The sequence below is a fragment of the Neorhizobium alkalisoli genome (assembly GCF_002968635.1).
Taxonomy (GTDB): domain Bacteria; phylum Pseudomonadota; class Alphaproteobacteria; order Rhizobiales; family Rhizobiaceae; genus Neorhizobium; species Neorhizobium alkalisoli.
Genome location: NZ_PVBN01000016.1, coordinates 1 through 115,343 on the forward strand (window position 1 = coordinate 1; position 115,343 = coordinate 115,343).

101 protein-coding genes, 1 tRNA gene and 3 riboswitches (1 of these 105 running past the window's edge) are annotated in these 115,343 nt (G+C 60.9%); of the genes, 70 read left to right on the forward strand and 32 right to left on the reverse strand.

Annotated features, from left to right (window positions below; all coding sequences use genetic code 11):
- The first annotated feature begins 384 nt into the window (after nt 1-384).
- From C5L13_RS25825 to C5L13_RS25845, 5 genes are all read left to right on the forward strand, one after another.
- Nucleotides 385-1,332, forward strand: coding sequence for a phosphoribosylaminoimidazolesuccinocarboxamide synthase (locus C5L13_RS25825; protein WP_105386236.1), 948 nt, complete (start codon nt 385-387; stop codon nt 1,330-1,332).
- Nucleotides 1,333-1,423: 91 nt separating this feature from the next.
- The gene (locus C5L13_RS25830; RefSeq protein ID WP_105386145.1) at nt 1,424-1,975 is read left to right on the forward strand and encodes a TetR/AcrR family transcriptional regulator; all 552 of its coding nucleotides are present in this window, start codon (nt 1,424-1,426) and stop codon (nt 1,973-1,975) included.
- 167 nt (nt 1,976-2,142) lie between these two features.
- A complete protein-coding gene (locus tag C5L13_RS25835) occupies nt 2,143-3,336 on the forward strand; it encodes an efflux RND transporter periplasmic adaptor subunit (protein WP_105386146.1) in 1,194 nt (397 codons plus the stop codon).
- A 45-nt stretch (nt 3,337-3,381) separates the two neighbouring features.
- Nucleotides 3,382-6,480, forward strand: a complete 3,099-nt coding sequence (locus tag C5L13_RS25840) for an efflux RND transporter permease subunit (RefSeq protein WP_105386147.1) — start codon at nt 3,382-3,384, stop codon at nt 6,478-6,480.
- A gap of 131 nt (nt 6,481-6,611) precedes the next feature.
- Nucleotides 6,612-8,057: an efflux transporter outer membrane subunit gene (locus C5L13_RS25845; RefSeq protein WP_105386148.1), complete on the forward strand. Its 1,446-nt coding sequence runs from the start codon at nt 6,612-6,614 to the stop codon at nt 8,055-8,057.
- A gap of 84 nt (nt 8,058-8,141) precedes the next feature.
- Here C5L13_RS25845 and efp read toward each other — a convergent pair whose 3' ends face one another.
- Nucleotides 8,142-8,711, reverse strand: coding sequence for an elongation factor P (efp, locus tag C5L13_RS25850; RefSeq protein WP_105386149.1), 570 nt, complete (start codon nt 8,709-8,711; stop codon nt 8,142-8,144).
- 166 nt (nt 8,712-8,877) lie between these two features.
- Here efp and epmA point away from each other — a divergent pair, with 166 nt between their 5' ends.
- Nucleotides 8,878-9,948, forward strand: a complete 1,071-nt coding sequence (gene epmA, locus C5L13_RS25855; protein ID WP_105386150.1) for an EF-P lysine aminoacylase EpmA — start codon at nt 8,878-8,880, stop codon at nt 9,946-9,948.
- Complete coding sequence (locus tag C5L13_RS25860; protein ID WP_105386151.1) at nt 9,945-10,991, forward strand: lysine-2,3-aminomutase-like protein; 1,047 nt, start codon at nt 9,945-9,947, stop codon at nt 10,989-10,991. The genes epmA and C5L13_RS25860 overlap by 4 nt, the downstream gene beginning before the upstream one ends.
- Before the next feature lie 726 nt (nt 10,992-11,717).
- On the opposite strand, the gene thiC is transcribed toward C5L13_RS25860, so the two are convergent.
- Nucleotides 11,718-13,526, reverse strand: a complete 1,809-nt coding sequence (thiC, locus tag C5L13_RS25870; protein WP_105386152.1) for a phosphomethylpyrimidine synthase ThiC — start codon at nt 13,524-13,526, stop codon at nt 11,718-11,720.
- Between the two features lie 97 nt (nt 13,527-13,623).
- A riboswitch (TPP riboswitch) is annotated at nt 13,624-13,755 on the reverse strand.
- A 177-nt stretch (nt 13,756-13,932) separates the two neighbouring features.
- Between thiC and C5L13_RS25875 the strand changes: the two genes are divergently transcribed.
- The 5 genes from C5L13_RS25875 to C5L13_RS25895 are packed head-to-tail and all read left to right on the forward strand — an operon-like array spanning nt 13,933 to nt 19,723.
- Nucleotides 13,933-14,184, forward strand: coding sequence for an acyl carrier protein (locus tag C5L13_RS25875; protein WP_105386153.1), 252 nt, complete (start codon nt 13,933-13,935; stop codon nt 14,182-14,184).
- On the forward strand, nt 14,184-15,365 hold the full coding sequence (locus C5L13_RS25880; protein WP_105386154.1) for an acyl-CoA dehydrogenase family protein: 1,182 nt from the start codon (nt 14,184-14,186) through the stop codon (nt 15,363-15,365). The genes C5L13_RS25875 and C5L13_RS25880 overlap by 1 nt, the downstream gene beginning before the upstream one ends.
- 34 nt (nt 15,366-15,399) lie before the next feature.
- Nucleotides 15,400-16,311, forward strand: coding sequence for an amino acid--[acyl-carrier-protein] ligase (locus C5L13_RS25885; protein ID WP_105386155.1), 912 nt, complete (start codon nt 15,400-15,402; stop codon nt 16,309-16,311).
- 2 nt (nt 16,312-16,313) lie between these two features.
- A complete protein-coding gene (locus C5L13_RS25890) occupies nt 16,314-17,297 on the forward strand; it encodes a DUF1839 family protein (RefSeq protein WP_105386156.1) in 984 nt (327 codons plus the stop codon).
- Nucleotides 17,294-19,723, forward strand: a complete 2,430-nt coding sequence (locus C5L13_RS25895; RefSeq protein ID WP_105386157.1) for a beta-mannosidase — start codon at nt 17,294-17,296, stop codon at nt 19,721-19,723. Before C5L13_RS25890 ends, C5L13_RS25895 begins: the two co-directional genes overlap by 4 nt.
- On the opposite strand, the gene C5L13_RS25900 is transcribed toward C5L13_RS25895, so the two are convergent.
- Nucleotides 19,691-21,526: an alpha/beta fold hydrolase gene (locus C5L13_RS25900; RefSeq protein ID WP_105386237.1), complete on the reverse strand. Its 1,836-nt coding sequence runs from the start codon at nt 21,524-21,526 to the stop codon at nt 19,691-19,693. The two genes, C5L13_RS25895 and C5L13_RS25900, sit on opposite strands and share 33 nt — an antisense overlap.
- An 83-nt stretch (nt 21,527-21,609) precedes the next feature.
- The gene (locus C5L13_RS25905; protein ID WP_245571472.1) at nt 21,610-22,659 is read right to left on the reverse strand and encodes a glycoside hydrolase family 5 protein; all 1,050 of its coding nucleotides are present in this window, start codon (nt 22,657-22,659) and stop codon (nt 21,610-21,612) included.
- Nucleotides 22,660-22,973: 314 nt separating this feature from the next.
- Between C5L13_RS25905 and purU the strand changes: the two genes are divergently transcribed.
- The 3 genes from purU (at nt 22,974) to C5L13_RS25920 (ending at nt 27,210) form a co-directional block, all read left to right on the forward strand.
- Nucleotides 22,974-23,858 (forward strand): formyltetrahydrofolate deformylase, encoded by an 885-nt coding sequence (gene purU / locus C5L13_RS25910; protein WP_105386159.1) that lies wholly within the window; start codon nt 22,974-22,976, stop codon nt 23,856-23,858.
- 85 nt (nt 23,859-23,943) lie between these two features.
- The gene (locus C5L13_RS25915) at nt 23,944-26,589 is read left to right on the forward strand and encodes an aminotransferase class III-fold pyridoxal phosphate-dependent enzyme (RefSeq protein WP_105386160.1); all 2,646 of its coding nucleotides are present in this window, start codon (nt 23,944-23,946) and stop codon (nt 26,587-26,589) included.
- 423 nt (nt 26,590-27,012) lie between these two features.
- Nucleotides 27,013-27,210 (forward strand): hypothetical protein, encoded by a 198-nt coding sequence (locus C5L13_RS25920; RefSeq protein WP_105386238.1) that lies wholly within the window; start codon nt 27,013-27,015, stop codon nt 27,208-27,210.
- A gap of 53 nt (nt 27,211-27,263) precedes the next feature.
- Here C5L13_RS25920 and C5L13_RS25925 read toward each other — a convergent pair whose 3' ends face one another.
- Together C5L13_RS25925 and C5L13_RS25930 are read right to left on the reverse strand one after the other, a co-directional pair.
- Nucleotides 27,264-27,500 carry an Lrp/AsnC ligand binding domain-containing protein gene (locus C5L13_RS25925; RefSeq protein WP_105372094.1) on the reverse strand — a complete coding sequence of 79 codons (237 nt, stop codon included), beginning with the start codon at nt 27,498-27,500 and terminating at the stop codon, nt 27,264-27,266.
- Between the two features lie 54 nt (nt 27,501-27,554).
- The gene (locus C5L13_RS25930) at nt 27,555-28,478 is read right to left on the reverse strand and encodes a LysR family transcriptional regulator (protein WP_105386161.1); all 924 of its coding nucleotides are present in this window, start codon (nt 28,476-28,478) and stop codon (nt 27,555-27,557) included.
- A gap of 98 nt (nt 28,479-28,576) precedes the next feature.
- On the opposite strand from C5L13_RS25930, the gene C5L13_RS25935 reads away from it, so the two are divergent.
- Genes C5L13_RS25935 through C5L13_RS25945 form a run of 3 tightly spaced genes read left to right on the forward strand, consistent with a single transcriptional unit; the run spans nt 28,577 to nt 32,460 of the window.
- A complete protein-coding gene (locus tag C5L13_RS25935) occupies nt 28,577-29,860 on the forward strand; it encodes an NAD(P)/FAD-dependent oxidoreductase (protein ID WP_105386162.1) in 1,284 nt (427 codons plus the stop codon).
- Between the two features lie 55 nt (nt 29,861-29,915).
- Complete coding sequence (amaB, locus tag C5L13_RS25940; RefSeq protein ID WP_105386163.1) at nt 29,916-31,457, forward strand: L-piperidine-6-carboxylate dehydrogenase; 1,542 nt, start codon at nt 29,916-29,918, stop codon at nt 31,455-31,457.
- Between the two features lie 4 nt (nt 31,458-31,461).
- Nucleotides 31,462-32,460: a P1 family peptidase gene (locus tag C5L13_RS25945; protein WP_105386164.1), complete on the forward strand. Its 999-nt coding sequence runs from the start codon at nt 31,462-31,464 to the stop codon at nt 32,458-32,460.
- Here the strand turns inward: C5L13_RS25945 and cobD are convergent.
- Nucleotides 32,453-33,475, reverse strand: a complete 1,023-nt coding sequence (gene cobD / locus C5L13_RS25950; RefSeq protein ID WP_105386165.1) for a threonine-phosphate decarboxylase CobD — start codon at nt 33,473-33,475, stop codon at nt 32,453-32,455. The genes C5L13_RS25945 and cobD overlap by 8 nt on opposite strands.
- Between cobD and cbiB the strand changes: the two genes are divergently transcribed.
- Nucleotides 33,474-34,439: an adenosylcobinamide-phosphate synthase CbiB gene (gene cbiB, locus C5L13_RS25955; protein ID WP_105386166.1), complete on the forward strand. Its 966-nt coding sequence runs from the start codon at nt 33,474-33,476 to the stop codon at nt 34,437-34,439. The genes cobD and cbiB overlap by 2 nt on opposite strands.
- On the opposite strand, the gene C5L13_RS25960 is transcribed toward cbiB, so the two are convergent.
- The 4 genes from C5L13_RS25960 to C5L13_RS25975 are packed head-to-tail and all read right to left on the reverse strand — an operon-like array spanning nt 34,423 to nt 37,449.
- Complete coding sequence (locus tag C5L13_RS25960) at nt 34,423-35,880, reverse strand: cobyric acid synthase (protein WP_105386167.1); 1,458 nt, start codon at nt 35,878-35,880, stop codon at nt 34,423-34,425. The two genes, cbiB and C5L13_RS25960, sit on opposite strands and share 17 nt — an antisense overlap.
- Nucleotides 35,881-35,883: 3 nt before the next feature.
- On the reverse strand, nt 35,884-36,498 hold the full coding sequence (gene cobO, locus C5L13_RS25965) for a cob(I)yrinic acid a,c-diamide adenosyltransferase (protein ID WP_105386168.1): 615 nt from the start codon (nt 36,496-36,498) through the stop codon (nt 35,884-35,886).
- On the reverse strand, nt 36,495-37,259 hold the full coding sequence (locus C5L13_RS25970; RefSeq protein ID WP_105386169.1) for a CbtA family protein: 765 nt from the start codon (nt 37,257-37,259) through the stop codon (nt 36,495-36,497). Before C5L13_RS25970 ends, cobO begins: the two co-directional genes overlap by 4 nt.
- Nucleotides 37,260-37,272: 13 nt before the next feature.
- Nucleotides 37,273-37,449, reverse strand: a complete 177-nt coding sequence (locus tag C5L13_RS25975; protein ID WP_105386170.1) for a CbtB domain-containing protein — start codon at nt 37,447-37,449, stop codon at nt 37,273-37,275.
- Between the two features lie 36 nt (nt 37,450-37,485).
- Nucleotides 37,486-37,680: riboswitch (cobalamin riboswitch) on the reverse strand.
- Nucleotides 37,681-37,738: 58 nt separating this feature from the next.
- Nucleotides 37,739-37,941, forward strand: a riboswitch (cobalamin riboswitch).
- A gap of 107 nt (nt 37,942-38,048) precedes the next feature.
- On the opposite strand from C5L13_RS25975, the gene C5L13_RS25980 reads away from it, so the two are divergent.
- From C5L13_RS25980 to C5L13_RS26010, 7 genes are read left to right on the forward strand one after another with little or no spacing between them, the layout of a single operon-like run.
- Nucleotides 38,049-38,450 carry a DUF1636 family protein gene (locus C5L13_RS25980; RefSeq protein WP_158693534.1) on the forward strand — a complete coding sequence of 134 codons (402 nt, stop codon included), beginning with the start codon at nt 38,049-38,051 and terminating at the stop codon, nt 38,448-38,450.
- Nucleotides 38,447-39,484 (forward strand): cobalamin biosynthesis protein CobW, encoded by a 1,038-nt coding sequence (gene cobW / locus C5L13_RS25985; RefSeq protein WP_105386172.1) that lies wholly within the window; start codon nt 38,447-38,449, stop codon nt 39,482-39,484. Before C5L13_RS25980 ends, cobW begins: the two co-directional genes overlap by 4 nt.
- Before the next feature lie 16 nt (nt 39,485-39,500).
- Nucleotides 39,501-42,791 (forward strand): cobaltochelatase subunit CobN, encoded by a 3,291-nt coding sequence (gene cobN, locus C5L13_RS25990; RefSeq protein WP_105386173.1) that lies wholly within the window; start codon nt 39,501-39,503, stop codon nt 42,789-42,791.
- Nucleotides 42,788-44,101, forward strand: a complete 1,314-nt coding sequence (gene cobG, locus C5L13_RS25995; protein WP_105386174.1) for a precorrin-3B synthase — start codon at nt 42,788-42,790, stop codon at nt 44,099-44,101. Before cobN ends, cobG begins: the two co-directional genes overlap by 4 nt.
- Complete coding sequence (locus tag C5L13_RS26000) at nt 44,098-44,727, forward strand: precorrin-8X methylmutase (RefSeq protein WP_105386175.1); 630 nt, start codon at nt 44,098-44,100, stop codon at nt 44,725-44,727. Before cobG ends, C5L13_RS26000 begins: the two co-directional genes overlap by 4 nt.
- Nucleotides 44,724-45,476, forward strand: coding sequence for a precorrin-2 C(20)-methyltransferase (locus C5L13_RS26005; RefSeq protein ID WP_105386176.1), 753 nt, complete (start codon nt 44,724-44,726; stop codon nt 45,474-45,476). Before C5L13_RS26000 ends, C5L13_RS26005 begins: the two co-directional genes overlap by 4 nt.
- Nucleotides 45,473-46,237 (forward strand): precorrin-3B C(17)-methyltransferase, encoded by a 765-nt coding sequence (locus C5L13_RS26010; RefSeq protein ID WP_105386177.1) that lies wholly within the window; start codon nt 45,473-45,475, stop codon nt 46,235-46,237. The genes C5L13_RS26005 and C5L13_RS26010 overlap by 4 nt, the downstream gene beginning before the upstream one ends.
- Here the strand turns inward: C5L13_RS26010 and C5L13_RS26015 are convergent.
- Nucleotides 46,213-46,968 carry a cobalt-precorrin-6A reductase gene (locus C5L13_RS26015; RefSeq protein ID WP_105386178.1) on the reverse strand — a complete coding sequence of 252 codons (756 nt, stop codon included), beginning with the start codon at nt 46,966-46,968 and terminating at the stop codon, nt 46,213-46,215. The two genes, C5L13_RS26010 and C5L13_RS26015, sit on opposite strands and share 25 nt — an antisense overlap.
- A gap of 1 nt (nt 46,969) precedes the next feature.
- Here C5L13_RS26015 and cbiE point away from each other — a divergent pair, with 1 nt between their 5' ends.
- From cbiE to cobM, 3 genes are read left to right on the forward strand one after another with little or no spacing between them, the layout of a single operon-like run.
- Nucleotides 46,970-48,214, forward strand: coding sequence for a precorrin-6y C5,15-methyltransferase (decarboxylating) subunit CbiE (gene cbiE / locus C5L13_RS26020; RefSeq protein WP_105386179.1), 1,245 nt, complete (start codon nt 46,970-46,972; stop codon nt 48,212-48,214).
- Nucleotides 48,215-48,218: 4 nt separating this feature from the next.
- The gene (locus C5L13_RS26025) at nt 48,219-48,605 is read left to right on the forward strand and encodes a cobalamin biosynthesis protein (RefSeq protein WP_105386180.1); all 387 of its coding nucleotides are present in this window, start codon (nt 48,219-48,221) and stop codon (nt 48,603-48,605) included.
- Nucleotides 48,602-49,399 carry a precorrin-4 C(11)-methyltransferase gene (gene cobM, locus C5L13_RS26030; RefSeq protein WP_105386181.1) on the forward strand — a complete coding sequence of 266 codons (798 nt, stop codon included), beginning with the start codon at nt 48,602-48,604 and terminating at the stop codon, nt 49,397-49,399. The genes C5L13_RS26025 and cobM overlap by 4 nt, the downstream gene beginning before the upstream one ends.
- Here cobM and C5L13_RS26035 read toward each other — a convergent pair.
- On the reverse strand, nt 49,375-50,484 hold the full coding sequence (locus C5L13_RS26035; protein ID WP_105386182.1) for a cobalt-precorrin-5B (C(1))-methyltransferase: 1,110 nt from the start codon (nt 50,482-50,484) through the stop codon (nt 49,375-49,377). The genes cobM and C5L13_RS26035 overlap by 25 nt on opposite strands.
- 52 nt (nt 50,485-50,536) lie before the next feature.
- Between C5L13_RS26035 and cobA the strand changes: the two genes are divergently transcribed.
- The 7 genes from cobA (at nt 50,537) to C5L13_RS26070 (ending at nt 60,124) form a co-directional block, all read left to right on the forward strand.
- Nucleotides 50,537-51,319 (forward strand): uroporphyrinogen-III C-methyltransferase, encoded by a 783-nt coding sequence (gene cobA, locus C5L13_RS26040; RefSeq protein ID WP_105386183.1) that lies wholly within the window; start codon nt 50,537-50,539, stop codon nt 51,317-51,319.
- Complete coding sequence (locus C5L13_RS26045; protein ID WP_105386184.1) at nt 51,316-52,629, forward strand: cobyrinate a,c-diamide synthase; 1,314 nt, start codon at nt 51,316-51,318, stop codon at nt 52,627-52,629. The genes cobA and C5L13_RS26045 overlap by 4 nt, the downstream gene beginning before the upstream one ends.
- 341 nt (nt 52,630-52,970) lie before the next feature.
- Complete coding sequence (locus tag C5L13_RS26050) at nt 52,971-54,560, forward strand: ABC transporter substrate-binding protein (RefSeq protein WP_105386185.1); 1,590 nt, start codon at nt 52,971-52,973, stop codon at nt 54,558-54,560.
- A gap of 81 nt (nt 54,561-54,641) precedes the next feature.
- Nucleotides 54,642-55,649, forward strand: a complete 1,008-nt coding sequence (locus C5L13_RS26055; RefSeq protein WP_105386239.1) for an ABC transporter permease — start codon at nt 54,642-54,644, stop codon at nt 55,647-55,649.
- Complete coding sequence (locus C5L13_RS26060; RefSeq protein ID WP_105386186.1) at nt 55,646-56,473, forward strand: ABC transporter permease; 828 nt, start codon at nt 55,646-55,648, stop codon at nt 56,471-56,473. Before C5L13_RS26055 ends, C5L13_RS26060 begins: the two co-directional genes overlap by 4 nt.
- On the forward strand, nt 56,466-58,097 hold the full coding sequence (locus C5L13_RS26065; RefSeq protein WP_105386187.1) for an ABC transporter ATP-binding protein: 1,632 nt from the start codon (nt 56,466-56,468) through the stop codon (nt 58,095-58,097). Before C5L13_RS26060 ends, C5L13_RS26065 begins: the two co-directional genes overlap by 8 nt.
- Nucleotides 58,098-58,123: 26 nt before the next feature.
- A complete protein-coding gene (locus tag C5L13_RS26070) occupies nt 58,124-60,124 on the forward strand; it encodes a CocE/NonD family hydrolase (protein ID WP_105386188.1) in 2,001 nt (666 codons plus the stop codon).
- Here C5L13_RS26070 and C5L13_RS26075 read toward each other — a convergent pair.
- Nucleotides 60,117-60,524, reverse strand: a complete 408-nt coding sequence (locus C5L13_RS26075; RefSeq protein ID WP_105386189.1) for an ACT domain-containing protein — start codon at nt 60,522-60,524, stop codon at nt 60,117-60,119. The two genes, C5L13_RS26070 and C5L13_RS26075, sit on opposite strands and share 8 nt — an antisense overlap.
- Nucleotides 60,521-61,453, reverse strand: a complete 933-nt coding sequence (locus tag C5L13_RS26080; protein WP_245571473.1) for an alpha/beta hydrolase — start codon at nt 61,451-61,453, stop codon at nt 60,521-60,523. The genes C5L13_RS26075 and C5L13_RS26080 overlap by 4 nt, the downstream gene beginning before the upstream one ends.
- A gap of 167 nt (nt 61,454-61,620) precedes the next feature.
- Here C5L13_RS26080 and kynU point away from each other — a divergent pair, with 167 nt between their 5' ends.
- From kynU to C5L13_RS26105, 5 genes are all read left to right on the forward strand, one after another.
- Nucleotides 61,621-62,814 carry a kynureninase gene (gene kynU / locus C5L13_RS26085; RefSeq protein ID WP_105386241.1) on the forward strand — a complete coding sequence of 398 codons (1,194 nt, stop codon included), beginning with the start codon at nt 61,621-61,623 and terminating at the stop codon, nt 62,812-62,814.
- A 143-nt stretch (nt 62,815-62,957) separates the two neighbouring features.
- Complete coding sequence (locus C5L13_RS26090) at nt 62,958-64,115, forward strand: ABC transporter substrate-binding protein (RefSeq protein ID WP_170117331.1); 1,158 nt, start codon at nt 62,958-62,960, stop codon at nt 64,113-64,115.
- A gap of 256 nt (nt 64,116-64,371) precedes the next feature.
- Nucleotides 64,372-65,406 carry a branched-chain amino acid ABC transporter permease gene (locus C5L13_RS26095; protein WP_105386243.1) on the forward strand — a complete coding sequence of 345 codons (1,035 nt, stop codon included), beginning with the start codon at nt 64,372-64,374 and terminating at the stop codon, nt 65,404-65,406.
- A gap of 3 nt (nt 65,407-65,409) precedes the next feature.
- Nucleotides 65,410-67,182 (forward strand): branched-chain amino acid ABC transporter ATP-binding protein/permease, encoded by a 1,773-nt coding sequence (locus tag C5L13_RS26100; protein ID WP_105386190.1) that lies wholly within the window; start codon nt 65,410-65,412, stop codon nt 67,180-67,182.
- A complete protein-coding gene (locus C5L13_RS26105; protein ID WP_105386191.1) occupies nt 67,179-67,892 on the forward strand; it encodes an ABC transporter ATP-binding protein in 714 nt (237 codons plus the stop codon). Before C5L13_RS26100 ends, C5L13_RS26105 begins: the two co-directional genes overlap by 4 nt.
- A gap of 12 nt (nt 67,893-67,904) precedes the next feature.
- On the opposite strand, the gene C5L13_RS26110 is transcribed toward C5L13_RS26105, so the two are convergent.
- Nucleotides 67,905-69,557, reverse strand: a complete 1,653-nt coding sequence (locus C5L13_RS26110) for a sulfatase-like hydrolase/transferase (protein ID WP_245571474.1) — start codon at nt 69,555-69,557, stop codon at nt 67,905-67,907.
- Nucleotides 69,558-69,587: 30 nt separating this feature from the next.
- On the opposite strand from C5L13_RS26110, the gene C5L13_RS26115 reads away from it, so the two are divergent.
- A complete protein-coding gene (locus C5L13_RS26115) occupies nt 69,588-70,511 on the forward strand; it encodes a lysylphosphatidylglycerol synthase transmembrane domain-containing protein (protein ID WP_205836888.1) in 924 nt (307 codons plus the stop codon).
- A gap of 4 nt (nt 70,512-70,515) precedes the next feature.
- Here C5L13_RS26115 and C5L13_RS26120 read toward each other — a convergent pair whose 3' ends face one another.
- Entirely contained in the window at nt 70,516-71,262 is a 747-nt protein-coding gene (locus C5L13_RS26120; RefSeq protein WP_105386193.1) for an FkbM family methyltransferase, read from the reverse strand.
- Nucleotides 71,252-72,037: a CDP-alcohol phosphatidyltransferase family protein gene (locus C5L13_RS26125; protein ID WP_105386194.1), complete on the reverse strand. Its 786-nt coding sequence runs from the start codon at nt 72,035-72,037 to the stop codon at nt 71,252-71,254. The genes C5L13_RS26120 and C5L13_RS26125 overlap by 11 nt, the downstream gene beginning before the upstream one ends.
- Before the next feature lie 299 nt (nt 72,038-72,336).
- On the opposite strand from C5L13_RS26125, the gene C5L13_RS26130 reads away from it, so the two are divergent.
- Genes C5L13_RS26130 through C5L13_RS26145 form a run of 4 tightly spaced genes read left to right on the forward strand, consistent with a single transcriptional unit; the run spans nt 72,337 to nt 75,538 of the window.
- Nucleotides 72,337-73,305 (forward strand): zinc-dependent alcohol dehydrogenase, encoded by a 969-nt coding sequence (locus C5L13_RS26130; protein ID WP_245571481.1) that lies wholly within the window; start codon nt 72,337-72,339, stop codon nt 73,303-73,305.
- Nucleotides 73,306-73,314: 9 nt separating this feature from the next.
- The gene (locus C5L13_RS26135; RefSeq protein ID WP_105386195.1) at nt 73,315-73,713 is read left to right on the forward strand and encodes a 6-pyruvoyl trahydropterin synthase family protein; all 399 of its coding nucleotides are present in this window, start codon (nt 73,315-73,317) and stop codon (nt 73,711-73,713) included.
- The gene (locus C5L13_RS26140; protein ID WP_105386196.1) at nt 73,710-74,756 is read left to right on the forward strand and encodes a glycosyltransferase family 4 protein; all 1,047 of its coding nucleotides are present in this window, start codon (nt 73,710-73,712) and stop codon (nt 74,754-74,756) included. The genes C5L13_RS26135 and C5L13_RS26140 overlap by 4 nt, the downstream gene beginning before the upstream one ends.
- On the forward strand, nt 74,753-75,538 hold the full coding sequence (locus tag C5L13_RS26145; RefSeq protein WP_105386197.1) for a class I SAM-dependent methyltransferase: 786 nt from the start codon (nt 74,753-74,755) through the stop codon (nt 75,536-75,538). Before C5L13_RS26140 ends, C5L13_RS26145 begins: the two co-directional genes overlap by 4 nt.
- On the opposite strand, the gene C5L13_RS26150 is transcribed toward C5L13_RS26145, so the two are convergent.
- Nucleotides 75,497-76,324: a RibD family protein gene (locus tag C5L13_RS26150; RefSeq protein WP_105386198.1), complete on the reverse strand. Its 828-nt coding sequence runs from the start codon at nt 76,322-76,324 to the stop codon at nt 75,497-75,499. The genes C5L13_RS26145 and C5L13_RS26150 overlap by 42 nt on opposite strands.
- A 289-nt stretch (nt 76,325-76,613) precedes the next feature.
- Here C5L13_RS26150 and C5L13_RS26155 point away from each other — a divergent pair, with 289 nt between their 5' ends.
- Nucleotides 76,614-77,807 carry a glycosyltransferase family 87 protein gene (locus C5L13_RS26155; protein WP_105386199.1) on the forward strand — a complete coding sequence of 398 codons (1,194 nt, stop codon included), beginning with the start codon at nt 76,614-76,616 and terminating at the stop codon, nt 77,805-77,807.
- A 32-nt stretch (nt 77,808-77,839) separates the two neighbouring features.
- On the opposite strand, the gene C5L13_RS26160 is transcribed toward C5L13_RS26155, so the two are convergent.
- The gene (locus C5L13_RS26160; protein ID WP_245571482.1) at nt 77,840-79,372 is read right to left on the reverse strand and encodes a hypothetical protein; all 1,533 of its coding nucleotides are present in this window, start codon (nt 79,370-79,372) and stop codon (nt 77,840-77,842) included.
- Between the two features lie 238 nt (nt 79,373-79,610).
- Nucleotides 79,611-79,700, reverse strand: a tRNA-Ser gene (locus C5L13_RS26165).
- A 314-nt stretch (nt 79,701-80,014) separates the two neighbouring features.
- Between C5L13_RS26165 and rplU the strand changes: the two genes are divergently transcribed.
- The 4 genes from rplU to C5L13_RS26185 all read left to right on the forward strand — a co-directional run bounded on the left by rplU (nt 80,015) and on the right by C5L13_RS26185 (nt 81,978).
- Nucleotides 80,015-80,326: a 50S ribosomal protein L21 gene (gene rplU / locus C5L13_RS26170; RefSeq protein ID WP_105386200.1), complete on the forward strand. Its 312-nt coding sequence runs from the start codon at nt 80,015-80,017 to the stop codon at nt 80,324-80,326.
- Nucleotides 80,327-80,358: 32 nt separating this feature from the next.
- A complete protein-coding gene (rpmA, locus tag C5L13_RS26175) occupies nt 80,359-80,628 on the forward strand; it encodes a 50S ribosomal protein L27 (RefSeq protein WP_105386201.1) in 270 nt (89 codons plus the stop codon).
- A 130-nt stretch (nt 80,629-80,758) separates the two neighbouring features.
- Nucleotides 80,759-81,394 carry a GNAT family N-acetyltransferase gene (locus tag C5L13_RS26180; protein WP_105386202.1) on the forward strand — a complete coding sequence of 212 codons (636 nt, stop codon included), beginning with the start codon at nt 80,759-80,761 and terminating at the stop codon, nt 81,392-81,394.
- Entirely contained in the window at nt 81,391-81,978 is a 588-nt protein-coding gene (locus C5L13_RS26185) for a GNAT family N-acetyltransferase (protein WP_105386203.1), read from the forward strand. Before C5L13_RS26180 ends, C5L13_RS26185 begins: the two co-directional genes overlap by 4 nt.
- Nucleotides 81,979-82,019: 41 nt before the next feature.
- Here the strand turns inward: C5L13_RS26185 and C5L13_RS26190 are convergent, their stop codons facing one another.
- Nucleotides 82,020-82,883 carry an endonuclease/exonuclease/phosphatase family protein gene (locus C5L13_RS26190; protein WP_105386204.1) on the reverse strand — a complete coding sequence of 288 codons (864 nt, stop codon included), beginning with the start codon at nt 82,881-82,883 and terminating at the stop codon, nt 82,020-82,022.
- 98 nt (nt 82,884-82,981) lie between these two features.
- Between C5L13_RS26190 and obgE the strand changes: the two genes are divergently transcribed.
- The 10 genes from obgE to C5L13_RS26240 all read left to right on the forward strand — a co-directional run bounded on the left by obgE (nt 82,982) and on the right by C5L13_RS26240 (nt 92,958).
- Nucleotides 82,982-84,043 carry a GTPase ObgE gene (gene obgE / locus C5L13_RS26195; protein WP_105386205.1) on the forward strand — a complete coding sequence of 354 codons (1,062 nt, stop codon included), beginning with the start codon at nt 82,982-82,984 and terminating at the stop codon, nt 84,041-84,043.
- Nucleotides 84,040-85,218 carry a glutamate 5-kinase gene (gene proB / locus C5L13_RS26200; RefSeq protein ID WP_105386206.1) on the forward strand — a complete coding sequence of 393 codons (1,179 nt, stop codon included), beginning with the start codon at nt 84,040-84,042 and terminating at the stop codon, nt 85,216-85,218. The genes obgE and proB overlap by 4 nt, the downstream gene beginning before the upstream one ends.
- Complete coding sequence (locus C5L13_RS26205) at nt 85,211-86,494, forward strand: glutamate-5-semialdehyde dehydrogenase (RefSeq protein WP_105386207.1); 1,284 nt, start codon at nt 85,211-85,213, stop codon at nt 86,492-86,494. The genes proB and C5L13_RS26205 overlap by 8 nt, the downstream gene beginning before the upstream one ends.
- Complete coding sequence (locus C5L13_RS26210; RefSeq protein WP_105386208.1) at nt 86,469-87,128, forward strand: nicotinate-nucleotide adenylyltransferase; 660 nt, start codon at nt 86,469-86,471, stop codon at nt 87,126-87,128. Before C5L13_RS26205 ends, C5L13_RS26210 begins: the two co-directional genes overlap by 26 nt.
- A gap of 110 nt (nt 87,129-87,238) precedes the next feature.
- Nucleotides 87,239-87,712, forward strand: a complete 474-nt coding sequence (gene rsfS / locus C5L13_RS26215) for a ribosome silencing factor (RefSeq protein WP_105386209.1) — start codon at nt 87,239-87,241, stop codon at nt 87,710-87,712.
- Between the two features lie 108 nt (nt 87,713-87,820).
- Nucleotides 87,821-88,303 (forward strand): 23S rRNA (pseudouridine(1915)-N(3))-methyltransferase RlmH, encoded by a 483-nt coding sequence (rlmH, locus tag C5L13_RS26220; protein ID WP_105386210.1) that lies wholly within the window; start codon nt 87,821-87,823, stop codon nt 88,301-88,303.
- Between the two features lie 122 nt (nt 88,304-88,425).
- On the forward strand, nt 88,426-89,808 hold the full coding sequence (locus tag C5L13_RS26225) for a murein hydrolase activator EnvC family protein (protein WP_105386247.1): 1,383 nt from the start codon (nt 88,426-88,428) through the stop codon (nt 89,806-89,808).
- Entirely contained in the window at nt 89,798-91,129 is a 1,332-nt protein-coding gene (locus C5L13_RS26230; RefSeq protein ID WP_105386211.1) for a S41 family peptidase, read from the forward strand. Before C5L13_RS26225 ends, C5L13_RS26230 begins: the two co-directional genes overlap by 11 nt.
- Before the next feature lie 85 nt (nt 91,130-91,214).
- On the forward strand, nt 91,215-92,405 hold the full coding sequence (locus tag C5L13_RS26235; RefSeq protein WP_105386212.1) for a divergent polysaccharide deacetylase family protein: 1,191 nt from the start codon (nt 91,215-91,217) through the stop codon (nt 92,403-92,405).
- A 16-nt stretch (nt 92,406-92,421) separates the two neighbouring features.
- Nucleotides 92,422-92,958, forward strand: a complete 537-nt coding sequence (locus tag C5L13_RS26240; protein ID WP_105386213.1) for an RNA pyrophosphohydrolase — start codon at nt 92,422-92,424, stop codon at nt 92,956-92,958.
- 118 nt (nt 92,959-93,076) lie between these two features.
- On the opposite strand, the gene bfr is transcribed toward C5L13_RS26240, so the two are convergent.
- From bfr to C5L13_RS29410, 5 genes are all read right to left on the reverse strand, one after another.
- Nucleotides 93,077-93,562 carry a bacterioferritin gene (bfr, locus tag C5L13_RS26245; protein WP_105372165.1) on the reverse strand — a complete coding sequence of 162 codons (486 nt, stop codon included), beginning with the start codon at nt 93,560-93,562 and terminating at the stop codon, nt 93,077-93,079.
- A complete protein-coding gene (locus tag C5L13_RS29405; protein ID WP_105386214.1) occupies nt 93,528-93,839 on the reverse strand; it encodes a (2Fe-2S)-binding protein in 312 nt (103 codons plus the stop codon). The genes bfr and C5L13_RS29405 overlap by 35 nt, the downstream gene beginning before the upstream one ends.
- Nucleotides 93,840-93,986: 147 nt before the next feature.
- Nucleotides 93,987-97,424 (reverse strand): error-prone DNA polymerase, encoded by a 3,438-nt coding sequence (locus C5L13_RS26255; RefSeq protein ID WP_105386215.1) that lies wholly within the window; start codon nt 97,422-97,424, stop codon nt 93,987-93,989.
- A complete protein-coding gene (locus C5L13_RS26260) occupies nt 97,421-98,971 on the reverse strand; it encodes a Y-family DNA polymerase (protein ID WP_280952656.1) in 1,551 nt (516 codons plus the stop codon). The genes C5L13_RS26255 and C5L13_RS26260 overlap by 4 nt, the downstream gene beginning before the upstream one ends.
- On the reverse strand, nt 98,883-99,821 hold the full coding sequence (locus C5L13_RS29410; protein WP_245571483.1) for an ImuA family protein: 939 nt from the start codon (nt 99,819-99,821) through the stop codon (nt 98,883-98,885). Before C5L13_RS29410 ends, C5L13_RS26260 begins: the two co-directional genes overlap by 89 nt.
- Nucleotides 99,822-99,993: 172 nt before the next feature.
- Between C5L13_RS29410 and C5L13_RS26270 the strand changes: the two genes are divergently transcribed.
- Nucleotides 99,994-100,431, forward strand: coding sequence for a metallopeptidase family protein (locus tag C5L13_RS26270; RefSeq protein WP_105386218.1), 438 nt, complete (start codon nt 99,994-99,996; stop codon nt 100,429-100,431).
- A 13-nt stretch (nt 100,432-100,444) separates the two neighbouring features.
- On the opposite strand, the gene C5L13_RS26275 is transcribed toward C5L13_RS26270, so the two are convergent.
- Nucleotides 100,445-100,651 carry a DUF1737 domain-containing protein gene (locus tag C5L13_RS26275; RefSeq protein ID WP_105386219.1) on the reverse strand — a complete coding sequence of 69 codons (207 nt, stop codon included), beginning with the start codon at nt 100,649-100,651 and terminating at the stop codon, nt 100,445-100,447.
- Nucleotides 100,648-101,550 (reverse strand): HpcH/HpaI aldolase/citrate lyase family protein, encoded by a 903-nt coding sequence (locus C5L13_RS26280; protein WP_105386248.1) that lies wholly within the window; start codon nt 101,548-101,550, stop codon nt 100,648-100,650. The genes C5L13_RS26275 and C5L13_RS26280 overlap by 4 nt, the downstream gene beginning before the upstream one ends.
- A gap of 108 nt (nt 101,551-101,658) precedes the next feature.
- Here C5L13_RS26280 and C5L13_RS26285 point away from each other — a divergent pair, with 108 nt between their 5' ends.
- The 5 genes from C5L13_RS26285 (at nt 101,659) to lpxE (ending at nt 105,182) form a co-directional block, all read left to right on the forward strand.
- Entirely contained in the window at nt 101,659-101,886 is a 228-nt protein-coding gene (locus tag C5L13_RS26285; RefSeq protein ID WP_105386220.1) for a hypothetical protein, read from the forward strand.
- Between the two features lie 136 nt (nt 101,887-102,022).
- The gene (gene leuD, locus C5L13_RS26290) at nt 102,023-102,628 is read left to right on the forward strand and encodes a 3-isopropylmalate dehydratase small subunit (RefSeq protein WP_105386249.1); all 606 of its coding nucleotides are present in this window, start codon (nt 102,023-102,025) and stop codon (nt 102,626-102,628) included.
- Between the two features lie 15 nt (nt 102,629-102,643).
- The gene (locus C5L13_RS26295) at nt 102,644-103,033 is read left to right on the forward strand and encodes a RidA family protein (protein ID WP_105386221.1); all 390 of its coding nucleotides are present in this window, start codon (nt 102,644-102,646) and stop codon (nt 103,031-103,033) included.
- A 102-nt stretch (nt 103,034-103,135) separates the two neighbouring features.
- A complete protein-coding gene (gene leuB / locus C5L13_RS26300; RefSeq protein WP_105386222.1) occupies nt 103,136-104,245 on the forward strand; it encodes a 3-isopropylmalate dehydrogenase in 1,110 nt (369 codons plus the stop codon).
- Nucleotides 104,246-104,375: 130 nt separating this feature from the next.
- Nucleotides 104,376-105,182 carry a lipid A 1-phosphatase LpxE gene (gene lpxE / locus C5L13_RS26305; protein WP_105386223.1) on the forward strand — a complete coding sequence of 269 codons (807 nt, stop codon included), beginning with the start codon at nt 104,376-104,378 and terminating at the stop codon, nt 105,180-105,182.
- Nucleotides 105,183-105,250: 68 nt separating this feature from the next.
- Here lpxE and C5L13_RS26310 read toward each other — a convergent pair whose 3' ends face one another.
- On the reverse strand, nt 105,251-107,134 hold the full coding sequence (locus C5L13_RS26310) for an MFS transporter (RefSeq protein WP_105386224.1): 1,884 nt from the start codon (nt 107,132-107,134) through the stop codon (nt 105,251-105,253).
- 507 nt (nt 107,135-107,641) lie between these two features.
- Here C5L13_RS26310 and C5L13_RS26315 point away from each other — a divergent pair.
- Nucleotides 107,642-108,676, forward strand: coding sequence for an aspartate-semialdehyde dehydrogenase (locus C5L13_RS26315; RefSeq protein WP_105386225.1), 1,035 nt, complete (start codon nt 107,642-107,644; stop codon nt 108,674-108,676).
- Nucleotides 108,677-108,870: 194 nt separating this feature from the next.
- Nucleotides 108,871-109,683, forward strand: a complete 813-nt coding sequence (locus C5L13_RS26320) for a lytic murein transglycosylase (RefSeq protein WP_105386226.1) — start codon at nt 108,871-108,873, stop codon at nt 109,681-109,683.
- A gap of 16 nt (nt 109,684-109,699) precedes the next feature.
- Here C5L13_RS26320 and C5L13_RS26325 read toward each other — a convergent pair whose 3' ends face one another.
- Together C5L13_RS26325 and pdxY are read right to left on the reverse strand one after the other, a co-directional pair.
- The gene (locus tag C5L13_RS26325; RefSeq protein ID WP_105386227.1) at nt 109,700-110,374 is read right to left on the reverse strand and encodes a carbonic anhydrase; all 675 of its coding nucleotides are present in this window, start codon (nt 110,372-110,374) and stop codon (nt 109,700-109,702) included.
- A gap of 70 nt (nt 110,375-110,444) precedes the next feature.
- Nucleotides 110,445-111,317: a pyridoxal kinase PdxY gene (gene pdxY, locus C5L13_RS26330; RefSeq protein WP_105386228.1), complete on the reverse strand. Its 873-nt coding sequence runs from the start codon at nt 111,315-111,317 to the stop codon at nt 110,445-110,447.
- A 168-nt stretch (nt 111,318-111,485) separates the two neighbouring features.
- On the opposite strand from pdxY, the gene C5L13_RS26335 reads away from it, so the two are divergent.
- Nucleotides 111,486-115,343, forward strand: partial view of an NAD-glutamate dehydrogenase gene (locus tag C5L13_RS26335; RefSeq protein ID WP_105386229.1) — the 5' portion only. The gene runs 909 nt beyond the window's last position; the window shows 3,858 of its 4,767 coding nt (coding positions 1-3,858); its start codon is at nt 111,486-111,488; the stop codon falls past the right edge of the window.

Here is a 115,343-nt window from a genome sequence, read left to right on the forward strand (position 1 = left end):
ATCCCCCAGAGCCAAACCGTAACCCGGCCCACAATCAGCATTCGCCAATTCTAAAGGATAGCACCAGAACAAAGGACTTCGTCGCCAGCAGCGCCGCCGCCCTCGTCAGTGAGGCGGTTTATAGATCCACCCCCATAAACAAGTCAACAGCCGTTTTTAAAAAACTGCAATAAAACTTATAACAGATTGAAATATAATGGATATTCCGAATATCCTCGTTTTCGGAGGAGTTAACAACCGTTAACGGCGCTCTTTTCGATCTGAAAGTTCACCCCGCCCCTAAGACAGAGTGGCCGTGGGTGGTCCCCGCCCTCCATTCTTGTGCATCCGCAGCAAAACATGCGATATCCAAGGCGCTCCGAAATTCTCCAGAAAGTGGCTCCCGTGCGTATTCTCTCCGATGCCTTCATCCCCGAATTGCCGAATCCCTACCGCGGCAAGGTTCGCGAGAACTATGACCTTCCGGACGGCAGCCGCATTATTATAGCGACCGATCGCCTAAGCGCCTTCGACCGCATCCTCACCTCCATTCCGGACAAGGGCCATGTTCTGACCCAGACGGCCCGCTATTGGTTCGAGGCTACCAAAGACATCTGCCCCAATCACGTGATTGCCTATCCCGACCCGAATGTGGTGATCGGCAAGCGGCTCGATATCCTGCCGGTCGAGATCGTCGTGCGCGGTTATCTTGCCGGCACGACCGGCACATCGCTGCTCACTCTCTATAGGAAGGGAGAGCGGACCATGTATGGCCTCGACCTGCCGGACGGTTTGAGGGACAACCAGGAACTGCCCCAGCCAGTGATCACGCCGACCAGCAAGGCATTCGACGGCGGCCACGACGAACCGCTGACGCCTGATGATATAGTCGGGAACGGTCTTTTGACGGCTAAACAGTGGGAAACCGTGTCCGGCTACGCCCTCGCCCTATTCGCGCGCGGCCAGCAGCTGGCTCGCAAGCGCGGCCTGATCCTGGTCGACACCAAATATGAGTTCGGCACGGCCCCGGACGGCACGATCATACTTGCGGACGAAATCCACACGCCCGACAGCAGCCGTTACTGGATCGCGGACAGTTATGATGATGCCTTTCGCAACGGCACGAGGCCGAGGAGTTTCGACAAGGATTTCATCCGCGCGTGGGTGGTCGAACGTTGCGACCCGTATAAAGACGAGATCCCCCCAATTCCGGCGGAACTGGTCGAGGAAACGGCAAAAGTGTACCGGGACGCCTACGAGACCATCACCGGCGAAAGTTTCACTGCCGATACAACAGGCACAAGCGTGCTGGACCGTATCCGGCAGAATCTGAAGCCCTATTTCAACCTATAGGGAGAGAGCATCCGGATTTGGCAGGTTTGAAGAGGTGAGAGTGCGAAAACCAAGGCGCAAGGCAGAGGAAACAAGAGAGGACATCCTGAACATGGCGGAGACCCTCTTTCGGGAGCGCGGCATCGCCAAGTCCTCGATCGCCGATATCGCCCAGGCTCTGCGCATGTCGCCCGCCAACATCTTCAAGCATTTCCATTCCAAGGCGACGCTGGTGGACGCGATCTGCGATCGTCACATCACCCGAATGATCGGCCGGTTCAAGACACTCGACCAGCCATCCCCGGCTCCGGAAAGACTGGGCACCGTCGTCCGCAACCTGATGGAAGCGCACCTTGAGGATATCAGGAAGAACCCTTTCTTCCTTGAAATCATATTCCTGATGTCGGACGCGGACCTGCCGAGCGGCCAGCATTACAAGGAACTCATCGACGCGCTGTTTTGCGACCTCGTTCGCCAGGGCGTGGAGGATGGCGTCTATCATTGTATCGATTGTCAAGCGACCAGCCGGCATGTCTCGGCGGCTTTCATGGGCGTGCTGCACCCCGTCTTCCTGGCGGGGGAGGATGAGGCCGAACTCCAGGATCGGTGCGCCGGCCTTGCCAAACTTGTGAATGCTGCATTGCAAAATCCTCTTGTAAAGTGACGATTGTTCAATTACGTCACTTTCAAGTCGCAAGCCGCCGATCCGATCAAGGGGGCGGCCTGCCCCTATTCTGACTGTTGAAGACGAGTTACTTTCTCCAGCCCGCGCCCCGGTAAATAATGCCTGCCGTGGGTCATCTCACTGATGTTTGCCTTGGATGGAACGCCATGACCGGACGTAAATTGATCCTTCCCCTCTTTCTCGCCGTGACCTTGGCGGCCTGCAGCGATTCAAGCCAGCAGACGGCGAACGGGGCGGCGGGGGGCGCACTTGAACGTCCGCCCCAGCCGGTCAGCATCGTCGCCTTGAAGAAATCGCAGCAGCCCATCACAACCGTCTTGCCCGGGCGAGCCGTCGCTTATCAGACGGCGGATATCCGGCCTCGCGTCACCGGAGCGATCAAGGAAATCGCGTTCAAGGAGGGCAGCGAAGTCAAGGCCGGCGACATCCTCTATCAGATCGAAGACAATACCTATTCGGCAACCGTGGCCCAGGCGCGTGCGACGCTCTCCAAGGCGGAGGTCAGCATTCCGGCGGCACAGGCGAACCTCACCCGTTATGAGCGCCTCGTTAACAGTGGCGCCACGCAGATCGAATTTGAAAATGCCCGGGTCACACTGCTGCAGGCCGAAGCGGATGTGGAACAGGCCAAGGCGGCCCTTCAGGCGGCCGAGATCGATCTCGACCTCACCAAGATCCGCGCCCCCTTCGATGGCGTCACGTCGATCTCGAACGTCAGCGTCGGCAATATCGTCACCGCCAACCAGACGACGGCGCTGACGACGCTGCGCCGTCTTGATCCCATCTACATCGATCTTATCGACTCGAGCACCAATCTGTTGGAATTGCGCGGAGCCATGGCGTCCGGCCGGCTGAGCGGCGACCCCCGCAAGGCGGATATCCGCCTGAGACTCGAGGACGGAACGGAATACTCACGGACCGGCAAGCTTGATATGGCCGACATGGCCGTCAGCGAAACGACCGGCACCTATCAGATCCGCGCTCTTTTTGAAAATCCCGACAATATCATCCTGCCCGGCATGTATGTCCGTGCCACCGTCACCATGGGCGAGGAAAACGGTTACCTGATCCCGCAGCGCGCTGCGACCCGCAATGCCCGCGGCGAGCTCTCGGCCAAATTCGTCGCCACGGACGGCAAGGTCGAGACCCGCACTTTTCCCGTCAGCGTCGTTTCCGGCAACAATTGGCTGGTGACGGAAGGCATTGCCGATGGAGACCGACTGATCGTTGACGGCTTTCAGTGGATTGCCGACGGCGCGCCGGTTCAGCCGGTCGAGGTGCAACTCGACGATCGCGGCCTCGTCATCGAAGCTCCGAAAGCCGAAGCCGCCAAACCTTAACGGAACCAGCAGAGTCAGCGCTTCAAAGCCGCAAGGAATATCTGAATGGCAAAGTTCTTCATCCGGCGACCCGTTTTCGCCTGGGTCATCGCGATCGTCATCATGCTCGGCGGCGCGCTCGCCATCGCAACGCTGTCGATCTCACAATATCCGGAGATCGCTCCGACCACTGTTCAAATCACGGCGAGTTATAACGGCGCGAGCGCCGAAACGGTCGAGAAGTCGGTGACGACGATTATTGAAGACGGCATGACCGGCCTCGACGACCTCACCTATATGAGTTCGGCCTCGAGCACGGGCCGAGCGACGATCACCCTCACCTTCGGCAACAGTGTCCTTCCCGACATTGCGCAGGTTCAGGTTCAGAACAAGCTGCAGCTTGTTCAATCGCAATTGCCCGATGTCGTGCAACAAGCCGGCATCGAGGTCGCGCGCTCCACATCCAGCATCCTGATGGTCGGCGCGCTCGTCTCCACGGACGGGAAGCGCAATTCCGTAGACCTGGGCGACGTCTTCTCCACCCAGATCGAAGACTCCGTCAAGCGCCTGGAAGGCGTCGGCAGCATCAATATCTTCGGCTCCGGTTACGCCATGCGCATCTGGCTGGATCCGTTCAAGCTGCAGAAATACCAGCTGACGGCGGCCGATGTTACCTCGGCGATCCAGGCCCAAAATACCCAGGTCTCGGTTGGCGCGCTTGGCGGCTTGCCCGCCGAAAAGGGCCAGCAGCTTACCGTCACCATGACGGCTCAAAGCCAGTTGACCACCGTCGACGAGTTCGAACGGATAATCCTGAAGGTCGAACAGGACGGCGCAACGGTTCGGTTGAGCGATGTCGCCCGTGCAGAAATCGGCCAGGAAACCTATGGCGGCGAGTCGCGGCAGAATGGGCTTTCGTCGACGGGCTTTGCAGTCAACCTCGCCACTGGCGCCAATGCTCTGGATACGGCAGCCCGCGTGAAGGCGGAACTGGCGACGCTAGCGCCGACGCTTCCGGAAGGCGTCGAGATCACCTATCCCTACGACACTACGCCTTTTGTTGAACTTTCAATCGAGAAGGTCGTCCATACTCTGATCGAGGCGATCATTCTCGTTTTCGTGGTGCTTTTGATATTCCTTCAGAACCTCAGAGCGACGCTCATTCCGATGATTGCGGTACCGGTGGTTCTGCTCGGGACCTTTGGAATTCTGGCGGTCGCCGGTTATTCGATCAATACGCTGACCATGTTCGCCATGGTTCTGGCGATCGGCCTTCTGGTCGATGACGCGATCGTCGTGGTGGAAAACGTCGAACGCATCATGGACGAGGAGGGACTGGGGCCGCTGGAGGCGACGGAGAAATCCATGGGGGAGATCACTGGTGCCATCATCGGCATTGCGCTCGTGCTGACCGCCGTCTTCATTCCAATGGCATTTTTCGGCGGGTCGACCGGCATCATCTACCGCCAGTTTTCGATTACCATCGTCTCCGCCATGCTGCTTTCGGCCCTTGTGGCCATCGTGCTGACGCCGGCCCTCTGCGCCACGATGCTGAAGCCGATCGACCATCACAAGAAGCGCCGCGGGATCGGCGCCTGGTTCAACCGCGGTTTCGAGCGCACGACGAGCGGCTATGTCGGCACGATCGGATATCTGCTGAAGAGACCGCTACGGGTTGCGTTGCTTTTCGTCCTGGTCATTGCAGGCTGCGGCTGGCTTTTCACTCGTCTGCCGAGCTCTTTCCTGCCGCAGGAAGACCAGGGCGTGCTGCTGACCATCATCCAGACGCCGAACGGTGCCACGACCACTCGCACCGACGAGGTTGTGAAGAAGGTGGAGGCTTATTTCCAGGAAAAGGAAAAGGACAACGTCGACGCGGTCTTCGGCGTCCTCGGCTTCAGTTTCAACGGCAGCGGACAGAACAATGCCATCGTCTTTACCAAGCTGAAGGATTTCGCGGAGCGCACGAACCCGGAGCAGTCCGCCGCAGCGATCGTCCAGCGTGCCAGCGGTTATTTCTTCACGCTGCGCGACGCCCAGGTTTTCGCGCTGCTGCCGCCGGCCATCCAGGGACTTGGGACATCGAGCGGGTTCTCGATGTATCTGGTGGACAGCGGCAACAACGGCAACGATGCTCTGACGGAAGCGTCGCAGCAGCTCATCCAGGCCGGCACCAGCAACCCCAATATCAGTTCGCTACGCAGCAATAGCCAGCGGTCGGAAACCCAGATGAAGATCCTGCTCGACCAGGAAAAGCTGGGCGCCATGGGAGTGGACCTCGCTTCCGTCAACTCGATGCTGGCGACGATCTTCGCCGGACGCGACGTCAACGACTTCACCCTCAACAACGAGTTGAAGCCGGTCTATGTGCAGGGCGACTCGCCCTACCGCATGCAGCCGGACGATCTGAAGCACTGGTATGCACGCAACAATGCGGGCGAGATGGTGCCCTTCTCCTCGTTCAGCACCGTCGAATGGGTCACCGGTTCGCCCCAGCTTGCCCGCTTCAACGGCACCAGCGCCATCTCGCTCGATGGTGCCGCAGGTCCGGGCGTCAGCACCGGTCAGGCGATGGACGAGATGGAACGGCTGACGGCGGGACTGGCGGGCGGCTACACGGTGGCCTGGCAGGGCATCTCCTATCAGGAAAGGCTTTCGGGCTCGCAGGCGCCGATGCTCTACGCACTATCGGTGTTGATCGTCTTCCTCTGCCTTGCAGCTCTTTATGAAAGCTGGTCGGTGCCGTTCTCGGTCATTCTCGCGGTTCCGGTCGGCGTGCTGGGAGCGCTGACGGCAGCACATTTCTTCGGCCAGGCCAACGACGTCTACTTCAAGGTCGGCCTCCTGACGACGATCGGCCTAGCGGCAAAGAACGCCATCCTGATCGTCGAATTCGCCAAGGAACGGCAAGGGGGCGGCATGAATCTCGTGGATGCCACGCTCGAAGCGGCCCGCCTGCGCCTGAGGCCGATCGTCATGACCTCGCTCGCCTTCATCCTCGGTGTCGTACCGCTTGCGATCGCCACCGGAGCCGGCTCCGCAGCCCAGAATGCGATCGGAATCGGGGTGCTGGGTGGTATGCTTTCTGCAACACTCCTCGGAATTTTCTTCGTTCCGTCCTTTTTTGTTGTCGTTAGGCGGTTATCAAATCGTGAAAAAAGGTAGGATAGAGATTACGTTCGTTAACATATTCGACGTGTAATGCCGCCAGGAAGGATACGATTCGTTTCTGGCGGATCAATCGGAAGCGGCCTAAAAATCCGGCTTTCGCCGTTGTAGGGCACTGGGACAGAAAAATGTTATCCATTCGTGTTGTTGCTCCTCTCACTCTGCTGCTGCTTTCGGGCTGCGTTGTCGGTCCAGATCACACGGCGCCGGAGATCGCCCTGCCGGGCAAGTTCGCCGAAGCCAAAGCAGCCAGTAACGGGGATGTCTCTCAAGTCGCTTGGTGGAAGGCCTTCAACGATAGCCGTCTGAACGGCTACGTCCAGCAGGGTCTCAACCAGAACCTCGATATTCTTCAGGCACTGGAAAGAATTAACGCCGCACAGGCAAATGTCACCATTGCCGGCGCAGGCAGCCTTCCTTCGCTGGATCTGTCGGCTTCCAGCACGACGACCGGCCAGCACACCAAGGTCGTTCATCCTTCCGAATCGACCTCCTTCTCGAGAACGACGGTCAGCGGCGGCAGTCTCGATGCCTCCTGGTTCCTCGACCTGTTCGGCCTTTATCGCCGCTCGAAGGAAAGTGCGCTCGCCAGTCTCGACGCGTCCTATGCTGCTGCCGACGTGGCTCGCCTCACCTACCTGTCGCAGGTCGCGGCAGCCTATATCGACGTTCGTTATTATCAGGAGCGGATTGCGATCGCCCGCCAGAACCTGGGCTCGCGGCGCGAAACGCTGGACCTTACGAAGCTTCAGCTGGAAGCGGGTGCTGCCTCCCGTCTGGACGTCGTTCAGTCGGAAGGCCTGGTGAATTCCACCCTGGCTGAAATTCCTGGTCTCGAGACGCAGTTCCGCACCGCATCGCATCGCATCGCGACGCTTCTCGGCCAGCCGGCTTCGTCGCTGGTACCCGAGTTGCAGAGAGGCGCACGCCAGCCGGTTCCCCGGTTCAACGTCAAGGCCGGCATTCCGGCCGACCTGATCCGCAACCGTCCGGACATTCGTGCGGCCGAACGTCAATTGGCATCCGCAGTAGCGGAAATCGGCGTTGCCGAGGCGCAGCTTTATCCGGCGATCACGCTCGGCGGTTCCATCTCGCCACGTTACAACGCCATTGCCGGCGCCTTCGATACGCGCTCCCTGACCTGGTCCTTCGGGCCGCAGCTCAGCCTGCCGATCTTTGACGGCGGTCGGCTCAAGGGCAACGTGAAGCTCGCCGAGTCGACCGCTCGGGAAGCCTATCTCAGCTGGAAGCAGAGCGTTCTCGACGCCGTCGAGGAAGTTGAAAACGCGCTTGCTGCAGTTGCCCGCGATCGCCGCACCGTGGATGCCCTTCAGGCGACGGTGAAGTCCTATCAGGAAGCGCTGCAGCTTGCGACCGCGAGCTATCGCGACGGCGCTTCGTCGCTGCTCGACGTTCTCGATGCGCAGCGTCAGGTCTCGACCGCCCAGGCGAACCTTGCTCAGGCGGTACAGCAGGTGGCACAGGACTATGTGTCGCTCAATGTTGCGATCGGCGGCGGTTATGCCTTTGGTACGGCCGACACCAAAGTGGCCGCTGTCGTCGTAACCAAATAAGCTCACTCGACAGTCTGACAAAGAAAAACCTCCGAAGCCCTGGCTTCGGAGGTTTTTTATCATGGGCCGATAGGCCGGGGACGATCAGTTCTTGGCGCGCTCGAAGTAGGAATTGTCTTCCGTAGCGATGACGACGCGAGTGCCGGCATCGATATGCGGCGGGACCATGGTACGTACGCCGTTGGAAAGAATGGCCGGCTTGTAGGAGGACGAAGCGGTCTGCCCCTTCACCACCGGTTCCGTCTCGACAATCTCGAGCGTCACGTGACGCGGTAACTGCAGAGCCAGCGCAACGCCTTCATGCATCGACAGGATGCAGGTCATGCCTTCCTGGAGATAGGCCTTCTGGTCGCCCATCGTGTCAACGTCGACCACGACCTGGTCATAGCTCTCCGGGTTCATGAAGTGGAAGCCTTCGCCATCTTCATAGAGATACTGGAAGTTCACGTCTTCGACGAAGGCGCGCTCGACCTGCTCGGTGGTGCGCCAGCGTTCCGACACCTTCACGCCGTCGACGATGCGGCGCATATTGACCTGGGTAACCGGCGTGCCTTTGCCGGGATGGAAGTTTTCGGCGGTGAGAACGACATACAGTTTGCCGTCCACGTCGAGAACGTTGCCCTTGCGGACCGAAGAAGCGATGATCTTGACCATGATAATCCTTATATAGCCTGCCGGCTTGTCACTGCCGAAAATGCGTCGTAGAGGACCGGGCGATAACCGGCCTGAAGGACGGATCGTCTGTTTTCCGCGCGGGAACTACCCTAAAACCACGCGAAGTGGAAGCCTCGCCGCGGAGAACCGGCAAAGAAAGCCATAAATGAACTCGTCCCGACCCGCCATATCCCGGCCGCCCTGGTGGACGCCGGAAAGCCACAAGGACCGCCGGCCCTTCCTCATGGGCCGCAACGCGGTGCAGACGGCCTTGCGCGGCTTCTTCGGCAAGCGCGACTTCGTCGAGGTGGACACGGCCGCTTTGCAGATCTCTCCGGGCAACGAGACCCATTTGCATGCTTTCGCGACGGAGGCCATCGCGATCGACGGAAAGACTGCGCCGCTCTATCTGCACACATCTCCCGAGTTCGCAGCAAAGAAGCTGCTGGCCGCCGGCGAGGAGCGCATTTTCACCTTTGCGCATGTCTATCGCAACCGGGAGCGCGGACCGCTGCATCATCCCGAATTCACCATGCTCGAGTGGTACCGGGTCGGCGAAAGCTACGAGCAGCTCATGGACGATTGTGCGCACATGCTGGCGCTGGCGGCAGAAACCGCAAACACCAAGCGTTTTGTCTTCCGCGGCATGGAGGTTGATCCATTTGCGGAGCCGGAGCGCCGGACATTGGCCGAAGCCTTCGACCGCTTTGCCGGCATCGATCTGCTCGCCTCCGTGGCCACAAGCGGCGAGACGAACCGCGATCTGCTCGCAACGGGCCTGAAACAAGCCGGCATGCGGTTCTCGCAGGACGATACCTGGGCCGATCTTTTCAGCAAGGTGCTGGTGGAGAAGATCGAACCCAATCTCGGACGAGGCCGGACAACCATCCTCTGCGAATACCCGGTTTCCGAGGCAGCGCTGGCACGGCCTTCCGCTCGCGATCCGCGTGTCGCGGAACGGTTTGAACTCTACGCCTGCGGCGTCGAACTGGCGAACGCTTTCGGTGAATTGACCGATGCCGGGGAGCAGCGGCGCCGCTTCGAGCATGAGATGGCGGAAAAGGCGCGCATCTACGGCGAACGTTATCCGATAGATGAAGATTTCCTCGATGCGCTTTCGGTCATGCCGGAAGCGAGCGGCGCAGCGCTCGGGTTCGACCGGCTCGCCATGCTGGCGATGGGTGCCACGCGCATCGAGCAGGTGATGTGGGCGCCGGTTGCGGAGGTTTTTGAATGACCGCAGCACGTTCATTGAAGACCGCCGATGAGCTGGTATCTGCCGGACTGATCGAACCGCAAAAACTTCCGGGCATTCGCGCCGTGGCGGATCGTTATGCCATCGCCCTGACGCCGACCACGGTTTCGCTGATCGACCGTACCGACCGGCAGGACCCGATCGCCCGGCAATTCGTGCCCGATCCGGTCGAGCTGCTGACGACGCCGGAAGAACGTGCCGATCCGATCGGCGATCAGGCGCACAGCCCGGTCAAGGGCATCGTGCATCGTTATCCGGACCGGGTACTGCTGAAGGCCGTGCATATCTGCCCGGTCTATTGCCGCTTCTGTTTTCGCCGAGAGATGGTCGGGCCGCAAGGCGACGGCACGCTGGCGCCAGAGGAGCTGTCGGCGGCGCTCGCTTATATCCGGGAGCATTCCGAGATCTGGGAGGTGATTCTCACCGGCGGCGATCCGCTGGTCCTTTCGCCGCGGCGGCTTTCCGCGATCATGCAGGGGCTTGCTGATATCCCGCATGTGAAGATCGTCCGCTTCCATACGCGGGTTCCGGTGGTCGAGCCGGACCGAGTGGACGAGGCGATGATCGCCGCTCTCAAGGAAAGCGGCAAGGTCGTCTATGTGGCGCTTCACGCCAACCATCCGCGCGAACTCACCGACACTGCCCGTGCGGCCTGCGCCCGCCTGATCGATGCCGGCTTTCCGATGGTCAGTCAGACGGTGCTGCTGAAGGGCGTCAACGATGATCCGGTCGTGCTCGGCGACCTGATGAAGGCTTTTGTCGAGACACGCATCAAGCCATACTACCTGCATCACCCCGATCTGGCGCCCGGTACCAGCCATTTCCGGCTCGATATCGCCGAAGGCCAGAAGATCGTTACGGCGCTGCGTGGCAATATTTCCGGGCTGTGCCAGCCGACCTATGTCCTCGATATTCCGGGCGGTCATGGCAAGGCGATGATCGGCGAAAGCGCCGTTCGCGCGGAAGGCGGCTGCTATTCCGTCAGCGATTTTCGCGGTGAGGAACATCGATATCCTCCGAAGTGACGCGCGTTTGCCTTCACGCGACAGCTTTTGCCCGTGTTTTGGAGAGCCCACACGAATGCAGAACCTCATTGGAATTGTATAGTGTGGCTCCGCATTCGCGTGGCCTTCGGCGTCTTTTCGGGACTTCCGGTCCCTACAGGTGATCACCTCGCCTCGCTGCGTGGCTTCGTTCGCGATTTCCTTTCGGGAAACCCTGCCACTTGGACGGTTCAACCGAACCCGGCCCGGCGACCAGGGGGAGGCTTGATAGGAGAGCCTGTCTTGCGACGAACCCTCCATGGCTTTCACCTCTTCCACCGTCCCCGCACGTTACGGTTTTGATGAAAGCGCCGGCCCCGCCTGCCCGCGAACGTCTCGCGAAACACTCCGGCGACGGAAGCGGGGGGATTGTAGGCATGGGTTTGGAGGGCGGGGATAATTGGCAGTCGCTGTTTGTGCCGGTTTCTCTGAAGGTCTTGATTTGCCTCGCCGCACCCCCCTCTGTCCTGCCGGACATCTCCCCCTCAAGGGGGGAGATCGGCCAGAAACAAGGTCTTCGCCAAGAACAAACCCCTCCCGCCGGCCGGCCACCACCCGGGGTCGAGCCGCCGGTCTCGACCCGTCCTCCGGACCCCCACAAGGGGAAGGGTTAAAGACGCCGCACTACCGCACGTTCCATGTGCGATAGCCTTGCCTCAAGGAGAAGATTGGCTGGGCGGACCGGCCTCGACGTGAAAACCTATGGAATCAACTCCCCACCGGCATATAGAGATCGCCGCCATCGCGATATTTCGCCGCCATGGCCTCCAGCCCTTCCTTCTGCGCCTCGGCGCGGATGTCGTGGGAAATCCGCATGGAGCAGAATTTCGGGCCGCACATGGAGCAGAAATGCGCCACCTTGTGCGCCTCCTTCGGCAGGGTCTCGTCATGGAAGGAGCGCGCCGTTTCCGGATCGAGCGAGAGGTTGAACTGGTCCTCCCAGCGGAACTCGAACCGGGCGCGGGAAAGCGCATCGTCACGCACCTGCGCCGCCGGATGACCCTTGGCGAGGTCGGCCGCGTGTGCGGCGATCTTGTAGGTGATGACGCCGACCTTCACATCGTTGCGGTCCGGCAGGCCGAGATGTTCCTTCGGCGTCACATAGCAGAGCATGGCCGTGCCGAACCAGCCGATCATCGCCGCACCGATGCCCGAAGTGATGTGGTCGTAGCCGGGAGCGATATCGGTCGTCAGCGGCCCGAGCGTGTAGAACGGCGCCTCGCCGCAGACCTTGAGCTGCTTGTCCATGTTCTCCTTAATCTTGTGCATAGGTACGTGGCCGGGGCCTTCGATCATCACCTGGCAGTCCTTCGCCCAGGCGATCTTGGTGAGTTCGCCGAGCGTTTCCAGTTCCGCGAACTGTGCCGCATCGTTGGCGTCCGCAATCGATCCGGGGCGCAAACCGTCACCGAGCGAGAAGGACACGTCATAGGCGCGGCAGATGTCGCAGATTTCTTCAAAGTGCTCGTAGAGAAAACTCTCCTTGTGGTGATGCAGACACCACTTGGCCATGATCGACCCGCCGCGCGAGACGATGCCGGTGACACGGTTGACGGTGAGCGGGATGTAGGGAAGCCGTACGCCCGCATGGATGGTGAAATAGTCGACGCCCTGCTCGGCCTGCTCGATCAGCGTGTCGCGATAGACTTCCCAGGTCAGGTCTTCGGCAATGCCGTTTACCTTTTCGAGCGCCTGATAGAGCGGCACGGTGCCGATCGGAACCGGCGAGTTGCGGATGATCCATTCGCGGATATTGTGGATGTTGCGGCCGGTCGAAAGGTCCATGACCGTATCGGCGCCCCAGCGGATCGACCACACCATCTTCTCGACCTCCTCCGCCATGGAGGAGGTGACGGCCGAATTGCCGATATTGGCGTTGATCTTCACCAGGAAATTCCGGCCGATGATCATCGGCTCGCTTTCGGGATGGTTGATGTTGGCGGGAATGATTGCCCGGCCTTCGGCGACTTCCCGGCGAACGAATTCCGGCGTCACGAAATCCGGGATATGCGCGCCGAAACTCTCGCCATCACGCATGAGAGCTTCCTTCGCCGCCTGTCGGCCGAGGTTTTCGCGGATGGCGATGAACTCCATTTCCGCCGTGACGATGCCGGCGCGCGCATAGGCAAGCTGGGTGACAGCCCTACCGTCTTTTGCCTTCAGTGGAATGTTGCGGACGGGGAACTCCGGCGTCAGCCGCTCCCCGGTGGCAAAGCCGTTATCCTCCGGCTTCACGATGCGGCCATCGTAGGATTCGACGTCGCCGCGCGCCCTGATCCAGCTTTCGCGCAGACGCGGCAGGCCGGCATCGATCGCCACAGCATGGGCCAGATCGGTATAGGGGCCGGAGGAATCGTAGACGGTGACCGGCGGTTCGCCGGACGTCGGATGCAGCGCGACCTCACGCATCGGCACCCGGATATCCGCGTGGACGACGCCGGGTTTGAAAACTTTGGTGGAGGCGGGAAGCGGACCGGTCGTGACGACCGGCGTAAGCTTTGGTGTGGCGATATTCATGGTTGAGGCTCCAAGGTTTGACGTTTGGAGACCCAGTTCCAGTGTTGGAATGATGGAAAAACGCCTGAGCCGATGGGCGGGGTTCCCCGCCTGAAAGCCGTGAGCGCTCGCACCGTCCCTACGCCAGTATGAACTGGATCAGGTTCAACGGGTCACTGCGCCTCGGGCGGCCAAGCCGATCCGACCAGCAGTATCTCAGCCCCTTGACGGGACCCCCCTGGTGAATGCCGGCATCAGAAACCTGACGGGCGCTCGTGTCAAGCCAAAGCTGACGCTGCCGATATTTTCAACTTTAGCGAATCCCGCAGCCCTAACTTCACGACGTTTCTTACCGGAATTTTATGCTTTCCAACGTAGACAGTGTTCCCGGCGATGAACGCAAATTCCAGTCATTGGAGATGTCGAGATGAACGAGACCATTCGCGAACTGCTGGCACGGGTCGGTGGCCTTCCGGTCGCAGTGACCGAACTTGAAGATGCTGCCGATCTTTATTCGGCGGGGCTTTCCTCCTTTGCCTCCGTGCAGCTGATGCTGGCTATCGAAGAGGCTTTCGACATCGAATTTCCCGACAGCCTCCTGAACCGCAAGTCCTTTGCCAGCATCTCGGCGATCGAACAGACGGTCGCCCAGATCCTGAAAGCCCGCGAGGCCGCGTGATGAGCCTTCCAGCCTTTGCCACCGACATGACGCTCGGTGCGCGCGCCCGCCGGGTGGCGGAGGTCGCGGCCGAAAATGCCGACCGCGTCGACCAGGAAGCCCGCTTTCCGGCGGAAGCGGTCGATGCCATGAAAGCCGAGCGCCTGCTCGGCATCCAGATCCCCGTTTCGTTTGGCGGCGAAGGGGCTTCGATACCGGAAATCGCCGAGGTCTGCTCCATCCTGGGACAGGCATGCGCGGCGAGCGCCATGGTCTTCGCCATGCACCAGATCAAGGTGTCGAGCCTTGTCGAGCACGGCGGCGACAGCGAGTGGCATAGGGATTTCATGCGCGAGCTTTGCGCCCGCCAGCTTCTGGTCGCCTCCGCGACGACGGAAGGCGGCATCGGCGGCAACCTGCGCAATTCCATCTGCGCCATCGAGATCGACGGAGACATCTGCCGCCTGACGAAGGACGCAACCGTCATTTCCTACGGCGCCCATGCGGATGTCATCATGGTGACCTCCCGGGCCCATGCCGATGCGACGCCGGGCGACCAGGTGATGACCGTTTTCAAGAAGAACCAGTACACGCTGGAAAAGACGGTGGACTGGGATACGCTCGGCATGCGGGGCACCTGCTCGGACGGCTTTATCTTCAAGGGCGAGGCGCCGGCCGTGCAGATCTTCCCGAAGCCTTTCGCCGAGATCGCGGCGCAGAGCATGCTCGCCTCGTCGCACCTCCTCTGGAGCGCGGTCTGGTATGGTATCGCCGCCGATGCGATGCTGCGTGCGCAGGCCTTCGTGCGCGCCGCCGCCCGCAAGGCAAATGGTGCCCAGCCGCCCGGTGCCGTGCGCCTGGCGGAAGCCTCCAACCTGCTGCAACTCCTGAAGGCCAACATTCTTTCCGGCCTGAAGATCTACGCGGACGCCAAGGCGGACCCGGACCAGCTATCCTCCATGGCCTTCTCGATCGCCATGAACAACGTCAAGCTCGCTTCGTCCGAGACGATCCTCGTCATCATCAACCAGGCAATGATCATCTGTGGCATCATGGGCTACAAGAACGGCACGCCCTACAGCCTCGGCCGGCATCTGCGCGATGCCCATTCGGCCCAGCTGATGATCTCCAACGACCGCATTCTGGGCAACACGTCGACCATGATGCTCGTACAGAAACCGGACACCAGCCTTCTCGGCTGACGCCCACCCATCAATGATTGAATGAGGTGAAGCCATGGATATGCAAGTTTCCTTTCTCGACCGCCTGTTCGATGCAGGCCTTCTGATCGACACCGGCGTCGACGGGCTTTATGGCCGTAGCGGCCAGTTCGAAGACGTGATTGCCGCCTTCGAGCGCCTGATCGACAGGATAGGCGGCGCCGACGGCGCGGAAGCCATGCGCTTTCCGCCCGGCATGAACCGCGCCTTCTTCGAGCAGAGCGGCTACATGAAGAGCTTCCCCCAGCTCGCCGGCACCGTGCATTCCTTCTGTGGCAACGAGCTCGATCACATGAGCCTGTTGAAATGCATGGAAGTGGGCGAGGAGGACTGGACGAAGGGTCAGGAAGCGACCGACATCGTGCTGACGCCGGCTGCCTGCTACCCGCTCTACCCGACCGTTGCCCGCCGCGGCAAACTGCCGAAGTCAGGCGCCCTCTACGACCTGCAGAGCTATTGCTTCCGCCATGAGCCTTCCAAGGATCCGGCCCGCCAGCAGCTCTTCCGCATGCGCGAATATATCTGCATGGGCACCGAGAGCCATGTGACGGATTTTCGCCAGCGCTGGATGGATCGCGGCGTCGAGATGATGAAGTCGATCGGTCTCGACGTGACGATCGACATCGCCAACGATCCGTTCTTCGGCCGCGCCGGCAAGATGCTGGTCAACAACCAGCGCGACCAGAACCTCAAATTCGAGCTCCTGATCCCGATCACCTCGGTTGCCAAGCCGACCGCCTGCATGAGCTTCAACTATCATCAGGATAGTTTCGGCCTGAAATGGGGCCTGAACCTGGAGGACGGCAGCGTCGCTCATACGGCCTGCGTCGGTTTCGGCCTCGAGCGCATCGCACTGGCGCTGTTCCACACCCACGGGCTCGACGTAAAAACATGGCCGGAAAACGTCCGCGCCACCCTCTGGGGCTGAAGATGACGGCGGTGCTGCCTGCTCTTGATCCGGCCAGCTACAGGCCGCATTCGCTGCATTCGGCAGAGCGCATCTGGCCGGAGACCAATTGTTACGTGGATCTTTGGATCGAGGTGCTTTCGGCGCAGGGGCTTTCGCCGGAAGCCATACTCGGCTTCACGCTCACACAGGATTTCGAGGGCGATCAGTTCACCTTCTTCAAGGTGCCGCTGGAGGATCTCGAGACGCTCTACGGCATCCGCGTCACGGAGCTGGCGATCTTCGACAGGCCGGAACGGCATGTGCTCGAACAGATCGGCCGCGGCCGGCTGACACTTCTGGAACTCGACAGCTACTTCCTGCCGGATACGCGCGGGGTAACCTACCGCCAGGAGCACGGCAAGACGACGGTGGCGGTGAACCGGCTGGACCTGGAGAAGCGCGAGCTGGACTATTTTCACAACGGCGGTTTCTTCCATTTGTCCGGCGACGACTTCGACGGGCTGTTTCAGATGAACGCGGCCCCGGAGGCGTTACCCCTCCTGCCCTATACCGAATTCGCAAAATTTCCGGCGGCTTATCCAGGCGTCAGAGACATGCGCGAGGCGGCGTGGAAACTGCTAAGGCACCATTTTGCCAGGCGACCGGAGCAAAATCCGATCCGGGCCTTCGCTGAGGTCTTCCCGGCCCAGGTCGAGCTCCTGGCCGAACGCGATTTCAGTTTTTTCCATAAATATGCCTTCAACACGCTGAGGCAGGTCGGCGCCAATTTCGAACTTCTGGCAAGCCATCTCGACTGGCTGAACAGCAAGGGTTTTGCGCAGGCTGAAAAACATGCCCTGAGAATTGCGGAAGTTGCAAAGTCGACGCAGTTCCTGCTTGCCCGCGCCGTCACCCGCAAGAAGTTCGAGCCGCTTGTGACCGCGCTCGATCCGGCCATCGAGGCCTGGGACCTGCTGGTGGCAGAGTTGACCATGACATTGGCAAAGACGCGCGAGGCCGCGTGAGCGCATTTTCCTTGATCGGCGCAGAGACCAGTCTTCTTTCGGAAGGCTGGTCATTGCTTTTGACCGAGCGCGGCGCCTATGCGCTTCCGGGTGATCTGCCGCCTGACGTTGAAGATCTTCCGGCAATCGTGCCGGGCACGGTGGCCGCCGCTCTGGAGGCCGCCGGCCGTTTCGACCGCGAGAAGCCCGAGCCGCTGATCGACAGCGATGCCTGGTATCGCCGATCGCTTGCCGGCGAGGCACCGGGACCCGTAATCCTGCGCTTCGACGGGCTCGCCACGATCGGGGAAGTTTATCTCGATGATCGGCTGGTCCTCTCGTTCGACAGCATGTTCGAAAGTCATGACGTGCCGGTAACGCTCGCCGGCAATGAGACCCTGTCGATCTGCTTTCGCGCACTGAAACCGCATCTGGAGAAAACAGGTCCTCGCGCCCGCTGGCGCCCGAGGCTCATGAACAATCAGGGCCTCCGGCTTATTCGCACCACTCCACTCGGCTTCATGCCGGGTTGGTGCCCTGAAATCCATGCCGTTGGTCCATGGCGACCGGTATCCTTGGTGAGGCCGGGCGAAAACCCCGTTTTCGACCTTTCCCTCTCCGCGGAGTTCGTCGACGACGAAGGAGGCATCCTCACGATCGCCTTTTCCTACGAGGGCCTAGCGCGTGATCTCCGCCTGATCTGCAACGGCCACGAGACTGCGTTTTCATTCACCGACGGAAGATATTCAGCCGAACTCCGTCTATCCGACGCAAAACCCTGGTGGCCGCATACGCATGGCGAGCCGGCGCTTTACGAAGCGAAGTTAAGCATTGAGGGCAAAACGACCCTACTTGCAAGAACCGGCTTTCGAAACATCGCGGTCGATCGCGGCGCCGATGGCCATGACTTCGCAGTCCTCGTCAACGGGGAGAAAATCTTCTGCCGCGGAGCCGTCTGGACCACCGCCGATATCGTGAAACTGCCGGGCGACCGCGCAGCCTATGAGCCATGGCTGAGGCTCGCGAAAGACGCGGGCATGAACATGATCCGCATTCCAGGTGTCGCGACCTACGAGAGCCCGGAATTCTTCGCGCTTTGCGACGAACTCGGCCTCCTGGTCTGGCAGGATTTCATGTTCGCCAATTTCGACTATCCCGCGGCCGATCCGGATCTCGTGATTCACGTGAAAAAGGAAATCTCCCGGTTCCTATTCGCGACCCAGGCGTCTCCATCGCTAGCTATCCTCTGCGGAGGCAGCGAAATCCATCAGCAGGGAGCCATGCTCGGTCTGCCGGAGCGCATCTGGAAAGGAGCGTTCTGCGAGGAGATTCTCGCAGATCTCGCCGCCAGATACCGGCCGGACCTGCCCTATGTGGTCAACTCCCCTTCCGGCGGCGCTTTGCCCTTCCATCCCAATGCCGGCGTTGCGCATTATTACGGCGTCGGCGCCTACAAGCGCCCGCTCGAGGATGCAAGGCGGGCGAATGTGCGCTTCGCCGCCGAATGCCTCGCCTTTTCGAATCTTTCCGGAGCCGAGACATTGGCCGGCGGCAAAACCGGCATTCCTCGCGATGGGGGTGCCGCCTGGGATTTCGAAGACGTGCGCGACCATTATCTCGGCGATCTTTACGGCGTGAACCCGCGGGAGCTGCGGCAGAATGACTTTGAGCGCTATCTCATGCTTTCCCGCGCCGTCACCGGGGAGGTGATGGAAGCGACTTTTTCCGAATGGCGACGGCCGGGCTCCACCTGTAACGGCGCATTGGTATTCACCTTTCAGGACGTGATGCCAGGCCCCGGATGGGGCGTGGTCGGCGTCGATGGTCTGCCGAAGCCGGCTTGGTACGGGTTGAAACGGTCGTTTCAGCCCGTTCAGGTCGTCTTCGCCGACGAAGGTACGAACGGGCTCGATGTTCACCTCTTGAACGAGACGTCGGGCAGCTTACCCGTGAGCCTGGAGATTGCCTGCTTACGGGATGGCAGGCTTCCGGTGGTTTCCGGTCGCCGCGAACTAACCCTGTCTGCTCGCGGCAGGGAAAGCCTGGCCTGCACCGATCTTTTCGGCGCCTTCTTCGACACCGGCTATGCCTACCGCTTCGGACCACCCTCCCATGATGTGACCGTGGCGCAGCTGAGGCATGGCGAAACAGGTGCGATCCTTGCCGAAGCCTTCCATTTTCCGCTCGGACGTCCGGCGGCACTTCATGACGCCGGGATAGACACGGCGCTGGTCGAGGATTCCTCGGGATTCTGGCTGGAACTCGAGACCGATCTTTTCGCTCAATCGGTCAATCTGGATGTCCCCGGTTACCTGGTGGCCGACAACTGGTTCCACCTGGCGCCGGGCGAAAAGAAACGTGTGCGGCTTGTTGCCCAAGCCAATGCGGCCGATCGCCCGGGCGGCGTCGTCCGCTCACTCGGCAGCCGCCGCTCCATACATTTCTGATTTCTCCCCGACGACGGACGGCGCAAAACGAAACGCCAGTTGCTGCAGGGCTTCCAGGTAGGCTTTGCGGGCATGATTCGGCGTCAGGTTGTGGTCGGCATCCGGAATGATCGTCACCGATACATTCGGAAAGCGGGCAAGCCCCGCGCCGTCATGGCCGAAATAGAAGTTGTACTGTTCAAGGCCAAGGTCATTTTCGCTGTAGATCAGCGAGATTGGAGTGCCACGCCGCTTGAGCTGGTCGAAAGCGCCGTTGATTTCCCGTCCCTCGGGAGTAAAGCTCCGAAAGATCTGCGTTATCTTATGAGACATCCGCTTGCCAACGGCTTTGGCGATATTCCGCCCGGCCGAGCGGAGATCCACCTCACCCCTGAGAACCCGCTTGAAAGTTTCGGTCCGCAGCGCCCGTTTGCCGTAGTCATCGAGGCTGCGCGTGCCGTTGATGATGGCGTCCTCGACCGATCGCCCGGGGCGCCAGCGAAAGACGGCCGGATTGACGAACACCCCGCCTGCGATGCGGACGTCGGTCTGGGCGGACTGAAACCCGAGATAGGCGCCGCTGCAACGTCCCGCGACAATCACTGGCGCCAGCGCACGGGCTTCAAGAAAATCAATCGCCTCCGATACATCGCCGTTCTGAGTGGAATGATAAAGGACCTGCTCCGGGCGGCCGGGCACCGGCGGACTGTCGCCGGCATTGGCGGTATCGAAGCGGAGGGATGCGATGCCGGACCGGGCAAGCATCCGCGCCATCGCCGCCGTCGTCCGTCCCCAGCCGGCATGGCGGTCATAGGCCGAGGTGAGGAAGAGCACCGTCGCTGCGCCGCACCCGTGCGGAGGTTCGCAGATGATCCCCGAGAGCCGATTGTTCAATCCGAAACGGACGGGGGTTTCCGCAAAACCATCGCCAACGAGCGGCGAAACGGGGACCGGTTGAGGCGGCGTCGCCGGGTGCTCCGGAATGGGAATCGTCGCGATCCATTCCACCAGACTGTCTGCCACCGGCAGCGGCAGCTTTGAAATCGCCGGATTGGAGACGAGTTTGTCGTAACCGTCAAAAGCCTGTCCGGTGACCTTGGCGCCAAGTGCCGAGAGGCGCGAAGCAAACTCCCGGTCCGCCGGCCGGTCGGCGCGCCCGATCACCAGAGCCTGCGCCGCAGGCGCCCGCTCCACAGTCATCAGATTGGCCTTGCGGACATCGTCGGCAATCTCGGCCGGCATCACCAGCGATCCAATCGAGACACCCGACCTGTCACGCTGCGCCTCGGATAGGCCAAGGTTTTCGTCCACGACCTTTGACCAGACGACAAGTTCCCGGAGATGGAGACGGCCGGACACGACCGGCGCCAGATAGGCGACCGCCTCCAAGCCCTCGATCTGCCCGGCAGCGGCGGTGACAACAACTGCACCGAGACCCTGCGACACGACGACGATTTTGTCACAGCCCGAAAGCACTCTGAGCTGGCCGGCTGCCGCAACCAGGCTGTCGGACCAGGAAGAAAGGCCTTGCGACGAATCCACTCCGTCCAGTGCGTCGCCTGTCCCGGGGTAATCGAAGCGAAGATTTGCGATGCCGCGATCGGCAAGTTTTTCGGAAATGATGCGCCAGAACTTGCGGGTGCACATCTCCTCGAGTCCCCAAGGGCTCGCAAAGAGGACGGCGAGACCGGAAGCCGCAGCATCGGGCGCCGCCGGCGCAAACAGGCCAACGGTGGTGCCGAACGTCAAGGGCTCGGCCGCCGAACGCGGCTGCGACGGCGATGCTTGCTTCTCGGACCGGGCTGTCTTTTCTGCGTCCATCATGGTCGTCTTGGCAATCCTTGGATCATCCTTTCGAGCCATAAGCCCGACCTCGCTTATGAAGGCTTAAGCAATTATCTGGACTCTTAGCGTTTGCAGGCGGATTGTTCCGAAAAAGCACTTGAAAGAACCTGCATCTGCGGCCGGTCGCCTTCCTTTGTCGGCTGGATGCTGAGCGGTTCGTCTTCCGGCCACCAATCGCCGCCGGCCCAATAGGACCAGCCAAGCCAGACATCGGCGTTCTGCTCGACTGTCTTCACCATATCCGCAAGCCCTGTCAGGCATTCCGGGCTGGCGGGTGCGGCGAATTCGCCGAGAAAACCCCTCCGGCCATGATCCCTCAGCCAACCGGCGACATCCCGCACCGCCTTAATGGCGTCCGCGGCCCGCGAGCACTCGGAGTTCTTGCCGGAAAAGTCTGCGTCCAGATATTGATGGAGTTCATAGGCGTAGTGGTCCTGGGGATCCTCGACCCCGAGCATTGCCGCGGCATTGGGCGTGCCGTAATCGCCGGTCGCCCAGCTGTGCGCGCCCGTCCAGGCCGTTCCCGGAACGAGCAACAGGTTGCCGGCGCCTGTCTGACGGATCGCGGCGATCGCGCCGTTCACCGAAAGCAGCCAATCTTCCGCCGAAATCCCGTAAGGCTCGTTCATCAACCCGAAGGCAACGCCTTCCACCCCGACAAAGGCGGCGGCGAGACGACGCCAGAAATCTGCAAAAGCGCTCTGCGGAACAGCTTCGGATCCGATCGGGTTGCCACGGTAACGGGCATAGTTATGCGGGTCCAAAATAACCGCCATGCCGCTTGCGCGAATGAGCATCACGGTATCGTACAGTCGCTTGAACTCAGCCGCATCGAAGGGCTCGTCGAGCTTCGGCTGAAGCCTTTCCCACAGGAAAGGCAATCGGACGGTGTTGAACCCCTTGCCGGCGAAATAATCGATCGTTTCCTTGGAAGGGTAGACATATCCGGCGCTGTACGCCTCGCCCAGCTCCCCGAACTCCGCGCCGGCGAGATTCACACCCCGCAGGCACAGCGGCTCGGCCTTTGCCGGCCCGGCCGCAACCGCGAAACAGACGAGAGCACCAAGCACCTGCAAGCCGGAGCGCCGGTTTTGTCGAAGCGGCTCTTCCACGCCATCCTCCATTTTCGTTCGGGCAACATGGCATCAGAACCTTTAGCAAATGCTATTGGTTGCCTGGAAACCGCAAGACGGCGGCGATACGCGCCCCGACGACGCAAAGGGAACGGAATTTTAGGCAGCCGGCCTTAAGTTCAAGACAACGGAATATATCCGTCGCTTGGTTCAAAACGGCCTTCGTGTACACACTAGATGCCGCCCTGCCCCGCTATTTCAACGCCGATCCGGTTTGGTGGGTGTAAAATATTGTCTGGGAGGCATTTTATGTATACACGGATAGCCTGCAGCGACGGAGGAGGGAGATCTAGATGAAGACTTATGTTCTGAGGGTATCGTGCAAGTCGACGCGTGGCATCGTGGCGGCGATATCCGGGTTCCTGGCCGAGAAGGGCTGCAACATCATCGATAGTTCGCAATTCGATGACCTCGACACCGGCAAGTTCTTCATGCGCGTCAGCTTCCTGTCGGAAGAAGGCGCCGACCGTCCGGCACTCGTCGAAGGCTTCAAGCCGATCGCCGGCCGATTCGAGATGGACTGGGAAATATTCGATGCGGAAGACCGCATCAAGGTTCTCCTGATGGTCTCCCGCTTCGGCCATTGCCTGAACGACCTGCTCTATCGCTGGCGCATCGGCGCCCTGCCGATCGACATCGTCGGTGTCGTCTCCAACCATTTCGATTACCAGAAGCTGGTGGTCAACAACGACATCCCCTTCCATCACATCAAGGTGACGAAGGACAACAAGCCAAGGGCGGAAGCCCAGTTGATGGATGTCGTCGAGTCGACCGGCACGGAGCTGATCGTGCTCGCCCGCTACATGCAGGTTCTGTCCGACCAGCTATGCGCCAAGATGTCGGGCCGGATCATCAATATCCACCATTCCTTCCTGCCGAGCTTCAAGGGCGCCAATCCTTACAAACAGGCCTATCAGCGCGGGGTGAAGCTGATCGGCGCCACGGCTCACTACGTGACGGCGGATCTCGACGAGGGACCGATCATCGAGCAGGACACGGTGCGGATTACCCATGCGCAAAGCCCGGACGACTATGTCTCGCTCGGCCGCGACGTGGAAAGCCAGGTGCTGGCGCGCGCCATTCACGCGCATATTCATCACCGCACCTTCATCAACGGCAACCGCACCGTCGTCTTTCCGCCAAGCCCCGGAAGCTACGCCTCCGAAAGAATGGGCTGAAGGCCCGGTAAACTAACCGGACCGCCTATGGACGGGCGGTTCCGCCGCTCTATCCTCTTCGGAAGCAGACCTTCCGGAGAGGCTTATGTCCGACGTCATGCCCGAACTCCTCGACGTGTCTTCAACCGATCTTTCGATCGAGGCGGTGGAGGAGGTGCTGCGGGAACAATATGGACTGACCGGACAGGTATTCCCGATCGAGGGGCGGCAGAACCCCTATTTCCTGATCGACAACGGCCATATGCGCTATCTCCTGAAAACGGCACCCGCTGACGCCCCGTTTCAGGAAATCGAGGCCGAGCATGCCCTTATGCGGCATATCCTGCGCAGTACCGACGGTCCGCTGGTTCCCGAGCCCGTGCTCACCAAAGATGGCGCCGACACGATTGCCCTGCCATTAGAAGGGCAAGATAGGCGCCTGCGCCTCCTGACATTTCTGGAGGGTGCTCCGTTGCCGGCGGATGATACACTGTCGGATCGAGCAATTGCCGCCTTCGGATCCATCTCGGCGGCACTCACCAAAAGCCTCGAAGGCATCGACAATCCGCTTTTGGAGCGTGAGCCGGAGAGCGATCTGCGCAAGGCGGGCCCGCAGACGGTAACGCTCCTGGCGGAGGTCAGCGATCAGGAAACCCGCGACATCATTGCCAAGGCCATGGTGGCAGCGCTCAGGCGCATCCAGCCGCTTGGCCCGAGCCTGCGGATCGCCGCCGTGCATCAGAACCTGGACGCCGGAGCTGTCGTGGGCAACACGACGGACGCCGGCTGGCTGCCGACAGGGGTGACGGATTTTACCGGAATCTCCAGGAGCTGGCTTGTTGCGGGCTTAGCAAATACCTGCGCGTTCCTGCTGGCAAACCGCGGTGGCGACGCTTTGGCACTCCTGCCCGCCATTCGCGCCTATCATGATATTTATCCGCTAACGCTGATGGAAATCGAAGCCCTTTGGTCGCTGATCGTCGCCCGCACCGGAATCCTGACGGCCGAAGCCGAAAGCAAGCTGGCGCAGCGGCCCGATGATGCGCGGGCAAAGGAGGAAACGGAAAAACGCCACGCCGTCCTTCGCTCGGTGACCGCGATCTCTCCGGCGCTTGTGTTCGCCGCATTCCTCGACGCTACGGGGATGTCGAATCCGCTGCCGGCAATGGTTCGCCTGCTGCCGGACATCGATCCGGAAACCATCCGGCTCGTCGATCTCGGCGTCACCAGCCCCCTGCTTTGCGGCGGCAACTGGACCGATCCCGAAAACGACTGGAAGATGCTCGCTCGCATAGCCCGGGAAACGGGACGCTGCAGCACGCGCTACGGCGAATACCGCCTTTCGAGGAGCCTCGCAGATCCGCAGCAGGAACCGGAAAACTTCGCGCTTCATATCGACGTCTGCGTACCGGCGGGCGCAACTGCGGTTGCGCCCTTTGCGGGAACGCTGAGGAGCGGCGGGACTCGGCTCGTGCTCTCGGGCTCGGATGTTAGTCTGCACCTAGAAGGGCTGGACTGCGCTCTTGCAGACGGCACCGCGGTCAATGCGGGCGATGTGCTCGGCATGGTCGCCGGCGCTGAGAATTCCGTGGGCGGGCTTCGTCTACGTTTCTGCCGCGATTCCGAACTCGTGCCGCCGCTCTTCTGCAAGGCGGAGAAGGTGGGCACCTGGTCGAGGTTATGCCCCTCGCCAGCAGCACTGCTTGGTGTCGTCGCCGATGCACCGGTCCCCGTCCGTCTCGACGAACCGGTGCGTGGCTGGAAAGAACATCTTTTCGACGCCGCGGGCCGCTGCCTGCTCGACCTGCGGGAAGACACACCCCTGATCGGCCACGGCCACCCGCGCATTGCGGCGGCGAGCTATCGCCAGCATCTGCTTTTGAACACGCCTTCTTCCGGATCATCCGAGGCGGATGAACTTTTGGCCCGGCACCTAAAAGCACTCGCACCGGCGGGGCTTGATCAAGTACTGGCCCTACATGGGCGGCGCGACGCGTTTCAACACGCCTTGGCGCTCGCACGTAACCATAGCGGCAGACACGAGATCGTCGGCATGTCCGGCCTGCCTTCGGAAATGGCCGGCGAACCCGGGATGATCAAGGCCGGCAACGCGCGAGAAACCATGGAATCTCTGGATGCCGGCGACAAAGCCGGTCTGTTGCTTGCCGGTTACGCGCCACCTTTCGACGGCCTTTCTGAAATCCTGGAGACACTTCGCCGCCACGGCGGCTTGCTTGTCATCGACGAGACGCGCTCGGGATGGGGTAGATCCGGCCGCCATCTCTGGGGATTCGAGGCCTCGGGGCTCTCACCCGACATCATCGTGGCCGGACTTCCCGGGCAAGATATCGCCATGTGTTTCGCGCGCGAAAATATTGCAATGGCGCGAGACGGCGCGCAACGACCGAGCCTTGTCGCCTGTTCGGCAGCCGCAGCGATGCTGGAAATCTCGGAGGAAGAGGCGTTGCGGGACAACGCCCGGATTGTCGGCGACCACCTGAAATCAGCCCTTGAGCAGATGGCGCGCCGTCATCATGCAATCGAGGATGTAACCGGCAGCGGCCTCTGCCTTGTCCTGCATTTCAAAAACGAAGAGCTCGCCGAAAAAACGGCGGAGCTGCTGCGAAGGGAGCGCGTTTTGGCGAATATTGAGCCGTCAGCTTCGCTCCTGATTGTCCCGCCGCTTTGCTTTGCGCGAGACAGTGCCGACCAGCTGGTGGACCGGCTTGAAGCGGCCCTCGCGCAAACTTGAGAGGCAACAGGAGCGGAAATTTCCAAGGTCGCGTCTTGCGCGGGCCGGGAAGCCACCTATTTAATTGCTGACGGACGCAGGTCGTGAATATGCGAATGAAATTTCACAATTCCGCCTTCTTCCTGTCATCGATCGGAAAAAAATTCTAGATACACTGATTTTCGTTGATCGCGCTGTCAGGTTTTGCTACAGACGATCTTCGTTCGGTCGGGTGAGTCTGATCGATTTGCACGCAACATCAGAGGGAGAGTGACATGTTTAAATTCGTTCGCGTCGCCGCCTTCGGTGAGGATGCGTCCAACATGATTGGCACGGATCGCCGCTCCCTTCCGTGCTGTCGAATGTAACGCTTTCAGTTCCATCGTTCCTGAAAATTTTCATTCGCCAGAGCTGCCCATCAAGCAGCCAATGCGGGAGTCTGCCATGCAGAAGCAAGTTATCGAGTTCGGCGGCGAGCCCGTCGGTATTGTCATTCCGGATGCGGATCGGCTGAAGTTCATCGCCGTGAAATTCCACGTCATCGATCTTGACGAGCAGCGTTTCGGCTCTGCGGATGAGGTGCGTCTTGCCATTCGCGACCTTGTTCGCTCGCGTAACGTAGCGCCCACGGCGCATGTCTGAGATTTGATTTAAGCATTTCAAAAGCCGCCTTCGGGCGGCTTTTGAAATGCGGATTAGAAAGCGGTGAACGTAATCGTCGTCAAGGAGCGTTCGATGCCGGGTATGGACGCGATTTTCTCATTGACGAACCGCCCGATCTCATCGCTGTCCTTGATATAAATCTTCAGCAAAAGATCCCAGTCGCCGCTTGTCGAATAGAGTTCGGAGACGAGTTCCGTCTTGTAGATGGCATCAGCGACCTCATAGGTCTGGCCGGGCTTGCAACGAAGCTGCACGAATATCGGTTTCATGGACGTCTTCCCGTCGGTCGGATCGCTTTTGCGATCATGATGGCAGATACCCGACTATTGGCCGATGCGGTTGCCGTTCGCAAGCCGGTCGGCCTGGATCTCCTGGAGTATCCAATCCCGGAACGCTGCCAGCGGCGGATAGGTGGCGCGGTCGGGCGGATAGGCAAGATAATATTGCCCGGTTTCCATGGCTCGACCTTCCACGGCCGGCACCAGCAGGCCATGCTCCAGTTCCCGGTCGATCAGGAAGCGCGGCAAAAGCGCAGCGCCGAGGCCAGCCGATGCAGCCTCGACCATCGGCATGAACTGATCGAATAGCATGCCGTGCAAGGTATCGAACGCGACCCTGTTCTGAGAAAACCACAGCTCCCACGCGTCCGGGCGCGTATTGAGATGCAGAAGCGGCGCTTTCAGCACATCCTCCGCCCCCTGGATTTCGTGCCGTGCCTTGAATTGCGGACTGCAGACCGGCAGCACCGTTTCGTCCATCAGAAAGGTGAGCGCAGCGCCCGGCCAGCGCGCTACTCCGAAATGGATGGCGGCATCCAGCGTATCGAAACGGAAATCGAAGGGTTCGAGCCGGGTGATGAGGTTCACCACGAGGCCCGGATGGGCCTCGAGGAAATGCGCAATCCGAGGGGTGAGCCAGCGCGTGCCGAAAAACGGCAGGATGGCGAGGTTGAGCGTACCGCCGGACGGATTGGCTTTGAGGTTCAGGGAGGCATTCGAAATGCGCCGCAGCGCTTCGCGAACCTCTCGGGCATAACCGTCACCCGCAAGCGTCAGCCGGATCGTCTGGCGCTCGCGAAGGAACAGGGCCACGCCGAGCTGCTTTTCGAGCGCCGAGATCTGCCGGCTGACGGCGCTCTGGGTGAGGCCGAGTTCGTTGGCCGCCGCCGTGACGCTGCCGGTGCGAGCCGCCGCTTCAAAAGCGGCGAGCAGAGAAAATGAGGGTAGGAAGCGCCGGGGCGGCAGCATGTCATTCCTCTAGCGAATGACCTGTTGAGAACATGTCGATATTCATGGATAAACAGCGCCTGTAAAGAGTCTGAAGCGCCCTCTTCCGGACATTCATCATGCTGAACGATCCCCGCTCTCACGGCCTCTGGGAAAAGACCGCTCCCTCGCCCCCTCCGGCGCCGCGGCTGGAAGAGGTCGTGGCCGCCGATGTGGCGATTGTCGGGGGCGGTTATACCGGCCTGTCGGCGGCACTGCATCTTGCCGAGCGCGGCGTCCATGTGAGACTTTTGGAGGCCGCCGAGATCGGCTTCGGCGGCGCGGGCCGCAATGTCGGCCTGATCAATGCGGGCATGTGGGTGATGCCCGACGATTTTCCGAGGGAACTCGGCCCGCTCTATGGCGAGCGGGCACTCGATCTTCTCGGCCAGGGGCCCTATCTCGTCCGCGAACTGATCGAGACACACGGTATTTCCTGCGAGCTGGAAAAGAACGGCACACTCCATTGCGCAGCCGGCGCCGATGGCATGAAGGAGCTCGAGGAGCGCGCCCGCCAGTGGCAGAAGCGCGGCGCCCCCGTCACCCTGCTGAATGCCGCGGAAACCGAACAGCGCACCGGCAGCAGCACGTATTCCGGTTCGCTCCTCGACATGCGCGCCGGTACGCTGCAGCCGCTCGCCTATGCCCGTGGCCTGGCTCATGCCGCCGTCAAGGCAGGCGCAAAACTCCATACCGGCAGCGCCGTCGTCGAAACCGGCGAGGCGAATGGCAAGAAATTTGTCAGAACCGCTCACGGACAGGTCTCGGCCGACTGGATCATCGTCGCGACGGATGCCTACAGCACCGGTCCGTGGAAACAGGTCCGCCTGGAACAGGTCCATCTGCCCTATTTCAATCTGGCCACCGCCCCTCTCGGCGATAACCTTCGCCGCTCGATCGTCCCCGGCCGTGAAGGCTGCTGGGACACCAAGGAAATTCTCTCCTCTTTCCGCATGGATCAGGCCGGCCGCCTGATCTTCGGCTCGGTCGGTGCTTTGCGCGGCACCGGCACGGCCATCCACAAGGCCTGGGCGCGGCGCTCGCTGAAACGTATCTTCCCGCAGCTCGGCGATGTGGACTTCGAGGCGGAATGGTACGGCCTTATCGGCATGACCGACAATGCGCTCCCGCGCTTCCACAAGTTCGGCCGCAACGTCGTCGGCTTTTCAGGCTATAACGGCCGCGGCATTTCCCCCGGCACGACATTCGGCAAGGTGCTCGCGGCGCATGTGCTCGGCGAGATTTCGGAAGCCGAACTGCCGCTGCCGCTGACCGATACGACGGAGCCTGGCTTCCGCTCCCTCAAGGAAGCCTATTATGAAGCAGGGGCGCAGATTGCCCACTTCGCCGGTGAACGGTTCTGATTGTCAAACCATCGCCGACTTGTAGATTGACCGATATTGAATTGCGGAGACCGATATGACCCTTGCCACTCTTGATCTCGCCGCCGAGGTGAAAAACATCCTGGGCGACCTAGGCGTAAAAGCCGAAAGCTATACCGGCGGCACGCTCGTCGTCCGTTCGCCGATCACCGGCGCCGAGATCGGCAAGCTGCCGGAGATTTCGGCCGAAGGAGCCGGAAAGGCGATCGAAGCCGCCCACGCCGCCTTTCTGGAATGGCGGCTGGTGCCCGGTCCGAAGCGCGGCGAGTTGATCCGCCTGCTCGGCGAGGAATTGCGCGCGGCCAAGACCGCACTCGGCCGGCTCGTGTCGCTCGAGGTCGGCAAGATCACGTCCGAAGGCCTCGGCGAGGTGCAGGAAATGATCGACATCTGCGACTTCGCGGTCGGGCTCTCGCGGCAGCTCTACGGCCTCACCATCGCCACCGAACGCGCCGATCACCGCATGATGGAAACCTGGCATCCGCTGGGCGCGATCGGCATCATCTCCGCCTTCAATTTCCCGGTCGCCGTCTGGTCGTGGAATGCGGCACTCGCCATCGTCTGCGGCAATTCCACCATCTGGAAGCCGTCGGAGAAGACGCCGCTGACCGCGCTCGCGACCCAGGCGATCTTCGAAAAGGCGCTGGCCCGTTATATTGCAGAAGGCAATACCGCACCGAAGAACCTCTCGACGCTGCTGATCGGCGGGCGCGAGATCGGAGAGATCATGGTCGATCACGAGAAGGTGCCGCTGGTTTCCGCAACCGGCTCGACGGCCATGGGTCGCGCCGTCGGACCGCGCCTGGCGCAGCGCTTCGCCCGCTCCATTCTGGAACTGGGCGGCAACAATGCTGCCATCGTGACGCCGACGGCCGATCTCGACCTGACACTCCGCGGCGTGGCCTTTTCGGCCATGGGAACGGCCGGGCAACGCTGCACCACGCTTCGCCGCCTCTTCGTGCACGACAGTGTTTACGACACGCTGGTGCCGCGCCTTATCAAGGCCTATCAGTCAGTCACGATCGGAAATCCGTTGGAAAACGGCAACCTCGTCGGCCCTCTGATCGACAAGCCCGCTTTCGATAAAATGCAGAGGGCACTGGAGGCCGCCAAGGCCGCCGGCGGAAAGGTGGTCGGGGGCGAGCGCGTGCATGCCGAAAGCTCCGCCGAGGCTTATTATGTGCGACCCGCGATCGTCGAGATGCCTGCTCAGGCAGGGCCCGTAAAGGAAGAGACCTTTGCTCCGATCCTTTACGTGATGAAGTATTCGGGCTTCGACGAGGCGCTCTCGCTGCACAACGACGTGCCCCAGGGCCTTTCCTCCTCGATCTTCACCAACGACATGCGTGAGGCCGAAACTTTCGTGTCGGCGCACGGTTCCGATTGCGGCATCGCCAATGTCAATATCGGCCCCTCGGGCGCCGAGATCGGCGGGGCATTCGGCGGCGAAAAGGAAACCGGCGGCGGCCGCGAATCGGGTTCGGATGCCTGGAAGGCCTATATGCGCCGCGCCACCAACACGATGAACTATGGCCGCACCCTGCCGCTGGCACAGGGCGTCAAGTTCGACGTCATCTGATCGGATGTCGCGGCCGCTGAACCTGCTCACGGACATCGAGGGCGTGGCTGTCGGCCACGCCACGGATCTCTCGCTCGGTTCGGGCGTGACGGCGATCGTCTTCGACGAACCGGCGGTCGCCTCAGGTTCTGTCCTCGGCGGCGCGCCAGGCGGCCGGGATACCGCGCTGCTCGATCCATCCATGACAGTGCAGGCAGTCGACGCCTTTGTTCTTTCCGGCGGCTCGGCGTTCGGGCTCGATGCGGCAGGCGGCGTGCAGGCCGGACTACGTGAGATCGGGCGTGGTCTTCAGGTACGTACCGCCCGCGTGCCGATCGTACCGCAGGCGATCCTGATCGATCTCCTGAACGGCGGCAACAAGGATTGGGGCCTCTATTCGCCCTACCGCGACATGGGTTACGCGGCCTTCAAGGCGGCCGCAAAGGGTGCCTTCGCTCTTGGCACCGTCGGAGCCGGAACGGGCGCGACCACCGCCAACTTCAAGGGCGGAATCGGCTCGGCAAGCGCAAGGACTTCGGCCGGCCACACGGTCGGGGCGCTGATGGCGGTCAACGCCATGGGCTCGGTGACCGTTGGTGAAGGCCCGCATTTCTGGGCGTCCCCCTTTGAGCAAGACGGGGAATTCGGCGGGCTTGGCCTACCCCAGAACTTCGACAATCGTCTGCGGCTGAAGGGCCGCAACGTGATCGCGACCACCATCGGTGTCGTGGTGACGGATGCCGTGCTGAGCAAGCCGGACGTCCACCGTCTTTCGATCCTCGCCCATGACGGCCTCGCCCGCGCCGTCCTGCCGACCCATCTGCCGGGAGACGGCGACACCATCTTTTCAGCCGCGACCGGCGCCAAGCCCTTGAGCGACGCTGCCGATTTTCTGGAGATCTGCCATCTGGCGACGCTGGTGACGGCGCGCGCCATAGCGCGTGGCGTCTACGAAGCCACCGCACTGCCGGTGCCTGATGTGCAACCTGCCTGGCGTGACAGGTTCGGTTCCTTGGCTAGATAGTTCTCAGCGCTTCCTCCACGCGCGGCCAATCCTCCGCAGCGGGCAGACCGATCCTGAGGTCCTCCGGCCGCTCGGCAAAACGCCTTGTGATGATCCCCCGCTCGCCGAGATGCTGGAAAATCGCCTGCGCTCGCGGGCCGCGGATGAAGCGGAAGAGCGACGTGCCGCCCGCGACGGGAATGCCGGCTTCTGCGAGCAAGGCGTCGAGCCGCGTCGCTTCCGCCTTCAGCCTTTCCCGCATCGCCTTCTGCCAGCCGGCATCGGCAAGCGCTTCGCCGGCAACGTGCAGCGCCGGACCGGAGACCGCCCAGGGACCGAGCCGGCTCTCGATCTTCGCGATGGTTTCGGGATGTGAGATGGCAAAGCCTAGCCGAAGCCCCGCCATGCCATAGAACTTGCCGAAGGAACGCAGGACGACCAGGCCGCCGGCATCGACGGCATCTGCGACGCTCTCCGCTTCAGAGACGTCCATAAAGGCCTCATCAACGACAAGAAGGCCGTTTTTGGCGCGCATGACGGCCGCAAGAGCCAGAAGCTCGCTGCGCCGGACAATCCGGCCGGTGGGATTATTCGGATTGACGACCACCGCCAGCCGGCCATCCGCCAGCCGTTCCATATCCTCCGTCTCGGTCACCTCAAGACCTGCCAGCCGCGCAGCGCGGGCATGTTCCGCATAGGTGGGAGAGAGGATCGCCGCCTTGCCACCACCCCAGCCCGCCTGAAGGCCAGCAAGGATCGGCAGCAGGATCTGGGTCCCCGGCCCGGGCGCCACATGCGCTTGCGAAGGCGCTCCATAGGCCTCCGCCGCCAATACCTTCAGTCGTTCAGCCAAATCCGGCTCCGGCAGTCGCGCGAAGGCATTGCCCGGCAAGGGAGAATGCGGATAGGAATGCGGATTGATACCGGTGGAAAGATCGATCCACGGTTCGGGCGCATCGGGAAACGACGCTCGCGCCTGAGCAAGATTACCGCCGTGCTGTATCGGACCGCCAACCTCAGGCCTTGTCACCGGCATGTTCCTTCTCGCCTTTTTTGCACTGATCATCGAGCGGATATTCGGTTATCCGGATTGGCTGTTTCGTCGCATCGGCCACCCGGTTACCTGGATCGGCGGGCTGATATCCCGGCTCGATACCAACTGGAACCGCGAAGAAGATGATTTCGCCAGGCGCAAGCGCAAGGGCATTCTCACCCTCCTGATACTGCTCGGCACGGTGACCGTGGTGGCCTTGACGCTCGAATACGGGTTTCTCTTCTTGCCCTTCGGACCGATCCTGCTTGCGTTTGTTGCCGCAAGTTTGCCCGCCCAGAAAAGCCTCGAACAGCATGTCGCGGCTGTCGCCACTGCCCTCAGATACGGCGGACTGGAAGCAGGACGCAAAGCCGTTTCGATGATCGTCGGGCGCGATCCGGAAAAACTGGACGAAGCCGCCGTCTGCCGCGCAGCAATCGAGAGCCTGGCGGAGAATTTTTCCGACGGCGTCGTGGCGCCGGCATTCTGGATGGGCATCGGCGGTTTGGCCGGCGGCGCGGCCTACAAGGCCGCCAATACCGCCGACAGCATGATCGGCCACCGTTCTCCGCGGCACGAGGCGTTCGGCTGGGCAGCGGCGCGCTTCGATGACATGATCAACCTGCCGGCTTCGCGGCTGAGCGCGCTGCTTTTCGTGATTGCCGCATTCTTTGTCCCCGGCGCTTCCCCAAAAGGCGCGATAAACGCTGTTTTCCTGGATGCCCGGCACCACCGATCCCCCAATGCCGGCTGGCCGGAAGCGGCGATGGCCGGTGCGCTTGGGATAGCTCTCGCCGGGCCTCGCAGCTACGGTGGCCAGATGATCGAGGCGCGTTTCATGGGCGAGGGTGGGCGCACTGAACTTTCTTACGAAGACATCGGCCGCGCGCTGAAACTGGCGCGGATCGCTGATGGTCTGCTGATCGGCCTTTTCGGCATCCTGGCGTGGATCATCTGGCAAATCTGAGCAATCCGTCGAGATCGAGATGCTTTTCCATGTGGGCGGCAAGCCTGTCGAGCACTTCGTCCACGCCCGCTTCGTAGTCCAGATCGGATGCCACGCCGCCCAGCCGCTCGAGCCAGGCAGAGCGCTGCCGGTCGTCGGCAAACAGGCCGTGGAGATAGGTGCCGCAGATTCGTCCGTCGCCGGATCGCGCCCCGTCCGTATTGCCACCGACAACCGAAAACGGCTGCGCGCAATCCGGCCCGATCGTCCGGCCTACATGCATTTCATAGCCGGCCAAGGATACCCCGTCGAAACTGGTGCCCGAGACCGCTTCCAGCCGCTTCTCGGCGGAAAGAACAGTTTCGACGTCCAGTAAACCCAGACCGGAAACCGAACCGGGTGGCCCTTCCATGCCCTCGGGGTCGGAAATCTGCCTGCCCAACATCTGGTAGCCGCCGCACAGACCCAGCACACGCCCGCCACGCCTGACATGCGCCGCGATGTCGGTATCGAAGCCGGCCGCCTTCAGCGCCTGCAGATCGGATATCGTCGCCTTGGAGCCGACGAGCAGAACGAGGTCGCAGTCGCCGGGAATGACTTGCCCCGGCCGCACACGGACCAATTCCACCTCCGGCTCGGCCTCCAGCGGATCGAGATCGTCGAAATTCGAGATATGCGGCAGGATCGGTACCGCAATGCGGACTTTTGCGCCGGGATTACAGGCATGGGAGCCGGCGATACCGAGCGCATCCTCCGCCGGCAGGCGGGCTGCATCGGCAAAGTGCGGCAGGAGCCCCATCGACTTCCAACTGGTCAATTCCGCAATCATCCGCATGCCTTCCGCAAACAACGTCGGATCGCCGCGGAACCGGTTGACGATGAAGCCGCAGATCATCGCCGCATCTTCAGGCGCAAGCACTAGTTTTGTGCCGGCAAGGCTGGCGATCACGCCGCCGCGGTCGATATCGCCGATCAGCACGACCGGCACGCCCGCCGCCCGGGCAAAGCCCATATTGGCGATATCGTTCTGACGCAGGTTGATTTCCGAGGCGCTGCCGGCGCCTTCCACAAGCATGAGATCCGCCTGATTTCGCAGACGCTCGAAACTTTCCAGCACCCGCGGCATCAGCTTCGGCTTCAGACCCTGGTATTCGGCAGCCTTGGCATTGCCCTCGACCTTGCCCTGCACCACGACCTGAGCGCCGACCTCGCTCTGCGGCTTCAGCAAGACAGGATTCATGTGGACGCTGAGCGGCACCTTTGCGGCGCGCGCCTGCAATGCCTGCGCCCGACCGATCTCGCCGCCGTCTGCCGTCACCGCCGCATTGTTCGACATGTTCTGCGGCTTGAACGGCAGAACCTTCAGACCACGCAGCGTAAAGGCGCGGGCAAGTCCGGCTACGACCAGCGACTTGCCCACATCCGAGCCCGTTCCCTGAAACATCAAAGCGCGGGCGGCCATCGATTAAAACTCGATGCCGGCCTGAGCCTTCACGCCAGCCTTGAAATGGTGCTTCACCAGCGTCATCTCGGTCACCATGTCGGCCGCTTCGATCAGTGCGGGTTTGGCATTGCGGCCGGTGACGACGACATGCAGATCCGCGCGCCGCGCCTGTAGTGCCGCGATAACCTTGTCGAGATCGAGATAATCGTAGCGGAGCGCGATGTTGAGCTCGTCGAGGATGACAAGCCCGATCGTCTCGTCAGCCATCAGGTCCAGCGCCTTTTCCCACGCCTTTTCGGCGGCGGCCATATCGCGCTTCAGGTCCTGGGTTTCCCAGGTAAAACCTTCACCCATCGTATGCCAGACGACTCGATCCCCGAAGACCGCCAGCGCCGGCTGCTCGCCGGTCGACCAGGCGCCTTTGATGAATTGCACCACACCGACCCGCCGGTTGTTGCCGAGCATGCGCAAGGCAAGTCCGAAAGCGGCGGTAGACTTGCCTTTGCCCGCGCCTGTATGGACGATGAGAAGACCCTTTTCCAGGGTCTTCTCTGCTACTTCCTTGTCCTGAACCGCCTTGCGGTTCGCCATCTTGGCGCGGTGCCGCTCGGCTACGCTTTCGTCGAGCTCTTTCACCGCGAAACAAGCTTTACCGCAGACCCGGCAGAAGCCTCCTCGCCTGCGCGAAAGCGCGCGCGTAGTATGCCGCAAGCTGCTCCAAGCAGGGCCCAGAACACCAGGTTGGTGGCATAGACCGCATTGACGAAACGAGCGTGCAATTCGAGCGGTACGGCCGTCTCGTGAGACGGCGGCAGCGGCGCGCCGATCAGATGGGGGGCAACCAGCAGAACGATCGCCAGGGCGGCAAAAACCGCCGAGCGCGTGTAAGCCAGAAGACCAAGCGCCACCGCAGTGCAGACAGCGGTGGATACCCACCAGATTTGCCGTGGTCCGAGTTCCGCGGCCGGCATGCCCGGCAGTTCCGGCGGCAGGCCGAGGCCGGGCGCAAGGCTGACGGCGAGGAAGCCGGCAATGCCGAACATCAGGCCGCCGCGCCAGCCCTTGAAGCCGCCGAGGGCCTCTGAAGCCGCGACCAGAACGAGCCCGAAACCAATCGCCGACAACGCATTGGCAGCCGCGGTATAAATAAAGCGCTCAAAGCCGTCGGCTGGAGCCCAGGCCTCTTCTTCGTGGTGATGATCCGCAGGTGCCGCTGCCCCGGCTGCCGGAGCGACGTCATGGCTGTGGCTATGACCTGCCTCGCCGCCGGCATTTTCGAATACCTCGGCCTGCAGGATCAATGGGACAGTGGAAAAGCTCTGCATGACGGTGAGCAGCAATCCGGACAATAGCCCGGCGATCACCGCCGTGAAGACGATGTTACGAAACAAAGACATGGGGATGTTCCTATCAGTGGCAGGGGAAAGCCAGTGAGTGGCGGGTATCATGAGCGGCATTGTGCACCACTTCCAGATGCGAGAAGCCGACAAACCCGACAATGAACAGACCCATCAGAGCCGTCATGCTGAGAGGAATGATCTTCGAAGTGGAAACGCTGACTGCAGTTGCAGCAGATTTCGTAACCATGGTCTCGTCCTTTCGCCCTCCACCCGAGGGCCGTTCACGTTTTTCTCGCCTCTGGCAGGTCTCCTGGCTCGCGGATCAGGCGTCTGTCGCCGGCCTTCCCGGATTGCTCCAGTGGCGTCATAGGCGAAGACTTTCCGCTTACAGTTGCGGGGGCAGCCGCGGGCTTGACGAAAAATTCGTCGCACCGCATTCCCTCAAACCCTCTTGGGCACCATAGGCATCGGCACTATAGACGAATTCGCAGACGTCGCAATCGCCTTTGCGACGCATTGACATGGCGTCGCGACCGGGCGTAGTTGAAAAGGACGGTCCCTTTCCGGCAACGGGAGGGGCTAAGAGAGAATGCGGTGCGAGCTTTACGCTCAATGCCGCGGCTGCCCCCGCAACTGTAGGCGGCGAGCCATTGCCACTGAGCCACTGGAAAAATCCGGGAAGGCAGGCAAATGGCGGCGACCCGCGAGCCAGGAGACCTGCCGTTGGATTCGTAAGCTTCGCCGGGCGGGGTGCTCCGGAGGAAGTCGTGTCATTCACGGCAGATGGGCTTTGCTTTTCTGCTCCGCGCCCCGATTTTTTGAACCCGGCGGTAACGCGGCTGAATGATGAGCGACGAGCGAAAAGACCATCCCGACGACATCGGCGTGACGATCTTCGTCTGCACGAACTGCCGTGACGAAGCGGATCCGGACATCCGTCCGGGCCTGCGAATGATCGCGGCGCTCAAGGAGGCGTCAGCCGGCAAGCCGCTGGCCGTCAAGCCTGTAACCTGTCTTGCCAATTGCGAGAAAAGCCCGAGCGCTGCCTTCAACCACCGGACCGGCTGGTCCTATGTGTTCGGTCATCTGACGCTGGAGAATGTCGACGACATCGTCGCCGGCGCGATGATGCTGGCAGAAGACGAGCGCGGCTTCCTTCCCCTTCGCGGCCGTCCCGCCTGCCTGCGCGGCAAGGGCATGACGGCCCGCATCCCACCCTTTCATCATCACGAGGACATGCCTTCATGAGCGTCAATTTCGACCGCGTTCCCTGCACCGTCGTCACCGGATTCCTCGGCGCCGGCAAGACCACGCTGATCCGCAACCTCATCGAAAAGCTCGATGGCAAACGGCTGGCCATCATCGTCAACGAGTTCGGCGATGTCGGCATCGACGGCGAGGTGCTGAAGGGTTGCGGTATCGAGACCTGCCCGGAAGACAACATCATCGAGCTCGCCAACGGCTGCATCTGCTGCACGGTGGCAGACGATTTCGTGCCTGCGATCGACCAGATCCTCTCCCGCGAGCCGCGCGTCGATCATATCCTCATCGAGACCTCCGGCCTTGCTCTGCCAAAGCCACTTGTCCAGGCTTTCCAATGGCCTGACGTCAAGGCGCGGGTGACGGTGGATGGCGTGATTGCCGTAGTGGATGGCCTGGCACTCGCCGAAGGCCGGGTGGCGGACGATCACGACGCGCTCGAGGCCCAACGCCAGGCGGATGGCTCCATCGACCACGACGATCCGGTCGAGGAAGTCTTCGAGGACCAGGTTGCCTGCGCCGACATGATCGTGCTGACCAAGAGCGATCTGCTCGACGCCGACGGGCTCGCCACAGCAAAAGATCGCGTCGCCGCGCATCTGCCGCGTGCCGTAAAGATCGTATCGGCCGCCAATGGCGCGATCGACCCGGCCGTGCTGATCGGCCTCGGCCTCGCCGTCGAGGACGATATCGAGAACCGCAAGACCCACCACGATGATGAGCTCGACCACGATCACGACGATTTCGACAGTTTCGTCGTCGATCTCCCGGCAGTTTCCGACGCCGAAGGGCTTGCCGCGCGCATCTCCGCGACGGCGGAAGCGGAAAACGTTCTGCGCATAAAAGGCTTCGTGGAAGTCGCGGATAAGCCGATGCGCCTGCAGGTCCAGGCGGTAGGATCGCGCGTGAACCACTACTTCGACCGCGCCTGGGCGCCCGGCGAAACCCGTCAAAGCCGCCTCGTCGTGATCGGTGAAAAGGGAATCGACCGCGAAGCTATCGAAAGAATGCTGGCCGCATAAAGGCTGAAGAAAAGGAATGCATATACTCGCCACCACATCGTCGTCGCTCGACGACCTGATCGAACCGGTCGACCTTAACCAGTCGCCGGCCGATGTGTTGGTGCTATCGTTTTCCGGCAGCGATCTGAACGGTATCGCTGCCGCTTGGCACGAAGATCGGCCGGGCTTGCGGCTGGCCAATCTTTCCGATCTTCGCCACCCGATGTCCGTGGATCTATGGATAGAAAAGACGGCTGCGCATGCCCGCGTGATTCTCGTGCGCATCCTCGGTGGCTATGACCGCTGGGCCTATGGCGTGGAAGAGCTTTCCCGGCTGGCGCGGCGCAAGAAGATTGCGCTGGCGCTGCTGCCCGGCGAATGCAGCATCCGCGACGATCGGCTGGCCGCAGCCTCGACGGTTTCGGACGAGGCGCTTGCCGGCATCCTCGCCTGTTTTCGCGAGGGTGGGCCGGAAAATATGCGGCTTCTGGCGCGACGGCTGGCAGCGCTCGCAACCGGCCATACCGAAGCGCTATCGCAAGCGGCACCTGTGCCGAAGGCTGGATTTTACAAACCGGGGCACGGCATCGTCGAGGCGAGCGAGCTGCTGACGGATATCGCTGCAGGCTCGCCCCGCCTGCCGATCCTTTTCTATCGCTCCATGCTGCTCGCCAATGATGCGGCACCGATCGATGCGCTGTTCGAAGCGCTGGTTTTACGCGGTTTCGCGCCTGTTCCGATCTTCGTCAGCGGTTTGAAGGACGCAGATGCGGTCGCCTTTGTGGAACAGGCAATGGCGAAAAACGAGCCGGCCGCGATCATCGCAACCACAGCCTTCGCCAGCAGCGCCGATGAAAAGGGCGAGACGCTGTTCGATCGGGCAGGCGTTCCGGTCTTCCAGGTCGTGGTCGCCACGACCCGGCGAGAGGGCTGGGCGGAAGGCCGGCGCGGCCTGAACCCTGCAGACCTCGCCATGCATGTCGTCTTGCCGGAACTGGATGGCCGCATCCTCGTCGGCGCAATCTCCTTCAAGGCCGGTGAAAATTCCGCCAATCTGGTCAATCAGCCTGAGCCGGATCGGGTCGAACAGGTGGCCGATCGCATTTCCGCCTTTCTGCGCCTGAAACGGACGGTACCGGCGCGTCGCAAGATCGTCATCCTGCTACCTGACTACCCAAGCGCGCCTGGCCGAACGGGGTATGCCGTCGGCCTCGACGTACCGCAAAGCGTGCTGTCGATGCTGCACCAGCTTTCCTTAGCCGGCTACTCCGTCTCGGACATTCCGGAGACGACAAGAGATCTTCTGATTCGGGTGTCGGCGAAAGCCGGCGCCTATTCGCTCGCCGCCTATCGCTCGTCACCCGCCTCCGAAGACGCCTTGGGCTTGCCTGAGATGGACGAAGATGCGGAAGACGGAGACTACCGCTTCCGCGCCGCGCATTTCGGTAACATCACCGTGGCACTCGCGCCGGACCGGGGCCGCAATGCCGATCGTCGTGCCGATTATCACGACCCCGATCTTCCGCCCCGCCATGCACTGATCGCCTTCGGCCAGTGGATGCGCGAGACGATCGGCGCTCACGCTGTTGTCCATGTCGGCGCGCATGGCACACTTGAATGGCTGCCCGGCAAGACGGTGGCGCTGTCGAAAGATTGTTTTCCGGAGATCGTCACCGGCGGCCTGCCGGTTATCTATCCTTTCATCGTTTCCAATCCCGGCGAGGCGGCAGTCGCCAAGCGCCGGATTTCCGCCGTTACCATCGGGCACCTGCCCCCCGTTCTGACGGGCGCCGGCCTGTCGGATGAGCAGAAAAAGCTCGAACTGCTGGTCGATGAATACGCGCAGGCAGACGGTCTGGATCGGCGGCGGCGGGACCGGCTGGCAAAGCTGATCGTCGAGACCGCCCGCGACACGGAACTGGCAACCGAGGCCGGCGTTTCCCACGACGACGATCCCGATACGGCTCTTACCCGAATCGACGCCTTTCTTTGCGATCTCAAGGATTTTGCAATCAAGGACGGCCAGCACGTCTTCGGACAGATCGCACCTGGCGATGACGATCCATTGCGGATACGGAGCGCCGAGGCCGAGCGGCAGGCCTTGATCGATGCGCTGGACGGAATACACATCCGCCCCGGCCCCTCCGGCGCACCGGCGCGCGGTCGCCTTGATGTGATGCCGACCGGGCGCAACCTCTTCGCCAGCGATCCCCGCACCCTGCCGACGCCGACCGCCTTCGAACTGGGAAAACGCGCAGCCGACGAAATCCTGCGCCGTTACCTGCAGGATCATGGCGATTGGCCCAAAAGCCTCGTCTTCGATCTCTGGGGCAGCGCATCGCTCAGAAGCGGCGGCGAGGAAGTGGCCCAGGTGCTCGCCTTGATGGGCGCAAGGCCGGTGCAGGACACAGCGACCGGTCGGGTGACCGGCATCGAAGTTCTGCCTCCGGCTCAGCTCGGTCGTCCGCGCATCGACGTAACACTCAGAATCTCCGGACTCTTCCGCGACATGTTCCCGGCTCTGATCGCTTTGCTGGATGCCGCCATGCGGGCAATCGCCGCGCGTGAGGAAGCACCGGGCGACAATCCGCTGGCCGAAGAGGCACGGAAACTCGGCCAAGTCCCGCCGCGTATCTTCGGTTCGGCGCCGGGCACCTACGGTTCCGGCATTGAGGAAAAACTGGCCGACGGCACCTGGGTTGAACGCGAGGAACTTGGCCGCATCTATCTCGATGCCACCAGCCATGCTTTCGGCGGCGCCGAGGGTGAGGCATTTCAGGTGCCCGGGAAATTTGCCGGACAAGTCGGATCGGCCGATCTGCTCGTCCATACCGGCGACGATCCGGGCCGCGACCTGCTGGACGGTTCCGCCGATGTCGCTTTCATCGGTGGATTTTCCGCCGCTGTTGCGGCTTTGGGGGGCAAGGCGGATGTCATCGCTCTCGACACGACCGATCCGCAGAAACCGAAAGCTCGATCGATCTCCGAAGCCGTGACCCGTGTGGTCCGAGCTCGCGCCGTTAATCCGCGCTTCATCGCCGGTCAGATGCGTCACGGACCCCGCGGCGCGGCCGAATTGGTCGAGACCGTGGACCGGCTGATTGGTTTTGCGGAGACGACCCGCGCCATCCCGCAGTCGCTGATAGAAGCAACCTACGACGCCTACATCGGTGACGAAAAGGTTCGTGATTTCCTGATCAGCCAGAACCCGGAAGGCTTGCGCCATATGAGCGAACGGTTCCGCTCCGCGCTTCGCCGGGGGCTTTGGCATCCGCGCCGCAACTCGGTGGATGCGGAACTCGAAATGCTGGCAAGGGAGGTCGCATGACGGCCCTCTCGCTCAACCGGACGACCACGGACATGCGGCGCGGCGCCTGCCCTGCGCTTTCCGCGCCAATGATGACCGGCGACGGTTTGCTTGCCCGCGTGGCGCTGACCGATGCGATATCGCCTCGGCAGCTGGCCGATCTCTCCCGGCTTGCCCGCATCCACGGCAACGGCATTCTCGACATTTCCGCCCGCGGCAACCTGCAAATCCGGGGACTGAATGAGGTATCCGCATCTTTGCTCGAAGGCGACGTGCGAGCCTTGAACCTGCCGCTGCGCGAAGGGCTTGCGGTAGAAACACCGCCGCTTGCGGGCCGGGACGATACCGAGATCGCCGATCCGCACCCGATTGCGGACGCTATTCGACTAGGCGCCCGGGATATCGCTGGCCTGGCGCCCAAAATGTCGGTCATTGTGGATGGGCATGGCCGGCTGCGGCTTTCCCATCTCCTGGCGGATATCCGCCTGGTCGCCGTGAAGATGGGCGATGATATCAGCTGGAAGCTTCTCCTGGGCGGTTCGGAGACATCCGCCGGCGTGCTCGCCGTGCTTTCCGAAGCCGACGCTGTTTCGGCGGCGCTCGATCTGCTTCGAACGCTCGCTTCCATGGGGAACGGAGCCCGAGGACGAGATCTGGCGGTCAACCTGCCGCGTGACGGCGGCGATCTCCCTGCCACCTCTCCATTCGACCTGTTTGCGCTTGCGGACGAACTCCATGCTGTTGGGATCGGACCTGCCTTCGCCCAGTCGAAAACCGAGGATGTCATTGCACTTTGCCTGGCGGCCGAGCGGCTAGGAATCCGATTCGTGAAGCCCGCCCTGGATCATTCCCTGCTGTTTTTCGGCGGCAGCCAGGCATGCCGCGCCCTCGCACTCTTCGCGGCAGAAAACGGCTTCATCACGTCGGAGGCCGATCCGCGCGGTCATATAGCGGCCTGCCCCGGCAGTCCGGCTTGCCGGTCGGCCACGATCGCCACTCATGATGTGGCTCGCGAGGCCGGCGGCGAATGGACCGATCTGCTCGACGGATCATTCAAGCTGCACATCTCCGGCTGCCCGAAAGGCTGCGCCCACCCGGGACCGACTGCGCTTGCCCTTTGCGGCAGCCCTGCAGGCCTTTCATTGATCGCCCAAGGGAAAGCGACCGATTTACCCTTTGCCGACATCACAATTGCCGATACCAAAGCCACGCTTCGCCGCCTTGCCGATCTCGTCAGATCGGAAAGGCGCGCGGGGGAAAATTCCGCCGCTTGCCTTGCCCGGCTCGGGACCGACCGGCTCGCCGCAGCAGCCATGTCAGGACGACCATGAACAGCTACGACTACATCCGCGAAGGCGACGCCATCTATGAAAAGTCCTTTGCGATCATTCGCGAAGAGGCCGACCTCTCGTCGTTTTCCGGCGATCAGGCAGAGATTGCGGTGCGCATGATCCATGCCTGCGGGCTCGTGGAGGCGGCCGGGCATTTTCGCTTTTCGAAGGACTTCGTGACCCGGGCGCGCGGGGCGCTGCATGCGGGCAAGCCGATCTATTGCGATGCCGAGATGGTAGCGCATGGCATCACCCGGGCACGTCTGCCCGCACACAACGAGGTGATCTGCACGCTCCGCGACAGCCGGACGATCGAGCTTGCGAAAACGATCGGCAATACCCGATCTGCCGCCGCCCTCGATTTGTGGGACGAGATGGATGGCGCACTGGTGGCGATCGGCAACGCGCCGACCGCGCTTTTCCGCCTCCTCGAAATGCTGGATGCCGGCGCGCCGTGCCCTGCTGCGATCATCGGCATGCCGGTCGGTTTCGTGGGCGCTGCCGAATCCAAGGAAGCGCTGATGGAAACGACGCTCGGCATTCCCTTTGCCGTCGTACGCGGCCGCCTGGGCGGTTCGGCGATGACCGCGGCCTGCGTCAACGCGCTCGCGAGGGCAGGACTTTGAACGCGGCGATCCTCAAAGGCAGACTGACGGGCGTCGGCACCGGGCCGGGCGATCCTGAACTCCTGACGCTGAAAGCGGTCCGGGCCATCAACGAGGCTGATGTGATCGCCTTCTTCTGCAAGAAAGGCAGCACCGGCAACGGTCGCGCTATCGTGGAGGCCCATATTCGTTCCGGGACATTGGAGCTGCCGCTCGTTTACCCGGTCACAGTGGAAACGAACAAGGACGAGGCGGATTACCGTGGTCCGATCGCCGATTTCTTCGATCGCTCGGCCGAAGAGATCGCCGCACATCTCGATGCGGGCAAGAACGTTGCCGTGCTGAGCGAAGGGGATCCGCTATTTTATGGCTCCTACATGCATCTGCATGTGCGGCTCAGCGGTCGCTATCAGGCGGAGGTGATCGCCGGCGTCACGGCCATGTCCGGCTGCTGGTCGATGACCGGCCTGCCGCTTGTCCAGGGCGACGACATCCTCAGCGTGCTGCCCGGCACCCTCCCGGAAGACAAACTGGTCGAGCGACTGAAGGACACGGACGGCGCAGTGATCATGAAGGTCGGGCGCAATCTTCCGAAGATCCGTCGGGCGCTCACCTCGGTCGGCAAGCTGTCGAGCGCGCTCTACGTGGAACGCGGCACCATGGCGAATGGCGCGGCCCAGAAGCTTGAAGATCGCGACCAGAGCCCCGCACCTTACTTTTCCATTGTCCTCGTACCCGGCTGGAAGACGCGACCCGGAGTGGATCGATGAGCGGAAAGCTGACCGTCGTTGGCCTTGGTCCGGGAAGTCCTGAACAGATGACAGCGGAGGCGCTTGCGGCCGTTGCGGACGCAGGCGATTTTTTCGGATATTTTCCCTATATCGACCGTCTCGACCTCCGGCCGGACCAGCGGCGGCACGCTTCCGACAACCGGGAAGAACTTGCCCGTGCGCGCGCAGCCCTCGAAAGGGCGGCGAAGGGCGGCAGGGTCTGTGTCGTTTCCGGAGGCGATCCGGGAGTTTTCGCCATGGCGGCCGCGGTCTGCGAGGCGATCGACGAAGGGCCGGCCGAATGGCGGGACATCGACTTTTCCGTGGTGCCGGGGGTAACCGCCATGCTGGCGGTCGCCGCCAAGGCCGGAGCACCCCTCGGTCACGATTTCTGCGCCATCTCGCTTTCCAATAACCTGAAGCCCTGGGATGTCATCGAGAAGCGCCTGATCGCGGCAGCCGAGGCGGGTTTCGTCATGGCCTTCTACAATCCGGTCAGCAAGGCCCGCCCACACCAATTGGGAGATGCCTTCGCGCTTCTTCGCCGCCATCTCCCTGGCGAAGTACCTGTTATTTTTGGACGCGCCGCCGGTCGCCCGGATGAGGCAATCCGGATCGTGCCCCTGTCACAGGCCGAAAGCGGAATGGCCGACATGGCCACCTGTATTATCGTCGGGACCGCAGAAACGAAGTTGATTGAACGGGACGGGCAGCGCCCGCTCGTCTATTCGCCCCGTTACTTCAAGGGCGCCGGCGCATGATCGAGCCACGCAAGCATATCCTCTATGGCCTCGACGGACGGCACGTCCGGCAGGACCGGGCGGCGGACCATGATCACCTCGACACCAAGTTGCCTGGCGGCTGCGATCTTGCCGTAGCTCGAGGGGCCACCGCTGTTCTTGGCAACGATCAATTCGATCCCGTGCTCCGCAAGCAGCTGCGCCTCGCTGGCCTTGGCAAAAGGACCGCGCGACGTCAGGTAGATCGCATGCGGTACATCGAGCGGCGGCTCCACGGGATCGACGCTGCGAATCAGATACCGATGCTGCGGGGCCGCTTCGAATGGCAACAATTCCTGCCGTCCGAGAGTCAGGAAGACCTTGCGAGGCGTCTCGCCCAACGCTTTGACGGCGCCTGTGATACTGTCGACCTCGATCCAGCGGTTACCGGCCTCTCGCGTCCAGGCAGGCCGCCGCAACGCGATGAGCGGCACATTCGCAAGCCCGGCGGCCTCAGCAGCGTTTCGCGAAATTTGCGCGGCGTAAGGATGCGTCGCGTCGATCAGAATGGTAACGCCTTTTTCTCTGATATAGGCGGCCAGGCCCGCGGCCCCGCCGAAACCGCCCACCCGCACGGGAACGGGCTGCTCGGCCGGTGCGCGCGTGCGGCCGGCAAGCGACAGCGTCGTGATGAAGCGCGGATCGCCGGCAAGTCTCTCGGCCAGTTTTCTGGCCTCCGCCGTGCCGCCGAGAATGAGGATGGAGTGTAACAAGATGCCTCCTGAATCAGCAGAAAGAGCTTTAAACCAAAGCCGCTGGCTGTCCATCGTCGGCATCGGCGAGGACGGTTTAAACGGCCTCGGCGAGAACGCCCGCGCTGCGATTTCCTCCGCTTCCGTCGTCTTCGGCGGAAGGCGGCATCTGGAACTGGCGGCCCCCGCGATAACCGGCGAGGCACGCCCATGGCCCACTCCTTTCGATGCCGCCATGCGCGACGTCGTGGCGCTGCGGGGCCGAAAAGTCTGCGTGCTTGCCTCAGGCGATCCCTTCTTCTTCGGCGTCGGCGCCACACTGTCGCATCATGTCCCGGCGGAAGAGTTTACCGCTTACCCTGCTCCTTCGGCATTTTCCCTTGCGGCCTCCAAACTTGGCTGGCCGCTGCAGGAGATCGAGACCGTATCCCTGCACGGGCGTCCGCTCGATCTCATCCGGCCGCTTCTGCATCCAGGCCGGCGAATAATCGCACTGACCTCCGACGAGAAAGGGCCGGCAGAGCTGGCGGCGCTGCTGACGAAGACCGGTTTCGGTCGCTCGCAGATGGCGGTTCTGGAGGCGCTCGGCGGCGCGGCGGAACGTGTTCGATGGAGCCAGGCAAATGAATTTGCATTGGGGGATATCAACGTCCTCAATGTCGTAGCAGTGGACGTAGCGGCGGAGGCCGGCGCCCGCATCCTGCCGCGCGCCTTCGGACTGGACGACGGACTGTTTGAGCATGACGGGCAGATCACCAAGCGCGAGATCAGGGCCCTCACGCTTTCGGCACTGGGGCCGCGACGGGGCGAAGTTCTCTGGGATATCGGCGCCGGCTCCGGCTCGATCGGCATTGAATGGATGCTGGCCGATCCTTCGATGAAGGCGATCGCGATCGAGGCGAATGGAGAACGAGCGGCGCGGATCGGAAGAAACGCATCCACGTTCGGGGTACCCGGACTGCGCGTCGTCGAGGGAGAAGCGCCTATCGTCTTGATCGGTCTGCCGACGCCTGATGCGATCTTCATCGGCGGCGGTGGGAGCGAGCCCGGCGTGCTCGACGCGGCTATTGCGTCCCTGACGCCGGGCGGACGGCTCGTCGCCAATGCCGTGACCCTTGAAATGGAGGCCGTACTTCTCGGCGTTCATAGGCGCCTTGGTGGCAATCTTATCCGGATTGACGTTTCACGAGTGGCTCCGATCGGGGCAATGCACGGTTGGAAACCGGCAATGCCGGTGATGCAATGGACATGGGTAAAACAGGGATAAGAGAATGATCGTGGCGGGATTGGGTTGCCGTAAAGGCAGCACTTCGGATGAAGTCTTGTCGGCACTGGATGCGGCGTGCGCAGCAGCACAAATTTCACGTGAATCCATCGCCGCATTGGCGACCGGCGAAATCAAGCGCGACGAAGCCGGCATCCTCGAGCTTGCGCAAAAGCTGGGCTTGCCGCTGCATATCGTGGAGGACGAGGCGCTGCTGCAGGCAGAACCCCGCACCAAAACGGTATCCCGTCATAGCCTGGCAAAGACGCCTTCCTCCAGCCTCTCCGAAGCAGCCGCCCTGGCCGTCGCCGGCGATCGATCGGAGATCCTTGTTCCGCGGTTGATAGCCAACGGCGCTACCTGTGCCCTGGCGGCAACGAAGGAAGAGGTATGACGGTACATTTTATCGGCGCCGGACCGGGTGCCGCGGACCTCATCACCGTACGCGGCCGCGATATCCTCGCGCGATCGCCGGTGTGCCTGTATGCCGGCTCCATCATGCCGAAGGAACTGCTGGACTACTGCCCGAAAGACGCACGGATCGTCGATACCGGCTCGCTCTCGCTCGATGACATCGAAGCGGAATATGTCGCGGCCCACAAGGCGGGCAAGGATGTGGCCCGACTGCATTCCGGCGATCTTTCGGTCTGGAGCGCAGTCGCCGAACAGATCCGCCGTCTGGAAAAACACGGCATAGACTACACGCTGACACCAGGTGTGCCATCCTTCGCGGCAGCGGCAGCGGCGCTCAAGCGTGAGCTGACGATCCCGGAGGTCGCGCAGAGCTTGGTACTGACCCGGGTGTCAGGCCGTGCGTCGAAAATGCCCGCAGGCGAGACATTGGCCGCGTTCGGCGCTACAGGTGCAACGCTGGCTATCCATCTCGCCGTCCACGCCCTCGACAAGGTCGTGGCGGAACTGACGCCTCTCTATGGGCCTGACTGCCCAGTGGCGATCGTTGTGCGCGCCTCCTGGCCAGAAGAGCGGATCATCCGCGGGACGCTCGCCGATATCGAAGCCAGGCTTGCTGCAGAACCGGCAGAACGCACGGCCTTGATCTTTATCGGCAAGGCATTGGGAGCGACCGATTTCGCCGAAAGCCAGCTTTACAATGCGGACTATGTACGCCGCTTCCGGCCCGGCTGGCCCGAGGCCGGCAAAGATCAGACGGACAAGGATTCCGAATGATCGGACGGCGTAAACGGGGTTTGGCCGACCAACCGACCCTCGCGGTCGAAGACCAGGATTTCCAGCGCGATTTCGCGACTGTGAAGGACTTTGGCCGCGGTATTCCAGGCAAGCCCGGCGATGTGGTCCCCCAGAGGAAGACCGCTTTCGGTGGCAAGCGAAAAAGCATGTGCCACGGTATTGGCCGAAGCAAGGCGAGCGACGATCTCGGCATCCGCTCCGGCATCGGCCGCGACTTTCGCCAAGGCTTCGAGATCGGCGAGGCCGCGTTTGGAATGCACGTCGAGCATGCCCTGGGCGAGCTTGGTCATCTTGGCGACGCCGCCCGCAATGGTGACCTTCGGCACCGGGTGATCACGCAGATATTTGAGCATGCCGCCAACGAAATCGCCCATGTCGATCAGAGCGATCTCCGGCAGGCCGTGATGGGCCTGAGCGGCCCTTTCGGACGTATTGCCGGTCGCGCCAGCCACATGATCGAGACCGGCGGCTCGCGCCACATCGATGCCGCGCCAGATGGAGTGGATCCAGGACGAACAGGAAAAGGGAATGACGATCCCGGTCGTGCCGAGGATCGAGATGCCACCCATGATGCCGAGCCGGCCGTTCAGCGTCTTTTCGGCAATCTTCTCGCCATCGGCGACGGAAATCTCCACCTCGAAATCGATCTCACCACTCGCCACCTCGCAGATTGCCTGCGCGATCATCCTGCGCGGCACGGGGTTGATGGACGGCTCGCCTGGTGGCAACGGCAGGCCTGGTCGCGTCACGGTCCCAACGCCGGGGCCGGCCTTGAAGGTGATGCCGCTGCCGGGAACGCCGCGTCGAACGGTGCTCATGATCAGGGCCCCGTGGGTGACGTCCGGATCGTCGCCCGCATCTTTGATGATGCCGGCTCTGGCAAACCCCTCTCCCTGCTCTTCCATGGCCAGGGCAAAGCTCGGCCGCTGACCTCCGGGCAGCGTCACCTCCACCATGTCAGGAAATCTGCCGGAAAGAAGCGCAAGACATGCAGCCTTGCTGGCCGCCGCCGCACAGGTTCCCGTGGTCCAGCCACGGCGCAGGTTCTTGCCATCCTCTTCCATGCCGTTTCTATATATCGACCGGTGTCATGCGTCACCGGCCAAAGGTTCGCCTATGAATGAAAGTATCGAGAAGATTGTCGCAGCTCCGGCCTTCGAGCCCGGGCATGTCTGGCTGGCTGGCGCAGGTCCGGGCCACCCCCGCTATCTGACGCTGGAAGTGGCCGATGCGCTCTCCAAGGCGGATTGCATCGTCTACGATGCACTCGTGTCGCAAGATGTGCTATCGCTCGGCAAGCAGGCAGAACTGCTGTTCGCCGGCAAACGCGGCGGCAAACCTTCCGCAACCCAGGAAAATATCACCTCCTCGCTGATCGAACTGGCGCAGGCAGGCAAGCGCGTTCTGAGGTTGAAGGGCGGGGATCCGTTCATTTTCGGCCGCGGCGGTGAAGAAGCCGAAGCGCTCGTCAAGGCAGGCATTCCGTTCCGCGTGCTTCCCGGCATGACATCCGCTCTGGCGGCGCTCGCATCGGCGCGGATTCCGGCGACCATGCGGGGGATCAGCCGCTCCATAACTCTTGCGACCGGCCACGCGGCGGGCACGGAGGACGATCTGGATTGGGTGGCGCTCGCCCGACTGGGCGAACCGATTGTCATCTATATGGGACTGAAGATGATCGGCGATATTACGCGTCTGCTGATGGAGGGTGGTCTTCCGTCCGATACACCTGCGGCGGTGGTGATGTCGGCCACCACTGCCGAAGAGAAAACGCTGGTCGCGACGCTCGGCACCGTGGAAGAGGAGGTCCGGCGGCAGAATTTTTCAGCCCCCGCGCTGATTGTCATCGGTGGCATCGTGTCCATGCGGGAAATCCTGACGCCAGGGAGCACACCATGACGGCCCGCGCACTTATCATCGGTGCGCCGCGTTCCGGTTCCGGCAAGACAAGCGTCACGATCGGTCTGTTGCGGGCTTTTGCGCGGCGTGGCGTGAGGGTGCGCGGCATCAAGACCGGACCTGACTATATTGATCCGGGTTTTCATGAGGCTGCGACCCATCTGCCGGGCCTCAACCTCGACAGTTGGGCCATGGCGCCGGATCTCCTGCGGCATCTGGCGCGGCAACAGGCCGAGGACGCAGACCTTATCCTGATCGAAAGCGCGATGGGCCTGTTCGACGGCATCGTCGGCGAGCCGAACCGCTCCGGTGCGGCTTCCGATCTGGCCCGACTCTTCGGACTGCCGATCCTGCTGGTCCTTGATGTGTCGGGTCAATCGCAGACCGCCGCCGTGATCGCCTATGGCTTCGCCCACTACGATCCCGCAGTTCGGATCGCGGGCTGCATCCTGAACCGCGCCGGCAGCGAGCGGCACAAAAAACTCAGTGGCGAAGCGATCGAGGCGATCGGACTGCCGGTCGTCGGGACGATCCTGCGGGACCCGACGCTGATCCTGCCCGAGCGACATCTCGGGCTGGTGCAGGCGAACGAACATCCGGAAATGGATGCGCATATCGAAAGGCTGGCCGATGCCATGGAAGCCTCGCTCGATCTCGATGCCATCTTCGCTGCAGCCACGCCTTTTGACATACCGGCCGGACTGCCGGAAAAGGCTCTGCCTCCTCCCGGACAGCGGATCGCACTGGCGCAGGATGCGGCTTTCACCTTCCTCTACCCGCATCTCCTCCGCGGCTGGCGCGAGGCCGGCGCGGAACTCGTTCCCTTCTCCCCGCTAGCCGACGAGGCGCCTTCCCTCGATTGCGATCTATGCTGGCTACCGGGAGGTTATCCGGAACTGCATGCCGGAAAGCTGGCCGCCGCGGACAATTTCAGAACGGGAATCACACGGTTTGCCGAGACGAAACCCGTTCACGGCGAATGCGGTGGCTATATGGTGCTCGGCGAAACGCTGGAGGATGCCGAAGGCGTGACGCATGCCATGACCGGGCTTTTGTCCCATCGCACCAGTTTCGCCCGGCGCAAGATGAATCTCGGCTACCGGCAGGCAAAGCTTTATGCCGACAGTCCTATCGGAACAGCCGGAGAAACCGCCCGCGGCCATGAATTCCACTATGCGAGCGTGGTTTCGCCGGGAACCGACGAGCCGCTTGCCGCCATCGCCGATGGGACCGGCAAGGAAATCGGACCATCGGGCGGTCGCCGCGGCCTTGTCAGCGGCACGTTCTTTCACGCCATCGCACGGGGCTGAGCGTTCCGCGCGGGTTGCGGACAAGCGAAGATTGCGGCATTTCTGGACCCGCAGCGCAAACCGTCGCATCGGTGGCACTTTATGTCGCATCGAATGCAGCGCATCATAGCGATCCGAACCTTAATCCTTGAAAAGACTTCGCCAGCGGCACCAGACGGAATCCGACGCGATTGAAACGGCAGACACTGCCCGACATTGCGCTTTATCATTAGGATGGAAAGACCGGCGGCAACCGGAGCATTTCCCAGCATCGATGACGGGCAGATCCGAAAAGCGGAAGAGGAACCGCCGGATAGGCCCGAAGAATGTATTTTCAACACTCAACGATAAGGAACAGGGGAATGAACGACTTTACCAAATATCTCGCCGGTCGCGTGACGGCAGGGGGCATGAACCGCCGCGAGTTTATGGGCCGCGCCATGGCAGCCGGGCTGACGCTAACGGCCGCAAGCCAGCTCTTTGCCACAAGTGCCGAGGCTCAGACGCCGAAGAAGGGCGGGCATCTCAAACTGGGTCTGGAAGGTGCCGCAGCTACCGATTCCAAGGATCCCGCCAAGGCGCTTTCGCAATTCATGTTCGTCGTCGGCCGTTGCTGGGGCGACATGCTGGTGGAATCCGAGCCGCTGACCGGCAAGCCTGTACCCGCGCTTGCAGAATCCTGGGAGCCCTCGGAAGATGCGGTGACGTGGACCTTCAAAATCCGCTCCGGCGTAAAATTCCAAAACGGCAAGACCCTGACCGTCGACGACGTCATTGCCACGCTGAAGCGCCATACGGATGAAAAAGCGGAATCCGGCGCGCTGGGCGTGATGAAATCCATCAAGGATATCAAGGCCGACGGCGGCAACCTCGTACTGACGCTGACGGAAGGCAATGCCGACCTCCCGCTGCTGCTCACCGACTACCACCTGATCATCCAGCCGAACGGCGGTACCGACGATCCGAATGCAATGATCGGCACCGGCCCTTACAAGGTCGCGAGCTTTGAACCGGGAGTTCGCGCAACCTTCGAAAAGAACAAGGACGACTGGCGCTCCGATCGCGGCTTTGTCGATTCCGTTGAAATCATTGCGATGAACGACGCCACTGCCCGTATCGCAGCGCTTTCCTCCGGACAGGTTCATTATATCAACCGTGTCGACCCGAAGACGGTAGCACTCCTGAAGCGCGCACCGACGGTGGAGGTTCTTTCCACCTCCGGCCGCGGCCACTACGTCTTCATCATGCATTGCGACAAGGCGCCGTTTGACAACAACGATCTGCGGCTTGCGCTGAAATACGCCATGGACCGCGAGGGCATGGTAAAGACCGTCCTTGGCGGCTACGGCAAGGTCGGCAACGATTTCCCGATCAACAGCACCTATGCGCTTTTCCCGGAGGGAATCGAGCAGCGGGCCTATGATCCGGACAAAGCGGCGTTCCACTACAAGAAGTCGGGACACAGCGGCTCCGTTCTGCTGCGCACGTCGGAGGTCGCCTTCCCGGGAGCCGTCGATGCCGCCGTGCTTTATCAGCAGAGCGCCAAGAAGGCGGGCATCAACGTCGAAGTGAAGCGCGAGCCGGGCGACGGCTACTGGACGAATGTCTGGAACGTTCAACCCTTCTCCACCTCCTATTGGGGCGGTCGCCCGACGCAGGACCAGATGTATTCCACCGCCTATCTTTCCACGGCCGATTGGAACGACACGAGATTCAAGCGCCCGGACTTCGACAAGCTTCTTCTCGAGGCCCGCTCGGAACTGGACGAAACGAAGCGCAAGGACATGTACCGCACCATGGCAATGACGGTGCGCGACGAAGGTGGCCTCATCCTGCCGATGTTCAATGATTTCGTGAACGCGGCCAGCAAGAAGGTGAAGGGCTACGTTCACGACATCGGTAACGACATGTCGAACGGCTATGTCGCGACCCGCGTGTGGCTGGATGCCTAGTTCTTCGGAACGGAATGCCTATTGACGGATCGCGGGAGCCCCGCGATCCTCCTTCCGTTTCAAAAACGAGGCCTTCTGCCGATGTCCAATCCTGTCGAAACAGAGAGCCTGCCCGATCAGCGTTTTCGAGAACGTTTTCCGCTTCTTGCTCTTCTCATCGAGCGCATGCTGCTCTCGCTCCTGCTTCTTGTCGCCGTTTCGGTGCTGATCTTCGGCGGCGTCGAAGCTTTGCCCGGTGATTTCGCCACGACCTATCTCGGTCAATCGGCAACACCGCAGGCGGTCGCAAACATTCGCGCCGAACTCGGGCTCGACCGCCCCGTTGTCAGCCGTTATTTCGAATGGCTGGCTGGCGCGTTTCAAGGTGACTTCGGCACCTCTTGGGCGAGCAGGAATTCCGTCTCGGAACAAGTCGGCAATCGGCTCGGCAACTCGTTGTTCCTCGCCGGCTTTGCGGCGGTGATCTCCGTGCCGCTCGCCGTGGGGCTCGGGATGTTGTCCGTGCATTTCCGCAATCGTATGCCGGACAAGATCATCAACGTCATATCGCTTGCAGCAATCTCGCTACCGGAATTCTTCATCGGTTACCTGCTGATCCTCTATTTTGCCGTCAATTTCGGTGTCGCGACCTTCCCCGCCACCGTCTACGAGGGCATGGGCTTCATCGAGCGGCTCAAGGCGATTGCACTGCCCACCGCGACGCTGGTGCTCGTGGTGCTCGCACATATGATGCGCATGACGCGAGCGGCCATTCTGTCGGTCATGTCCTCCGCCTACATGGAGACTGCCGAACTCAAAGGTCTTTCCGCTTTTCGGGCGATCGTCAAACATGCCGCCCCCAATGCGCTCGCGCCGATCATCAACGTCGTGGCGCTCAACCTTGCCTACCTCGTGGTCGGTGTTGTCGTGGTGGAAGTCGTCTTCGTCTATCCCGGGATGGGCCAATACATGGTCGACGCGGTGACGGTGCGGGACATGCCGGTCGTCCAGGCCTGCGGGTTGATCTTCGCCGCCGTCTACATCTTCCTGAACATGCTGGCGGATATTCTCGCGATCGTCGCCAACCCACGTCTGAGGCATCCGCGATGAGGCTGAGAGAAATTCCCATTACCGCCTGGATCGGCATCCTCGGCATCGCACTTGCCTGCTTCTGCGCCATTTTCGCGCCGTTGATCGCTCCCTACGGGGAGACTGAGGTGGTTGGCGGCGTCTGGCAGGAGGCGGATGCGCAATTCTTCTTCGGCCTCGACAATCTCGGGCGCGACATTCTCTCACGACTGATCTACGGCGCCCGCACCACACTTTCCGTTGCTCTCGCCGCGACGGTGATTTCCTTTTCGCTCGGAATTCTCCTGAGCTTTATCGCCGCCGTTTCGGGCGGCTTGATCGACACGGTCTTTTCCCGCTTCAACGATCTGATGATGTCGATCCCGACCTTGATCTTCGCGCTGGTCGTTCTCGCCGTCCTGCCGCAGCACCTGATCGTGCTGATCCTCGTGATGGCGGTCTTGGATTCGACCCGCGTCTACCGCCTCGGCCGTGCCGTGGCACTCGACGTCGCGGTGATGGAATTCGTGGAAGCCGCCCGGCTGCGGGGTGAGGGCACCGCCTGGATCATTTTCCGGGAAATCCTGCCGAACACGCTCTCTCCGCTACTCGCCGAATTCGGCCTGCGCTTCGCCTTCTCCATCCTCTTTCTCTCCACCCTGTCCTTCCTCGGGCTCGGCATCCAGCCTCCGGCGGCAGACTGGGGCGGCATGGTGAAGGACAACAAGGACGGCATCATTTTTGGCATTTCGGCGGCTCTGGTGCCCGGCACAGCGATCGCGGCACTCGCCATTTGCGTCAATCTCGTGGTCGATTGGCTGCTCAAACGAACCTCCAGCCTCAAGGGGGGCCGTGGCGATGCCTGAACTTCTCTCCGTCCGCAATCTGAAGATCGAGGCGACCAGCTATCCACCCGGCGAGCCGCCCAAGTGCATCACCATCGTCGATGGAGTGTCCTTCGATCTTCAGAAGGGCAAGGTGCTCGGCCTGATCGGCGAGTCCGGTGCCGGCAAATCGACCATCGGCCTCTCTGCCCTCGCCTATGGCCGCGGCGGCGCCGAGATCACCGGCGGCGAGGTTTCGCTCAATGGAACGAACATCCTGGCATTGGGTAAGACCGGCATCCGCAAGGTGCGCGGCGCCCATGTCTGCTACGTGGCGCAATCGGCAGCCGCGGCCTTCAACCCGGCCCATCGTCTTGGCGATCAGGTGATCGAAGCTTCGGTCAAGCACGGGCTGATGACCAAAGACGAAGCCCGCAAGCGAGCCCTCTATCTCTTCCGCGTTCTCGGCCTGCCGAACCCGGAGACCTTTGGAGATCGTTTTCCGCATCAGGTTTCCGGCGGGCAGCTTCAGCGCGCCATGACGGCCATGGCGCTTTGCCCCAACCCGGAACTGATCGTGTTCGACGAGCCGACGACGGCGCTCGACGTGACGACGCAGATCGACGTGCTGGCGGCAATCAAGCATGCGATCGAGGAGACGGATACCGCCGCGCTTTACATCACCCACGATCTCGCCGTCGTCGCCCAGATCTCCGACGATATCATGGTACTTCGATATGGGAAGACGGTCGAATACGGTTCGGTGCAGCAGATCATCGAAGCGCCGACGCAGGATTATACCCGCGCGCTGGTGAACGTTCGCCAGACGGCACGGGAAGAGGCACCCGACCAGAGCCAGGCGCTGCTGAAAGTCGATAACGTCAGCGCCCAATATTCGAACGGCTTCAAGGTACTGCACGGAGTGTCGTTGCATCTGTGCAAGGGCCAGACGCTGGCGATCGTCGGCGAGTCCGGCTCCGGAAAATCGACGCTGGCGCGCGTCATCACCGGCCTCCTGCCGCCAAGCGACGGCAACATCACCTTTGAAGGCAAAGCCCTCACGCCTGAGCTGAAGAGGAGGCCGCGCGATGAACTTCGCCGCATCCAGCTCATCTATCAGATGGCCGATACCGCCATGAATCCGCGCCAGACGGTGCGCGATATCATCGGCCGACCGCTGACGTTCTACTATGGCCTGCGCGGTGCGGCAAAGACGGCGCGCGTCAAAGAACTGCTCGAGCAGATCGAGATGAGCAACGGCTTCATCGACCGTTATCCGGCGGAACTTTCCGGCGGCCAGAAGCAGCGCGTCGCGATTGCCCGGGCACTGGCCGCCAAGCCGGAACTCATTCTCTGCGATGAACCCACGTCCGCCCTGGATCCGCTGGTTGCAGAGGGTATCCTGAAACTGCTGATGAAGCTGCAGACGGAATCCCAGCTTTCCTACGTCTTCATCACCCATGACATCGCCATCGTGCGGGCCATTGCCGATTCCGTCGCCGTCATGCATCGCGGCCGACTGGTGCGCTTCGGACCGAAATCGCAAGCGCTTTCGCCGCCGTTCGATGATTATACCGACCTGCTGCTGAAATCCGTCCCGGAAATGGAGCTTGGATGGCTTGAGCGAGTTCTCACCTCGAGGCGCATGGCGAGCGCTGGAAACTGACTGTCTTTTTTGAAAGTGCATGCGACATGACCGAACGCTCTTTCACCGTCATCGAAAACCATTGGATCACGCTGGGGGACGGCACGCGGCTTGCTGCCCGCATCTGGATGCCTGACGGAGCGGAGGCCGACCCGGTGCCCGCGGTCTTCGAGTTCCTGCCCTACCGCAAGCGCGACGGAACGAGTGCGCGAGATGAATCGACCTACCCGGTCTTTGCCTCAGCGGGGATTGCCGGTGTGCGCGTCGACATCCGCGGCTCGGGCGAGTCGGACGGGGTCATCGACGGCGAATATACGGAACGGGAGCTGGCGAACGCCTGCGAACTGGTCGCCTGGATTGCCGATCAGCCATGGTCGAACGGCAATGTCGGGATGATGGGCATTTCCTGGGGCGGCTTCAACAGCCTGCAGGTCGCAGCGCTCCGCCCACCGGCCTTGAAGGCAATTATCTCGATCGCCTCCACCACCGACCGGTATAACGACGACATCCACTACAAGAACGGCTGCCATCTCTCGGCGCAGCTTTCCTGGGCGGCGACCATGCTTGCCTATCAATCGCGTCCGCCGGATCCGGAACTCGCCGGCGAGCGCTGGCGCGAAATGTGGATGGAGCGGCTGGAAAACGAACCGTTCTTCATGGAGGAATGGCTGACGCACCAGCGTCGAGACGACTTCTGGCGGCACGGCTCGATCTCCGAGGACTACTCGGCAATACAAATCCCGGCGCTGGTGATCGCGGGCTGGGCAGACGGTTATCGCAACACGCCGCTGCTGGCCGTCGAGGGTCTCGGCGAAAAAGCCAAGGCATTGATCGGGCCCTGGGTGCACAAATATCCGCATTTTGCCTGGCCAAAACCGCGCGCCGATTTTCTGGGCGAAGCAATCACCTTCTGGAACCGTTGGCTGCGCGGGGAGGAAAATGGCATCGAGGAGGTGCCGCAGGTGCGCGCCTATCTTCTCGACGGGCCGAAGCCTGCGCCGCGCCGCGATTCGGATCCAGGGATCTGGATTTCCAAACAGGCCTGGTCTGAACCGGACATGCGTTGCTTCTATGTCGATCAGTTCGGCACGCTGCTGGAGGGCATGCCGATCCCGCACCCGCCGGCGCATGAAATGTATCTGAAGTCGCCCCTCGATACGGGCACGGCCTCGGGTGAATGGTTCACTCTGAAACCCGATGCCGAACTCGCCGGTGACCAGCGTGTCGACGACGCCGGCTCTCTGGTCTTCGAGACCCTGCCGCTTTCCGAGCCCCAGACCTATCTCGGCCGGCCTGTCCTCACCGTTTCGCTTCGCGCCGACGCGGAACTTGCGAACCTTTGCGCTCGCGTCGTCGATATACATCCGGACGGTTCGGCGACGCGCGTTTCCTTCGGAGTCATCAACCTCGCCCATCGTGATGGCAATGCCGAACCGAAGCCGCTGACGCCGGGCGAGCCGGTCTCGACCCGCCTCACGCTCGACGCCTGCGGTTACCGTTTCGGAAAGGGACACCGCATCCGGCTGTCGCTGTCGACCGCCTATTGGCCGACGGTGCTGCCGCCTCCGGTAAATCCGGGACTGACCATCGATACTGCTTCCCTAGGCCTTGCGATGCCCATGCTTGGCAAACATGAACTGTTTGAGATGAAGCAGCCGGACAATCCCGATCCGCTGCCGAAATACATCGCCCATACACCACCCGTCACGAGGCGCAGCGTTACCCGCGACCTCTCCGCCAACCGCACCGACTACCTCGTTCACGAGGATACCGGGCTTGTCGAACATCCGGGCAGCGGTCTTTCGACACGGCAGCTCCGAGAGGAGCTCTGGTCCATCTCACCGGATGATCCGCTTTCCATGAAAGGCACCGCCATCTGGACCTGCGATATGCAGCGGCCGGGCTGGTCGGTGCGGACAATTTCGATCTCACGGATTTCCTGCACCGACAAGGACTGGCTGATCGGCGCCTCCGTCACCGCTTATGAGGACGAAAAGCAGGTGTTCGAGAAGATATTCGAGAAGGCGATTCCGCGCGATCTCATGTAGAGGCTGTCGAGAGCGCCCTGAGCGCGGCAACAGCGCGTTCCGCATCCGCAACGGGAACGAAGATATGGTCGTGGTAGTAGGCCGCGACGACGTTGGCGCTGATGCCTTCTTTGGTCAGCGCGCTGGCCATCGCGGCAGTCATGCCGACCGCTTCCAGCGACGAATGCACCATCATGGTGATGCAGCGGAGCGGCGCACTCGCCGCAAGGCCTGCCCGTTCGGCGGCTTCCCTGGGCAGGATCAGTGTCAGGCCTTCCGCCTCGAAGAAAAGGCCGATCGGTTTCAAGGGCATGTAGCTATTCAGCGTTTCGGGCGGCACCGTCGCGTAGACAAATTCCCCATCGACAAGTTTGGGCTCGAGACCCGCCAGCAGGACGGAGAGGTCCATGATGCCGCTCATTGCAGGTTCTCAGCCAATCGCCTGACCGCTTCACATAACGCATGGAAACCTTCGCGGGCGCCGTGGCTCATGTGCCGAGCCCGCAGCCAGGCATGCACCATCTGTGGTTCTTTACGTATGCTGACCTCGACCCCCGCCTGCTTCAGCCGTTCGGCGTAAAGATGGCCATCGTCGCGGAGTGGATCGAAATGCGCCACCGTGATGTAAGCGGGCGGCAGACCGGCCAGATCATAGGCCAGCAGCGGATGGGCCACCGGCTCGTCCACCGGCGCTTTCAGGATCGCCCGGTAATAGGCGACGTCAGCCGTCGTCAGTCCGGGCGCCTGCGCCATGTCAAGGTAAGAGCCCGAGACCAGATCTCCGCCGAGGCTGGGGTAGATCAGCACCTGACCGATAACGCCGGAAAGTCCCTCGTCGCGCGCGCGCAAAGCCAGCCCCGCCGCCAGATTGCCGCCGGCGCTGTCGCCGATCAGGACGATCCTGCTTCCCTCTCCAATAAGCTGTTTCAACACGCCGAAGCAATCGTCCGTCTGGGCCGGCCAGACATGTTCCGGCGCCAGCCGGTAGTCCACCGAAACAAGTTCCGAGCCGGTATGATCTGCAATCTCGGCGCAGATCGCATGATGGCTATCGAGCGACCCCACCACAAAGCCGCCGCCGTGCAGGTAGAGCAATACGGTTCCTGTGCGTGTCGTCGCCGGCCGATAACGGCGGACGGGCACGAACAGCATCTGGTCTTGAAAGACGAGGCCATGCGGCAGGGGCCGATCGAAACGGGCGCAAAGTGCATCATACCAGGCGCGCTGCTGCTCGATCGAAGCATTGACGGCATCCGGCGGATAGAAGCTGTCGCATACCCTCAGGAACTCCAGTATCCCGGGCTCTTCCGGGTAGGGGCCTGTCTCGGAAGAGGTGGTGTCCATCGTCATCAAACCTTCGAGGGGCGGGATCTGAAGGTTAGGGCGGCGGTAGGCGGTCCACAAGGCCGGAATGCACGCGAAACAGCGAACGACGGCACGAATCCATCTTGCATGACCGGCACCAGCTTCTAGTCTGCCTTCCGTGTCGGCATGTCTCTAACTGCAAGGTGCTTTTCGTGACGGATTTTTTAAAGACCCGCTCGTTCTTCTATCTGCCGGAGGGAGTGATTTACCTGGACGGCAATTCGCTCGGCCCGCTGCCGCTGTCTGCCAGGGAACGCGTCGACAGGCTGATGGCGGAGGAATGGGGCCAACTCCTCATCAAGGGCTGGAACAAGGCAGGCTGGATGACGATGCCGCGCCGGATAGGCGATCGCGTCGGCAAGCTGATCGGTGCCGCGCCGGGCACGGTCGTCATGGGTGATACTCTGTCGATCAAGGTTTATCAGGCGCTCGCCTCCGCCCTCGAACTGGTGCCGGAACGCAAGGTCATCCTCTCCGACAGCGGCAACTTCCCCTCTGATCTTTACATGGCTCAGGGGCTTGTCGGCTCGCTTGGCAAGGGGCACAGGCTGAAGATCGTCGAACCCGAAGAGGTGGAAGCTGCCATCGACGAGACGGTCGCCGTATTGATGCTGACCGAAGTGGACTATCGTACCGGCCGGCTGCACGACATGAAAACGCTGACGAAGAATGCCCATTCCGCCGGTGCCGTCACTCTTTGGGATCTCGCCCATTCCGCCGGCGCGCTGCCGGTGGATCTGGCTGGAGCGGAGGCGGACTTCGCTGTCGGCTGCACCTACAAATATCTGAACGGCGGCCCGGGCGCTCCGGCTTTCATCTATGTCGCGCCGCGCTATGCGGAGAAGGTAAGGCCGGCTCTTTCCGGCTGGTTCGGGCACGAACAACCCTTCGCCTTCGATCTCGGTTACCGGCCTGGCGGCGGGATCGATCGGATGCGGGTCGGCACGCCACCGATCCTCGGCCTCGCCGCTCTCGATGCGGCGCTCGATGCCTGGGAGGGAGTCGATATGCAGGAGGTACGCAAGCAGTCGATCAGACTATGCGACCTGTTCGTGACGGAGGTCGAACGTCGGTGCCCTATGCTGGAACTCGGCTCGCCGCGCGACGGCCAGAAGCGCGGCAGCCAGATCTCCTTCCTTCATCCGGAAGGCTACGCCATCATGCAGGCCCTGATTTCCCGCGGCGTCATCGGCGATTTCCGAGCTCCAAACGCAATCCGCTTCGGCTTTACGCCTCTTTACATCGCTGAGGCGAACGTTCTGAAGGCAGTCGCCGTCCTGGAGGACATCATGACCAATCGCCTTTGGGATACCGCGGAATACAAACAGCGGGCATTGGTAACCTGAGCAGCTCGGCGAGGCTGAGGGATCAGCCGGAAACCAATCAATCAAGGGGTTCGCACATGGAGATTGTTTACAAAGAAACAATCTCCATGTAAACAAACAGACGGGCGGGAGGAGATCGCCCACTTTTGTCCTGGGAGGATTTTATGAAAAACCGGTTTTTTGCTGGGATAGCGGCGATTGCCGTCATGTCCCTTCCTGTATTCGCCAACCCCGCGCTGGCCGACATCACCATCGGTGTCACGATACCCACCACCGGCCCTGGCGCCGCGCTCGGCATTCCGCTGAAAAACTCGATAGAACTCTGGCCCAAGGAGATCGCCGGCGAAAAGCTCAAGGTGATCTTGCTTGACGATGCCGGCGACCCCTCGATCGCTACGACCAACGCTCGCCGGTTTGCCAACGACGACAAGGTCGATGTGATAATGGGTTCGGCGCTGACACCGGCTGCGATCGGTGCCGCCGGCGTTGCCGCTGAAGTCGGCGTGCCGCATTTCGCGATTTCGCCGGTGCCGCCGCCGGTTGCCAAGGGGAAATGGACTTTCGTTCTGCCGCAGTATTCGAGCGTACTGGCCAAGCGCATGTTCACGCGCATGAAGCAGGACGGGGTGAAGCGCGTATCCTTCATCGGCTTTGCGGATTCCTACGGCCAGCAATGGGTCGAGGAACTCAAGAACACCGGCAAGGAATACGGCCTCGAGGTCGTGGCCGACGAACGTTACGCCCGTGCCGACACTTCGGTTTCCGGCCAGGTTCTCAAAGCGATTGCCGCCAAGCCCGACGCCGTCTTCATCGGCGCTTCCGGCACGGGTGCGGCATTGCCGCAGATCGGCGTGCGCGAGCGTGGTTTCACGGGTCCGGTCTACGTTGTCTCGGGCGCCGTGACCTTCGAATTCCTGCGCATCGCCGGCAAGGCGGTGGAGAACACGATCTTCTCTTCCGGCCCCATCATGGTCGCGGAAGACCAGCCCGACGATTCGCCGACCAAGGCGGAAGGTCTGGCTTACCTCAAGGCTTATGAAGGCAAATTCGGGCCCAACAGCCGCACGCAATTCGGCTCGCATGTCTGGGACGCCATGGTCATCCTCAAGAAGGCCGTGCCAGTCGCACTGCAGAAGGCCAAACCGGGCACCTCGGAATTTCGTGCAGCGCTGCGCGATGCCATAGAATCGAGCGGTCCCTATAATGCCACCCACGGCGTATTCCAGTTTACGCCGCAGGATCATTACGGCCTCGACCAGCGCGGTGCTGTGCTGTTGACCGCCAAGGACGGCAAATTCCAGCTGCTGCCGGAAAAGAAGTAAGCTGTTTTCGCCGAACGGCCAGTGCGGCTTTCCCTTCCCCCTATCGAGGGGAAGGCCACACTTTCTCCCCGTCATCCGGTCTTGATCCGGTATCCGGCGCTAGGAAAGCCTTGTGCGCCAGAGGCTCTCGCAAGGAGCCGTTCCCGGCGCGGGCTCGCCGTGTCGGCAACGGTCTGCATTTACTGAAGCATGCTATCCGCCGCAGGCGGATCCTTATCGAAACTCCATTCCAATCGCACAAGCGTGGGGGATGCATTTGGACGCGACCATTGCGACATTCCTGATCCAGGACGGCCTGACCAACGGCGCGGTCTACGCGCTTTTGGGATTAGCCATCGTCCTGGTGTTTTCGGTCACCCGCGTGATCTTCATTCCCCAGGGCGAGTTTGTTGCCTATGGCGCACTGACGCTTGCCACACTGGATACGGGAAATGTCCCGGGAACGCCCAAGCTCCTCCTTTGCTTCGGCGTGGCTGCCTTCCTGCTGGACCTCTGGTCATGGCGTCGCGATCTCAAGGTCGACGCGCTCGTCCGAAACGTCGCCCTCAACCTTGGTTTGCCTCTATTGATCTACGGCGCCGTGCTTTATCTCGCGCCGCTGCAACTGCCCTCGGTCGTCCGCGTATTGATTACCGTGTCGATCATCGCGCCGATGGGCCTCTACGTTTACCGCATCGCCTACCGGCCGCTGGCGGATGCATCGGTACTGGTGCTGCTGATCACATCGGTAGGCGTCCACCTCGCCATGCTGGGTCTCGGCCTGATCTTCTTCGGCCCGGAAGGCCTGCGCGCCGCACCGCTGCATGACGGCAGTTTCTCCATGGGGCCTCTGCTGGTGACGGCCCAGAGCGTCCTGATCTATCTCATGACTATCCTGATCATGATCGCCCTCTATTTCTTCTTTGAAAAGACGCTGCTCGGCAAGGCGTTGCGGGCAACCGCTGTCAACAGGCTTGGGGCGCGCCTTGTCGGCGTGCGGACACAGCTGACGGGCGTCACGGCCTTCGTGCTGGCGGCGACGATCGCCGCCCTATCGGGCGTGCTGATGGGACCGATCACCACGATCTACTACGATACCGGCTTCCTGATCGGCCTCAAGGGCTTCGTCGCCGCCATCCTCGGGGGCATGGGCAGCTTTCCGGTAACGGCCATTGCCGCGATCGGTGTGGGCATGGTCGAATCTTTCGCTTCGTTTTTCGCCAGCAACTACAAGGAAATCATCGTGTTCGGCCTGATCGTCCCGGTGCTGATCTGGCTCTCCATCGGCGCTGTCCACCACGAGGAGGAATAAGCCATGATGGCCAACAAGCATCTCATGCCCGGCATTGCAGCCATCGCCCTCCTCGCGGTTTTTCCGCTGCTGCCGGTGCCGCCGTTCTGGATAACGCTCGCCAACAATATCGGACTCGCCTCATTGGTCGCCATCGGCCTCGTGCTTTTGACCGGTGTCGGCGGACTGACCTCCTTCGGCCAGGCGGCATTCTGTGGGTTCGGGGCCTATACCACCGCCGTGCTGACCACCGCCTATGGCTTTTCGCCGTGGGTGACCCTGCCGCTGTCGCTACTGGTGGGCGGGGCCGTTGCCGTTCCGCTGGGGCTGATGACGGTGCGGCTTTCGGGACACTATCTGCCGCTCGGCACCATCGCCTGGGGCCTAGCCATCTATTATCTTTACGGCCGCATCGAACTGCTCGGCCGTTATGACGGCATCACCGGCATCCCGCCCTTAAACATAGCCGGCTATCCCTTCCTGAGCGGCCAGTCGATCTTCTACGTTATCTGGGTCTTCGTGATCCTGACGGCCATCGGAGCCCAGAACCTGCTCGATTCACGAACGGGCCGTGGCATTCGCGCCCTTCGCGGCGGTGGCCAGGCAGCCGAGGCTTTCGGCGTCAACATCGTCCGGGCAAAGCTCATCGTCTTCATCTTCGCCGCTATCGTCGCAGCCCTTTCCGGCTGGCTTTACGCCCATATGCAGCGTTCGGTGAATTCCACGCCCTTCGGTCTCAACATGGGGATCGAGTATATGCTGATGGCAGTGGTCGGCGGCTCCGGCTACATATGGGGTGCCATCTTCGGTTCGGCATTCGTGCTGATCGTCAAGGAAATCCTGCAGCGCGTGATGCCGGAGCTCGTCGGCACTGGCATCAACGTAGAGATGGTCGTCTTCGGAGTTCTTCTTGTCGCCATCCTGCAGCTTGCCCGGAACGGCCTCTGGCCCATGGTGGCGCGCCTGATGCCTATGAAAGGTCAGCTGTCGATCCCGACCTCCGTGCGGAAACTTGCAAAGCGCACGCTTGCCCCGGCCGGTTCGCCGCTCATCAAGGTGGACAGGGCTCGCAAGGCCTTTGGCGGACTGGTGGCAGTCAGCGACGTGAGTTTCGAGGTCAAGGCCGGGCAGATCGTCGGACTGATCGGTCCGAATGGTGCGGGAAAAAGCACGACCTTCAACCTGATCACCGGCATAGCATCGCTCACCAGCGGCTCCGTCTCCTACCAGGGTCAGCCGTTGACCGGAAACAGCCCGCGCGAGATCGCCAAACATGGCATCGCCCGGACCTTTCAGCACGCCAAGATCCTGCCTGACATGTCGGTCTTGGAAAACGTGGCCCTCGGCGCCCATCTGCGCGGTAGCGCCGGCGTGCTCAGGAGTTTTCTGCGTCTGGACCGGGAGGAGGAGGCAACATTGCTTGCCGAAGCCGCCTACCAGCTCGATCGCGTCGGCCTCGGCCAATATCGCGACCGGCCGGCGGGCGATCTGGCCCTCGGCCAGATCCGCATTCTCGAAATCGCTCGCGCCCTTGCCGCCGATCCGACGATACTGCTGCTCGACGAGCCCGCGGCAGGCCTGCGGCACGGAGAAAAGCAGGAGCTTGCCAATCTCCTGAACAAATTGCGCCAGGAGGGTGTCAGCGTGCTCTTGGTCGAACACGATATGGGTTTCGTCATGGGCCTGGTCGATCATCTCGTCGTCCTCGACTTCGGCACGCTGATCGCCGAGGGCCGGCCGGCGGAAGTCCGTAGGCATCCAGCCGTGGTTGCCGCCTATCTCGGAGGTGTGGCATGAGCCGGAACCTGCTCGAACTCACCGATATCCACGTCTCCTACGGGCGCGCCGAGGTTCTGCATGGCATTTCGCTTGCCATGCGGCCCGGCAGCATCGTCACCGTGATCGGCGCGAATGGCGCCGGCAAGACCACGCTGCTGAATGCAGTCATGGGCGTCATCCCCTCCACCGGCGCGATCCTCTATGATGGAGTCCCGGTGCCGCGCTCCGTTGAGGCGCGCGTCGCCGCCGGACTATGCCTTGTGCCGGAAAAGCGCGAGCTTTTCTCATCCATGACCGTCGAGGACAATATCGAACTCGGCGGCTTCCTGCGCAGCGCCTCCGAACGGGGAGAGACCCGGGAGGAGCTTTATGCGCGCTTCCCGCGGCTTGCCGAGCGGCGCAAGCAGCTGGCCGGCACGTTATCCGGCGGCGAACGTCAGATGCTGGCGCTGGCGCGCGCGCTGATGAGCCGTCCGCGCCTGTTGTTGCTCGACGAGCCTAGCCTGGGGCTCGCGCCAAAAATCGTCGCCGACATCCTGAACATCGTCTCGGAACTGCGAAAAACCGGAGTGGCCATCCTGCTGGTGGAGCAGAACGCCCGGGCGGCTCTGGAAATTGCCGATGAAGGTTACCTGGTGGAACTCGGCGAGGTGCGCCGCTCCGGGCCCGCGGCCGAACTGGCCGTCGACCCTGCGCTCATGGAAAGCTATCTTGGCGCACATTCCTGAACCCCTGCCCGATCAGTCAAAGCTCTCGACGAATTTCTGGCGGAATTCGTCCATTCGGTAGACCGGCGTCTCCTTCGCCGGAAGCATGCCTGGCTGCCATTTCCAGCGGTCGAGGCGCTTCAAAACCTCCGGGTTGCCGGCGACGATATGAACCGGCACATCACGGGACGCACCCTCCCCGGTGATGATCGAGGCGGGCTGATGATCTCCGAGCAGGATGAAAAGCGTGTTTTCCCCATATCGCGCCATATAGGAGCCGAGGGTCTCAAGCGTGTAGTCGATCGAGGCTGCATATTGCGAACGCACCCGCTCCGGATCCGCCCAGACGACCGAGGCGGGGTCGCCGCTCTCCGCTTGGCCGTTGAAGATGGTGCCGTCACCAATCTTGTCCCAGTCGACCAGAGAAGGAATTGGCGTCCATGGCGCATGGCTGGAGATCAACGCAATCTCCGCCATGACGGGTTGGCGGCCCTGTGACCGCTCCAGCTTCTCAAAGGCGGCGAGCGTATACTGATCCGGCATCGTCACCCAATTGAAGGGTCTCCCCTTGTAGCCAAGTCCCGCGGCGGCATGAACGCGGTCGTAGCCGAAATAGGCGGATTCCGGCCAGTCGAGCGTAATCGCCGGCATCACTGCGGCAGTTCGCCATCCCGACGCACGAAAAAGGCTGTTGAGGCTTCGCCGCTCGCTCGTGATCATCCGGTCGTAACGGGACTGATTGCCGACCCATAGGCCCGAAAGAAGAGTGCCATGCGCAAGCCAGCTCAAACCTCCAACCGTGGGCGACGTGAGCCAACCGCTGCGTGCCTGCAGTCCTGACGCTTCGATCTGCCGCTCGACTGCGGCGAGGCGATCATGGACCCGAGCCGCATATGGGCGGTCTTCGATCGCACTACGGCCATAGGATTCGACAAAGACAAGCACGACGTCCATGCCGGACAGCGCGGAAAAATGCGGGCCGGAGGAAACCCCGTCCCGCGCCAGTTCGCCCTCGAAGCGATCGAGGTCGGCGCTCGACTCCCTCACCATCTCGATCCGGTTGACGATGTAGGGGAAGGTCGGCGCATCGACGCCGAGATTGCGACGGTCGCTATCCTGCACGGCAAAGAGCGCCAGGCCGACAAGTAAAACTACGCCGCTCCCGATTGCCGATCGCCGCCGTGTTTCGACTGAAAGATTGCGGAAGCCGCCGAGCGACCAGTAGAGCAAGGCGATGACCAGAAGCCATGCGAGCAAACCGGCGCAGATGATTCCGACGGCCTCCCTGACCCCCACCGCACCGCTCAGGAGATTCCATCCATCGGTCAGGATCTTGACGTCGAGATACGGGTTGAACGGCCGCTGGAAGGCAATGCCGGTGCCAAGGTCCGCCAGCTTGAGGAGCAGCATTGCGGCTGCGAGGAAAGTGGCTGACCATCGCAGGAGGGCCAAATACCGGCCACTCATCGTTGACGCCAGGAATGCAAGCCCCACGAGTTCGAGAGGAAATCTTACGTCAGAAAGGTCCGCGAAGGTCTGCGGATTGGAGGGCAGCGCCAGGATCAGAGCGACCAGCATCAACGAAATCGTGATGCGAAGAGTGGAAAACCGGTTTACAGCCGGATGCGTATGATACTCTGCAGGAAAGTTGCGACCTCGTTCGCGAAAAGGCCGGTATTCATTCATGCGTCACTCTCTCCGTCATTGTTGCAGGCTATGCGTCTACTGAAGTCTATCGGCTTTATTGCGGCTGTGACACTTCTCGTTGCCGTGATCTGGTGTTCCGATCCGCAGCGAATCGCAACACATCTGTCGTCAGCGAGCCCCCTTTATGTCGTCGCGGGGCTGCTTCTGGTTCAGGTCCAGATCGTGCTTTCCGCCTTGCGTTGGCGTTTCACGGCGGCGAGGCTTGGGCAGGACCTGGGCCGCAGTCAGGCAATCGGCGAGTATTACCTGGGAACGCTGCTCAACCAGCTTCTTCCGGGTGGCATGGCGGGCGATACTTTGCGGGTCTTCCGTAACCGGGCTGGAATACCAAGGGGTTGGAAGATTCCTGCCCAGGCGGTAATCCTCGAGCGGATTGCCGGCCAGGGCGTGTTCTTCCTCGTGGCGACCTGTGGAGTGCTGATCTGGCCACTCTTCGGTGGCGCGATGATCCCGGAAAATCTGCGCTCTCCCCTTCAAGGTTTCGCGTTTTTCGTCGCCGTGACGGTGTTTGCCGCCCTGATTGTCCTTCGCTATCCGCCGCGAAAGATTGAGCCTCACATGAAAAGGCTGCGGACAGCGTTTGCGCTGGTCTTTCTGCAGGATCGGGCATGGCTGCTGCAGGCGGTGTTGAGCGTTACAATCGTCGGAAGCTACATTGGCATGTTCATGGTGGCGTCAGCTGCTGTCGGCGCACCATTGCCGGCGCTCGCGGCCGTGACCGCCATTCCGCTCGGTCTGTTGACGATGCTGATACCGGCCACTATCGCCGGATGGGGAGCCCGGGAAACGGCGGCTGCGTCGCTCTGGCCCCTTTTCGGTTATACGGCTTCGGACGGAATTGCGGCCAGCATTCTCTATGGCCTCATGGCGCTGGCGGGTGCCACACCCGGTCTGATTGTCGTTGTTGCAGCACTCGGTCAAAAGCGGACCTGACGCGTCACGTCTCTAACCGAGCATAGATATCGCCGGACGAGGCGTTTTCCGTCAGCCGGGACAGTTCGATCAGCATCTCGTCGGCAGACATCCATCCGTCACCCACGAATTGATGCCGCTCTCCTTCGACGCGATTGAAAAGATAGGGCCCGAGCCTGCGCAGATGGCCGATCGCCGCTTCTGCGATCTCCATGGTGGCTGGAATATATTCGAAGGCGACGAGCGGGATCGGATGATGCAAGCCGGCTATGATATCGGCTTCCGCACCCTCCACGTCGATCTTGCAGAAACGGGGAAGACCGAATTCGGCGATCAACGCGTCCAGCGTCGTCATTTCAACACGCTCGACGCGGTCCCAGGTGACGTTGCTGAAACCCCGGGTCTTGCCGACCTTCGAAATCCAGGAGGACGAAATGCTGGTTACCGTAGGATGCCTCCGCGAAATATGCAGATCGACGCTTCCCGCGTCCTTCCCCACGGCTTTGCGCAGCAGGATGAGATCTGGGCCGGCAAAGGTCCTCTGGATAAAATCGGCAAACATCGGTTGCGGCTCGAGCGCGACCACTTTCGCCTGGAGCGAAAGCAGCGTGCGGCTGCGGCTGCCGGCATGCGCGCCAATATCGAAAACGAGGTCACCCGGCCTGATGAAGCCTGCATAGAAGCGCCTGAGCGCCGAACGGCGCCAGGGTTGGCCATAATAGATGAGCAATGAGCGGGCGAGCCCGAGGGAGGCCGCGAAATCAGCCCGCATGGCCGCGTCCGCTCCTGTTCAGCAGAAACGCCACGTCGACGGCGAAAGAGTAGGTGAGCGCGGCAAGCGCCCCTGCCGCAAGCAGATTGGAGACCGGTGACGCTACCACCGGAAACAGGAGCAGCCATAGCGTTATTCCTTGCACGACGCAGATCGCCTTGCGCCGGGTGGAGGGCGGCAGCTCGCCTCGGAGCCCAGGAAAGAGCGTCTGAGCGGCAACATAGCCGTAACGCATCAGGCCGATTAGCAGCACCCAGGCTCCAGCCTTGTCGAGCTGAAAAGCAGCCAGAGACAGGAAAAAGATGAGCAGGGCATCGATTTCCATGTCGAAACGGGCACCGAAAGGCGAAGCCGTACGGCCTCTTCGGGCGAAATAACCGTCTATTCCATCCAGGCCCAGCGCAATGGCAACCACCGATCCCGTAAGCCAGAGCGCTTCGGGATGATGGCCGAAACCGCTTGACGCCAGCAACAACCCGCCCAGGACGGCAGTGACCGCGCCGCGGATCGTCGTGATGATGTTCGCGAAGCCGAACCGGCTGTGCCCGTGCCCACCGAGGTTACCAAGCGAGACTGCCGAAATTGCTGCATAAATGGCAAAGGCGGTACCGAGCGCCGGGGTATCGAGCGCCAAAAGGCCACCGAAAAAATGCATACCCCCCAAAAGAACCACTCCGACCGCTAAAGTGGCCGCAGCGGCATCGACAAACAGCGACCGGCGGGCATTCCGACCCGGCATCTCGTCTGGACGATGAGCGCCGGTCCACTCAGCCATCGCAGCCACCCTTCAAGAAGATTTTCCAACCGCAAATTTTTAGGAAATGCGTGACACCGCCCATCTTCTCCGAAAGATCATGTGAAAAATTCATGACAAGCTCCTTATGAGCAAGATGGGGAGATTTACGGCGAGCAGCCAAGGCTGGATTTCGAAAGCCCCGTCAAATAAACGTGATGCGGCACTTACCCACTCGCGGAAACGCTCCCTTGCCGCCATCGATTAAGTTCCTAGGTGTGAGCTGATAGGAGTGAAAGGGCTGGTATTTGACAAGGCGTGAGACAGCTCAGGAAGCAACCGTGACGAATGAAAGCCGTGCGCTGTGGTTCGAAGGGGCAGCGCGCTGTGCGCTGCGTCGTGAAACCTTGCGCGCCGGTGGCACAGACGAAGTCACGGTTCGGACACTCTTCAGCGGCATCAGCCGTGGCACCGAGTCCCTCGTCTTTGAAGGACACGTGCCGGAAAGCGAGTACGACCGGATGCGGGCACCTCATCAGGCCGGCCAGTTCCCTTTTCCCGTCAAATACGGATACGCCGCCGTAGGTATTGTGGAGGCCGGGCCTGGATCTTTGGTAGGAAGGCCGGTCTTCTGTCTTCATCCCCATCAGGACCGGTTTCGTGTGCCGTCCGTTTCCGTTTATGCGCTGCCGGCGGATCTGCCGCCCGAACGCGCTGTCCTCGCTGCCAATATGGAGACCGCCCTCAATATCGTCTGGGACGCGAGGATACAGCCGGGTGACCGGGTGGCCGTTTTCGGCGCCGGCGTTGTCGGGCTGATCGTCGCCTATCTGGCGTCGAGGATCATCGGCACAGAAACGACGATCTGCGACGTAAATCTCGATCGTTTGGAAGCTGCAAAGGCTCTCGACATCCGGTTCACCCTGCCCGATTCCGTCCCCGATGATTGCGATGTATTGATCAACGCCTCCGCTTCGGACGCGGCTCTTGCCACGGCGCTCGATCATGCCGGCTGCGAAGCCCGTATCGTCGAGGCCAGCTGGTATGGGGGGCGCCTTGCGCAGATCCCCTTGGGAGGCGCTTTCCACGCCCGGCGGCTCTCCATCGTCAGTTCCCAGGTCGGTACTTTGCCCCCGGATCACCGCCCTCGCTGGAATGCAGGACGGAGAATGACGAAAGCCCTCCAGCTCCTTGCCGATAGCAAGCTCGATTGCCTGATTTCGGGAGAAACCGCCTTCGGGACATTGGCCGACGACTATGCAGGCATTATCGGCTCGCCTGCCACACTCTGCCACCGCATTCGTTTTTGAGGAAATTGCATGTTCGCCGTTGAAGTCCGTGATCACGTCATGATCGCGCATAGCCTTCCCCGCCCGATTTTCGGGCCTGCACAAGGCCTGCACGGGGCCACCTTCGTGGTCGACGCCGCCTTTTTTACGGAAGACCTCGACGACAATGGACTGGCCATCGATATCGGACTTGCCATTGATGTTCTGAAAGAAGTCCTCGCGCCGCTGAACTATCAGAATCTGGATACGCTCGAGATATTCGCAGGCCGGGTAACGACGACGGAATTCCTCTCAAAGTACATTTTCGACCGCATCGCCGAGGAGATCGGCAAAGGCCGGCTGGGCGGAAATGGTGGGCGCATTCGCAAGCTGCGCGTTATGCTGCACGAATCCCACATGGCCCGAGGCTGGTACGAGGCGGAATTGTGAACCGAGATCTCGTCTTTGCTTACCCTGGAGATATAGAAACCCGCACGGGCGGATACGGCTACGACCGGCGCGTCATCGCATCGCTTGCCGAGCGCGGCTGGAATATCGAGCTGGTTTCACTCGGCGAGGGTTTCCCGAGCCCCAATAACGCCGAGCTCGACGATGCAGGGCGGCTTCTTTCGGATAAATGTCGGGACGGAAGCCTCGTCCTGATCGATGGGCTTGCTTTCGGGGTCATGAATCAATGGGCGGAACGAGAGGCCAACAGGCTGAAGATAGTGGCGCTTGTGCATCACCCCCTGGCTTTGGAAACCGGGCTCAGCGAGGTAAGGCAACAGGAGTATGTAGCGCGGGAGAGGACGGCGCTTGCGCATAGCCGCGGGGTAATCGTTACATCGCACGCCACCGCAGCGGAACTCGCTACCAACTATCAGGTACCGTTCGAAAGGATCGCGGTGGCCACTCCCGGGGTTGATCCGGCGCCCCTGGCGGTTGGCGGAGGCGATCCGCCGGTGATTCTCAGCATCGGCACCTTGACCCGCCGCAAAGGCCACGACGTGCTGATCTGTGCGCTCGAAGCGATACGTGGCCTGCCCTGGATATGTCGTATCGTCGGAAGCAAGACGCTCGATCCGGCCATAGCTGCGGCGCTGGAACAACAGGTCGCTCGGTCCGGCTTGGACGACCGCGTCGATTTCGCCGGCCAGCTGGACGACGTGCGCGGTGAACTCGCCAAGGCCGATATTTTCGCACTTGCCAGCCGCTATGAAGGCTACGGCATGGTCTTTGCAGAAGCGCTCGCGCAAGGCTTGCCCATCGTGGGCTGCGCAGCCGGTGCCGTGCCGGATGTCGTGCCGGAAAGCGCCGGTTTCCTCGTACCTCCGGATGATCCGGAAGCTTTTGCTGCCGCTTTGCGCCGGCTGCTGCAGGAACCGGACACCCGCATTGCCATGGCGGATGCGGCAGCGATCGCAGGCGCGAGTTTGCCGTCCTGGAAAGACACCGCCATTGTCATATCCGATTTCCTGGAGGCGGTGCCGTGACCGGCTTCGACAAGGCTTGGCTTGCCTTGCGGGAGCCGGTGGATGTCCGCTCCCGTGATCAGGCTTTGCTGGCCGGAGCGATCGAAGCCGCCGGTAACGCTGCCAAGACCGGCATTCTTGACATCGGCTGCGGCACCGGTTCGACTTTCCGCGCTCTTTCGCCCAAGATGGGCAGGAGCCATCGGTGGCGGCTGTTCGATCACGATCCGCAACTGCTCGATGAGGCTCGCCGCCGTCATGCGGGCGAGGCGGAGTTCGTCTGCGGGGATCTGAACGATCTGGAAGCTCTGCCGCTCGCGGATGTTGCTCTGGTGACGGCTTCGGCGCTTTTTGACCTCTGTTCCGAGCGATACATCCTGGCGCTTGTCGAAAAGATTTCAGAAACCGGGGCCGGCCTCTATGCCGCGCTGAACTATGACAGCGAGATTCATTGGTCGAAAACACATCCCCTCGATGAGGCGATTGTGGCGAGTTTCAACGCTCATCAGTTGAGCGACAAGGGATTTGGCGTATCGCTCGGACCGACCGCCTGGAAAAGGCTAGCCGAATATCTGCAGGAAAGCGGATATACTGTTCGAGTGGCCCCGTCGCCTTGGGTCATGACCACGGATGACGCGAAGCTGCAACGGCTCTTTCTCGACGGAATAGTCCGTGCGGTCTACGAATATGGCCTGTTCGATCCAGCCGAGATCGATGACTGGGCAGATTTCCGGACCCAAGTGATCGACGAGACTGGAAGTTCATGCCGTGTCGGCCATCAGGACATCCTCGCAATCCGGTGATGGCACCACTTGCCGGGCGTCGACACGCAAATTGCAGTCGAAAACGATATCGCTACCGATGTTGTAGATTTGAACCTCCGGGCGACGCGCCTCGGAGAGCCGGTCGATCGGCGCGAGCCGGATCCCCGCCGGCCCTGATCCGATAATGATCGGTGAAACGGAAACATGCAGCCGATCGATCAATTGCGCGTCGATGAAGCGCGAGATCGTGTTTGCGCCCCCTTCCACCAGGACGGCCGTGAGGTCGCGCTCGGCGAGCGCCGCAAGAATGTCGCGGGGCGCCAGGCCGCCGTCCGCTTGTCGCGGCAGCGAGATCAGTTCATGCCTGCCGTTGTGGCGCAACACGTCATCCGCCTGGATGACGACAACTGGCGTACCGCCATCGTTCAGCATCTTGGCGCGATGGGGCATGCGCCCATTGCAGTCCACCACGACGCGCACGGGGCTCCTTCCGGGTACGGCACGAACGGAAAGGCTAGGATCATCCGCCACCACGGTTCCAACACCGACGACCACAGCATCAACGAGCGCGCGGCAGCGGTGCAGATGGGCAATCCCATCGCACCCCGAAACATCCTGAGCGTCTCCCATCGGAGTAGCGATACGGCCATCCAGCGACTGGCCGACTTGCGCCAGGACGAACGGCCCATTCCGCCGGGCGATCGGCGCGTAAAGGGGCAGACAGGAGAGGTCGGCATCGGGGGAAAGCACACGCGGTCGGACCAGGCCCTCGCGAAGCGAAAGCAGATGCTGCCACGTCTCTTCGGTTACTCTGACTGATTGCATACACTGCCTCGTTAGCCGGCCGGAAACTGGAAATGCCGCAACGGAAAAGAAGTTCCTTGCCCCTGCTATATAGGTTTAGTGCATCCCGAGAAACTCACCTTGTGGATACTTCGGCAAAGGTCCGTCAACCCGAGGAATACGATCGAGGCGGTCAGATTTGAACCCGATACGCCTTCACCATAAGGCTTAGCCTCATCTCATTGACTTACTCGCCTGACCGGGTTCTGCCAGTTATCAGATGATGAAAGCGCGAAAGCGGCACTGACACTCTGGACCCGGGCATCATCTGATGATTGCGATAGGAAGCTTTGCCTCGATTTCTAACCGCGCGATATCGGCCACGATTTTGGCGCTCGCTTTCATGATGCTCTACGCGGTCGGGATACAGGGCGTAATGAAGGCGGGGCCGATCGGCGACGACTTCATGGTCTTCTATCGCGCGGGAGGCCTGTTTCTCCAAGGTGGCGATCCCTGGCTTGCGCTGATGAATACTCCGCAGCCCTATTCCTATCCGCCCCACTCGCTTTCGATCGTTGCTGCCTTCAGCCTTCTTCCTCAGCCGATCGCCCTTGCACTCCATATCGCGATCTGCCTGGCTGCCATTGCGGTCATGTGCTACTGCGCCAACCAATGGTTTCTGAACATCAAGAGCTTCAGAAGCATGACCATTGCGCAAGCCTTGGCGCTGGCGCTGATCGTCGGCAATCCCTATACGGCGACCAGCTTGTATCAGGGCCAGATGACATTGCCGGTCATAGCTGCATTGTTGTTATCCTGGCATTTCCGGCAAAAGGGCCAATGGGTGACGGCGGGCATTTTTCTTGCTCTTGCCACCCTGAAACCGCAGCTTTCCGTCCTCTACGTCATCTGGCTGCTCATGTCGGTGAATGTCGGGGTGGTTCTGGTGGGGGGCTCGCTCGCCGGCCTCATGATCCTGCCGGGCGCACTGGTCCTTGGCCCGTTTAAGCCATTCGAAAGCTGGCTGACCTCGCTTGGCGGCTATTCGCACGTTTCCATCAATGCGCCGGGCTCACCCTTCGTCGTCGGCATGGAAAGCCTTCTGGTGGCGCATGGGCTCGAGCCGGACCGCCTCTGGTTGATTCTGTTGTGCCTGGCGGGAACGGCTCTTCTGCACAGGTACCGGCGCCATCTCGACCAGACGGTTACCTTGCACGCATTGCTCGTGCTCTCTTTCACGTTTCTCTATGCGCACGACTATGATTATGTCGCGGTCATCCTGTTGTGGAGTTACGGGATGATGATGGTCCTCAATAGCGCAAGCTTTGTAAAATTGGGCTTCTACGCCATTTTGGCGCTTGGCTTCTTCATACCGCAGAGGTTGCTTCGCGATATCGATATCCCGCTTATCGTCCATTCGCGAACATTGATCCTCGCAGCACTTTGCCTGGCGGTGATCGTCTGGAGCAAGGAGATCAATCGGGCGACATCTCTCGACAAGCGCTATTCCTCCGTCGCAGCCTGATCTTTGGTTGGCCCACGGGCGGCGATCCCACGTCAGCTCTTCAGGAGCCGTTGTACGGCCTGCCATTTGGGATGGCTCGCGCCCTCGATCTCCAGCAGTCCCCAGCTTCCCCATTTGCTGGGTTCGCCCATCGAGGCAAAAACCGCGTACAGGTCGCCGCCGGCCGCCCACCAGTTCCGAATATGCCGAATGTAGAGGTCTCCCATACGGGGATCCCTGTTGGCGGCGATAAACAGATTCGTCAGCTTTTCGTTATTCTCGGCGCCGCCGAAACCGACGAGGTGCTGGCCTCCTTCATAGGCGTATAGTTTCACTCCATGCTCTCGCGCGATTTCCGCCTGAGTTTCGATGGATCTCTTGTTTTCCGTCTCGATTTCCTTTGCCAACTCGAAGAAGATCCGGCTGAGCGGCCAGGTGGAGACTTCCTCCGCCCGTTCCGGCGCTCCGAGTCCGCCGCCGAAATAAGGGGCAATAGCCAACACATCCGCGTGTTCCCTCACCCCATTCCAGGACATGATGGTCGTGCTCGTCCAGTCGTTTGCCGCCTGGGCGCAATAGACGCCGATGATCCGGTGCTTGTCGGCACCGAACACATCTTCCCATCTCGAGATGATCTGCGTCGCGCGATGGGCATAATATCGAAGCTGGGCTTGGTAGCCGTCGGTCGAAAAGCCGAGCGCAAGCCCTTGCTTTCCCGCATAGTCCGCTTGATCGAACATCATATTCCAGACCTCATTGGAATATTCGACATGCACGTTCAAACTTGGATCGAGATCCTTGCGCACCTGTTCAGCGAAGCGCTGAACATAATCGTCATCCGCCAGATGCGGCATGTTGAACCAGGGATCGACTTTCACTTCGTTGCTGAGCTCGATCATGTATTCGAGCGGAACACCGAGGTCGGAGCGGCCGAATTGCCCCGGCCTGGGCCTGTCGTTCCAGCTCCGCACCTGCGAATTGTTGGTGCCCATCCAATCCATGAAGCGCAGGGCGGACATGCCCTTGAGCCTTTGCAGAAACGGCTCCCGGAACCTGCTTTTCGGGATCGGGCCACGCTCGTAGACCCTGATATTGCGAATCGGATCCGCAGGGTCGGTTTCCAATATGCGGCCGGTAAAGGCGTCCGGCTTCCGCAGATTCCGAACATGGTCCCGTCCGGGAAACCGAGCCTCGAGTTCGCCGCCGCCGACATAGGTCATTCGGCCCTTCCCGTCATAGTGGACGGAAAGCTCGACAGGCAGGTTTTTGCGATGCTCGGTGAATATCAGGAAACTGTCCATCACCGACCCCTTTGGAACCCGGGTCGGGTAGCCGTCTTCCGTCATGGGAGGCAGCGGCGTGTCCCAGGTGAAGGGTGCGTCCTCGATCTGTACCCGCCAGCGGGCCGCGTTGTGGGCAAGATTGGAAAAGGCCTGTTCCGCAGCCCAATAGGACATACCGCTTATATTCAGGGCCAGACGGCCGGGGGACGGGGCGGCCGCAAGTGCCGGACCGTTGCTCGAACCGCTGAGGAAAGGCGTGAATGCGGCACTCGACAACAATTGCAGCAACGTACGGCGGTTCACCTGGACCCTCCTTGAACGCGAAGCTGCTGCCATCTCGGCTTGAGACATCCACGACCGTCGCATCGAAAGCCATACGCGCATCGCCGGCAAGCAGCCCAAAAGGCGGCGCCGGACCTCCAATCGGATATGCGTCTAGACCTTTTGCATAGGCTGAGGAGGGAAGCGGGTACCGGGAGTTCGAACCGGCCACAGAACGACTGCAAGCTACAGCCTAATCACCTGCGGACAAAGGAGGGAATGGCGGAGAGGGTGGGATTCGAACCCACGATACGGTTGCCCGTATGCCGCATTTCGAGTGCGGTGCTTTCGACCACTCAGCCACCTCTCCGCTTGAGCATGATGACGCGTTGGTCAGCGCGGCGTTCTCATAGCGATGAAAGTTGGGACTGGCAAGGGGCCAATATCAAGAGAAGCCAAGCTTTTATCTTGACAGTTTTTTGTCTGTCGCGTATCCGAGCACGCGATTAGGCGTGGAAAAGTCTCCATGCCTCTTTGTTTGTGTGAAGGGCATCGGCCTTTCGCGCAGACTTAACCGGCAGACACGTTCAAAAGACACTTCTTTCGAATCCCTGCTAGAGCCCGACTGATAAAAAGACGGCCGCCTTTTTAGGCAGAGCCGGAACGAACATGAAAGGATAAAAAATGTTCGCAGTCATCAAGACCGGCGGTAAACAGTACCGCGTGGCAGCCAACGACGTCGTGACCATCGAAAAGCTGGACGCCGAAGCTGGTGCAGTCGTGGAATTCAACGAAATCCTGGTCGTCGGCGTTGGCGCCGATGCCAAGTTCGGCGCTCCCTTCGTTCAGGGTGCGACGGTCAAGGCCGAAGTGGTCGAGCATAACCGTGGCAAGAAGGTCATCTCCTTCAAGAAGCGTCGCCGCCAGAATTCCAAGCGGATTCGCGGCCATCGCCAGCATCACACGGTTGTCCGCATCACGGACATCTTGGCTTAACAACGGGTTTCGAAGGTTAAAGGAGAACTCCAATGGCACATAAAAAAGCTGGCGGTTCGTCGCGCAACGGTCGCGATTCTCAGTCCAAGCGCCTTGGCGTGAAGAAGTTCGGCGGCGAAGTTGTCATTCCGGGCAACATTATCGTGCGCCAGCGCGGCACGCAGTGGCATCCGGGTCAGAACGTCGGCCTCGGCAAGGACCACACCATTTTTGCACTTACGGCAGGCAACGTGAATTACCGTACGAAGGCCAATGGCCGAGTATACGTGTCCGTAATGCCGAAAGCCGAAGCAGCAGAATAAAGCCGGTAAGCGTTTCAAGCAGCCGGTGTCACATCGACCCGGCTGAACGTCCAAGGTTCAGTAAGAAAAAAGGGAAGATGGGACACCACCATCTTCCCTTTTTCTTTTACCCCCAGCAGGAGGACTGAACATGCAAGGCGAACTATTGAGGGCGAGCCAATCCCGGCCGCCAGAGGAACGGTTAAGACCCGACCGGTCGAGAAGCGATTGCCCCGTCTTACTGTCGCAGAGCCTGGTTCTCCGCGCACCCCACGAAGAAGACATCGACGCACTTGCCCATCTCGCCAACAATGCGAATATCGCGACCATGGTGTCGCGTATGCCGCATCCCTATACGGCAAAAGACGCAGCCGATTTCGTGCGACGCACGAAAGCCGGCGAGATCGGCAAATGCGTCTACGCCATTACGCGAGGTGACAACGGCGCCTTCCTCGGCTGCTGCGCGCTGGAGCCCCACCAGGACGAACGAACCCTGGAGATCGGCTATTGGCTGGGTGAACCCCATTGGAACAAGGGCTATGCCACGGAAGCCGCACATGTCCTGATCGACATGGCCTTCCGGACCCGCAACCACATCGACTACATCGATGCCCGCTGCCGGGTAACCAACATCGCCTCCAAGCGGGTCATCCAGAAATGCGGCTTCCAGTTTCAGGGTACCGGCATGATCGATTGCATGGCGCTTGGCGGCATGGTCGCAGTCGAATGGTTCCGGCTCGACCGCAAGACCTGGATGTCCTTGAGAAGCTGGGGAGAATTGCGATGAACGCCGCCGTTCTTCAGAAGCCGGCCCCGCTGGCGACACTGCCGGGGCCTTGTCCTGTTATCGCGACGGAAAGGCTGCTGCTGCGGCCGCACCGGATGGCGGACGCAACGGCTATCGCGGAATCGCTATCCGACTTCAAGGTGAGCCGGATGTTGTCACGCGTACCTCAGCCGTATGACGGACAGGATGCGCTGGACTGGCTGGTGCCGCAGACATCCGGCATTCTGCCGGATTGGACGCTGGCGATCACGACCGGTGATGATGTTCACATCGGCGTCGTTGCCATCGAGCTCCGGCGTGGCGGGTGGCATCTCGGATACTGGCTGAACCGCTTCTACTGGGACCGCGGCTACATGACCGAAGCCACCGCGGCGGTGCTGGAGCGTTTTTTCCGGCGGATGCCTGGAGCGACGATCCATTCCGGCGCGTTCGCCGACAATCTCGCATCGCTGCATGTCCAGAAGAAGCTCGGCTTCAGGATCACCGATGCGGATGAGATCTTCTGCCTGTCACGCAACCGCATGGTGCCTCACATCGAGACCATCCTGACGGCGGAGGATTTCCGCCGCCCAGGCCGACCGTGAGGTCGAAGGACAAGAGATCCGGCGGAGAAGACCGCCGGATCTCAATCGACCTCGACCCAGAGCGGAAAGTGGTCGGATCCGAGCGCGCTGTGATCGATCCGGGCATTTTTCACCCGCGACGCCAATTCAAAATTCACGAAGCAATGATCCAGATGCATCTTGACCGGTCCATCCCCCGGCGGCTTTGCCCAGGTGAAGCTTTGCGGCGACAGAAGCCCGAGGCGGTCCAGCACGTCGACGAGCTCATTGGCGCGCAGAGATCGACCGTAGTAACGATCCGGCCGGCCGGCCATGGCAATATACTCGGGCGATTCCGGCTCCATGTTGAAGTCGCCCATCAGAAAGAAATGTTCCGGCAGTGGCGGATCCGGGAAGCCCTCCTCGGCGGCGCCGGTCAAAGCCCCGCCTTCTGCGACGAAGTTGAGCACACGGTCCTTGAGGAAGCGGATCTGGGACAATCGTTCATCGGGAGAAACGTGATCGAGATGAACGGAGTAGACGCGCAGCGGCCCGCTCGGTGCTGCGATAACCGCCTCCAGAGCGCCACGCTGCAGGTTGAGCTTGTCGATGGTGCGGCTGCGCGGCAGGAGCAGATGGCGCGTGGCAAGGATCGGCCAGCGCGACAGGATCATGTTGCCGAACTGGAAACGACGCTCGACGCGGCGACCGTTCTCGGTGGAGACATCGAGCAAGACATCGCAGGGGGCGGCGTAGACATGGAAGTATTCGGGAAGAAGTTCGCAGAACCGGGCGACGAGGTCGACGTGGCCGTTTTTGGCAAAACCTCGCGTCACCTCCTGAAGCGCGATGATGTCGGCCCCTTCGATACTCCTGGCGATGCGTTCGAGATCGAACTCGCCATCCATTCCGATCCCGTACTGGATGTTATAGCTCACCAACTTCATGATAATCTTTGACCTCCGCCCCAACGGGCGATATCGAAACCCACCGGATGCCCACTGTGAAATGAGGCTCCGACTAACACAAGATAGACGGCAGTAAGATGAAATTTCTCGACGAGGCAAAAGTCTACATACGCTCCGGTGACGGCGGCGGGGGCGCGGTCTCGTTTCGGCGGGAAAAGTTCATCGAGTTCGGCGGGCCGGACGGTGGAGACGGCGGCCGCGGCGGTGATGTCTGGGTTGAAGCCGTCAACGGCTTGAACACCCTGATCGACTTCCGTTTCCAGCAGCATTTCAAGGCCCAGACCGGCACGCACGGCATGGGACGCAACCGCACCGGCGCCAATGGCGGCGACGTGACGCTGAAAGTCCCGGTCGGAACGCAGATTTTCGAGGAAGACAACGAAACGCTGATCATCGACCTGACGAAAGAGGGCCAGAAGTTCCGGCTTGCGAAAGGCGGCAATGGCGGTTTCGGCAACACCCATTTCAAGACCTCCACAAACCAGGCGCCAAACTGGGCCAATCCCGGCTTGGAAGGCGTGGAAAAGACCATCTGGCTGCGGCTGAAGCTGATTGCCGACGCAGGTCTGGTCGGGCTCCCCAATGCCGGAAAGTCGACATTCCTCGCATCCGTGAGCCGGGCGCGCCCGAAGATCGCCAACTATCCATTTACGACGCTGCATCCCAATCTCGGCGTCGCCACCATCGATGGCCGGGAGTTCGTCCTCGCCGATATTCCGGGCTTGATCGAAGGCGCTCATGAGGGTGTCGGCATCGGCGACCGGTTCCTCGGCCATGTCGAGCGCACCCGGGTACTCCTGCATCTGGTCTCCGCCGTCGAAGAAAAGGTCGGCAAGTCTTATAAGACGGTGAAACACGAGCTCGAAGCCTACGGCGGCGGTCTGATCGACAAGCCGGTCATCGTGGCTCTTTCGCAGATCGACGTGCTCGACGACAAGGAACTGAAGAAGAAGGCGAAGGAACTGGAAAAGGCATGCGGCCAGACGCCGTTCCTGATCTCCGCGGTCACCGGCAAGGGCATGACCGAAGTGTTGCGCGCATTGCGTGACGTGATCGTCGAAGCGAGCGAGGGCGACGAAACGGCACTTCCCGACAGGTCCGTGCCCATCCAGGACTTCGATGAAGAGGATAGCCAATGACCGCAGCACGCCGGCCTCTCGCCAGCCACCGCCGCATCGTCATCAAGATTGGCTCGGCTCTTCTGGTGGACCGGAAGACCGGCCTCCGGGCGCAGTGGCTCGACGCAATCTGCGCCGATATCGCCGCTCTGAAAGGCAAGGGCATCGATGTCCTGGTGGTTTCCTCCGGCGCGATTGCGATGGGTCGTACGGTGCTGGATCTGCCGGCGGGAGCGCTGAAGCTGGAGGAAAGTCAGGCCGCGGCGGCAGTCGGCCAGATCGCGCTTGCCCGCGCCTGGTCGGAAAGCCTTTCTCGGGACGGCATCGTGGCCGGCCAGATCCTGCTGACATTGGGCGACACCGAAGAGCGCCGCCGATACTTGAATGCCCGCGCGACGATCAACCAGCTCCTGAAGATCGGTGCGGTGCCGATCATCAACGAAAACGACACGGTCGCCACGACGGAAATCCGCTATGGCGACAATGATCGTCTTGCCGCTCGCGTCGCCACCATGACCAGCGCGGATCTTCTGGTACTCCTTTCCGATATCGATGGGCTTTATACGGCGCCGCCGCATCTCGACCCGGATGCAAGATTTCTGGAGATCATCCCGGCGATCACACCCGAGATCGAGGCGATGGCGGGCGGCGCAGCTTCCGAGCTTTCACGCGGCGGCATGCGTACGAAGATCGATGCGGGCAAGATAGCAACCGGCGCCGGCTGTGCCATGATCATCGCATCCGGAAAAACGCAACATCCATTGCGCGCCATCGAAGACGGTGCCCGCTCCTCCTGGTTCGCACCTTCCGGCACACCGGTCGCCGCGCGCAAGACCTGGATAGCGGGGCAACTCCAGCCGGCCGGCGAACTTTTCGTCGATGAAGGCGCGGAAAATGCGCTGGGAACTGGGAAAAGCCTGTTGCCGGCCGGCGTTCGCCGCATCGAAGGCAATTTCCATCGTGGCGATACGGTCGCGATCGTCGGAATCGACGGGCGGGAGATAGCTCGCGGGCTGGCCAGTTACGACGCCGAAGAGGCGCGCCAGATCATCGGTCGGAAGTCGGGAGAGATTGAAGCGATCCTTGGTTATGCCGGCCGCGCCGCCATGGTTCATCGCGATGATCTCGTCATGACCGCCTCCAGCCGGCGGAAGACGAAAAAAGAAGACCTCAAGGAGGATGCCGCCCATGCTTGACAAGATCATTGCGGCGAACGATGTCGCCATTGTCATGGACGAGATCGGCCGTAACGCCAAGGCGGCCGCACGTGAACTCGCGACGGCTTCGACCGAAATAAAGAACAAGGCTCTGAACGCCATGGCGGATGCGATCGTCGCCGCCCAGGACGAGATTCTGGCAGCCAATGCCGCCGACCTGAAGAATGTCGAGGGCAAAGGCCTTCTGCCATCCTTCATCGACCGGCTGACGCTGACGGAAAAGGCTATTGCCGGCATGGCGGACGCGTTGCGGGAAATCGCGGAGTTCAAGGATCCGGTCGGCGAAGTCATCGCTGCCTGGGATCGGCCGAACGGCCTTCATATCGAGCGCGTCCGGACGCCGCTCGGGGTCATCGGCGTCATTTATGAGAGCCGGCCCAATGTAACGGCGGATGCCGGCGCGCTCTGCCTGAAGGCCGGCAATGCCGTGATCCTGCGAGGCGGATCCGATTCTCTTCACTCATCGCAGGCTATCCATGAGTGCCTCGTCGCCGGCTTGAAGGCCGCGGGCCTTCCACAGCATACGATTCAGATCGTGCCTACGACCGATCGTGCCGCCGTTGGCGCCATGCTCTCGGGCCTGGATGGCGCAATCGACGTCATCGTTCCCCGCGGAGGAAAAAGCCTTGTCGCCCGGGTGCAGAACGAGGCGCGTGTGCCGGTCTTCGCCCATCTGGAAGGACTCTGCCATATCTATGTGGACGCCTCCGCAGACGTGGAAATGGCCAGGGAGATCGTCGTCAACGCCAAGATGCGTCGCACCGGCGTCTGCGGAGCGGCGGAAACCTTGCTGATCGACAGTGCGGCCATCGGCACGCATCTGATGCCGATTCTTCAAGCATTGATCGAGGCAGGCTGCGAAATCCGCGCCTCCGCCGCAGTGTTGAAGGTTTTCCCGGGCTTGAAGCCCGCCATGGAAGAAGATTGGCGCACGGAATACCTCGACTCGGTAATTTCCGTCGCCATCGTCGATAGAATTTCCGGTGCGATCCGTCATATCAACACCTATTCGTCCAGCCATACGGAAGCCGTGATCGCTGAGGATGCGGAAGTCGTCGGACGTTTCTTCAACGAGATCGATTCGGCGATCCTGATCCACAATGCCTCGACCCAGTTTGCCGATGGCGGCGAGTTCGGGATGGGTGGAGAAATCGGCATTTCGACCGGCAAGATGCATGCCCGCGGCCCTGTAGGCGTCGAGCAGCTGACCTCTTTCAAATACCGGGTGCATGGCACCGGCCAGATTCGGCCCTGACGTGACCGAACCGACTGTCGGCTCCCGCTATCTTGCCCTGCCGCATGTCGAGCGAGGCATGGCGGTGGGGCTGTTCGGCGGCTCGTTCAATCCACCGCATGAGGGCCATCTGCTGGTCGCGGAGATCGCCCTCCGGCGTCTCGGCCTGGATCAGCTTTGGTGGATGGTGACCCCCGGCAATCCCTTGAAGAGCCGGGCTCAGCTCGCTTCGCTGCCGGACCGGCTCGCCATGAGTGAGAGGCTGATCCATGATCCTCGCATAAAGGTGACCGCCTTCGAAAAAAACCTCGGCGGCGCCTATACCGCGGATACCCTGGCCTTCGTGAAGGCGCGGAGACCGCATGTACATTTCGTCTGGATCATGGGTGCCGACAGCTTGAAGACCTTCCATCGCTGGCAGAAATGGCAGGAGATTGCCGGTATGTTCCCGATCGCCGTCGTCGACCGGCCCGGTGCCACTTTGTCGTTCCTGTCGTCCAAGATGGCCCGCACTTTCCACTATGCCCGTGTCGACGAAGATGATGCCGGCACGCTCTGGAAAAGGAAAGCGCCTGCCTGGACCTTCATCCATGGCCCCCGCTCGGCGTTGAGTTCTACTGCGATCCGCGACACCATCAGCCAAAAAATTGGCTAAAGCGATCGAGGTGCTCGGCCATTGGGGATGGTTCTACATCTTATGATCACCTTTTCAGCATCTCCCTTGAAAGATTAACCATTCGATGCCACTTTTTATATCGCGGCCGAGTGCGACTCGGATTCGCTGAAAGTGCATGTTGCTGTTACCGGAAGAAAGGACAGACCCTGACAACAGTACACGCCAAGGGAAAGACGGCCTCCGTCCTCCCGAAGAGCTTGGAACGTGGCGCCGATGCTGCCGCCCGCGCTCTCGAACTGGTCCTCGCAAGTCTCGAGGACTCCAAAGCTGAAGATATCGTCACCATCAACATTGCTGGAAAGTCAGCGCTTGGAGACTACATGGTAGTCGTCTCCGGACGATCGACTCGCCATGTCACGGCAATTTCCGATCACCTGATTTCCGACTTGAAGGACGAGGGCCTGGGAACGGCTCGTGTCGAAGGTCTGGAGACCGGCGACTGGGTGCTGATTGACACTGGTGACATCATCATCCATGTGTTCCGCCCGGAAATCCGAGAGTTCTACAACATCGAAAAGATGTGGGCTGCTCCGGATATCGAGGAAGGCACACTGCTGCACTGACGGCACCAGGTATGACCTGAACCCGTCAAGGCCGAGGTTGAAATTCAAGGCCGGGCACATGCTCGTCGCCTGAAGTGGTTTCGACCGTCAAAACCAACGGATCAGGACATGCGGATAAGCCTTTTTGCCGTGGGACGGTTGAAAGCCGGACCGGAAAAGGACCTCGCGTCCCGTTATCTCGACCGCTTGGCCAAGGCTGGCCCGGCGGTAGGATTGGAATTGTCCAAACTGGTCGAGGTCCAGGAAAGCCGCGCGGCAAATGCCGAGACCCGCAAGCGCGAGGAAGCGAGCCTGCTGGAAAAGGCACTTCCCGAAGGTGCTGTGCTCGTTCTTTTGGACGAACGGGGCAAGGCGCTCGACAGCGAGGCCTTTGCCGAAGTTATCGGCCGCTATCGTGACAACGGCAAGCGCGACCTGATGATCGCGATCGGCGGCGCCGACGGACTTGATGCCGATCTGCGCCGACGCGCGGATATGGTGCTCAATCTCGGCTCGATGACATGGCCGCACCAGCTCGTGCGGATCCTGATCGCCGAACAGCTCTATCGCGCCGTCACGATCCTCTCCGGCCATCCCTATCACCGCGTGTGAACGCTTCATTTACCTTCGAACACGATGTTGTTTATGGTCCTGTCCGGCAAATCAGCTTACGCTTTCTCGATCGGACTTTCGGAGCGAGGATGAGGAAGGGAAGTATGATATCGAACCGGCACATGCTGCTTTTTGCGGCCGCCCTCGGTGTCCCCCTGGCTTTTCCGCACTCTCTTTCCGTACCGGTGCATGCGCAGGATCTTGAAATGCCTTCGCCGCCTTCGGAAGCGTCGCCTGCTGCAGTTGACCCCACGGCCGATCTTCAGCGCCGCCGAAACGAAACGCGCGGCGAACTCGAGGTTCTCGCCAAGAACATGAAATTGTCGGCCGAACGGGCCGCAGCGATCGAAAAAACCATCGCAGAAACCAGAAAGAACAGCGCCGATATCCGTCAGGCGCTTATAGGTTCCGCTTCACGGCGCAAGAGCCTGGAAACCGGGATTCTGGACAGCGAAAAGAAAATTGCCCAACTCAAGGTCAGGGAAGATGGTATCCGTGCCTCGCTGCGCGGCCGCCGTGCCGTACTGGCGGAGGTTCTGGCTGCGCTTCAACGGATGGGCCGAAACCCGCCCCCGGCACTTCTGGTGACGCCGGATGACGCGCTGGCGTCGGTACGAAGCGCCATCCTGCTTGGCGCCGTTGTACCGGGCATGCGCCATGAGGCGGACAAACTGGTTGCCGACCTCCAGTCGCTTGCTTCTCTGCAAGCGTCGACCGTTTCGGAGAAGACCAATGTCTCGAACACCATTGCCGAAAGCCTCGAGGAGGAACGGCGGATGGATCTTCTGTTGGCGGAAAATGAAAAACTGAACAAGCGCAATGCAGCCGATCTCGATGCCGAGCGACGCCGCTCGGAAGAACTGGCAGGCCGCACCAATTCGCTCGACGGCCTCATTCAATCGCTCGAGGGCGAGATCGCTTCGGTGCGTGAGGCGATCGACAGGGCTCGGGCAGAAGAAGAGCGGCGGCGCATGCTGTCCGAGGCCGAGCGGGAAAGAGCAAAACAGCTGGCCGAAAGCGGCGTGCCCGACAAAAACCGCATTGCGCCCGCATACGCGTTTTCGAGCCTCAGGCAGAGGCTGGAGCTTCCGGTGGCCGGCGATGTTTTGCGTTTGTTCGGCGACGCTGACGGGACGGGGCATACGGCACGAGGCATGACTGTCGCTTCGAATCCCGGCGCGGTGGTAACGGCGCCAGCTGACGGCCTCGTCGTTTTCGCCGGCACCTTCCGAAGCTACGGACAAATGATCATCCTTAATGCCGGAGATGGGTATCATCTGGTTCTGACCGGCATGGAGGAAGTGAATGCGCGACAAGGGAAGTTCGTTTTTGCAGGCGAGCCCATTGCAGTGATGGGTGAGAAAAGAGTGGCAAGCGCAACGGCATTGGCGCTGGAAACAGATCGTCCAACGCTTTACATTGAATTCCGAAAGGACGGCACCCCGGTCGATTCCAGACCGTGGTGGACCGCGAAAGAAACTGGAAGGGCACGAAATGATTCGTAGGGCTTCTCTTGTCATCATCGGTGCACTCATGGGTGCGACCGCGATGAGCGTGATTTATTCGGCCGGTGTGCCGGCGCAAGCTGCCGGCCCTTCGACCTACCGGGAATTGTCGATTTTCGGCGATGTTTTTGAGCGCGTTCGTGCCCAGTACGTTACGCCGCCGGACGAAGAAAAACTGGTCGAAAACGCCATCAACGGCATGCTGACCTCGCTTGATCCCCATTCGAGCTTCATGAACGCCAGGGATGCCGAGGATATGCGCACGCAGACCCGCGGCGAGTTCGGCGGCCTGGGCATCGAAGTCACCATGGAGAACGAGCTCGTCAAGGTTATTGCCCCGATCGACGATACTCCGGCTTCGCGTGCCGGCATCCTGTCGGGCGATTTCATTTCCGAGATCGATGGTCAGCCGGTGCGCGGTCTGAAGCTTGAGGAAGCCGTCGAGAAGATGCGCGGTGCGGTCAATACGCCGATCAAGCTCACCGTCATCCGACAGGGTGCCGACAAGCCGCTCGACATTACCGTCGTCCGCGACATCATCGCGGTGCGCGCCGTCAAGTCTCGCGTCGAAGGTGGTGACGTGGGATATCTCCGGGTCATCTCGTTCACCGAGAAGACCTATGACGACCTCGAAAAGGCGATCAAGAAGATCAAGGCGGATGTACCGGCAGACAAGCTTAAAGGCTATGTCCTCGACTTGCGCCTCAATCCAGGCGGCCTTCTCGACCAGGCGATCAACGTATCGGATGCGTTCCTGGAGCGTGGTGAAGTCGTATCGACCCGGGGCCGCAACGCCGATGAGACCCGCCGCTTCAATGCCGGCCCAGGGGACCTGACGGATGGAAAGCCGGTGATCGTTCTGGTCAACGGCGGCTCGGCCTCAGCCTCCGAAATCGTCGCCGGTGCCCTACAGGATCTGAAGCGTGCGACCGTGCTCGGCACCCGCTCCTTCGGCAAGGGTTCGGTGCAGACCATTATACCCCTTGGCGACGCAGGCGCGTTGCGCCTGACGACGGCTCTGTATTACACGCCGTCCGGCAAGTCGATTCAGGGTACCGGTATCGCCCCGGATATCAAGGTCGAGCAGCCGCTGCCTGCGGAGCTTCAGGGCAAGGTCCGTGCGGAAGGCGAATCGAGCCTGCGTGGGCATATCCAGGGTGCGGCCGAAACCGAGGAAGGCTCCGGCTCGGTCGCTTACGTGCCGCCGGAAGCCAAGGACGATATCCAGCTGAACTACGCCATGGACCTGCTTCATGGGACGAAGACGGATCCGTCTTTCCCGGCAAGCCCGGAAAAGGCGGCCGCAAACGTGAAGAAGTGACAATATCGGAACCGGCCAGTGCTGCGTCGAAGCTACGCAATGCTGGCCGGTTTCGCTTATCTAGTGCTATGATGCGGGACTGAAATTGGGCACCGATCTTCACGCTCCGCTCGGACAGAACCGGCCGGCCGCAAAGCGACGGGCCAGGCGATTTTCCGCAATCACCGTTTTCGGTTTTCTAGCAGTGCTGTGTGTCCTCGGCCTCTCGATCTATGGCATGGGCGGCGATGAGGCGCTGAAGCGGGTCGCAACGACCACGTCTCCGAAGCAGCATTCGGTTCCATCACCTTCGACGAATGCCGAAGAGACTGCAGCCCCCAGTCCTTCCATGCCGCGCTCGAATCCGAATTCCGGTGCCAATATTGAACGAACACTGACTGAAGACGGATCGGTCGTCACGAAATACACGCCCCGCCCGCGGGACGGCGGCGGGCCTGTGTTGCTGGATGCACAGCGCATCGGCCAGGATCCGCGTGTTGCCGCCCAGCCGAATGAGATGCTGCTTGAAGAAACGCCGCATGGCCGGTTGCCGATCGTTGGCCCGGATGGCTTGCGGCCCATGGATCAGTATGCACGGCCTTGGTCGGGCGCACGGGGAACGCGGATCACGATCGTTGTCGGCGGGCTTGGTCTCAGCCAGACCGGTACGCAACGGGCAATCCAGCAATTGCCGGCGGGTGTAACCTTCGCATTCGCTGCCAGCGGCAACAGCTTGCAGCGCTGGATGCAGGAGGCCCGCCGAAGCGGCCACGAAATCCTGATTCAGGTACCTTTCGAACCGTTTGACTACCCGGCAAACGACCCCGGCCCCGGTACCTTGCTGACCAAAACATCCGCCAAGCAAAACCTTGAGCGGTTGCACGAGGCGATGGGCAAGATTACCAACTATACGGGCATCATGAATTATCTGGGAGGCCGCTATCTCGCAGACGCCGACGCCTTGGAACCCATTCTGCGCGACGTTTCAAAACGCGGCCTGCTGTTCCTCGACGATGGCACATCCGGTCAGTCGAAGACTGCAGTCATCGCCAAGGCGATCGATTTGCCGCATGCCTTTGGCGACCTCACTCTCGATGGGCAGTTGCAGGCCGACGCGATCCTCAAGAAGCTGGACGAACTGGAGCGGATCGCGGCACGCAACGGTAGAGCGGTTGGTATCGCATCGGCTTTCGATGAAAGTATTGACGCCATAAGGAAATGGAGTGAAGAGGCTTCGCGGCGCGGTATTGAAATCGTCGGCGTCTCGACGCTGGCCAGCGAGAGCGTTGCACCCTGATGGAGCTAGTCTGCATATGAGCAGCAAGGACAAACGCACGGTCCACGCCGAAGACCTTCCTTACCGGCCCTGCGTCGGGATCATGGTTCTGAACCGCGATGGCCTGGTTTGGGCGGGCCGTCGGATCAGCGAAGGCAATAGCGAATTCGACGGGTCGCCGCAGCTGTGGCAGATGCCGCAGGGCGGGATCGACAAGGGCGAGGATCCGCTCCCCGCTGCCTATCGCGAGCTTTACGAGGAGACAGGCATTCGCTCGGTCACTTTGCTGGCGCAATCCAGCGACTGGATCAATTACGACCTGCCGCCGCATCTCATCGGCATCGGCCTGAAAGGCAAATACCGCGGCCAGACGCAGCGCTGGTTCGCCTTTCGCTTCGAAGGAGACGAAAGTGAAATTGCCATCAATCCGCCGCCAGGAGACCATGCGCCGGAATTTGACGCGTGGGAATGGAAGCCGATGGCCGACCTTCCGGGATTGATCGTGCCCTTCAAGCGCGATGTCTATGTGCAGGTCGTGGCTGAATTTGCTCATCTTGCCAGAACCGCGGCCTAAGGATGATCGCCGGTCAGGGGCTTTTCCCAATTCTGGCGGAACAAAACTCGCCTACCGGTCAAAGAAATGCCCGGCGGAGCAGTGCTCGCCGGGCTTCGCTATCTGATGGCGCCAATACTTATTCGGCAGAATCTGCAGAATCCGCATTGAGAAGACCGTAACGTTCTTCGCCGATCTTCGACAGGAGTTCCAGCTGCGTTTCGAGGAAGTCGATATGACCTTCCTCATCAGCCAGGAGTTCCTCGAAAAGCTTCATGGAGACGTAGTCACCGGCCGCGTGACAGATGTCGCGGGACGCTTTGTAAGCCGTGCGGGCATCGTATTCACCGGCAAGGTCGGCTTCGAGCACTTCCTTGACGTTCTGGCCGATGCGCAATGGTGCTACAGTCTGAAGATTGGGGTGCCCTTCGAGGAAGATGATCCGCGCAACCAGCTTGTCCGCATGTTGCATCTCTTCGATGGATTCCGCACGTTCCTTCTTGGCAAGCTTGGTGTAGCCCCAGTCCTCTAGAAGGCGGTAATGCAGCCAATATTGATTGACAGCGCCGAGCTCGAGAAACAGTGCCTCGTTAAGCCGCTCGATGACCTTTAAGTCGCCTTTCAATGTCCGCTCTCCTGTTTTCTTCGTGGAATTGCTTCAAGCGGGACATATATACAACGACTTCGGCTTCCGTCGAGTCGCGGCGAGCGTGATATTCCTCGGTTGTGCGGATGATAAGATCAACGACGTTGGGAAAGCAGCCGCAACAACGGCCGCGTTTGCTCATCGCATGATAAACTTTGGCCGGAACGATAAGCTGCCAGCAGTCTTCATTAAGGAGCTCAACGATAGTGTCGCGGATTTCCTTGTCGGTGATGTAATTGCAACTGCAAACTAGCATTCTCGCGGCGACCTGCGAAACATGAGCACTAACATCCTCTTTTTGCGAAAGCGATCGCCGGATGTCAAGAAGAATCTAAAGTTCGTCCCTTCTCGAGGAACTGGCGATATATCGGCAGAATACGCCAGAGAATTGATGCCGGTCATATCAATGAAAATTGCGGCCCTTCGGCATCACACGCCCCGGCTCCGGCATGCAGGACGGAAGATCACCGCTCCCTGTTGCTGTTTTGGAAAAACGGTCGTCCATTCCGTTGGAGCGCCGCTTCTGCCGGTGATCGCCGCTGGATTGCAGCGTTTCATCAGCCCGTGCGGATACGCCAAAATGTCGCGTCTCCTTCTGGAGCAGGCCGAGCATGGGCGTAAGGTCCTCGATATGCTCGACCACCGTATGGATGACGCCGCTCTGGCTTTGGAGCCTTCCTTGAATCTTCACAAGCCGCGCCCCCATGACAACCGGCCGGTAGCGCTCGAACATCTTTGGCCAGACGATGGCATTGGCAACTCCGGTCTCATCCTCCAGTGTCATGAAGATCACACCTCTGGCAGATCCTGGCCGCTGCCGCACCAGCACAAGCCCACCGATCGTGACCCTCCGGCCATTCGGGACGTTCAAGAGATCAACGCTGCGGGTGATCCCCATGGACTTGAATTCGTCGCGAAGGAACGAGACCGGATGGGCCTTGAGCGATAAGGAGAGGTATCGATAATCCTCGATCACCTCTTCGCCTGGCAGCATTGCGGGAAGTGGCACCTTCGTTTCCGGCCGAAGGTCTACGCCGTCCGCGACATCGAACAGAGGCAGATCTTCAGCTCCTTTTTTCATATCGAGCCCTCGCACGACCCAGAGGGCCTCCCGGCGGGCAAGCCCCAAGGAGGCGAAAGCATCGGCATCCGCAAGTCGTTCGATGTCCGATTTGTCGAGACCGGACCGCAGCCACAGGTCGTGAACTGATGCGTATCCCCTGCCCCGGTTGGCAAGCAGATGTTTTCTCAGGTCCTTTTCAGCAAGACCTTTGACCTGCCTGAATCCCAGCCGAACGGCATATTTCGTCCGGATCACATCTCTCATGGAGGCATGGCGGCCATCGACGGCATTTTTGTCAAAACCTCTCTCCTCCAGGGTACAGTCCCAATCCGAGTGATTGACATCGACCGGAAGAATTTGCACCCCGTGCTCCCGGGCATCCCGGATGAGCTGCGCCGGCGCATAAAAACCCATCGGTTGCGAATTCAAAAGCGCCGCGCAAAAGACGTCCGGATAATAGGCCTTGATCCAGGAAGACGCATAGACGAGCAAAGCGAATGACGCCGCGTGGCTCTCGGGGAAACCGTATTCCGCAAAGCCCTCGATCTGGCTGAAGCAGCTTTCCGCAAATTCCTGAGAATACTTATTATTCCGCATTCCATCGATGAAATCGCGCTTGAACTCCTCCACTCGTCCCGATCGCTTGAACGTCGCCATCGACCGGCGCAGCTTGTCGGCCTTTTCAGGAGAGAAGCCGGCGCCAGTGATGGCGATTTGCATCGCCTGTTCCTGAAAGAGCGGGACGCCAAGCGTTCTTTCCAATACCTTTTCCAATTCAGGGCTGGGATATTCGATAGGCTGCTTGTTCCTTACGGCTTCCCGCCGCTTCAGATACGGATGAACCATGTTTCCCTGGATCGGACCGGGGCGGACGATCGCCACTTCGACGACGAGATCATAGAATATTCTCGGCCGAAGTCGGGGCAGCATGCTCATCTGCGCCCGGCTTTCGACCTGAAAGACTCCGATCGTATCGGCTCGGCAGATCATGTCGTAGACAGCATCCTGCTCATCTTTCTGAAGCTCGGCCAACGTCTTTTCGTGCTGATAATGCGTCTCCATAAGCTCGAATGCCTTCTTGAGGCAGGTCAGCATGCCGAGCGCAAGTACATCGATCTTCAGAAGTTTAAGCGTATCGAGATCGTCCTTGTCCCACTCGATCATATAACGCCCCGGCATGGCGGTCTTCATGATCGGCACGACCTCATCGAGCCGGTCGCGCGTGATCAGGAAGCCGCCTACATGCTGGGTGAGATGACGCGGGAAACCCATAAGTTCCTTTGCATGGGCCATGACCTTCCTGGTGGTAGGATCCGACACATCAAGGCCGGCGACCTTTGCTTCCCGATCCGAAAGCCCCTCCTCGGACCAGCCCCAGACCGTGCTCGAAAGTGCCGACTGCACGTCCTCCGAAAGCCCGAAGGCCTTGGCCACCTCGCGGCCAGCCATCCGGGTCCGATAGCTGGTGACTGCCGCGGTCAATCCCGCATGGCGATAACCGTAGTGCTCGTAGATATACTGGATGACTTCTTCGCGGCGTGCATGTTCGAAATCGACATCAATATCCGGCGGCTCGTTACGCTCGGTCGAGATGAACCTCGCGAACAGCAGCGTCGTGAATGTTGGATCGACTTCGGTAATGCCAAGACAAAAACAGACGGTAGAATTGGCGGCCGAACCACGCCCTTGGCAGAGAATTTTCAACACATGCCGGGCATGCCACACAATGTGGCGCACCGTCAGGAAGTAAGGTTCGTATGCCATCTCCTTGATAAGATCGAGCTCGTACCTGATCTGGCTCGAAACCTTCTCCTCAATGCCGTCAGGATAGCGGCGCTGGGCTCCTTCCCAGGTAAGCCGTTCCAAGGTTTCAGATACCGTTTCGCCTGGAATGCTCTCATCCGGGTAGTTATGACTGAGCTCATCCAGAGAAAACTTCAGCCGGCTGAAAAACCGTTCCGTATTGGCAATTGCATCCGGATAGGCATGGAAGAGCCGCGCCATTTCAGCCGCATGCTTGATATGCCGCTTTCCGTTTGGAGCCAGACGAAAACCCGCCTGCTGAATTGTCACATGCTCGCGGATGGCGGTCACCACATCCGATAGCGACCGGCGATAAGGCAGATGGAAAAGCGGCAGGTTGGTTGCGATCAAGGGCAGGCGATTGCGGGCGGCGATTTGTGCAAAGGTCGCAAAAACAAGTCCGTCGCGGCCATCATAGGTCGGTGACAGGGCGAGATAGATGTCCTTGCGAAATCGTTCGCGGTAGCTCTTCAGACGACCACCGAAATCGGCAAGATATTCGGGGTCTTCTGCGGAGGAAAAATCCGGAACGACGGCGAGCATCATCTCGTCGCACCATTCCAGAAAATCCCATTCTTCCAGGATACAAGAGCCCTTTTCGGTCCTGAGATTTCCCCGGCTGAGAAGGCGGCAAAGATTGGCCCAGCCCTTCCGGTTGCGCGGATAAGCGAGCACATCCGGGGTGTCGTCAGAAAAAACGAGCCGCGCGCCGGGATAAAACATGCAAGGCCTGATAGCCTCCTCCTCGCCTTCCTTTCTGCCCTGTTCCTGCTGGCGGTTGTAAGTCTCGTGCATTTCTTTGACTTGGTTATGCGCCCGAACCACGCCAGCGACGGAATTCCGGTCGGTGATGCCGAGGCCGGAAAGCCCAAGCAGACTTGCCGTCAGCACCATCTCCTCCGGCCTTGCCGCGCCATCCAGGAAGGAAAAGTTGGTCTTCGCACCGATCTCGAAAAAAGCCGGAATATCCTTCATGCTAAAATCCCGTGGACGCGCCAGACGGGAGCCGCATCTCCCGCTTTGTAGCGACCTTCGCGGAAAATCCAGAAACGGCGGCCCGCCTCGCTTTCCAGGCGAAAATAATCACGTTCCTCGGCGTCCTTCCCGTCGAGCCACCATTCCGGCGAAATCCGTTCTGGTCCCTCGGCCCGCACGACCCGATGAACGATCCGCCGCCAGCGGAAGCGCTGTGGAGGGCCGTCAGGAACCGTGGCAGCAAAGGCCTCGATAGGCTCCGGATATCGGAAGAGCCGCAGAGGCCGATCGACCTTCGGTACGAAGGCAAAAGCCTCCTCGACATTTTCACCCACGACCCTCGCCGCCATCGCAGGCATAAAATCCTCTGCCCGTTCCGGCAGATGGCTTTGTCGCAGCTCCGCGATCTGCAGACAGTTTGGGCCAAATCGGGCCGAAACCTTATCCACGAAGTCAGCAAACGAGGCGTCCCCGTGACCGTCACCGGTGAAATCGCCCTGAGAGGCTTTGAAAAGCTCATGCTCGATCACATTGAGACGTAGAAGTTCGAAACCGAAACCCGCATCGAGATCGTCGTGTACGGCCGTCAATCGCTCGGAAAACAGCGAGGAAATCCGTTTCGGATCGCGCAACGGCTGGGAAGCCCTGACGAGGACACGGAAGACACGGCCATCGACCCGGAATAGCACCAGCTCGAAGACACGGCCGCCGACGCCACGGGCTTCCAGTCCCGGCTTCAGTGAAGCCGCGACCTGCCCTGTCAGTTGCAGGATATGCTCTTCTGCCTGGATCGGATCGGCAAGCTTTCGCTCGACAGACAAGGCGGCAACCGGCCGACGGGGGGAAATGGCTTCTTCATTCAGCCCCAGCACCTGGTCCAGCCGCTGGAGCAGGCCCGTTCCGAAACGGCGCGCAAGCGGAGCGCGCGGCATGGATAGAAGATTCCCAATTCGCTTCAGCCCCAGCTTGTGGAGCGACGAGACGGCAGCCGCGTCGAGACGCAAGGCATTGACCGGGAGTGGCGCCAGCACCTTTTCGATGTCATCGTGGGAGATCACACCGCCGTGGCCGAAGCGGCAGACGGCCCAGGAGACACCGGGCGACGAGGAAATCGCGCCCTTGACGTCGAAACCCATCTGGAAAAGCCGACCCAGAATATCCTTGAGGAGAACCTCTTCCCCACCAAAGAGATGGGCACAGCCGGTGATATCGAGGAAGAGCCCGTCCGGTCCGTCCAAGGCCACGAGGGGAGTATAGCGGTCGCACCAGTCGGCGATGGCTTCGATGAGCGCCTGATCCGCCGCTTCGTCCTCGTCCACGACAGCGATTGCCGGAAACATGGCGCGCGCTTCCGCCAGCCCCTGCCCTCGCCTCAGGCCGAAGCGTTCCGAAACCTCGTCGAGCGCCGTGAGCCGCATGGCATTGTCACGCCGCCCGGCACAGAGGATCGGCGGATGCTCAGGACGCCCTTTCGAACGCCATGATATGCCCCAGAGCCGGCGTGCGATCCGGTCGGTCGGCAGATGCGGGAAGACCAGTGCCAGAATGCGCTGGCGGGGTGCGGAAAGAGAAAATCTCTCCTGCTTTGGAATTGAGGGAAAATTGACGGTCATGAGGGTTCCACTCCAAAAGGAAGGAGAGCGGAGCCGGATTGCGGCTCTTCTCCAAAGTGAGACGGAAAACGGGATGACCGATGCTGCCGCCAAGCACGGATCCATCCGGAAGACGCCGCCCGGAGGCCGGCGCCGGTTCGGTAAGAAAGCGAAAGGAAGCGCTGCTCGCCTCTTCCTCACCCGCATGCCGCAGAAGAAAAAGCGGTCGCCCCGCCGCCTTTGTCCGAAGGTTCAGCCTCCGGCTTTCGGTAAGGCCGAAATTCTTGAGATTGCCGCGGATTTCAAGAATAGTGGCGGAAAGCGCCCTGCTTGCCAGTGCCGTTTCCGCAAGCCATAGCGCCTCATCCAGCTTTCGCGGCGATGCATAGAGAACCTCGTGAGGCTTCAATCCGAACTGCCTGAGACCCGGCGCATAAGGAGCGCCCGCCTCCTGCCTGGAGACGGCGTCACCGATCCACAGAACAGGCCCTCCACTGACCTCCCTTCCCTTAAGATGAGACACGAGCGCGAAGGTGAACCCGCTTGCCGCGCCTGCATCTCCCATCAATCGTGTGCGGACTTCCGTAATTCCATCAAGCGGCAAACCGCCCTCCAAGGCGACATCCAGAGGATCTATGCCGAAGGGAAGACGAAGCTGTTTTATCTTGGCTTTTTCGCATTCCGGGTTTTCGGCAGCCTGCGCCTGTTCTGCCGCGGCAAGGGCTGGCAGGGATTTCCCCTCCAGTCGGGCGATCTGTGCGCGCAGGGCAAAAAGTCTCTCCTGCGCCGTGGCGTTCTCGGCCATGGCGTCAGCTCCATCCACATATGTTCACTTTATGTTCTTAGAGATTCCAGAGGTCGAGAGAAGAGTCAACAGAAGAGTCTCAGGAATCTTTTCCTCTTCCGATAGGCCAATGATTCTTCTCTCGAAAAATATCTTCGGAGGCACTATATGGGCCTGATCAGAAGGAGAGCCCATGGCCCGTATTGACCAGACCGACGATTGGCAGGATCGCCACGCGCCGACGATCAGCACGTTCGAGTCGCTAGCGATCGATGCTTATGGTCATCTGCCGGAGGAATTCCGGGCGCTCACGACCAATCTCACCATCGAGATCGAAGAATTTCCGGACGACGAGGTTTTCGAGGATATGGCACTCGAAACCCCCTTCGACCTCCTTGGCCTGTTCGAAGGCCGCGGCATTTCCGAACGTTTCAACATGGAAACGGGCGAACTGCCGAATCGCATCCGGCTCTACCGGCGTCCCATCCTGGACTATTGGGCCGAGAACGAGGAAACCCTGGGCGATATCATCACCCATGTGCTGATCCACGAGATCGGTCACCATTTCGGCCTGAGCGATGATGACATGGAGCGCATCGAAGCCAGCGCCGACGCCGCCGCACAGCGCTGACTAGACCTGGCACTCACTGCTCGCCAAGCTTCATGTCCGGATGATAATCCTTCCCCTCCACGGTTTTGGTGACCGCCTGTCCGCACTGCATTTCGCCGGTCGTGGCGTTGAAGGCATAGGTCGGCGAACCATGAAGCTCCCACCCCTTGTTCAGCGCAGCCGTCACCTTGTGACAGAAGGAAGCGTCGTCGGGACCGGTGAGAAGACGGTAGAGTTTCATGAGGATTTCTTTCGTTCGGCTAGGAATTTCACCTTGGCGACAAGTTTCTCGGCCTCCGCAAGGTGAAGGCGTTCGACCATCTGGCCGTTGAGGTTGATCACATTGAGATGGCGCGCTTCCGGCTCAGCAAAAGCGGCAATGATCGTTTCAGCGTCTTTCACCGCTTCCGGATCGGGTCCGAAATGCCGGTTCGCGAGTTCGATTTGGGTGGGATGGATCAGCATTTTTCCGGAAAAACCCATGGCGCGGCCTTGCCGACATTCTGTCTCGAGAGCCTCCGTGTCCCGGAAATCATTGAAGACACTGTCGATGACATCGATGCCATGGGCCCGGCCCGCCAGCACGATCTGCATGAGCCAGGGCACAAGATAGGCACGACCCGGCTGCGACAGCACCCCGGTTTCCTTGCGCAGGTCGTTGAGACCAACGACGAAACACTTGATCCGTTCATCGGCAGCCGCAATCACTGATGCATTCAAGACGCCCCTCGGCGTTTCGATCATCGCCCAGATGGCAAGATCGTCCGGGGACCCGGCTTCCGAAAGAATATCCGCCACGGACTGCACCTCGGCCACGTGCTCGACCTTGGGAATCAGCACCACATCCGGAGAGATCTCCACCGCAAGATCCATGTCCGCCCTGCCGAATTCGGTCTCGAGCGCATTGATGCGGAGGATGCGCTCCACTCCCTGCAGCGGTTTTTCCTTAAACAGGCGGCGCAGGTTCTCACGTGCCTCGGCTTTCTTTTCCGGCGCGACGGAATCTTCAAGATCGAAGATGACGGCATCGCAGTCGAGATTCCGGACCTTCTCCAACGCTCTATGGTTGCTGGCCGGCACGCTTAGAACCGAACGGCGAAGACGAACGGGGGAAAAATTGATGTCGGTCAAGGAGATCATCACGACTTTCTGCCAATCTTTTGAGGTCTCGGCAATACCGCATTGCGCAAAACCCCTTGCAAGAAAGGGCGCAAGGGCCCACATTCTTCGATGAGAAAGGTTTGGATCATGCATAACATTCGCGTTTTCTTCGTCATCATATCGGCAATTGCCGTGCTCGCCATGGCAGCGCTTCTGACGGCATCGCTAACTGTCGCCTTTGCCGGTATTCTTGCAGTTCTTTCCATCGGACGAGCGCTTTCGGCCCGGCTGAAACCAGTTCCGGTGCGGGCGAAGGCAGATAAGCGCGAGATGCATGTCTGGAACGACGGACGCGGAACGATCATAGACCTGTAGTCCGGAAACGCCCCTTAAAGGCAAATGCGCTGAAAACCAGCGCATCAGCGTACCGGTTCCAGGCAAACAGCCCTTCAAATCCTTGCGGATTTGTTTTATGGCAGCTTCCGCAGATTAGTCCATGTGGAGGCAGATCGTGGAAAAGTTCACCAAACTCACCGGCGTCGCAGCGCCGCTTCCGGTCGTGAATATCGATACGGACATGATCATTCCGAAGGACTACCTCAAGACGATCAAGCGCACCGGCCTCGGCAAGGGTCTCTTTGCGGAAGCCCGCTATAACGAAGACGGCGCTGAAAACCCGGATTTCGTGCTGAACAAGCCGGCATACAGAAATGCCAAGATTCTGGTTGCCGGTGACAATTTCGGCTGCGGCTCTTCCCGTGAGCATGCGCCCTGGGCGCTTCTCGATTTCGGCATTCGCTGCGTCATCTCCACGAGCTTCGCGGACATCTTCTACAATAACTGTTTCAAGAACGGCATCCTGCCGATCGTCGTCAGCCCGGAAAACCTGGAAAAGCTGATGGACGATGCCGAGCGCGGCTCGAACGCCATCCTCTCTGTCGATCTGGAAGCGCAGGAAATCACCGGTCCGGACGGCGGTTCGATCCATTTCGACATCGATCCCGGCCGTCGCCACATCATGCTCGAAGGCCTCGACGATATCGCCTCGACCATGAAGAGCGATGCCGCAATCAGCAGCTTCGAGACCAAGAACCGCACCGAGCGCCCCTGGCTCTGATCAGGACACGCTCTCATGGTCAAGCGGATCTCCTCCGGATCGCCTTTCGAAACGCGGATCGGTTATTCACGCGCCGTCGTGGACCGGGACATGGTCTACGTCTCCGGCACGACCGGCTATGATTATGCAAAGATGGAAATGCCAGACGATGTTGCGGCCCAGACGCGCAACGCGCTAGGCACCATCGAAAAAGCCCTGAAGGAAGCCGGAAGCGGTCTGCAGGACGTCCTGCGTGTGCGTTACTACCTGGTCGATATGGCCGACTATGACGCCGTCGTGGATGTGCTCGGCGCAACCTTTTCCGAAATCCGACCCGCCGCGACCATGGTCGTCTGCGGTCTCACCACGCCTGAAATGAAAATCGAGATCGAAGTCACCGCCCGCGTCGGCGCCGGCAGTTCCTGAACCTTTCCAGCCTCGTCCTCGACAGGCTCGGACGAGGTTTCGCCAGGCGCGAGATCCGCGCGGGAGGACCTGAGCCTGCAAAAACCAAGGACACCACAAGATATGGCAAAGAACCTCTTCCTCCTTCCCGGCGACGGTATCGGCCCTGAGGCCATGGGCGAAGTCCGCAAGATCATCGCCCACATGAACAGCGCCATGCAGGCCGATTTCGCGCTCGACGAAGGCTTGGTCGGGGGCTGCGCCTATGACGCTCACGGCGTCGCCATTTCCGAGGAAGACATGGCCAAGGCCATGGAGGCGGATGCCGTGCTCTTCGGCGCCGTCGGCGGACCGAAATGGGATCACGTTCCTTACGAGGTTCGCCCGGAAGCCGGTCTGCTGCGCCTGCGCAAGGACCTGGAGCTCTTCGCCAATCTGCGGCCCGCCATCTGCTATCCGGCGCTCGCGTCTGCTTCGTCTCTGAAGCCGGAACTGGTCGAAGGCCTCGACATTCTGATCGTTCGGGAATTGACTGGCGGCGTTTACTTCGGCGAACCGAAGGAAATCATCGATCTCGGGAATGGACAAAAGCGCGGCATCGACACGCAGGTCTACGATACCTATGAGATCGAGCGCATCGCCGGCGTTGCCTTCGAGCTTGCCCGCACCCGCAGCAATGCAGTCTGCTCCATGGAAAAGCGCAACGTCATGAAGTCCGGCGTGCTCTGGAACCAGGTGGTCACCGAGACTCACAAGCGCTCCTATTCAGAGGTAAAGCTCGAGCATATGCTGGCCGATGCCGGCGGCATGCAGCTGGTGCGCCAGCCGAAGCAGTTCGATGTCATCGTCACCGACAACCTGTTCGGCGACATGCTCTCCGACGTCGCGGCCATGCTGACCGGCTCGCTCGGCATGCTGCCGTCCGCCTCGCTCGGCGCACCCGATACCAAGACCGGCAAGCGCAAGGCGCTCTATGAGCCGGTACACGGCTCGGCACCTGACATCGCCGGCAACGGCATTGCCAATCCGATCGCAATGATCGCCTCCTTTGCCATGTGCCTGCGTTATTCCTTCAATATGGTCAAGGAAGCGGACAATCTGGAAAAGGCGATCGCCAACGTGCTGGATCAGGGCATCCGCACCGGCGACATCATGGCCGAGGGCTGCCGCCAAGTCGGTACGTCCGAAATGGGCGACGCGATCCTCAAGGAGTTCGTCAGCCTCTCCGCCTGATGCCCATACCGGTCTTTCCGCACAGTGCGGAAAGACCTTTCGCCGTTTTGTTTTCAGCATCTGGCTACCCATATCGAGAAATCTATGGGAGAGAGCGCGGAGATCGCTCCCGCGCCACGGATAGAGGCCGATGAAACGGACAATCGAAAAACTGAAATACCGCCGCTATCGCTACCATCCAGGGTCTTCCTCGCCCCGGTTGTGGCCCTATGCGCTGGTTACGGTCAACCTGATCCTGATCGCCTTTTTCCTGCTGGATGCCCCCGTCGGTTCCTATGCGGCTCATACCCGCAATCTTCTGAAACCTTTCGGAGAAACCATTACCGACCTCGGCAAGTCCGGCTGGATCCTGTTTGGAAGCGCCATCATTTTCTTCGAGGCGCTCGCCGTCATCCGGCTTGCGCCGACGCTGAAGGCGCGCTTCCAGGCGATGCTTGTCAGCCATATGGCCATCTACCTCTTCCTCTGCGTTGCCGGCTCCGGGCTGGCGGCCAATCTCTTGAAGCGCATCATCGGGCGGGCGCGCCCTGTTCTTTACGAACAGTGGTCTTCATACGGGTTCAATCCCTTTTCCGGCTCCCGCTTCGAGAGTTTTCCCTCCGGCCATGCCACGACCGTCGGCGCCTTCCTGATGGCCATGGCCATCCTTGCCCCGCCTTACAGACTTCTCTTTCTGGTCATGAGCCTTTGGGTCGGCTTTTCACGCGTCATCGTTGCCGCCCATTATCCGAGCGACGTGGTCGCCGGCCTTTCCTTTGGCGCCTGGTTCTCGATCCTCACGGCGATTGCCTTCTCCCGTTACGGCCTGCTGTTCAGGCAGGAACCGGACGGATGGCCGGTTTTGCGCCGACCGATACCCTTGATCATGCGCCCCGATCGCGTAAACGCACCTTTCCCGCCACGCGGAACGCCTCCAGCGCGTGAGGAGAAGGCTTGAAAGAAATGAAAAACCCGGCGCAGAAACTGCGCCGGGCTTTTTCGTTATCGGTTCCTTCCGGTGAAAGACTATTCCGCGTGGATATCGCGATCCTTCGTTTCAGGCAGGAAGAGCAAGCCGATCACCAGTGTGATGCCGGCAAATACGATCGGGTACCAGAGGCCAAAGTAGATATCGCCCTTGGCGGCACTCATTGCGAATGCCGTCGCCGGCAGAAGGCCACCGAACCAGCCGTTGCCGATATGGTAGGGCAGCGACATGCCGGTGTAGCGGATGCGGGTCGGGAAGAGTTCAACCAGCAGGGCCGCGATCGGGCCATAGACCATGGTGACATAGATCACCAGAACCGTCAGGATGGCGATGATCGCTACCCAATTGACCGCCTGCGGATCAGCCACCATCGAGAAGGTGCCGGAGTTCGGGACAGTGTAGACTGCCATCTCGGTCACGCCAGTGGCTTCTTCTGCAGTCAGCAGCTTCTGTGTCACGAGGTCGGGACCTGCAACTGAAGCCTTGTTGCCGGCGCGAACGGCGGCTGCATCGAGCTTCAGTTCCGGATTTGCCGCAATGAAGGCATCAAGCTTTGCGTCCGGCACCTTCGAGGCAGCGCGTGCCAGCGGATAACCGCTCGCCTGCAGTGCAACGTTCACCTGCTTCTGGAATGCTCCATCCTTGGCCTTTGCATCAGCGCCGGCAGCGACGGCGTCATAGCTGGTGATCGTCGCATCGCCGATCTTCACGGTGGCCGGCGTACCGGCTGGACCGGCAACGACCTCGTAAGGCACCGAATTGCGGGTCAGGTACGAAGTCGCAATGTCGCAGGACGTGGTGAACTTTGCTGTACCTGTCGGGTTGAACTGGAACTTGCAGTCGCCCGGAGCCGCCGTCACCGTCGCCCGCACACTTGCCTGGGCTTGCGCCAGAGCCGGATTGCCGGCCCAGGTCATGGCCTTGAACAGCGGGAAGTAGGTCACCATGGCCAGAAGCAGACCTGCCATGATGATCGGCTTGCGGCCGATCTTGTCGGAAAGCCAGCCGAAGAAGACGAAGAAGCCGGTGCCCAGAAGAAGCGAGGCAGCAACCATCAGGTTCGCGGACTGCGCATCAACCTTGAGAATGTTCTGCAGGAAGAACAAGGCGTAGAACTGGCCGGAATACCAGACGACGGCCTGACCGACCACTGCGCCGAACAGAGCGAGAAGCGCGATCTTCGCGTTCCGCCACTGGCCGAATGCCTCTGTGAGCGGAGCCTTGGACCCCTTGCCTTCTTCCTTCATCTTCTTGAAGGCAGGCGACTCGTTCATCTTCAGACGAATCCAGACCGACACTCCGAGCAGGATGACCGAAAGGAGGAACGGAATGCGCCATCCCCAGGCAGCAAAGGCTTCACGACCCATGATCAACTGGACGCCGAGAATGACGACCAGCGACAGGAACAGACCGAGGGTAGCCGTGGTCTGAATCCACGAGGTGAAAAAGCCGCGCCGGCCATGCGGCGCATGTTCCGCCACGTAGGTCGCAGCACCACCGTATTCGCCGCCCAGCGCCAGACCCTGCAGCATGCGCAGCGCGATCAGCAGGATCGGAGCAGCGATGCCGATCGAAGCTGCGCCGGGCAGAATGCCGACCAGGAAGGTCGAAAGACCCATGATCAGAATGGTGACGAGGAAGGTGTATTTGCGGCCGACGAGGTCGCCAAGACGGCCGAACACAAGCGCGCCGAAAGGGCGCACCAGGAAGCCTGCGGCGAAAGCCAGGAGCGCAAAGATGTTTCGGGTGGTTTCCGGATATTGGCTGAAGAAGGCAGCGCCGATGAAGGTTGCCAGTGAGCCGTAAAGATAGAAGTCGTACCATTCGAAAACAGTGCCGAGCGAGGAGGCGAAGATAACCTTCTTCTCCTCTCGCGTCATACCGCCGGTTCTTACCTCGGCAGTCGTTGCGACATTTGCCATTGTCGTCCTCCCAAAGAATAAACTCGCGTGCCGGCTCCCATGTCCTTTCCCTCCTGGACATGGATAGGGCGACGCATTGTCGCAGATTGGCAGAATTCGAGGCAAAGGAAGAGAGATGCTTTGGGATTATGACTTTCGTCTAATACCGGGGCACCGGGCGTAATGAAATATCTCAGCAAGGAGGGATGACATTGCTCTTGTTACCTGCGGTTCAAGCCATCGCTTGACTCATGACGAAAATCTTCTAAACACCTTCGCGAACGGAAAGACACATCTATGCGTGCTCGCGAATTCGACATCGCTGCCTTTGCACTGCCGGCTGCTCAGCTCGGGCAGCGGGCATGTTTTTCCGCTTTCTCTAAAACCATGGCCAAAACGACGACGAAAACCGTCTGACGTCTCTGGCCGCCGCTCTCTCCCCGGCAAGGCCGGGGACCAGGAATACGCGGACGAAATCCCGCGGCTTCCCCCTCACCGGATCGAGGAGAGACAGAAAGAGAGCAAAAAATGGGTTTCAAGATTGCAGTCGCTGGGGCAACCGGCAATGTCGGCAGGGAAATGCTGACAATTCTTTCCGAACGCGGCTTTCCGGCGGGTGAGGTCGTGGCACTTGCTTCCGCTCGTTCCCAGGGAACCGATGTTTCTTACGGCGACCGTACGCTGAAGGTTTCCAATCTCGAAAACTACGACTTTTCCGACACCGATATCTGCCTGATGTCGGCCGGCGGCGAGATATCCAAGAAGTGGTCCCCGAAGATCGGCGCCCAGGGCTGCGTCGTCATCGATAACTCGTCTGCTTGGCGCTACGACTCCGAAGTGCCTCTGATCGTGCCGGAAGTGAACCCGGATGCGATCGACGGGTTTACCAGGAAGAACATCATTGCCAACCCGAATTGCTCGACTGCTCAGCTCGTCGTCGCGCTGAAGCCACTCCACGACTTCGCCAAGATCAAGCGCGTCGTCGTTTCCACCTACCAGTCCGTTTCCGGTGCCGGTAAGGAAGGCATGGACGAGCTCTTCACCCAGACCCGCGCCGTCTTCGTCGCCGATCCCGTCGAGACGAAGAAGTTCACGAAGCGCATTGCCTTCAACGTCATCCCGCATATCGATGTCTTCATGGAAGACGGTTATACGAAGGAAGAGTGGAAGGTCCTGGCCGAGACGAAGAAGATGCTTGATCCGAAGATCAAGGTAACGTGCACTGCCGTGCGCGTCCCCGTCTTCATCGGTCACTCGGAATCAGTCAACATCGAGTTCGAAAACGAGATCACCGCTGACCAGGCCCGCGATATCCTGCGCGAAGCGCCGGGCTGCCTGGTGATCGACAAGCACGAAAACGGCGGCTACATCACGCCTTACGAGTGCGCCGGGGAAGATGCCACCTACATCTCCCGCATTCGCGAAGACGCAACGGTCGAGAACGGTCTCAATATGTGGGTCGTTTCGGACAACCTGCGTAAGGGTGCAGCGCTGAACGCAGTGCAGATTGCCGAGCTGCTCGTGAACAGGGGCCTGATCAAGCCACGCAAGGCGGCAGCCTGAAAGCACTAAATTTATTAAACATGTTCGGATAAAAGACCCTGCCAGAAATGGCGGGGTTTCCCCGGCGAATCATCGCCCATCACGAACTGTTCATGAACGGGTGAGTTGCGAATGGTCGCTGCCCCCGTCATAAGGCCGAAAATACCTCCCCGGACGCTGCGACCAAGCGATCCGGCTGACCACGGATTTACTGTATGAAGAAGATTTTGCTGGCAGGACTGATTGCAACCGGTTTCGTGACCACCACTCCGGCTTTTGCAGCGCTTCAATGCGGTAACGACTCATCCGGCTTTGCGCGCTGGGTCGACGAGTTCAAGCGCGTCGCTCCGGGGAATGGCGTCAGCCCGTCGGTGGTGGAAAAGGCCTTCGCCGGCATCGCCTACAATCGCGAAACGATCCGAGCCGATCGTGGCCAGAAAAGTTTCAAGCTCTCCTTTGACGAATTCATGCGCAAACGCGGCGGGGCTGCCATCATCTCCCGCGGCAAGAGCATGAAGTCCGGCAACGCATCCCTCTTTGCGTCGATCGAGCGCCGCTACGGCGTACCGGCCGGACCGCTCCTTGCCATCTGGGGCATGGAGACCGGCTTCGGTGGCTTCATGGGCAATCAGCATACGCTATCGGCCGTTGCAACGCTTGCTTACGACTGCCGCCGCTCAGCCTATTTCACGGAGCAGCTCTACGCCGCTCTCCAGCTTGTCGGCCGCGGTGACCTGAGCACCTCGGCGAAGGGTGCGGCTCACGGCGAGATCGGCCAGACCCAATTCCTGCCGCTGAACGTCGTACGTTACGGCGCCGATGGGGATGGGGATGGCCACGTCGACATGGTCCGCTCGCGCGCCGACGCGCTTGCCTCGACCGCCAACTTCCTGCGCGGCCATGGCTGGCGAGCCGGCGCCGGGTATCAGCCCGGAGAACCGAACTTCTCTGCCATCCAGGGCTGGAATGCTGCGAGCGTCTATCAGCAGGCAATCGCCCACATCGGCGCCCGGATCGATGGTCAGTAATTCAGCAAAGTGAAGGTCAGGCCGACGCCTGCTCGGCCTGAAGCCGCGACTCGTCCAGGTCCGGACGAATGAAATCGCCGTTCTCGTTCATCACCCACAATTCGCCGGTCGAGATGTCGAACCAGGCGCCGTGAATGCTGAGTTCGCCCTTCTCGCAACGTTTGCGCACAAACGGGAATGTCTCGAGATTGGCGATCGAATTGCGGATCGATACCCGTTCAAGCGCCGTCTGCCGCTCCGCCTGGGTCATGAAATCGTTGCTTTGGATCAGTTCGGCCGCTGGCCGGACCAGCGCCATCCACCGGCCGATGAAATCGCCGGGCGAAAGCGGCTCCATCGCCGGATCGAGCGCCGCCCGAATACCGCCGCAGCGACCATGACCCATGACGACGATATTCTCGATTTCCAACACCTGCACCGCATATTCCAGCGCCGCCGAGGTGGCGTGAAACTGGCTGTCCGGCTCGTAGGGCGGCACCATGTTGGCGACGTTGCGGACCACGAAAAGTTCGCCCGGGCCGCAATCGAAAATGGTTTCCGGCGCAGCGCGAGAATCGCAACAGGCAATGAGAAGCGCATGGGGCTTCTGTCCGGTTTCCGCCAGCACGCGGTAGCGTTCGCGTTCGTCGGTGTAGCGCCCGCTCATGAAGCTGCGGTAACCCGCCAGAAGTCTGTCTGGAAAATCCATCATGGGGAAAGGATTATAGCGCCGGCGGCCCAATATCAACGGTGATTGTGCAGTTGCTAAGATGAAAGCCGCATCAACGTTTCGCCCGCTGCAGCGGGTGCACGAGCCTGCGCATCTGTACCATCGCCATCGGCGTGGAAAGGCTGGAAGCATCCGTCTCCAATGTCAGTTCGTCTCCTCCTCGCTTGGCCGTGCGCGCGAGAATCTCGAAAACGCTGGCCGTTGCGAGCTGCAACGCCTTTTCCTCATCCATGCCGGCCAGAATACGCCCCAGGAAAAGGGCGCTGAGGAGATCGCCGAGACCGTTCGGCGGATTGTCGATCAGCCGATGCTCGGCGAGCAATGCATGTTTACCGGTGAGATAGAGATTGCCGGTACCGCCTGCCATCATCGGAACGGCAGAGGTGACCAGGATGCGCGGCGGTCCCAGCGCGATCGCGGCGTCCATGATCTCGTTGTTGGTTTCCAGCGGCGCTCCGGAAAGCCAGGCAAGCTCGTAACGATTGGGCGTCGCGATGGTGGCAAGCGGAATAAGCTCGTCGCGGATCGCCTCTGCGGTCGGCTGTGGGATATAGAGCCCGCCGAGATCGCCCATCACCGGGTCGCAGACATAGAGGAGCTGCGGATTTTTCTCCCTCAAGGCCCGGATCAGCCGTGCCACCGAGCGCGGTTGGGCGGCGTTGCCGAAATAGCCCGTCAGGACGGCCTTCACCTCACCGAGCCATGGCGCACGAATGAGATCGTCTATAGCTTTGTCGAAATCTGATTCGTGGAAAGTCAGCCTCGTGGAAGGCCCATGACCCGGATGCCAGGGAAGAACGATGGTCGGCATTGCCCACACTGGATATCCAAGCGTTTCCAAGGCGAAGACGGCGGCGCGATTGCCGACAGAGCCGCGAATGACGTGGCTGGAAATGACGATGACGGCATTGCTGTTGTCCTGCATGAGTCTGGTTTCCGACTTCGATGGCCTGTTGATGGTTTCTTCGCACGGCTGTGTCAATAATAGTCCAAAAGAATGCGGCAACCTGGCATGTGGACATGGATCGGCCACGTTGCGACAAGATGACAGAGCATGAAATAATTCGGCTCAATCGAAAAAGGGGAGGGGGAAATGGCCGTCAGGCAGAATCCGAAGCGTGAAAAACAGATCGAAAACGCGCGTAAGGTTGCCGCTCAAGACAAGGGACCGTTTCTCGATCCCGTCATCCTGTTTGGCCGGGCCAGCAATGACGACCTCGAGAACTATACTCCTGAAATGTTGGCCCTGTCGGCAAGACATGCGGCCGAACGGCTGAATGCCTGGACGCGGGTGAGGGCTGACATCACGGTAACGCCGGTAGCCGGCGTCGAGCCCAAAGGGGTCCCGGTTTCCGTCTTGACGATCGTCGATCGGAACATGCCTTTCCTCTTCGATTCGGTCATGGGTGAGGTGACGGCCACCCATCGTGACCTGGTGATGGCAGTCCATCCGATACTGCTTCTTGAGCCCGGCAAGGAGCCGGTGCTGCGCTCCAATGAGAATCCCGGGAATCCGGCTCATCACGTAAGTCTCATCCAGATCCATATCGCTCCGCTGACGAAAGAACAGTCGACGGCGCTGTGCGAGCGCCTTCGTTACATCCTCGATCAGGTGCATCTGTCTATCTCCGACTGGAGCGCGATGCTGGATGTTCTCAAAGGCGCGGCCGGCCAACTCCACAACTCCATGAGCCGCAGGAAGGTCGATCGCGAAGAGGCGCTCGCATTCCTGGAATGGCTGCGCGACGACAATTTCACCTTTCTCGGCATGCGGGAATACGTCTATTCCGGCAAGGGTCCGGAAGCAAAGGTGGAGCGCGGCAAAGGGCGTGGCCTCGGCATATTGTCAGATCCGGACGTCCTGGTGCTGCGCCAGGGCAAGGACGCCGTGACGACCACGCCGGAAATCCTCGAATTTCTCGACGGACCGGATTTTCTCATCGTCACGAAAGCAAACGTGAAGTCCGTCGTCCACCGTCGCGCCTATATGGACTATATCGGCGTCAAGCGGTTCGACGAGAATGGCGAAGTCGTCGGAGAGCTGCGCATCGTCGGCCTCTTCACCGCCACCGCCTATACCCACTCCGTTCGCGATATCCCGCTCCTGCGCGCCAAGACGGCCAGGATCGAGGAGCACTTCGGCTTCGACCCGGACAGCCATTCGGGCCGCATGCTGGCAAATACGCTGGAATCCTATCCGCGTGACGATCTTTTCCAGATCGACACCGACCTGCTGGCTCGCTTCTGCGAGCAGATCATGGAATTGAGCGAACGGCCTCGGGTACGCGCACTGCCTCGCATCGACCATTTCGATCGTTTCGTCTCTGTGATCATCTACGTTCCACGCGAAGATTACAATTCGCTGGTGCGCGAAAAGGTCGGCGACTACCTCGCAAATATCTACGAAGGCCATGTCTCTGCCTATTATCCGGCCTTTCCGGAAGGCGGCTTGGCCCGCGTGCATATGATCGTAGGCCGGCGCGGGGGCAAAACCCCACGCATTCCGCAGGCAAAGCTCGAAGAGGCAATCCGGCTTATCGCAACGCCTTGGGAGGATCGTTTCGCCGCCCTGGCAAAGCAAGGCCCGCGCCTCTCCGTAACGCAGGCTTTCCAGGAAGCTTTTTCGCCCGAGGAGACCTTCGACGATCTTCCGGATATCGTCGCCTGTGCTGCCGGTGAGACGATCCGCATCGCCTTCTATCGCCGCCCCGCCGATACTCCCAACACCGTTTCGCTGAAAATCTTCCACCAGGGCCGACACCTCTCGCTCTCCCGCCGTGTGCCGCTTCTCGAAAACCTGGGGTTCCACGTCGTCAGCGAGCAGACTTTCGAGCTCTATGTCGGGCCGGAGAATGACCGCAAACTGGTCGTGCTGCACGACATGGAACTGCAGGTCAACGATGCGCGGGAAATTGAGCTCCCCCGTGAAGGTCTGTTGTTGGAGGAGGCGTTCCTTTCGGCATTCGAAGGCATGATCGACAATGACGGCCTGAACCGGCTGGTGCTGCTCGCCGGACTGTCCGCACGGGAAGTCACCGTGCTGCGGGCCTATTCCCGATATCTTCGACAGACCGGCATCGTCTATTCGCAGAACTATATCGCCGACACGCTGAACAAATATCCCGCCATTTCGGCCGCCATCTTCCGTCTCTTCCGCGATGGCTTCAATCCGAAGCTTGGCGAGAAGGTGCGACTGAAGAAACTCACGGAAATCCACTCCGAGATCGAAGCCGCTCTCGGCAATGTCCCGAACCTCGACGAGGACCGGACGCTGCGTCGTTTCGTCAATGCCGTCGATGCCACCCTGCGGACGAACTACTTCCAGCGCGACGCTCAAGGCGCGCCAAGACGGATGCTGGCCTTCAAGCTCGATCCGAAGCTGCTTGACGGGCTGCCCGAGCCGAGACCGTTCCGCGAGATCTTTGTCTACGGCACCGAGGTTGAAGGCGTGCATCTACGCTTCGGGAGGGTTGCTCGTGGCGGTTTGCGCTGGTCGGATCGCGGCGAAGATTACCGAACCGAGGTCCTGGGCCTCGTGAAGGCGCAGCAGGTAAAGAACGCGGTCATCGTGCCGGTCGGAGCCAAGGGCGGCTTCTTCCCCAAAATGCTGCCCCTCGGCGGCTCTCGCGACGAAATCTTCAACGCCGGGCGGGACGCCTACAAGACCTATATCAGGACACTGCTCTCCATCACCGACAACATCGTCGATGGCGAGATCGTAGCGCCGGCAAATACGTTGCGCATCGACGGCGACGACCCATATTTCGTTGTTGCCGCCGACAAGGGCACCGCCACCTTCTCGGATACCGCCAACGGATTGGCCCAGGAAGCCGGCTTCTGGCTGGACGATGCCTTCGCCTCCGGAGGCTCTGCCGGTTATGACCATAAGAAGATGGGCATCACCGCGCGCGGCGCTTGGGAAGCCGTCAAGCGGCTTTTCCGGGAGAAGGACATCGATATCCAGACCACCCCCTTCACCGTGGCGGGCGTCGGAGACATGTCAGGCGACGTCTTCGGCAACGGGATGCTACTGTCCCGCAAGATCAGGCTCATCGCGGCCTTCGATCACCGCGACATCTTCATCGATCCCGATCCGGACACCGAAAAATCCTTTGTTGAACGCGAACGGCTCTTCGCCCTGCCGCGATCGAGCTGGCAGGATTACGACCGGACGACGATGTCCAAAGGCGGCATGATCATTTCTCGAACCGAGAAAGCCGTTAAGCTGACTACGGAAGCGGCGGCGGCGATCGGCATCGACAAGACGACAGCGACACCTTTCGAGATCATGACGGCGATCCTGAAGAGCCCGGTCGACCTGCTCTGGTTCGGCGGTATCGGCACATATATCAAGGCCGCTTCCGAAGCAGACATCGACGTCGGCGACCGCGCCAACGATTCCATCCGCGTCACGGCGGCCGAGATACGTGCGAGCGTGATCGGCGAGGGCGCCAATCTCGGCGTCACCCAAAAGGGCCGCATCGCCTATTCGCTAGCCGGCGGGCGCTGCAATTCGGACGCGATCGACAATTCCGCAGGCGTCAATTCCTCGGACGTCGAGGTGAATATCAAGATCGCGCTCAATTCGGCGATGCAGGGCGGCCGGTTGACGCGGGAGAAGCGCAACCAGCTTCTCGCCTCGATGACCGACGAGGTTGCAGGCCTCGTGCTGCGCAACAATTACCTTCAACCGCTGGCGATCTCCCTGACCGAAAGAAAAGGCGTCGCCAACCGGGAAGAGCTGTCGCGCCTCATGTCGGTGCTGGAAAGCCAGGGCCTCCTGAACCGTAAGGTGGAGACGCTTCCCGATGATAGCGAGCTGGCCGAACGGTATGCCTCCAACCGCCCGCTGACCCGACCGGAAATCGGCATTCTCCTCTCCTATTCGAAGATCGTCCTGTTCGACGCATTGATCGATAGCTCGATCCCGGACGACCCTTATTTTTCTGCC

Coding starts and splice junctions, on each gene's coding strand:
- C5L13_RS25830 (WP_105386145.1), top strand. CDS start 1,424: ATGGCGGAGACCCTCTTTCGGGAGCGCGGCATCGCCAAGTCCTCGATC.
- C5L13_RS25835 (WP_105386146.1), top strand. CDS start 2,143: ATGACCGGACGTAAATTGATCCTTCCCCTCTTTCTCGCCGTGACCTTG.
- C5L13_RS25840 (WP_105386147.1), top strand. CDS start 3,382: ATGGCAAAGTTCTTCATCCGGCGACCCGTTTTCGCCTGGGTCATCGCG.
- C5L13_RS25845 (WP_105386148.1), top strand. CDS start 6,612: ATGTTATCCATTCGTGTTGTTGCTCCTCTCACTCTGCTGCTGCTTTCG.
- efp (WP_105386149.1), bottom strand. CDS start 8,711: ATGGTCAAGATCATCGCTTCTTCGGTCCGCAAGGGCAACGTTCTCGAC.
- epmA (WP_105386150.1), top strand. CDS start 8,878: ATGAACTCGTCCCGACCCGCCATATCCCGGCCGCCCTGGTGGACGCCG.
- C5L13_RS25860 (WP_105386151.1), top strand. CDS start 9,945: ATGACCGCAGCACGTTCATTGAAGACCGCCGATGAGCTGGTATCTGCC.
- thiC (WP_105386152.1), bottom strand. CDS start 13,526: ATGAATATCGCCACACCAAAGCTTACGCCGGTCGTCACGACCGGTCCG.
- C5L13_RS25875 (WP_105386153.1), top strand. CDS start 13,933: ATGAACGAGACCATTCGCGAACTGCTGGCACGGGTCGGTGGCCTTCCG.
- C5L13_RS25880 (WP_105386154.1), top strand. CDS start 14,184: ATGAGCCTTCCAGCCTTTGCCACCGACATGACGCTCGGTGCGCGCGCC.
- C5L13_RS25885 (WP_105386155.1), top strand. CDS start 15,400: ATGGATATGCAAGTTTCCTTTCTCGACCGCCTGTTCGATGCAGGCCTT.
- C5L13_RS25890 (WP_105386156.1), top strand. CDS start 16,314: ATGACGGCGGTGCTGCCTGCTCTTGATCCGGCCAGCTACAGGCCGCAT.
- C5L13_RS25900 (WP_105386237.1), bottom strand. CDS start 21,526: ATGATGGACGCAGAAAAGACAGCCCGGTCCGAGAAGCAAGCATCGCCG.
- purU (WP_105386159.1), top strand. CDS start 22,974: ATGAAGACTTATGTTCTGAGGGTATCGTGCAAGTCGACGCGTGGCATC.
- C5L13_RS25915 (WP_105386160.1), top strand. CDS start 23,944: ATGTCCGACGTCATGCCCGAACTCCTCGACGTGTCTTCAACCGATCTT.
- C5L13_RS25920 (WP_105386238.1), top strand. CDS start 27,013: ATGCAGAAGCAAGTTATCGAGTTCGGCGGCGAGCCCGTCGGTATTGTC.
- C5L13_RS25925 (WP_105372094.1), bottom strand. CDS start 27,500: ATGAAACCGATATTCGTGCAGCTTCGTTGCAAGCCCGGCCAGACCTAT.
- C5L13_RS25930 (WP_105386161.1), bottom strand. CDS start 28,478: ATGCTGCCGCCCCGGCGCTTCCTACCCTCATTTTCTCTGCTCGCCGCT.
- C5L13_RS25935 (WP_105386162.1), top strand. CDS start 28,577: ATGCTGAACGATCCCCGCTCTCACGGCCTCTGGGAAAAGACCGCTCCC.
- amaB (WP_105386163.1), top strand. CDS start 29,916: ATGACCCTTGCCACTCTTGATCTCGCCGCCGAGGTGAAAAACATCCTG.
- C5L13_RS25945 (WP_105386164.1), top strand. CDS start 31,462: ATGTCGCGGCCGCTGAACCTGCTCACGGACATCGAGGGCGTGGCTGTC.
- cbiB (WP_105386166.1), top strand. CDS start 33,474: ATGTTCCTTCTCGCCTTTTTTGCACTGATCATCGAGCGGATATTCGGT.
- cobD (WP_105386165.1), bottom strand. CDS start 33,475: ATGCCGGTGACAAGGCCTGAGGTTGGCGGTCCGATACAGCACGGCGGT.
- C5L13_RS25960 (WP_105386167.1), bottom strand. CDS start 35,880: ATGGCCGCCCGCGCTTTGATGTTTCAGGGAACGGGCTCGGATGTGGGC.
- C5L13_RS25970 (WP_105386169.1), bottom strand. CDS start 37,259: ATGTCTTTGTTTCGTAACATCGTCTTCACGGCGGTGATCGCCGGGCTA.
- C5L13_RS25975 (WP_105386170.1), bottom strand. CDS start 37,449: ATGGTTACGAAATCTGCTGCAACTGCAGTCAGCGTTTCCACTTCGAAG.
- C5L13_RS25980 (WP_158693534.1), top strand. CDS start 38,049: ATGAGCGACGAGCGAAAAGACCATCCCGACGACATCGGCGTGACGATC.
- cobW (WP_105386172.1), top strand. CDS start 38,447: ATGAGCGTCAATTTCGACCGCGTTCCCTGCACCGTCGTCACCGGATTC.
- cobN (WP_105386173.1), top strand. CDS start 39,501: ATGCATATACTCGCCACCACATCGTCGTCGCTCGACGACCTGATCGAA.
- cobG (WP_105386174.1), top strand. CDS start 42,788: ATGACGGCCCTCTCGCTCAACCGGACGACCACGGACATGCGGCGCGGC.
- C5L13_RS26000 (WP_105386175.1), top strand. CDS start 44,098: ATGAACAGCTACGACTACATCCGCGAAGGCGACGCCATCTATGAAAAG.
- C5L13_RS26010 (WP_105386177.1), top strand. CDS start 45,473: ATGAGCGGAAAGCTGACCGTCGTTGGCCTTGGTCCGGGAAGTCCTGAA.
- cbiE (WP_105386179.1), top strand. CDS start 46,970: ATGCCTCCTGAATCAGCAGAAAGAGCTTTAAACCAAAGCCGCTGGCTG.
- C5L13_RS26025 (WP_105386180.1), top strand. CDS start 48,219: ATGATCGTGGCGGGATTGGGTTGCCGTAAAGGCAGCACTTCGGATGAA.
- cobM (WP_105386181.1), top strand. CDS start 48,602: ATGACGGTACATTTTATCGGCGCCGGACCGGGTGCCGCGGACCTCATC.
- C5L13_RS26035 (WP_105386182.1), bottom strand. CDS start 50,484: ATGGAAGAGGATGGCAAGAACCTGCGCCGTGGCTGGACCACGGGAACC.
- cobA (WP_105386183.1), top strand. CDS start 50,537: ATGAATGAAAGTATCGAGAAGATTGTCGCAGCTCCGGCCTTCGAGCCC.
- C5L13_RS26045 (WP_105386184.1), top strand. CDS start 51,316: ATGACGGCCCGCGCACTTATCATCGGTGCGCCGCGTTCCGGTTCCGGC.
- C5L13_RS26050 (WP_105386185.1), top strand. CDS start 52,971: ATGAACGACTTTACCAAATATCTCGCCGGTCGCGTGACGGCAGGGGGC.
- C5L13_RS26055 (WP_105386239.1), top strand. CDS start 54,642: ATGTCCAATCCTGTCGAAACAGAGAGCCTGCCCGATCAGCGTTTTCGA.
- C5L13_RS26060 (WP_105386186.1), top strand. CDS start 55,646: ATGAGGCTGAGAGAAATTCCCATTACCGCCTGGATCGGCATCCTCGGC.
- C5L13_RS26065 (WP_105386187.1), top strand. CDS start 56,466: ATGCCTGAACTTCTCTCCGTCCGCAATCTGAAGATCGAGGCGACCAGC.
- C5L13_RS26070 (WP_105386188.1), top strand. CDS start 58,124: ATGACCGAACGCTCTTTCACCGTCATCGAAAACCATTGGATCACGCTG.
- C5L13_RS26075 (WP_105386189.1), bottom strand. CDS start 60,524: ATGAGCGGCATCATGGACCTCTCCGTCCTGCTGGCGGGTCTCGAGCCC.
- C5L13_RS26080 (WP_245571473.1), bottom strand. CDS start 61,453: ATGACGATGGACACCACCTCTTCCGAGACAGGCCCCTACCCGGAAGAG.
- C5L13_RS26090 (WP_170117331.1), top strand. CDS start 62,958: ATGAAAAACCGGTTTTTTGCTGGGATAGCGGCGATTGCCGTCATGTCC.
- C5L13_RS26100 (WP_105386190.1), top strand. CDS start 65,410: ATGATGGCCAACAAGCATCTCATGCCCGGCATTGCAGCCATCGCCCTC.
- C5L13_RS26105 (WP_105386191.1), top strand. CDS start 67,179: ATGAGCCGGAACCTGCTCGAACTCACCGATATCCACGTCTCCTACGGG.
- C5L13_RS26110 (WP_245571474.1), bottom strand. CDS start 69,557: ATGAATGAATACCGGCCTTTTCGCGAACGAGGTCGCAACTTTCCTGCA.
- C5L13_RS26115 (WP_205836888.1), top strand. CDS start 69,588: ATGCGTCTACTGAAGTCTATCGGCTTTATTGCGGCTGTGACACTTCTC.
- C5L13_RS26120 (WP_105386193.1), bottom strand. CDS start 71,262: ATGCGGGCTGATTTCGCGGCCTCCCTCGGGCTCGCCCGCTCATTGCTC.
- C5L13_RS26125 (WP_105386194.1), bottom strand. CDS start 72,037: ATGGCTGAGTGGACCGGCGCTCATCGTCCAGACGAGATGCCGGGTCGG.
- C5L13_RS26135 (WP_105386195.1), top strand. CDS start 73,315: ATGTTCGCCGTTGAAGTCCGTGATCACGTCATGATCGCGCATAGCCTT.
- C5L13_RS26150 (WP_105386198.1), bottom strand. CDS start 76,324: ATGCAATCAGTCAGAGTAACCGAAGAGACGTGGCAGCATCTGCTTTCG.
- C5L13_RS26155 (WP_105386199.1), top strand. CDS start 76,614: ATGATTGCGATAGGAAGCTTTGCCTCGATTTCTAACCGCGCGATATCG.
- rplU (WP_105386200.1), top strand. CDS start 80,015: ATGTTCGCAGTCATCAAGACCGGCGGTAAACAGTACCGCGTGGCAGCC.
- rpmA (WP_105386201.1), top strand. CDS start 80,359: ATGGCACATAAAAAAGCTGGCGGTTCGTCGCGCAACGGTCGCGATTCT.
- C5L13_RS26180 (WP_105386202.1), top strand. CDS start 80,759: ATGCAAGGCGAACTATTGAGGGCGAGCCAATCCCGGCCGCCAGAGGAA.
- C5L13_RS26185 (WP_105386203.1), top strand. CDS start 81,391: ATGAACGCCGCCGTTCTTCAGAAGCCGGCCCCGCTGGCGACACTGCCG.
- C5L13_RS26190 (WP_105386204.1), bottom strand. CDS start 82,883: ATGAAGTTGGTGAGCTATAACATCCAGTACGGGATCGGAATGGATGGC.
- obgE (WP_105386205.1), top strand. CDS start 82,982: ATGAAATTTCTCGACGAGGCAAAAGTCTACATACGCTCCGGTGACGGC.
- proB (WP_105386206.1), top strand. CDS start 84,040: ATGACCGCAGCACGCCGGCCTCTCGCCAGCCACCGCCGCATCGTCATC.
- C5L13_RS26205 (WP_105386207.1), top strand. CDS start 85,211: ATGCTTGACAAGATCATTGCGGCGAACGATGTCGCCATTGTCATGGAC.
- C5L13_RS26210 (WP_105386208.1), top strand. CDS start 86,469: ATGGCACCGGCCAGATTCGGCCCTGACGTGACCGAACCGACTGTCGGC.
- rlmH (WP_105386210.1), top strand. CDS start 87,821: ATGCGGATAAGCCTTTTTGCCGTGGGACGGTTGAAAGCCGGACCGGAA.
- C5L13_RS26225 (WP_105386247.1), top strand. CDS start 88,426: ATGCTGCTTTTTGCGGCCGCCCTCGGTGTCCCCCTGGCTTTTCCGCAC.
- C5L13_RS26230 (WP_105386211.1), top strand. CDS start 89,798: ATGATTCGTAGGGCTTCTCTTGTCATCATCGGTGCACTCATGGGTGCG.
- C5L13_RS26240 (WP_105386213.1), top strand. CDS start 92,422: ATGAGCAGCAAGGACAAACGCACGGTCCACGCCGAAGACCTTCCTTAC.
- C5L13_RS29405 (WP_105386214.1), bottom strand. CDS start 93,839: ATGCTAGTTTGCAGTTGCAATTACATCACCGACAAGGAAATCCGCGAC.
- C5L13_RS26255 (WP_105386215.1), bottom strand. CDS start 97,424: ATGAAGGATATTCCGGCTTTTTTCGAGATCGGTGCGAAGACCAACTTT.
- C5L13_RS29410 (WP_245571483.1), bottom strand. CDS start 99,821: ATGGCCGAGAACGCCACGGCGCAGGAGAGACTTTTTGCCCTGCGCGCA.
- C5L13_RS26270 (WP_105386218.1), top strand. CDS start 99,994: ATGGCCCGTATTGACCAGACCGACGATTGGCAGGATCGCCACGCGCCG.
- C5L13_RS26275 (WP_105386219.1), bottom strand. CDS start 100,651: ATGAAACTCTACCGTCTTCTCACCGGTCCCGACGACGCTTCCTTCTGT.
- C5L13_RS26280 (WP_105386248.1), bottom strand. CDS start 101,550: ATGATCTCCTTGACCGACATCAATTTTTCCCCCGTTCGTCTTCGCCGT.
- C5L13_RS26285 (WP_105386220.1), top strand. CDS start 101,659: ATGCATAACATTCGCGTTTTCTTCGTCATCATATCGGCAATTGCCGTG.
- C5L13_RS26295 (WP_105386221.1), top strand. CDS start 102,644: ATGGTCAAGCGGATCTCCTCCGGATCGCCTTTCGAAACGCGGATCGGT.
- leuB (WP_105386222.1), top strand. CDS start 103,136: ATGGCAAAGAACCTCTTCCTCCTTCCCGGCGACGGTATCGGCCCTGAG.
- lpxE (WP_105386223.1), top strand. CDS start 104,376: ATGAAACGGACAATCGAAAAACTGAAATACCGCCGCTATCGCTACCAT.
- C5L13_RS26310 (WP_105386224.1), bottom strand. CDS start 107,134: ATGGCAAATGTCGCAACGACTGCCGAGGTAAGAACCGGCGGTATGACG.
- C5L13_RS26315 (WP_105386225.1), top strand. CDS start 107,642: ATGGGTTTCAAGATTGCAGTCGCTGGGGCAACCGGCAATGTCGGCAGG.
- C5L13_RS26320 (WP_105386226.1), top strand. CDS start 108,871: ATGAAGAAGATTTTGCTGGCAGGACTGATTGCAACCGGTTTCGTGACC.
- C5L13_RS26325 (WP_105386227.1), bottom strand. CDS start 110,374: ATGATGGATTTTCCAGACAGACTTCTGGCGGGTTACCGCAGCTTCATG.
- pdxY (WP_105386228.1), bottom strand. CDS start 111,317: ATGCAGGACAACAGCAATGCCGTCATCGTCATTTCCAGCCACGTCATT.